At 64.3% G+C, this 114,844-nt stretch carries 110 protein-coding genes and 6 pseudogenes (2 of these 116 running past the window's edge); 63 read left to right on the forward strand and 53 right to left on the reverse strand.

Features of this window, described 5'->3' with window-relative positions; genetic code table 11:
- A protein-coding gene (locus ABH922_RS07675; protein ID WP_424806346.1) for an arylamine N-acetyltransferase family protein crosses the window boundary here: on the forward strand, window positions 1-371 show its end. Its footprint begins 526 nt before the window's first position; only the last 371 of its 897 coding nucleotides appear in the window; its start codon lies beyond the left edge, outside the window; it ends in the stop codon at window positions 369-371.
- Here the strand turns inward: ABH922_RS07675 and ABH922_RS07680 are convergent.
- On the reverse strand, window positions 362-1,567 hold the full coding sequence (locus ABH922_RS07680; RefSeq protein ID WP_424806347.1) for a 4-hydroxybenzoate 3-monooxygenase: 1,206 nt from the start codon (window positions 1,565-1,567) through the stop codon (window positions 362-364). The genes ABH922_RS07675 and ABH922_RS07680 overlap by 10 nt on opposite strands.
- A 329-nt stretch (window positions 1,568-1,896) precedes the next feature.
- On the opposite strand from ABH922_RS07680, the gene ABH922_RS07685 reads away from it, so the two are divergent.
- Both ABH922_RS07685 and ABH922_RS07690 read left to right on the forward strand, forming a co-directional pair.
- Window positions 1,897-2,646: a glycosyltransferase family 2 protein gene (locus tag ABH922_RS07685; protein WP_424809602.1), complete on the forward strand. Its 750-nt coding sequence runs from the start codon at window positions 1,897-1,899 to the stop codon at window positions 2,644-2,646.
- Window positions 2,643-3,959, forward strand: a complete 1,317-nt coding sequence (locus tag ABH922_RS07690) for a lipopolysaccharide biosynthesis protein (RefSeq protein WP_424806348.1) — start codon at window positions 2,643-2,645, stop codon at window positions 3,957-3,959. The genes ABH922_RS07685 and ABH922_RS07690 overlap by 4 nt, the downstream gene beginning before the upstream one ends.
- On the opposite strand, the gene ABH922_RS07695 is transcribed toward ABH922_RS07690, so the two are convergent.
- The 6 genes from ABH922_RS07695 to ABH922_RS07720 form a co-directional block, all read right to left on the reverse strand.
- Window positions 3,941-4,870: a glycoside hydrolase family 16 protein gene (locus ABH922_RS07695; protein WP_424806349.1), complete on the reverse strand. Its 930-nt coding sequence runs from the start codon at window positions 4,868-4,870 to the stop codon at window positions 3,941-3,943. The two genes, ABH922_RS07690 and ABH922_RS07695, sit on opposite strands and share 19 nt — an antisense overlap.
- A complete protein-coding gene (locus ABH922_RS07700; RefSeq protein WP_424806350.1) occupies window positions 4,867-5,064 on the reverse strand; it encodes a hypothetical protein in 198 nt (65 codons plus the stop codon). Before ABH922_RS07700 ends, ABH922_RS07695 begins: the two co-directional genes overlap by 4 nt.
- Entirely contained in the window at window positions 5,061-7,238 is a 2,178-nt protein-coding gene (locus tag ABH922_RS07705; protein WP_424806351.1) for a hypothetical protein, read from the reverse strand. The genes ABH922_RS07700 and ABH922_RS07705 overlap by 4 nt, the downstream gene beginning before the upstream one ends.
- 101 nt (window positions 7,239-7,339) lie before the next feature.
- Window positions 7,340-9,355: a glycosyltransferase family 2 protein gene (locus ABH922_RS07710; RefSeq protein WP_424806352.1), complete on the reverse strand. Its 2,016-nt coding sequence runs from the start codon at window positions 9,353-9,355 to the stop codon at window positions 7,340-7,342.
- A gap of 115 nt (window positions 9,356-9,470) precedes the next feature.
- The gene (locus tag ABH922_RS07715) at window positions 9,471-10,709 is read right to left on the reverse strand and encodes a hypothetical protein (protein ID WP_424806353.1); all 1,239 of its coding nucleotides are present in this window, start codon (window positions 10,707-10,709) and stop codon (window positions 9,471-9,473) included.
- Window positions 10,706-11,659: an NAD-dependent epimerase/dehydratase family protein gene (locus ABH922_RS07720; protein ID WP_424806354.1), complete on the reverse strand. Its 954-nt coding sequence runs from the start codon at window positions 11,657-11,659 to the stop codon at window positions 10,706-10,708. The genes ABH922_RS07715 and ABH922_RS07720 overlap by 4 nt, the downstream gene beginning before the upstream one ends.
- A 277-nt stretch (window positions 11,660-11,936) precedes the next feature.
- Here ABH922_RS07720 and ABH922_RS07725 point away from each other — a divergent pair, with 277 nt between their 5' ends.
- On the forward strand, window positions 11,937-13,304 hold the full coding sequence (locus tag ABH922_RS07725; protein ID WP_424806355.1) for a ricin-type beta-trefoil lectin domain protein: 1,368 nt from the start codon (window positions 11,937-11,939) through the stop codon (window positions 13,302-13,304).
- A 127-nt stretch (window positions 13,305-13,431) separates the two neighbouring features.
- On the opposite strand, the gene ABH922_RS07730 is transcribed toward ABH922_RS07725, so the two are convergent.
- Entirely contained in the window at window positions 13,432-13,557 is a 126-nt protein-coding gene (locus ABH922_RS07730; protein ID WP_424806356.1) for a hypothetical protein, read from the reverse strand.
- Window positions 13,558-14,178: 621 nt separating this feature from the next.
- On the opposite strand from ABH922_RS07730, the gene ABH922_RS07735 reads away from it, so the two are divergent.
- Entirely contained in the window at window positions 14,179-14,724 is a 546-nt protein-coding gene (locus ABH922_RS07735; RefSeq protein ID WP_424806357.1) for an alpha/beta fold hydrolase, read from the forward strand.
- Between the two features lie 56 nt (window positions 14,725-14,780).
- On the opposite strand, the gene mtr is transcribed toward ABH922_RS07735, so the two are convergent.
- Window positions 14,781-16,157, reverse strand: a complete 1,377-nt coding sequence (gene mtr, locus ABH922_RS07740; protein ID WP_424806358.1) for a mycothione reductase — start codon at window positions 16,155-16,157, stop codon at window positions 14,781-14,783.
- A 2-nt stretch (window positions 16,158-16,159) separates the two neighbouring features.
- Window positions 16,160-17,203 carry an alpha/beta hydrolase gene (locus ABH922_RS07745; protein ID WP_424806359.1) on the reverse strand — a complete coding sequence of 348 codons (1,044 nt, stop codon included), beginning with the start codon at window positions 17,201-17,203 and terminating at the stop codon, window positions 16,160-16,162.
- Window positions 17,204-17,350: 147 nt separating this feature from the next.
- On the opposite strand from ABH922_RS07745, the gene mqo reads away from it, so the two are divergent.
- From mqo to ABH922_RS07785, 8 genes are all read left to right on the forward strand, one after another.
- Window positions 17,351-18,889 (forward strand): malate dehydrogenase (quinone), encoded by a 1,539-nt coding sequence (gene mqo / locus ABH922_RS07750; RefSeq protein WP_424806360.1) that lies wholly within the window; start codon window positions 17,351-17,353, stop codon window positions 18,887-18,889.
- Between the two features lie 11 nt (window positions 18,890-18,900).
- Window positions 18,901-19,380, forward strand: coding sequence for a GNAT family N-acetyltransferase (locus tag ABH922_RS07755; RefSeq protein ID WP_424806361.1), 480 nt, complete (start codon window positions 18,901-18,903; stop codon window positions 19,378-19,380).
- A 253-nt stretch (window positions 19,381-19,633) separates the two neighbouring features.
- A complete protein-coding gene (locus ABH922_RS07760) occupies window positions 19,634-21,580 on the forward strand; it encodes a magnesium chelatase subunit D family protein (RefSeq protein WP_424806362.1) in 1,947 nt (648 codons plus the stop codon).
- A 22-nt stretch (window positions 21,581-21,602) separates the two neighbouring features.
- Window positions 21,603-22,217: a cob(I)yrinic acid a,c-diamide adenosyltransferase gene (gene cobO, locus ABH922_RS07765; protein ID WP_424806363.1), complete on the forward strand. Its 615-nt coding sequence runs from the start codon at window positions 21,603-21,605 to the stop codon at window positions 22,215-22,217.
- Window positions 22,211-23,587: a cobyrinate a,c-diamide synthase gene (locus tag ABH922_RS07770; RefSeq protein WP_424806364.1), complete on the forward strand. Its 1,377-nt coding sequence runs from the start codon at window positions 22,211-22,213 to the stop codon at window positions 23,585-23,587. The genes cobO and ABH922_RS07770 overlap by 7 nt, the downstream gene beginning before the upstream one ends.
- A complete protein-coding gene (locus tag ABH922_RS07775) occupies window positions 23,571-23,999 on the forward strand; it encodes a cobalamin biosynthesis protein (protein WP_424806365.1) in 429 nt (142 codons plus the stop codon). Before ABH922_RS07770 ends, ABH922_RS07775 begins: the two co-directional genes overlap by 17 nt.
- Window positions 23,996-25,222 (forward strand): uroporphyrinogen-III C-methyltransferase, encoded by a 1,227-nt coding sequence (gene cobA / locus ABH922_RS07780; protein WP_424806366.1) that lies wholly within the window; start codon window positions 23,996-23,998, stop codon window positions 25,220-25,222. The genes ABH922_RS07775 and cobA overlap by 4 nt, the downstream gene beginning before the upstream one ends.
- 11 nt (window positions 25,223-25,233) lie before the next feature.
- Window positions 25,234-26,730, forward strand: coding sequence for an MFS transporter (locus ABH922_RS07785; RefSeq protein WP_424806367.1), 1,497 nt, complete (start codon window positions 25,234-25,236; stop codon window positions 26,728-26,730).
- Between the two features lie 3 nt (window positions 26,731-26,733).
- Here ABH922_RS07785 and yaaA read toward each other — a convergent pair whose 3' ends face one another.
- A complete protein-coding gene (gene yaaA, locus ABH922_RS07790) occupies window positions 26,734-27,474 on the reverse strand; it encodes a peroxide stress protein YaaA (protein ID WP_424806368.1) in 741 nt (246 codons plus the stop codon).
- Between the two features lie 55 nt (window positions 27,475-27,529).
- Between yaaA and ABH922_RS07795 the strand changes: the two genes are divergently transcribed.
- The 4 genes from ABH922_RS07795 (at window position 27,530) to ABH922_RS07810 (ending at window position 32,501) form a co-directional block, all read left to right on the forward strand.
- Window positions 27,530-29,275, forward strand: coding sequence for a proline--tRNA ligase (locus ABH922_RS07795; protein WP_424806369.1), 1,746 nt, complete (start codon window positions 27,530-27,532; stop codon window positions 29,273-29,275).
- Between the two features lie 79 nt (window positions 29,276-29,354).
- Window positions 29,355-30,026, forward strand: coding sequence for an O-methyltransferase (locus tag ABH922_RS07800; RefSeq protein WP_424806370.1), 672 nt, complete (start codon window positions 29,355-29,357; stop codon window positions 30,024-30,026).
- A gap of 25 nt (window positions 30,027-30,051) precedes the next feature.
- Window positions 30,052-30,711 (forward strand): rhomboid-like protein, encoded by a 660-nt coding sequence (locus ABH922_RS07805; RefSeq protein ID WP_424809603.1) that lies wholly within the window; start codon window positions 30,052-30,054, stop codon window positions 30,709-30,711.
- A 59-nt stretch (window positions 30,712-30,770) separates the two neighbouring features.
- The gene (locus ABH922_RS07810) at window positions 30,771-32,501 is read left to right on the forward strand and encodes an acyl-CoA dehydrogenase family protein (RefSeq protein WP_424806371.1); all 1,731 of its coding nucleotides are present in this window, start codon (window positions 30,771-30,773) and stop codon (window positions 32,499-32,501) included.
- Window positions 32,502-32,843: 342 nt separating this feature from the next.
- Here ABH922_RS07810 and ABH922_RS07815 read toward each other — a convergent pair whose 3' ends face one another.
- Window positions 32,844-33,269 (reverse strand): pyridoxamine 5'-phosphate oxidase family protein, encoded by a 426-nt coding sequence (locus tag ABH922_RS07815; RefSeq protein WP_424806372.1) that lies wholly within the window; start codon window positions 33,267-33,269, stop codon window positions 32,844-32,846.
- 401 nt (window positions 33,270-33,670) lie between these two features.
- On the opposite strand from ABH922_RS07815, the gene ABH922_RS07820 reads away from it, so the two are divergent.
- Complete coding sequence (locus ABH922_RS07820; RefSeq protein ID WP_424806373.1) at window positions 33,671-34,543, forward strand: ABC transporter substrate-binding protein; 873 nt, start codon at window positions 33,671-33,673, stop codon at window positions 34,541-34,543.
- Here the strand turns inward: ABH922_RS07820 and ABH922_RS07825 are convergent.
- Window positions 34,540-35,937, reverse strand: coding sequence for a PLP-dependent aminotransferase family protein (locus tag ABH922_RS07825; protein WP_424806374.1), 1,398 nt, complete (start codon window positions 35,935-35,937; stop codon window positions 34,540-34,542). The two genes, ABH922_RS07820 and ABH922_RS07825, sit on opposite strands and share 4 nt — an antisense overlap.
- On the opposite strand from ABH922_RS07825, the gene ABH922_RS07830 reads away from it, so the two are divergent.
- Window positions 35,936-36,868 carry a DMT family transporter gene (locus ABH922_RS07830; RefSeq protein ID WP_424806375.1) on the forward strand — a complete coding sequence of 311 codons (933 nt, stop codon included), beginning with the start codon at window positions 35,936-35,938 and terminating at the stop codon, window positions 36,866-36,868. The two genes, ABH922_RS07825 and ABH922_RS07830, sit on opposite strands and share 2 nt — an antisense overlap.
- A gap of 101 nt (window positions 36,869-36,969) precedes the next feature.
- Here ABH922_RS07830 and ABH922_RS07835 read toward each other — a convergent pair whose 3' ends face one another.
- Both ABH922_RS07835 and ABH922_RS07840 read right to left on the reverse strand, forming a co-directional pair.
- Window positions 36,970-37,104, reverse strand: a complete 135-nt coding sequence (locus ABH922_RS07835; protein ID WP_424806376.1) for a hypothetical protein — start codon at window positions 37,102-37,104, stop codon at window positions 36,970-36,972.
- A gap of 121 nt (window positions 37,105-37,225) precedes the next feature.
- Window positions 37,226-37,861, reverse strand: coding sequence for a TetR/AcrR family transcriptional regulator (locus tag ABH922_RS07840; protein ID WP_424806377.1), 636 nt, complete (start codon window positions 37,859-37,861; stop codon window positions 37,226-37,228).
- Window positions 37,862-37,960: 99 nt separating this feature from the next.
- Between ABH922_RS07840 and ABH922_RS07845 the strand changes: the two are divergent.
- Window positions 37,961-39,377: pseudogene (locus ABH922_RS07845) on the forward strand (MFS transporter).
- 52 nt (window positions 39,378-39,429) lie between these two features.
- Here the strand turns inward: ABH922_RS07845 and ABH922_RS07850 are convergent.
- Window positions 39,430-39,885, reverse strand: a complete 456-nt coding sequence (locus tag ABH922_RS07850; RefSeq protein WP_424806378.1) for a ferritin-like domain-containing protein — start codon at window positions 39,883-39,885, stop codon at window positions 39,430-39,432.
- Window positions 39,882-40,361, reverse strand: coding sequence for a hypothetical protein (locus tag ABH922_RS07855; protein ID WP_424809604.1), 480 nt, complete (start codon window positions 40,359-40,361; stop codon window positions 39,882-39,884). Before ABH922_RS07855 ends, ABH922_RS07850 begins: the two co-directional genes overlap by 4 nt.
- A gap of 260 nt (window positions 40,362-40,621) precedes the next feature.
- On the opposite strand from ABH922_RS07855, the gene rimP reads away from it, so the two are divergent.
- The 11 genes from rimP to truB all read left to right on the forward strand — a co-directional run bounded on the left by rimP (window position 40,622) and on the right by truB (window position 51,835).
- Window positions 40,622-41,245, forward strand: coding sequence for a ribosome maturation factor RimP (gene rimP / locus ABH922_RS07860; protein ID WP_424806379.1), 624 nt, complete (start codon window positions 40,622-40,624; stop codon window positions 41,243-41,245).
- Window positions 41,242-42,273, forward strand: a complete 1,032-nt coding sequence (gene nusA / locus ABH922_RS07865; protein WP_424806380.1) for a transcription termination factor NusA — start codon at window positions 41,242-41,244, stop codon at window positions 42,271-42,273. The genes rimP and nusA overlap by 4 nt, the downstream gene beginning before the upstream one ends.
- A 44-nt stretch (window positions 42,274-42,317) precedes the next feature.
- The gene (locus tag ABH922_RS07870) at window positions 42,318-42,668 is read left to right on the forward strand and encodes a YlxR family protein (RefSeq protein ID WP_424806381.1); all 351 of its coding nucleotides are present in this window, start codon (window positions 42,318-42,320) and stop codon (window positions 42,666-42,668) included.
- 108 nt (window positions 42,669-42,776) lie between these two features.
- Window positions 42,777-45,785 (forward strand): translation initiation factor IF-2, encoded by a 3,009-nt coding sequence (infB, locus tag ABH922_RS07875; RefSeq protein ID WP_424806382.1) that lies wholly within the window; start codon window positions 42,777-42,779, stop codon window positions 45,783-45,785.
- Between the two features lie 105 nt (window positions 45,786-45,890).
- Window positions 45,891-46,181 (forward strand): DUF503 domain-containing protein, encoded by a 291-nt coding sequence (locus ABH922_RS07880; RefSeq protein WP_424806383.1) that lies wholly within the window; start codon window positions 45,891-45,893, stop codon window positions 46,179-46,181.
- A gap of 260 nt (window positions 46,182-46,441) precedes the next feature.
- On the forward strand, window positions 46,442-46,921 hold the full coding sequence (rbfA, locus tag ABH922_RS07885; RefSeq protein WP_424806384.1) for a 30S ribosome-binding factor RbfA: 480 nt from the start codon (window positions 46,442-46,444) through the stop codon (window positions 46,919-46,921).
- Window positions 46,922-46,933: 12 nt separating this feature from the next.
- A complete protein-coding gene (locus ABH922_RS07890; protein WP_424806385.1) occupies window positions 46,934-47,926 on the forward strand; it encodes a DHH family phosphoesterase in 993 nt (330 codons plus the stop codon).
- A gap of 9 nt (window positions 47,927-47,935) precedes the next feature.
- Entirely contained in the window at window positions 47,936-49,312 is a 1,377-nt protein-coding gene (locus ABH922_RS07895; protein WP_424806386.1) for an MATE family efflux transporter, read from the forward strand.
- Window positions 49,297-50,220 carry a metallophosphoesterase family protein gene (locus ABH922_RS07900; RefSeq protein WP_424806387.1) on the forward strand — a complete coding sequence of 308 codons (924 nt, stop codon included), beginning with the start codon at window positions 49,297-49,299 and terminating at the stop codon, window positions 50,218-50,220. Before ABH922_RS07895 ends, ABH922_RS07900 begins: the two co-directional genes overlap by 16 nt.
- A gap of 13 nt (window positions 50,221-50,233) precedes the next feature.
- Complete coding sequence (locus ABH922_RS07905; protein ID WP_424806388.1) at window positions 50,234-50,890, forward strand: 4'-phosphopantetheinyl transferase family protein; 657 nt, start codon at window positions 50,234-50,236, stop codon at window positions 50,888-50,890.
- Window positions 50,891-50,914: 24 nt separating this feature from the next.
- Window positions 50,915-51,835, forward strand: coding sequence for a tRNA pseudouridine(55) synthase TruB (truB, locus tag ABH922_RS07910; RefSeq protein WP_424806389.1), 921 nt, complete (start codon window positions 50,915-50,917; stop codon window positions 51,833-51,835).
- 146 nt (window positions 51,836-51,981) lie between these two features.
- On the opposite strand, the gene ABH922_RS07915 is transcribed toward truB, so the two are convergent.
- Window positions 51,982-52,728: a metal-dependent transcriptional regulator gene (locus ABH922_RS07915; protein ID WP_424806390.1), complete on the reverse strand. Its 747-nt coding sequence runs from the start codon at window positions 52,726-52,728 to the stop codon at window positions 51,982-51,984.
- A 105-nt stretch (window positions 52,729-52,833) separates the two neighbouring features.
- On the opposite strand from ABH922_RS07915, the gene ABH922_RS07920 reads away from it, so the two are divergent.
- The 7 genes from ABH922_RS07920 to ABH922_RS07950 all read left to right on the forward strand — a co-directional run bounded on the left by ABH922_RS07920 (window position 52,834) and on the right by ABH922_RS07950 (window position 61,682).
- Window positions 52,834-53,823, forward strand: coding sequence for a bifunctional riboflavin kinase/FAD synthetase (locus tag ABH922_RS07920; RefSeq protein ID WP_424806391.1), 990 nt, complete (start codon window positions 52,834-52,836; stop codon window positions 53,821-53,823).
- 132 nt (window positions 53,824-53,955) lie between these two features.
- Complete coding sequence (gene rpsO, locus ABH922_RS07925; RefSeq protein WP_424806392.1) at window positions 53,956-54,225, forward strand: 30S ribosomal protein S15; 270 nt, start codon at window positions 53,956-53,958, stop codon at window positions 54,223-54,225.
- A 391-nt stretch (window positions 54,226-54,616) separates the two neighbouring features.
- Window positions 54,617-56,881, forward strand: a complete 2,265-nt coding sequence (locus ABH922_RS07930; protein ID WP_424806393.1) for a polyribonucleotide nucleotidyltransferase — start codon at window positions 54,617-54,619, stop codon at window positions 56,879-56,881.
- A 144-nt stretch (window positions 56,882-57,025) separates the two neighbouring features.
- Entirely contained in the window at window positions 57,026-58,387 is a 1,362-nt protein-coding gene (locus tag ABH922_RS07935) for a M16 family metallopeptidase (protein ID WP_424806394.1), read from the forward strand.
- A 171-nt stretch (window positions 58,388-58,558) separates the two neighbouring features.
- On the forward strand, window positions 58,559-60,235 hold the full coding sequence (locus ABH922_RS07940) for a cutinase family protein (RefSeq protein ID WP_424806395.1): 1,677 nt from the start codon (window positions 58,559-58,561) through the stop codon (window positions 60,233-60,235).
- 95 nt (window positions 60,236-60,330) lie between these two features.
- Complete coding sequence (locus tag ABH922_RS07945; RefSeq protein ID WP_424806396.1) at window positions 60,331-60,477, forward strand: hypothetical protein; 147 nt, start codon at window positions 60,331-60,333, stop codon at window positions 60,475-60,477.
- 155 nt (window positions 60,478-60,632) lie between these two features.
- Window positions 60,633-61,682: a lipoate--protein ligase family protein gene (locus ABH922_RS07950; RefSeq protein ID WP_424806397.1), complete on the forward strand. Its 1,050-nt coding sequence runs from the start codon at window positions 60,633-60,635 to the stop codon at window positions 61,680-61,682.
- 2 nt (window positions 61,683-61,684) lie between these two features.
- Here the strand turns inward: ABH922_RS07950 and ABH922_RS07955 are convergent, their stop codons facing one another.
- Together ABH922_RS07955 and ABH922_RS07960 are read right to left on the reverse strand one after the other, a co-directional pair.
- A complete protein-coding gene (locus ABH922_RS07955; protein WP_424806398.1) occupies window positions 61,685-62,419 on the reverse strand; it encodes a CbiQ family ECF transporter T component in 735 nt (244 codons plus the stop codon).
- The gene (locus tag ABH922_RS07960; RefSeq protein ID WP_424809605.1) at window positions 62,416-64,386 is read right to left on the reverse strand and encodes an ATP-binding cassette domain-containing protein; all 1,971 of its coding nucleotides are present in this window, start codon (window positions 64,384-64,386) and stop codon (window positions 62,416-62,418) included. The genes ABH922_RS07955 and ABH922_RS07960 overlap by 4 nt, the downstream gene beginning before the upstream one ends.
- A 171-nt stretch (window positions 64,387-64,557) precedes the next feature.
- Here ABH922_RS07960 and dapB point away from each other — a divergent pair, with 171 nt between their 5' ends.
- Together dapB and ABH922_RS07970 are read left to right on the forward strand one after the other, a co-directional pair.
- Window positions 64,558-65,322, forward strand: a complete 765-nt coding sequence (gene dapB, locus ABH922_RS07965; RefSeq protein ID WP_424806399.1) for a 4-hydroxy-tetrahydrodipicolinate reductase — start codon at window positions 64,558-64,560, stop codon at window positions 65,320-65,322.
- Window positions 65,319-65,783, forward strand: a complete 465-nt coding sequence (locus ABH922_RS07970) for a hypothetical protein (RefSeq protein WP_424806400.1) — start codon at window positions 65,319-65,321, stop codon at window positions 65,781-65,783. Before dapB ends, ABH922_RS07970 begins: the two co-directional genes overlap by 4 nt.
- Window positions 65,784-65,849: 66 nt before the next feature.
- On the opposite strand, the gene ABH922_RS07975 is transcribed toward ABH922_RS07970, so the two are convergent.
- Window positions 65,850-66,797, reverse strand: coding sequence for a hypothetical protein (locus ABH922_RS07975; protein ID WP_424806401.1), 948 nt, complete (start codon window positions 66,795-66,797; stop codon window positions 65,850-65,852).
- Between the two features lie 297 nt (window positions 66,798-67,094).
- Between ABH922_RS07975 and ABH922_RS07980 the strand changes: the two genes are divergently transcribed.
- From ABH922_RS07980 to ABH922_RS07995, 4 genes are all read left to right on the forward strand, one after another.
- Complete coding sequence (locus tag ABH922_RS07980; RefSeq protein WP_424806402.1) at window positions 67,095-67,910, forward strand: MerR family transcriptional regulator; 816 nt, start codon at window positions 67,095-67,097, stop codon at window positions 67,908-67,910.
- A gap of 601 nt (window positions 67,911-68,511) precedes the next feature.
- A complete protein-coding gene (locus ABH922_RS07985; RefSeq protein ID WP_424809606.1) occupies window positions 68,512-68,586 on the forward strand; it encodes a hypothetical protein in 75 nt (24 codons plus the stop codon).
- Window positions 68,587-68,762: 176 nt separating this feature from the next.
- The gene (locus ABH922_RS07990; RefSeq protein WP_424806403.1) at window positions 68,763-69,749 is read left to right on the forward strand and encodes an arsenic resistance protein; all 987 of its coding nucleotides are present in this window, start codon (window positions 68,763-68,765) and stop codon (window positions 69,747-69,749) included.
- 46 nt (window positions 69,750-69,795) lie between these two features.
- Window positions 69,796-70,350: a hypothetical protein gene (locus ABH922_RS07995; RefSeq protein WP_424806404.1), complete on the forward strand. Its 555-nt coding sequence runs from the start codon at window positions 69,796-69,798 to the stop codon at window positions 70,348-70,350.
- A gap of 6 nt (window positions 70,351-70,356) precedes the next feature.
- Here ABH922_RS07995 and ABH922_RS08000 read toward each other — a convergent pair whose 3' ends face one another.
- Window positions 70,357-71,505: an isochorismate synthase gene (locus ABH922_RS08000; RefSeq protein WP_424809607.1), complete on the reverse strand. Its 1,149-nt coding sequence runs from the start codon at window positions 71,503-71,505 to the stop codon at window positions 70,357-70,359.
- Between the two features lie 99 nt (window positions 71,506-71,604).
- On the opposite strand from ABH922_RS08000, the gene ABH922_RS08005 reads away from it, so the two are divergent.
- From ABH922_RS08005 to ABH922_RS08025, 5 genes are read left to right on the forward strand one after another with little or no spacing between them, the layout of a single operon-like run.
- Window positions 71,605-71,832 (forward strand): phosphopantetheine-binding protein, encoded by a 228-nt coding sequence (locus ABH922_RS08005; protein WP_424806405.1) that lies wholly within the window; start codon window positions 71,605-71,607, stop codon window positions 71,830-71,832.
- On the forward strand, window positions 71,808-72,620 hold the full coding sequence (locus ABH922_RS08010; protein ID WP_424806406.1) for a 2,3-dihydro-2,3-dihydroxybenzoate dehydrogenase: 813 nt from the start codon (window positions 71,808-71,810) through the stop codon (window positions 72,618-72,620). The genes ABH922_RS08005 and ABH922_RS08010 overlap by 25 nt, the downstream gene beginning before the upstream one ends.
- A 38-nt stretch (window positions 72,621-72,658) precedes the next feature.
- Window positions 72,659-74,317, forward strand: coding sequence for a (2,3-dihydroxybenzoyl)adenylate synthase (locus ABH922_RS08015; protein WP_424806407.1), 1,659 nt, complete (start codon window positions 72,659-72,661; stop codon window positions 74,315-74,317).
- Between the two features lie 39 nt (window positions 74,318-74,356).
- Window positions 74,357-75,004: an isochorismatase family protein gene (locus ABH922_RS08020; protein ID WP_424806408.1), complete on the forward strand. Its 648-nt coding sequence runs from the start codon at window positions 74,357-74,359 to the stop codon at window positions 75,002-75,004.
- A gap of 24 nt (window positions 75,005-75,028) precedes the next feature.
- A complete protein-coding gene (locus tag ABH922_RS08025; RefSeq protein WP_424806409.1) occupies window positions 75,029-75,496 on the forward strand; it encodes a flavodoxin family protein in 468 nt (155 codons plus the stop codon).
- On the opposite strand, the gene ABH922_RS08030 is transcribed toward ABH922_RS08025, so the two are convergent.
- From ABH922_RS08030 to ABH922_RS08055, 6 genes are all read right to left on the reverse strand, one after another.
- On the reverse strand, window positions 75,493-75,942 hold the full coding sequence (locus ABH922_RS08030) for a hypothetical protein (RefSeq protein WP_424806410.1): 450 nt from the start codon (window positions 75,940-75,942) through the stop codon (window positions 75,493-75,495). The two genes, ABH922_RS08025 and ABH922_RS08030, sit on opposite strands and share 4 nt — an antisense overlap.
- Before the next feature lie 50 nt (window positions 75,943-75,992).
- A complete protein-coding gene (locus ABH922_RS08035) occupies window positions 75,993-76,148 on the reverse strand; it encodes a hypothetical protein (RefSeq protein ID WP_424806411.1) in 156 nt (51 codons plus the stop codon).
- A gap of 53 nt (window positions 76,149-76,201) precedes the next feature.
- Complete coding sequence (locus ABH922_RS08040) at window positions 76,202-76,705, reverse strand: hypothetical protein (RefSeq protein WP_424806412.1); 504 nt, start codon at window positions 76,703-76,705, stop codon at window positions 76,202-76,204.
- Window positions 76,702-77,430, reverse strand: a complete 729-nt coding sequence (locus tag ABH922_RS08045) for a hypothetical protein (RefSeq protein ID WP_424806413.1) — start codon at window positions 77,428-77,430, stop codon at window positions 76,702-76,704. Before ABH922_RS08045 ends, ABH922_RS08040 begins: the two co-directional genes overlap by 4 nt.
- A gap of 44 nt (window positions 77,431-77,474) precedes the next feature.
- Window positions 77,475-78,602: a hypothetical protein gene (locus tag ABH922_RS08050; protein WP_424806414.1), complete on the reverse strand. Its 1,128-nt coding sequence runs from the start codon at window positions 78,600-78,602 to the stop codon at window positions 77,475-77,477.
- A 308-nt stretch (window positions 78,603-78,910) separates the two neighbouring features.
- Entirely contained in the window at window positions 78,911-79,081 is a 171-nt protein-coding gene (locus ABH922_RS08055; protein ID WP_424806415.1) for a hypothetical protein, read from the reverse strand.
- On the opposite strand from ABH922_RS08055, the gene ABH922_RS08060 reads away from it, so the two are divergent.
- Complete coding sequence (locus tag ABH922_RS08060) at window positions 79,068-79,223, forward strand: hypothetical protein (RefSeq protein ID WP_424806416.1); 156 nt, start codon at window positions 79,068-79,070, stop codon at window positions 79,221-79,223. The two genes, ABH922_RS08055 and ABH922_RS08060, sit on opposite strands and share 14 nt — an antisense overlap.
- A gap of 348 nt (window positions 79,224-79,571) precedes the next feature.
- Here the strand turns inward: ABH922_RS08060 and ABH922_RS08065 are convergent, their stop codons facing one another.
- Entirely contained in the window at window positions 79,572-80,213 is a 642-nt protein-coding gene (locus ABH922_RS08065) for a class I SAM-dependent methyltransferase (RefSeq protein WP_424806417.1), read from the reverse strand.
- A gap of 168 nt (window positions 80,214-80,381) precedes the next feature.
- Here ABH922_RS08065 and ABH922_RS08070 point away from each other — a divergent pair.
- From ABH922_RS08070 to entS, 3 genes and pseudogenes are all read left to right on the forward strand, one after another.
- Window positions 80,382-80,784, forward strand: a pseudogene (locus ABH922_RS08070) (protein kinase domain-containing protein); the annotation flags it as partial.
- A gap of 373 nt (window positions 80,785-81,157) precedes the next feature.
- Entirely contained in the window at window positions 81,158-81,286 is a 129-nt protein-coding gene (locus ABH922_RS08075; protein ID WP_424806418.1) for a hypothetical protein, read from the forward strand.
- Window positions 81,283-82,539 (forward strand): annotated as a pseudogene (entS, locus tag ABH922_RS08080) (enterobactin transporter EntS); the annotation flags it as partial. The gene ABH922_RS08075 and the pseudogene entS, both read left to right, overlap by 4 nt.
- Window positions 82,540-82,547: 8 nt before the next feature.
- Here entS and ABH922_RS08085 read toward each other — a convergent pair.
- The 20 genes and pseudogenes from ABH922_RS08085 to ABH922_RS08180 all read right to left on the reverse strand — a co-directional run bounded on the left by ABH922_RS08085 (window position 82,548) and on the right by ABH922_RS08180 (window position 102,953).
- A pseudogene (locus tag ABH922_RS08085) lies at window positions 82,548-83,076 on the reverse strand (class I SAM-dependent methyltransferase).
- Window positions 83,077-83,402: 326 nt separating this feature from the next.
- The gene (locus tag ABH922_RS08090) at window positions 83,403-84,185 is read right to left on the reverse strand and encodes an alpha/beta hydrolase (RefSeq protein WP_424806419.1); all 783 of its coding nucleotides are present in this window, start codon (window positions 84,183-84,185) and stop codon (window positions 83,403-83,405) included.
- Between the two features lie 131 nt (window positions 84,186-84,316).
- The gene (locus ABH922_RS08095; protein WP_424806420.1) at window positions 84,317-84,526 is read right to left on the reverse strand and encodes a hypothetical protein; all 210 of its coding nucleotides are present in this window, start codon (window positions 84,524-84,526) and stop codon (window positions 84,317-84,319) included.
- 458 nt (window positions 84,527-84,984) lie between these two features.
- Window positions 84,985-85,764 (reverse strand): SDR family NAD(P)-dependent oxidoreductase, encoded by a 780-nt coding sequence (locus ABH922_RS08100; RefSeq protein WP_424806421.1) that lies wholly within the window; start codon window positions 85,762-85,764, stop codon window positions 84,985-84,987.
- Between the two features lie 443 nt (window positions 85,765-86,207).
- Window positions 86,208-87,806, reverse strand: a complete 1,599-nt coding sequence (gene nuoN / locus ABH922_RS08105; protein WP_424806422.1) for an NADH-quinone oxidoreductase subunit NuoN — start codon at window positions 87,804-87,806, stop codon at window positions 86,208-86,210.
- Window positions 87,803-89,368, reverse strand: coding sequence for an NADH-quinone oxidoreductase subunit M (locus tag ABH922_RS08110; RefSeq protein WP_424809608.1), 1,566 nt, complete (start codon window positions 89,366-89,368; stop codon window positions 87,803-87,805). The genes nuoN and ABH922_RS08110 overlap by 4 nt, the downstream gene beginning before the upstream one ends.
- An 11-nt stretch (window positions 89,369-89,379) precedes the next feature.
- Window positions 89,380-91,272 carry an NADH-quinone oxidoreductase subunit L gene (gene nuoL / locus ABH922_RS08115; protein ID WP_424806423.1) on the reverse strand — a complete coding sequence of 631 codons (1,893 nt, stop codon included), beginning with the start codon at window positions 91,270-91,272 and terminating at the stop codon, window positions 89,380-89,382.
- Window position 91,273: 1 nt separating this feature from the next.
- On the reverse strand, window positions 91,274-91,573 hold the full coding sequence (gene nuoK / locus ABH922_RS08120; protein WP_424806424.1) for an NADH-quinone oxidoreductase subunit NuoK: 300 nt from the start codon (window positions 91,571-91,573) through the stop codon (window positions 91,274-91,276).
- On the reverse strand, window positions 91,570-92,361 hold the full coding sequence (locus ABH922_RS08125) for an NADH-quinone oxidoreductase subunit J (RefSeq protein ID WP_424806425.1): 792 nt from the start codon (window positions 92,359-92,361) through the stop codon (window positions 91,570-91,572). The genes nuoK and ABH922_RS08125 overlap by 4 nt, the downstream gene beginning before the upstream one ends.
- Window positions 92,303-92,894: pseudogene (gene nuoI / locus ABH922_RS08130) on the reverse strand (NADH-quinone oxidoreductase subunit NuoI). Before nuoI ends, ABH922_RS08125 begins: the two are co-directional and overlap by 59 nt.
- Window positions 92,887-94,269, reverse strand: coding sequence for an NADH-quinone oxidoreductase subunit NuoH (gene nuoH / locus ABH922_RS08135; protein WP_424806426.1), 1,383 nt, complete (start codon window positions 94,267-94,269; stop codon window positions 92,887-92,889). The pseudogene nuoI and the gene nuoH overlap by 8 nt, the downstream one beginning before the upstream one ends.
- Window positions 94,266-96,671: an NADH-quinone oxidoreductase subunit G gene (locus ABH922_RS08140; protein ID WP_424806427.1), complete on the reverse strand. Its 2,406-nt coding sequence runs from the start codon at window positions 96,669-96,671 to the stop codon at window positions 94,266-94,268. The genes nuoH and ABH922_RS08140 overlap by 4 nt, the downstream gene beginning before the upstream one ends.
- On the reverse strand, window positions 96,668-97,969 hold the full coding sequence (nuoF, locus tag ABH922_RS08145) for an NADH-quinone oxidoreductase subunit NuoF (protein ID WP_424806428.1): 1,302 nt from the start codon (window positions 97,967-97,969) through the stop codon (window positions 96,668-96,670). The genes ABH922_RS08140 and nuoF overlap by 4 nt, the downstream gene beginning before the upstream one ends.
- A gap of 1 nt (window position 97,970) precedes the next feature.
- The gene (nuoE, locus tag ABH922_RS08150) at window positions 97,971-98,759 is read right to left on the reverse strand and encodes an NADH-quinone oxidoreductase subunit NuoE (RefSeq protein WP_424806429.1); all 789 of its coding nucleotides are present in this window, start codon (window positions 98,757-98,759) and stop codon (window positions 97,971-97,973) included.
- The gene (gene nuoD / locus ABH922_RS08155; RefSeq protein ID WP_424806430.1) at window positions 98,756-100,063 is read right to left on the reverse strand and encodes an NADH dehydrogenase (quinone) subunit D; all 1,308 of its coding nucleotides are present in this window, start codon (window positions 100,061-100,063) and stop codon (window positions 98,756-98,758) included. The genes nuoE and nuoD overlap by 4 nt, the downstream gene beginning before the upstream one ends.
- Window positions 100,063-100,707: pseudogene (locus tag ABH922_RS08160) on the reverse strand (NADH-quinone oxidoreductase subunit C); the annotation flags it as partial. The gene nuoD and the pseudogene ABH922_RS08160, both read right to left, overlap by 1 nt.
- 14 nt (window positions 100,708-100,721) lie before the next feature.
- On the reverse strand, window positions 100,722-101,276 hold the full coding sequence (locus tag ABH922_RS08165; protein WP_424806431.1) for a NuoB/complex I 20 kDa subunit family protein: 555 nt from the start codon (window positions 101,274-101,276) through the stop codon (window positions 100,722-100,724).
- Window positions 101,277-101,338: 62 nt separating this feature from the next.
- Window positions 101,339-101,698, reverse strand: a complete 360-nt coding sequence (locus ABH922_RS08170; protein WP_424806432.1) for an NADH-quinone oxidoreductase subunit A — start codon at window positions 101,696-101,698, stop codon at window positions 101,339-101,341.
- Window positions 101,699-101,864: 166 nt separating this feature from the next.
- Entirely contained in the window at window positions 101,865-102,287 is a 423-nt protein-coding gene (locus ABH922_RS08175) for a hypothetical protein (protein ID WP_424806433.1), read from the reverse strand.
- 207 nt (window positions 102,288-102,494) lie between these two features.
- Window positions 102,495-102,953 carry a toxin-antitoxin system HicB family antitoxin gene (locus ABH922_RS08180; protein ID WP_424806434.1) on the reverse strand — a complete coding sequence of 153 codons (459 nt, stop codon included), beginning with the start codon at window positions 102,951-102,953 and terminating at the stop codon, window positions 102,495-102,497.
- A 137-nt stretch (window positions 102,954-103,090) separates the two neighbouring features.
- Here ABH922_RS08180 and thyX point away from each other — a divergent pair, with 137 nt between their 5' ends.
- From thyX to ABH922_RS08200, 4 genes are read left to right on the forward strand one after another with little or no spacing between them, the layout of a single operon-like run.
- Window positions 103,091-103,843: an FAD-dependent thymidylate synthase gene (gene thyX / locus ABH922_RS08185; RefSeq protein WP_424806435.1), complete on the forward strand. Its 753-nt coding sequence runs from the start codon at window positions 103,091-103,093 to the stop codon at window positions 103,841-103,843.
- A gap of 43 nt (window positions 103,844-103,886) precedes the next feature.
- A complete protein-coding gene (dapA, locus tag ABH922_RS08190) occupies window positions 103,887-104,792 on the forward strand; it encodes a 4-hydroxy-tetrahydrodipicolinate synthase (protein ID WP_424806436.1) in 906 nt (301 codons plus the stop codon).
- Complete coding sequence (locus ABH922_RS08195; RefSeq protein ID WP_424806437.1) at window positions 104,793-106,739, forward strand: ribonuclease J; 1,947 nt, start codon at window positions 104,793-104,795, stop codon at window positions 106,737-106,739. It abuts the gene before it with no gap.
- A gap of 60 nt (window positions 106,740-106,799) precedes the next feature.
- On the forward strand, window positions 106,800-107,423 hold the full coding sequence (locus ABH922_RS08200; RefSeq protein WP_424806438.1) for a TIGR03085 family metal-binding protein: 624 nt from the start codon (window positions 106,800-106,802) through the stop codon (window positions 107,421-107,423).
- Here ABH922_RS08200 and ABH922_RS08205 read toward each other — a convergent pair.
- Window positions 107,398-107,892 carry a hypothetical protein gene (locus ABH922_RS08205; protein ID WP_424806439.1) on the reverse strand — a complete coding sequence of 165 codons (495 nt, stop codon included), beginning with the start codon at window positions 107,890-107,892 and terminating at the stop codon, window positions 107,398-107,400. The two genes, ABH922_RS08200 and ABH922_RS08205, sit on opposite strands and share 26 nt — an antisense overlap.
- Between ABH922_RS08205 and ABH922_RS08210 the strand changes: the two genes are divergently transcribed.
- A complete protein-coding gene (locus ABH922_RS08210) occupies window positions 107,867-110,335 on the forward strand; it encodes a DNA translocase FtsK (RefSeq protein WP_424806440.1) in 2,469 nt (822 codons plus the stop codon). The genes ABH922_RS08205 and ABH922_RS08210 overlap by 26 nt on opposite strands.
- 58 nt (window positions 110,336-110,393) lie before the next feature.
- Here the strand turns inward: ABH922_RS08210 and ABH922_RS08215 are convergent, their stop codons facing one another.
- A complete protein-coding gene (locus ABH922_RS08215; RefSeq protein WP_424806441.1) occupies window positions 110,394-110,678 on the reverse strand; it encodes a YciI family protein in 285 nt (94 codons plus the stop codon).
- A 52-nt stretch (window positions 110,679-110,730) separates the two neighbouring features.
- Window positions 110,731-111,255, reverse strand: a complete 525-nt coding sequence (locus ABH922_RS08220) for an amino-acid N-acetyltransferase (RefSeq protein ID WP_424806442.1) — start codon at window positions 111,253-111,255, stop codon at window positions 110,731-110,733.
- Window positions 111,256-111,375: 120 nt separating this feature from the next.
- On the opposite strand from ABH922_RS08220, the gene pgsA reads away from it, so the two are divergent.
- The 5 genes from pgsA to pspM all read left to right on the forward strand — a co-directional run bounded on the left by pgsA (window position 111,376) and on the right by pspM (window position 114,801).
- The gene (gene pgsA, locus ABH922_RS08225; protein WP_424806443.1) at window positions 111,376-112,008 is read left to right on the forward strand and encodes a CDP-diacylglycerol--glycerol-3-phosphate 3-phosphatidyltransferase; all 633 of its coding nucleotides are present in this window, start codon (window positions 111,376-111,378) and stop codon (window positions 112,006-112,008) included.
- The gene (locus ABH922_RS08230) at window positions 112,005-112,505 is read left to right on the forward strand and encodes a CinA family protein (RefSeq protein WP_424806444.1); all 501 of its coding nucleotides are present in this window, start codon (window positions 112,005-112,007) and stop codon (window positions 112,503-112,505) included. The genes pgsA and ABH922_RS08230 overlap by 4 nt, the downstream gene beginning before the upstream one ends.
- 103 nt (window positions 112,506-112,608) lie before the next feature.
- The gene (locus ABH922_RS08235; protein ID WP_424806445.1) at window positions 112,609-112,947 is read left to right on the forward strand and encodes a helix-turn-helix domain-containing protein; all 339 of its coding nucleotides are present in this window, start codon (window positions 112,609-112,611) and stop codon (window positions 112,945-112,947) included.
- A 177-nt stretch (window positions 112,948-113,124) separates the two neighbouring features.
- Entirely contained in the window at window positions 113,125-113,937 is an 813-nt protein-coding gene (locus tag ABH922_RS08240) for a PspA/IM30 family protein (protein WP_424806446.1), read from the forward strand.
- A gap of 30 nt (window positions 113,938-113,967) precedes the next feature.
- Entirely contained in the window at window positions 113,968-114,801 is an 834-nt protein-coding gene (gene pspM, locus ABH922_RS08245) for a phage shock envelope stress response protein PspM (RefSeq protein ID WP_424806447.1), read from the forward strand.
- 21 nt (window positions 114,802-114,822) lie between these two features.
- Here pspM and ABH922_RS08250 read toward each other — a convergent pair whose 3' ends face one another.
- A protein-coding gene (locus ABH922_RS08250; RefSeq protein WP_424806448.1) for an energy-coupling factor transporter transmembrane component T family protein crosses the window boundary here: on the reverse strand, window positions 114,823-114,844 show its end. The gene runs 584 nt beyond the window's last position; only the last 22 of its 606 coding nucleotides appear in the window; its start codon lies beyond the right edge, outside the window — the gene reads right to left on this strand; the stop codon is at window positions 114,823-114,825.

Below are 114,844 nucleotides of genomic sequence, written 5' to 3' on the forward strand. Positions count from 1 at the left end.
CCGACCTGGGGCCGGTGGACGTGCTCTTCCCGGGCGGGACCGCGTATCGGACGGAGGGAAGTGTGCGTCCGCTGGCGGATTTCGCGGCCATGGCGTGGTGGCACAGTACGTCACCGCTGGCTCGCTTCACGCGAACCATCGTGTGTTCGGTGACCGCTCGTGGTGTTCGGCACACACTCTCGTGCTCGCCGGGGCACGGGTATCGACTCGGTCAGACGAACGGCGCAGTGCGGCGCACCCGTGAACTCGAGGATTCGGAAGTGCGTTCGGTACTGGTACGGGACTTCGGTATCGAGTTGCCCGAAGTCCCGTACCAGTCGTCGGTTTCGTATCCACCGTCGGCGGGTGCCGATGCTTCGCGTCAGCTGTAGTGCCACGGTTTGGGGAACGGCAATCCCAGGTAGACCTCGCCGAGTGCACGCTGTTCAGCTTCCGAGCCGCTCCAACGACGAAGCCGTGCCTGGCGTAGACGCCATTCCATCGGATCGTCGGACAGCGCATGCAATGTTGTCGTCAGCGTCGACGAAAAATGCTGGGCCGCCCAGATTCGGGGGAGGCAGGTCTCGGAGTAATTGTCCAGATGCTCGCGGACACCTGCGGTGTAGTAACCGCCGAGCGCGTGGGAGAGAGTGCAGGCGTCGGACACGGCGAGATTGAGTCCCTTGGCGCCCGTGGGAGGGACGATGTGCGCGCTGTCGCCGAGCAGGAACAGGCGTCCGTGCTGCATCGTCTCGCAGACCACGCTTCGGAGCGTGGCCAGGGATTTGTCGAAGATCTCGCCCCGCTCGAGCTCCGGGTAGTCGTCGGAGGCGCTTCTCGTGGCGAGTTCGTCCCAGATCCTGGAGTCCGACCAGTCTTCGAGCGAGGTGCCGGCCGGAACCTGGAGATACTGTCGGGTGATTCGAGTGCCGCGCATGCTGTGTACCGAAAGCCCGTTCGGGTGAGCGCAGTACATACCTTCGGGCACCGTGGGAGTCGTGCGCGCGAGAATGCCGAGCCAGGCGACCGGGTACGTACGACTGAGCTCGTTGCGTCGGTCTTCGGGGATGTGGGTCCGGCTGATTCCGTGGAATCCGTCGCAGCCGGCAACGAAATCCGCATGCAGCTCGACCGACGAGCCTGCATGCTCGAAGGTCACCATCGCCTCGTCGGACCCGGTGTGGACGGCCGTGACCGGGGAGTTGAAGTACAGCGGCTCGCCGGAGTCGACCCGCTGTTCGATCAGATCCTTGACGAGCTCCTGCTGTCCGTACACCGTGGCCTGACCGCCGAGTAGCCGGTTGAAATCGAGATGATGGGTGGTGCGGTCGAATCGAACGTAGAACCCGTTGTGTCGGAGGCCCTCTCGCCGAAGTCGATCGCCCACCCCGATCTCGGCCATCAGATCGACCGTGGGCTGCTCCAGAATTCCGGCGCGGGTGCGCGATTCGACATGTTCGCGGCTGCGGCTCTCGATCACCACCGACGAGATGCCTTGCAGGTGGAGCAACCGGGCGAGCGTCAAACCCGCCGGTCCGGCGCCGATGATCGCGATCTGGGTGCGCACGTGGTGATTTCCCGTTCTCATTCGTGGTATTGCAATACCGGAGTGGACAGTGAAAGGCCGCCCGAAACTATGTGACAGTGGACACACCTGGGGGCTACTGCTTTGCTAAGGCTTGCCTACCTTCTATTGTAAGGCAAGCAGTTCTTCGAATTGCACGAGCCGAACCGCCATCTTGCGCAACGTGAGTGGAAAGTCGTCAACCGGTTCACTTCCCGTTCTATTTCTGTCGAGTGGAGTCGAGTGTCTTGAGTACCGCTATCCCGATCGGCGATTCGGGCACGGAATTCGCCCAGCCGCAGAGCCCCGAGCCGGCCGCCAAGAAGTCCGACACCGGTCGCGGCACGCCGACGGTGTCCGTGATCATCCCGGCGATGAACGAAGCCAAGAACCTTCCGTTCGTGGCATCTCGCATGCCGGGTGGAATCGATCAGATCGTCTTCGTCGACGGGAACTCCTCCGACGACACCGTGGCAGTGGCTCAGAAGCTCTGGCCGGATGCGACATTCGTGGTTCAGACACGCAGCGGTAAGGGCAATGCGCTCGCCTGCGGTATCGCGGCATGTACCGGTGACATCATCGTCACCATCGATGCAGACGGCTCGACGGACCCGGGTGAGATTCCGCTCTTCGTCGAAGCGCTGGTCGGTGGTGCCGATCTGGCCAAGGGCAGTCGATTCGTCGGTCAAGGCGGCAGCTCGGACATCACTACCCTGCGCAAGCTGGGGAACAAGGGCTTGAACGGGTTGGTCAACCTGGTCTTCCGAACGGATTTCTCCGATTTGTGCTACGGGTACAACGCTTTCTGGGCCGAGCATGCTCCGCTCATCGAACTGGCACCGGTGGAGTACTCCCGTTCGCAGTGGGGAGACGGCTTCGAGATCGAGACGGTCATCAACGTCCGGCTCGCAACCAGCGGTCTCAATATCGTCGAGGTAGGCAGCTTCGAAGGCCCTCGAATTCACGGGCGTAGCAATCTCAACGCCTACAGCGACGGAATGCGGGTGCTGCGGACGATTGGTCAGGAATGGCGGCACTGGCGCGAAACTCGGCACATTCACAAGGAGTCCGCGAAAGCGGATATTCGCGAACTGGCGGAGTGAACGCACCGGCAGGTCCTGTCGGAGCCTCGTCACCTGTCGGCGAGATTGCCGATCCGACTGCGCTGCCGGGACGCAGCCTCGAACGAAACACCCTGGCGTTGGCAGTTTCAGCGCTGATCACCGGAATGATCGGCATGCTCTACTGGGCTGTCATCGCACGATGGTATCCAGCGCGCGAGGTAGGCGCGGCGGCAGCGGTGATCACCACCGCGACCATGCTTTCCGCCTTCGGTAACCTGAGCCTCGGCGCGGTCTTCGAACGTTTCCTGCCGATGGCAGGCCGCCGTTCGAGAACCATGGTGTGGCTGGGTTTCTCGGTGGGCGGTGTGTTCGGATCGGTTCTGGCCGGTCTCTTTCTCGTGCTCGGTCCGACGGACGAGATGTTCGAGAACCGGTGGCAGATGTTGACGTTTCCGGTGATCGTGGTGGTGTTCTCGGCATTCGCGCTTCTCGATCAGACTGCGGTGGCGTTGCGCGAAGCCGGGTGGGCGGCGGGTAAGAACGTCCTGCACGCGCTCGCAAAACTTGTACTGGCACTTGCACTGGCATATACCGCCTCGCGGTTGGCAGTCATCTGGACGTGGACGATCGCAGCCGGGGTGGGCGTCGCCGTGCTCGGGGTCGCGGTGGCGCGACGACTGCGCACCGCAGGCTATATCGATCGCCCGTCCCTGTTACCACCACGACGTGAGATCGGCCAGTACCTGTTCGCGTCGTACGGCATCTATGTGGTCAGTGCACTTGCGCCGCTGATGCTTCCCTTGATCGTGGTCGCTCGACTCGGTGCCGACGCGAACGCCTACTTCGCCATCTCGTGGTCGCTGGTGACGGCCGTCCTGGTCCTGCTGACGATGCTCACCGGACCCTATGTTGCTGCTGCCGCCGCAGAACCCGACAGGGTCGCGGAGCTGACCCGGAAATTCCTGGTCCTTCTCGCGACCGTCTGCGCCGGCGGTATCGTCCTGTTCTCGGTGGCCGGCCCGTTCCTGCTCGCGATGGTAGGGGAACGCTACCGTGACGAAGGCGAGCCACTGTTACGCCTGGCCGCGGTGGCACTCGTCCCGGCATCGGTAGCTTTTGCCTACACCGCCATCGCCCGGGTGCGTCGCAAGCTGGTGCTGGCCACCACTGTTCAACTGGTCAATGCCGCACTGATTCTCGGAATCAGTATCGCGTTCGTCCCCGCTCGGGGATTGTCGGCGATGGGCTGGGCATACATCGTGGCCGAGAGCGTATCCGCCGTCATCCTGTTGGTGCCGTTGGTCAGATCGATTCGATGGGTGTCCGATCCAGCTCAGTCGTCCGTGAACTGAATCGCCGAAGGCAGCGGTGCGAATCGGCCCGCCGACTGCGCCGCCTCGAGTTCGCTCCAGATCGGTTCGTAGACACTGACCCAGTCGATCTCGACGAGAACCTCGTCCGGTCGCAGCGAGGAATCGTCGCTACACGGTGCAAAGCCCCACTCCTCACGCCGCTCACATGATCCGGCTTCGGTTTGCAGGCCGAGCCACATGGGAAGGTCTGGAACCATCAGGTCCGAGTGGGCTTCGGACCATACCTGGCCGTCGAGGAGATAACGCACGATGCCAGGGCCCCACTCCACCCCGACGGTGTGCCACTGTGCGAAGTCGCCTGTGGTCGAGACCCCCTTCTTGTCATTTCGCCCGTGATCGACCCAGTGAAGAAATGCGGACATCTCGTCGCGCGTGCCACTGACACTTTCCGCGAAGTCGATTTCGGGTGGCCACTGGTCCTGCTGCGGCCACAGAAGCATGTGATATGAGATGTCGTCGCTTGGGTCTGCTCGCATGCGAATCTCCCAGCGGCCGTACAGCTGCGTGACAGGATAGTTGGAGACACCACCGCTGATCCAGCCGGAAGATGTTCGTTCCGAGCGCAGTTGAAGCTTTCCGTCGTGCACTCCGACCATCGATTCGTCCCACCATCCTTGCGGATTCCCGCCGGGTTGCCCGGAGTAGGCGCTCCAGGACGATCCGAGCTCGCAGCGGTTGAAATCGTCGGTGAAGATCTGCTTCCAGCCGGGTAGGTTGCCGGTGGGTAGAGGCACTCCGCTCGGAGAAGCCGAGGGTTCGACGCAGTGGTCGACGGCGGTCGGCGCGGCGACCAGATTCGTCGACGTGGGTACGGTGCAGGCCGCGCACAGTGCGATCACGGCGGCCGAAGCCCCGCGAACGAGACGGCGCAGAATTGTCCGGGAACTCATATCGACAGCGCGATCAGTCGAACGAACGTCAACGTGGCGGCGACGATCACCGAGGCGGTCAGTGCGACCGAGAGTACCTGCGCGGTATGGCTGCGTCCGATGACGCCTTCGCGGGGAACGTCGCGTTCGCGCAGAACGACCCCGGCGAACCACAGCAGTCCCGAGAGGACGAAGAATACGACAGCGCCGGTCACGGTGCCTCCAATTGCAGTGCAGGCGAATCGATTCGTCGCAGAATCGTGATACTCGGCAGATCCGTCATCGGCACGTATCGACCACTCGCCTCGATCGCGTCGATCTGGTCCTGTAGGTACTCGGGTGCCATGCCGTACTGGAACCGGAGCATCCCCAACCCCTGACTGGTGATGTAGATGTAATCGGGGCTGCGGTCGAGGGCGCAGGCACTGAGGTTGTTCAGACAGGGATAACTGTCGATGAACTGCATTCTCGGGCCGGTCGGGTCGAGAATGCGACGTGCGCTGATCGTGTGTGGAGCATGGCTCCAGGCCTGCACAGTCGTATTGGGTGGCATGTCGGCGACAAATCGATCCGAGACGGCAACCTGGTCGTCGGTCGATGCCTCGAACGCGGTGTTGAGGCCACGATTGGTGGTCAGTACCAACGAGATCAAGACGAGAGTGATGGTTGCGCCGGCCGCGAACGCCCAACTCGGGCCGCGGGTGAGAATGCGGCGAGGTAGTCCAGCAGTTGTTCTATGCACTCGAAAGACCAAGTGGGTCAAGGCCACGGCTGCGAACGGCGCCAGGACTGGCGATGCGAGCACGAAACAACGGATGATCATCTCGCCGCCGTAGCTCTGCAAGGCAACCAGCGAAAAGGGGGCTGCGGACACTGCTCCGGCCACCAGCCACGTCTTGCGCCCGCGAGCCAGGATCCACCCGACGAAGGCCGTCAGTACGAACACTCCCGACGCGCCGATGCGAAGATATTGCATCCTCTGGTATGTCGGGTCGCCGGACAGTCTGTCGCCGACGCCGCGCCCGACCGACGCACCGACCTGACCTACTTCACTGAAGATCGATTTCAGATGGCCTATCCAGAAATCCGTCGCACCGTAGCTGAACCACGCTGCGAAGATCAGTCCGGCGGCCAACCAGAGTGTTCGGTATCGGGTCACTCCGAAGAGGGAGAAGAACGCCAGAGCGATGATTGCGAGAATCGGTGTGATCTGATGCGTCACCGTGTTCGCGACTATCAACACGAGCAGGATCGCACCGAGCACCTGGGTTCTGATCTTGCCGAAACCGTCGACCAGACCGGGAGTGCGACGCGGCGCCGTGAGCACGAACGCGAGGATTCCCGGCGCGATGGTCGGAACGGGGGTTCGGCGAAGTTGCCACAACAAAGTGGCGATGATCGTGCTGTAGAACATCAATGCGACGGCTTGCGGAGCGAAGTAGTCCTGTTGGTACCAGTTGAACAGCTGATACAGAACTATCGCGAACCATGCCATTCGAACATTGCCGGTAATCGAGATCGCAATCGAATACAGCGGAAAGAGCAGTACGGCGCCGAAGAAGAGGGGCGCCCACGCCAGTAGCGGTCCGGCATCGAGGATATCGGCTGATTCCACGAGATGTGCTCCGGCGGAGAAGAATCCGGCCCAACTGAATCGTGCGTCCACTCCGCTGGGCAGTGCGCCGGCCTGAGTGAGAGTGGCGATGAAGCCGCGGTGGACGAATGCCGTCGGTACCGAGGTCTGTCCGGACGCCACGGTGACGAGCAGTGTCGTGTAAGTGATCATGACCAGCGTCGCTGCGGTCATGACCGCGTGATCGAGATGCTTTCGAGTCAACGCCGCGACGACGACGCCCGCGACGAGCGTGATGCCGAGGTAGTACGGTGCCCCGATTTCACCGATGATTCCGAAGTGTCCAGCCGCCGAGTAGTCGAGTGTGCTCGTGGCGACGGCGAAGAGGGCCAAGGAAGCCACCAGCACAGCCGACGCCAGTGCCCGGAATCGGCGTGTGTTCCCGGCGATCGGGGCGCGGCCGCGTGGTGTGCGGCGCGTCCACGGCGCCCTGAGGTAGACCGCGATACTCAGGGCAAGGGAAACCCCGGCGAGAATGGCCTGATTGCGTAGCGGGTACCACGATTCGACCATCATGGAGACCTGGCCGAGCAGGATGGTGATCGCGAACGACAGCGCGATCGTCAAACCGGCGGAAAGTGATCTGCTGGATATACGTAGTGCCGTCACGACGGGAAGTCCCGGCAGTACGGTCATGCCGGCGACGACGAGGACGATGCGAATCGGGGCCGGGATCACTTCGGCATTCGACGATGCCACGAGTGCGTCGAGAATCAGCAAGAACAGTGCCAGTGTGCCACCGATGACCGCTGCCACACGCGGATTCCAGCTGTGCCTGCTTCGGTCCGCCGATACAGTTGTGGAAAGCCGGCTGACCGGGTCGCGGCGATGAGCTGCGCCCACGGTGGTCGGTACGTTCACGATCGACCGTCTGATCTCTTCGCGATCAGATGACTACGGAGGTACAGGGCCGGACCGACGGCGTATCCCCAGATCTCGAGCAGTCGAAGATGGAACGGCCATTCAGACGGTATGTCGCTGTTCTTCGAGGAAGTGGGTGCGAGCAGCATGTGGAGACCACGTGGCACCAACGAGAGGACCGCCCGCGCGCCGTGACCCCCCGAGAACACCAGCTTCGTCAACGAGGCTGCCATACCCGTTCCGTACCCGTAACTCTGGATCCGCAGGTCGGCAATGTTGTCGCGGTGATAGTGCCTGACCACTGCTTCGGGGTTGTACACGATCGCCCAGCCCGCGAGAATCGCCGAGCGGTATATGTCGAGATCCTCGCCGCCCTTCGTCGGTGTTCCGGTCCCCAGACGCTCGTCGAAGCCACCGACGGCTCGCAGTGTGGCGGCCCGGAACGCCATGTTGTTTCCGGTGCCGCACTCGCCGGCGGTGTACGGGAAGAAGACGCTGTGTTCACCGGCACGGCCGAGCTCGATCAATCGGGGATCGGGTTCTAGTGCCCAGACATTGGGTGTTTCGCCTTTGTCGAAGATGCCTGCGGCTTCGAACCATTCCTGTTCGCGCGTCGTCGATTCCGTGCCCAGGACTCGGCCCGTGACACCACCGACGCGACCGGTCGTGTCGGATCGGAAGGTGGTGAGGACGGCCGAGATCCAGTTCGGCTCCGGTAAGGCGTCGTCGTCGGTGTAGGCGATCAGGGAACCGCGCGCTTGCGCGGTGCCGCGATTGCGCGCTGCGGAGACCCCCGGTTTCGGTTGCTGGAGAATTCTCACCCGGGGATCATCGAACTGAGCCATCACGGTGACGACGTCCGGGCGGTGGGGTCGGTTGTCCACCACCAGAACTTCGATGTTCGTGTGGTCCTGCTCGAGGATCGTGCGAACGGTGTCGGCGAGAGACGGTCGACCGACCGTCGGAATCACCACGCTGACGAGCTCGTCTGTGGCCACAGGAGTCGAATCAGCCGAGACGGCCACAGGTGTCGAATCGGCAGCAGCGGTGCGGGGCGATCGGCTCGACATCCTCAGTGACGATCGCAGGGTGGCGGTGGCGGTCACGATCAGCCCGAGGAGCATCGTGAGGATTCGGACGACAGGCAATGGTGTGCGCAATCCGAACGCGGCCCTGACGTAGCGAACGGCACCGCTCGAGAGGGTACGCAGCACGAATGCGCGCTCGGCCGCGAGTCCGTCGGAGGAGCCGACGATCGAGGACAGGACGGCCTTCGAGCGCCCTTCGTGGCGGCATCGCTGTACGAAGTAGCGCAGAGTCGAGCGGGCCTCCGGAACGTGATGGTCAACTGCGAGGTTCTCGGCCCGGATGATGCGTGACGACGGAAAATGTTGCCGCAGCTGTATTCCCATCAGTGTTTCCTCGCAACCTGCCGGGACGGTGCCCACCCGGCCCAGGCGGTCGGAGAATCCGCCGACGGCGAGGAGTTCCTTGCGACGCACCGCCATCGCGGCGCCGATGGGATTGCGAACCTGTCTGCCGTCACCGGGCAACCCGCGGTAGTCGCAGCCGACCACCCAGCGAAATTCGTCCGGGAACCACCAGGGCTGTGCGCCGGCTTCCCATCGAGCGTGGACGGCGCCGGCCACGGCCAGGATGTCCCGGTCCGAGAATGCGGTCCGGACGGCGTCGAGCGAGCCGTGTCGCAGAACTGCGTCATCGTCGACGAACACCACGACGTCGGCTTCCGTGGCGCCCACTCCGGTGTTTCGTGCACCTGACAATCCGGGTGTGCCGGTGTTGCTCACTATTCGGATGCTTGGATGCAGCACGGAGCGGAGTTCGACGCCGAGTGCCTCGTTGTTGTCGACGACCACGATGATCTCGTCGAAGTTGACGTCAGCCTGCTCTCGTGCGGCGTGAACGCTGTCGATCAGCGAGGCGATCCGCTGCTGCGTGTAGCAGCACACGATCACGGCGAGCGCCAGGGGCGCAGGGATATTCGATGTCACTACAACTCCGGCATCTGTCTTCGAGGGCACGAGCCAGGTCCATACATAGGGAAGGCTTGCCTATTTTACCTGACAGGTCGGTGCTCGGTCGCACCGGGCTGGGCAGTGCGTCCGGTCATCGGGCGGAAAGGAACTGCAGCGGATCCTGCGCGGCGTTGTCGAGTGCACGTGCGACGCTGCGTGCGTCGAAGACGTTTGCGTGGAACGACCCCGTGGTGATCAGGGAGCCGTCGACGACCGCTGATGTCAGAGTCAGCCCGTCGGGCCCGGCCGGATCGCTGTGCGCGACGTAGAAAGCCGGCGCGCCTGCCCGTTTCCAGGCGATGCTGCCAGAGCGCGGTACGGTCCCGAGGTGGGAGAAGATGATATGCGCCGACGGGTTGGCGGCGACAGTGGTCGGTACGAAGGATCCGCCACGGGCCAGGCGTGATTTCGCACAGGTGAGAGCAAGATTGGCCACCGGCCTGCCGGTGCGGGCAGCAGTCGATATCTGATCGTGAACCGTTCGCGGCGATGGCCGATCACCGAGTCGAAATTGCAATCCGGCGACAAAATTTCCGAGTGGCGAACGGTTTTCGGCCAGATAGCGGCGTCCGTCGAACGGAATGGTCGACACGGGATCGATCGTGATTCCCTCGGCCGCCAGCGCTCGATGCCAGACGGCGAGGTTCACGGCGAACATCGACACCCCGGTGGCATGTCTGTCCCGCCAACTTTTCACAGTGTCCAAAGTTGCGGCCGTTGCCGTCGAGACGGCGCCGCTGCGGTGGGGAGTCCAGGGCAGAGTGGGTCCGTCGAAGACGGGCGGTGCCGGTCGTGGTGAGCGAAGATCGCGCATCAGTGCGACGGCTCGCCGAGGATCGGAGCCGAATGTCCGAACGAGCGCCGTTCCCACACCCGACATGGATCGGCGAGAGCGAGCCCAGATCGTCGGGTCGGTCGGGTCGACGGAACCGAGTATCACCGCATGCACGATGAGCCCGAAATCGATTTCGCCGAGACCGTGATCATGGTCGGTGCGTAGATAGTCCCCGGATGTCGTCACACTCAGCGGACTCGAATCGTGGCCGCGGAGCGCGGGGGGATCCAGCAGATCCGACGGTTGGTCGTGGCGTTCGAGCGTCGAAACACCAGGCGTGAAGGTGGGATCGTACATCCACCGGTTCGACGAGGGAGACGGCTGAAGGCCGAGTCGCGTATGTGCGCCCGCGACGACCATCCGCGACAGTCGCTTTCGGATCACATCCGCTGACGGAACCTCGACCGGCCCGATGACCGAGGTGATCCGGGGTCCGGCATGCACGACGTCCATACGGGGTACGTGCACGCGGCGCGTCGCTGCGGCAGCGCTCACCGACGTTCGATCAGACTGCCGTCACGAAAGAACTCGACGGTCTTGGCGATGCCGTCGCGTAGATCGAACGTCGGAGACCAGCCGAGGACGGTTCCCGCGCGCCGGGCGTCCAGCGCCGAACGTCGTACGTCACCGGGGCGGGCCGGTAGCCACCGTGCATCCGGTGTGGTGCCGACGGCGTCGGAGATTGCCTGATGCAGCTGTAGATCCGAGGTTTCGATCCCGGTCCCGATGTTGAAGCGCCGGCCGCTACCGGCTGATCCCGATGCGGCGACGAAGGCGGACACGACGTCGTCCACGTACACGTAATCGCGGGTATTGGAACCGTCGCCGAAGAGCGTGGTCGTCGATCCGCCCAGCATCGCCTTGGTGAAGATGGCGACAACCCCCGCCTCACCGTGTGGATCCTGCCGTGGGCCGTAGACGTTCGACGGCGCGATATGACTGCAGTCGAGGCCCCGAAGGGTCCGAAAGCACTCGAGATAATTCTCCGCACTGACCTTGCTGCACGCGTACGGTGACCTGGGGGAGACGGGCTGTTCCTCGGATACCGGCAACGACGTCGTCTCGCCGTAGATCGAACCGCCGGAGGATGTGAAGACGATCTTGCGGGTGCCGGAGTCGGCGGCAGCCGTGGCCACCTTGATCGTGCCGATGATGTTGACCGAGGCGTCGAAGACCGGGTCGTCGACGCTGTGGCGGACATCGATCTGGGCCGCGAGGTGAAAGACCACTTCGGGGCGGAACGACGCGAACACCGGACCCAGGTCGTCGGAACCGACGTCGAGGGGTTCGAGATCGACGGTGCCGGACGAGAGTGCGTCGCTCAGGTTGGTTTCGCGCCCGGTGGCGAGATTGTCCACGACGAGAACCTGATGTCCCTCGTTTCGCAGCCTGTCCACCAAGTTCGATCCGATGAAACCAGCGCCTCCGGTTACCAACGCGCGCACAGTGGAGCCTCCAGAAGTCGTGAATATACGTCGAGGTCAGTGTAGGGAACTAGAGCGTCGAATTGGGCCCTACGTCGTAGTCGTCCAGGATCCGGAGCGGAGTTGCGAAAACCGAGTGAGTCCGGCTTCTTTCCAGCAATTCTTCCGATCCCTCCATGATTGACGTTTTGTCAGAAAGGTTCCTTTGCTGTCGGTAGGGTGACGACACCATTTGCCACGCCGGTGGCAGGTATTCACCACGGGGCACCGCCCCTGGCACGCTGGAAGAGGGAAGCGCATGGACAAAGATCTGCGTACTTCGGTTCCGGAAAGAATATCGTCCTGGGCGCGATGGAAACGAGCGGGTTCGATTCTCGCGGTGTCCGTGCTCGCTCTTGCGGGCTCGGCCGTACTGTCGGCCAACGCGTCGGACGCAGCGGTGATCGGCACGGTGAAGACCCCTGGCGGTCGGTGCCTGGAAAACAAATGGGGTGTCACCACCGTCTCCAATCCCATCCAGATTTACGATTGCAACGGTTCGGCCGCTCAATCGTGGAGTGTCGAAGACGATGGAACGGTGCGTGTGCAGACCAAATGCATAGGGCCGCTGAACGGTGCGGCCACGGCCGGAGTGGCAGTGGTGATCGCGAACTGCACCGGCGCGTCGATCCAGCGGTGGAGCGCGGGCGACGGAGGGACGGTGCGTCATCAGAGCAGTGGTCTGTGTCTCGAAAATCGAGACGGCGTCAATGCGAACGAAAACCCGGCAGTGCTGCGGGCGTGCAACGGCGGTGCGGCGCAGCGATGGTCGTACGTCGGTGCCGTCGTGACTCCACCGACGACTGCCGTCCCGACTAGTGGTGCGCCGACGACAGCCCCGACGACGACAGCTCAACCTGTGTCCAACCCGTCGGGAGTCGCGGTACCGCGAGGAAACCTCAACGGGTGGCGTCAGATCTTCTACGACGATTTCACCAAGGATGCTGCGGTGGGAACATTCGCGAATGCGTGTGATCCGAACAAGATCGTGTACACCGGCGCACAGGGACAGAAGTGGCGCACGTATCCGAACTGCTATCTCGACACGTATCAGAAACGACCGTATCGACCAGATCGGGTACTCAGCGTGAAGAACGGGGTGATGAACTTCAACCTTCACAGCGTCGACGGCAAGCCGGCGGGTGCGAATCCTTCACCGCTGATCAACGGACAGAATCAGAATCAGACGTACGGACGATACTCGGCCAGATTCAAGGTCGACAGCGCGAATCTCGACGAATACTACGTGGCGTGGCTGCTGTGGCCGCAGTCGGAAGTGTGGCCACGCGACGGCGAGTTCGACTTTCCCGAGGGCGGTCTGGCCGGAAATGTCGGCGGATTCCACCACTACTCCGGTGCCGGATCATGTGTAGGTGGATGCCAGGACGTTGCCAGAAACATCGGTGCGAAGTTCACCGACTGGCATACGTACACCATCGAATGGTCACCTGGGCGAGTTCGGTATCTACTCGACGATCAGGTGGTGCTCGACAGCACGGCCTTCGTGCCGTCGACGCCCATGCGGTGGCAGTTGCAGACCGAAACCAACGGGTTCGGGACCAGTAACGGAAACCTGATGCTCGACTGGGTGTCCGTGTACGCCTACGATCCGGCAGCTCGGCCGTGATCTGGCGGGGACGGTGAGTTCGGCAGGGACAGTGACCTGAACTGCATGGTGACCTGCTGATACGACACCGCAGGTGGTCGGCATACGTGAATGCCGACCACCTGCGGTGTTTCCGAATGGAATCGGATCAGCTTGCGGAGGTGAACGCGAGCACCAAGCTGTTGACGGTGTTGGTGACCGAGTCGATCAGGCCGGAGAGGATGATGTCGACGCTACCGAAGGGGAGCAGAACGAGGGGGGTGATGGAACCCATTGAAGCCTCCAAGAGGTGAAACGGCCACAGCAGCGACCTACGAGATGGTCACTCCCGAAGGAGTGCGGAAAGTGTGACTGAGTAAAACGCCGGGACATCGGTCCCCGGTGATTCTCAGCTGCGGAAGATGCTTCCGGCGGTGTCGAAGAGGACGCCGAGGAGGTGCTTCAGTGAGGAAAGTGCCTGGCTCTGGGTGAGAAGATCCGCGATCGATCCCATGTGCTTCTCCTTACGAAGGTGATTGCCGCGCTTCGATTTTCGAGCGGCAATTGTTGACAGGCCGCAGATGTCGACCTACGACCGGGGGCAACATTAACATCTGATTACCGTCTGTGGGGGCGCCACGTTTGCTCGCCCGCGGTTCTGCGCCCGACAGCAGGTACACGCGGGCCGCCAAAGACGCTGCGCCGGCGGGTTGTCAGTGGCGAGCGGGCTGGAAGTCGCAGTCGAGAAAGAGGATTGGCCTGTCAGGACTCGTTAGACGACGACAATCTCGAGTGGGTCCGCCCCGACGAGGCGTGCGCGTACGGCGCGCCAGGCGGTGAATGTGACGGCCGGTATCGGGTGGTTCGGGAATGCTCGTCGGAAAGTCTGCCGACGCATCGCGTACGGTTTCTTCCCATGGAACTGACGCGAGTGGCGGTGGGCAGTGGGTCGTGCACCGTTCGTATCGACGGGCCGGTGAGCAAGCATGCGGTACTACTGCTTCCAGGCGACAACGATCCGGTCGACCTGTACGACGACGTATGTGAGCGGTTGCACAATTCGGATTTGCGCACCGTTGCGGTGGAGTCGATCGAAAATCTCGACGAGAGGACCGCCGTGGTCCTGCTGAACGAGTTGAACATCGCCTGGGTGAATCTGGTCGGTCGCGGCGCAGGTGCCGACCTGGCGTGGTTGCTCGCCGCTCGCCAATTCGGGCGTTTCGCGAGTCTGATCTCCGTCGACCGTGGACACCCGTCCGTCGACGGAGTGGACGGGGTGCCCGCCGTCGAAGTTCCGACGACGATCGTGGTCGGCAGTGCCGGACGGGCTCTCGCCGATGCGAGCGGTCGGTTCGTGTACTCCGATTTCCGCGTCACGGAAATACCGGGTGCGAACGACGTCGTCGTGGACGCCCCGGCCGAACTCGCCACTGAAATCGTCCTGCGCACCAGCCCCTGGTGACACCGGAGTCGAACGACGCACGCGGTGAACTCGTCGCCCGCGTGCGTCGCCGCGACTCAGATGTCGAGACCGAGTAGCGCGTTTTCGACCACCTCGGCGAGTGCGGGGTGGATCCAGTACTGCCCACGGGCCATGTCCTGGGCGGACAGTCCGAAGCTCATCGCCTGGATCAGCGGCTGGATGACCGTCGATGCCTGCGCGCCCATCACATGCGCACCGAGGATGCGTCCGGTGCCGCGTTCGGCGATCACCTTGCACAGCCCTTCACTGTCCTCCATCGCCCATCCGTATGCGACGTCGCCGTATGCCTGGACCTTGACCGTCACGTCCAGGCCGCTCTCGCGCGCCTGCTTCTCGGTCAGTCCGACTTCGGCGATCTGCGGCTCGGTGAACACCGCGGCCGGTACGAACCGGTGATCGGTCGCACGGAGGCCGGCTTCGTCCCTCCAGGCGTCCTGGAGCAGGTTGTGTTGCACCACTCGCGCTTCGTGATTGGCGACGTGTTTGAGCTGATACGGCGACGAGACGTCGCCGAGTGCGTACACGCCTTCTGCGGTGGTGCGCTGGAACTCGTCGACGACGATCGAACCGTTCGCGTCGAGCTCGATGCCTGCCTTCTCGAGATCGAGAAGATCGCCGTTGGGTCGGCGACCAGCTGCCACCAGCAGCACGTCACCGGAAACGACTGTGCCGTTTGCCAGTTCGACTGCGATGTCGTCGCCGTCCTGGCGCACAGATTTCAGCGGTGAGCCGAGATGGACGTCCCACTTCTGCGCGGCGAGTTCGGTGAATCGGCTCGAGATCTCGTCGTCGAGGTGACGCAGGAGCGTGTCACTGCGTCCGATGACAGAGACGGTGGTGCCCAGTGCGGAGAACACGTGCGCGAACTCGGTGGCGATGAAACCGGAACCGACGATCACCAGATGCCGGGGGAGATCGGGCAGGCGCATGACGTCCTGATTGGTGTAGAACTTCACACCGCTCGCCGTGACCTCCTCGGGGATGATCGGCCGTGAACCAGCCGCGATCACCACCTGATCCGCCGTGATCGTCTCACCGGTACCGGTGTCGATGGTCTTCGGTGCTGTGAACGTCGCATGACCTCGGTAGACGGTGGTGTTCGGGCTGCCCTCGCTGCGGTACTTCTCGCCGCCCGCCGAGATGGGATCGATGCGCCCGAAGACTCGGTCGACGACGTCCGACCAGCGCACGCCGTCGAGAGTGGCGTCGATGCCATACTTCTTCGCGGTGGTCACCGAGCGTGCGACCTCGGCCGCGTAGACGAACATCTTGGTGGGAATGCATCCCACGTTCAGGCATGTCCCGCCGAACGTCCCCTCTTCGAGGATCGCGATCTTCTTGCCGTCGAAGCGCTCGTCCGGCAGCGAGTTTCCGGAACCGGAACCGATGATCGCGAGATCGAAATGTGTCACTTTCACTTCTCCTGAGGTGTTTGTGCGGTGGTGGCGCCTCGCGTATGACCGCGACGACTGCCGTCGAGCCAGTCGAGCCAGGCGTCGAGTTCGGAAAATGCTTCGGCCAGTGGTGATTCCGTGGACAAGAAGACGTCGTGCCTGGCGCCCTCGATGGGGACGATGGTGGTGCGGTCGCCGAGGCAGCCGGCCCAGCGCGCAATCTGTCGCACGTCGAGCACTGCGTCGGCCACATCGACCCGCGGTACATATGATTTCGCGGTCGTCGACCGAGCCGATCGCAGAATCAGTGCGGGCACACCGATGTTCAGCCCTCGGTGAAGCCGAGCGTGGCCGGTGCGAACAGCGCGCATCCAGCCGAACGTGATGGGGCAGCCTCGCAATGGCTTCCATTCCAGGTTGTACGTCCACGATCCGTGCTGCGACTCGTGGAGACTGTCACCGTAGGTGGACAGGCCGGTGCCCGGAATGATCGTCTTGGGGGCTACTCGGCCGAGTGTGTCGATCGCCGTCGTGCCCACGTTGCGAATGACCGACGGGCCCTGCAGATCGAACCACGGACTGTTGAGGACGACACCGCACACGCCCAGTGAGGAGATCCCGCCCGGTCGGCGGTGCAGCCGATCGAGCCACAACGGCACCACCAGTCCACCGGTGGAGTGCGCGTTGAGCAGGACCTCGCCCCCGCCGATGTCGTCGCGGACGAGACGAAGGGCCTCGTTGAGTTCGGCGTCGTAGAGCGCCAGGTCGGAGACGTAGTGCGCGGTCTGGCCCGGAGTCAGGGACCGCCCGCACTTGCGCAGATCGAGCGCGTAGAACGCGTAGCCCCGCTCCGTGAAATGCTCGGCCAGGTGCGTCTGGAAGAAGTAGTCCGTGAATCCGTGGACGTAGAGCACCGCGCGAGTGGGCGTTGCCGATTCGGCGGACCCGGGTCGGTGTCTGACCAGGGTGGCACGCACCTCGCCTTCGCCGTCCGGATCCGTCCCGAGTGGAATCGTCAGTTGCTGGTATCCGTCACCGAGGACGTCTGGAACCCAAGTAGTCACAGATCACAATCTAATCGCCGCTTCGGGTGCGGGGTTGTGGAGCACAATTGGGGGTGGTGAACGCGGTATGTACACACGGGTAATCTGTTCGGCGTAACACAGCAGGCGGATGCGCGCACGGCTAATGACAAGGAAGTCGATTCTCCAGTGTCGAATCAGAACGCGGTAGAGACGAAGACGGATGTAGTGCTCGTGGGCGCAGGCATCATGAGTGCCACGCTGGGCGCATTGCTGCGCCAGTTGCAGCCCGATTGGTCGATCTCGACCTTCGAGCGCCTCGATGCGGTTGCGGCCGAGAGCAGCGATCCGTGGAACAACGCAGGCACGGGACACTCGGCGCTGTGCGAGTTGAACTACACGCCCGAGAACGCGGACGGCACGGTCGACGTCAAGAAGGCCGTCAACGTCAACGAGCAATTCCAGGTATCTCGCCAGTTCTGGGCACATGCGGTCGAGCAGGGGATCTTGACCACGCCCAAGGAGTTCATCAATCCCGTCGCGCACGTGAGCTTCGTGCACGGCGAAGCCAACGCGAAGTACCTGCGTGCTCGATACGACGCTCTCGCCAAGCATCCGCTCTTCCGCGGCATGGAGTACATCGACGATCCGGACGAATTCTCCAAGCGCCTGCCGCTCATGGCCAAGGGCCGGGACTTCTCCGATCCCATCGCCTTGAACTGGACCCAGGACGGCACCGACGTCGATTTCGGAGCGCTGACCAAGCAGCTCGTCGGCTATGTCGGAAAGACCGGGGGCAAGGCCTACTTCGGTCACGAGGTCACCAACCTCACTCAGAATTCGGACAAGTCGTGGACCGTCAAGGTCACCAATCGTCGCACCGGCGAGAAGCGCACCGTGCGATCGCGGTTCGTGTTCGTCGGTGCCGGTGGTGGCGCGCTGCACCTGCTGCAGAAGTCGGGCATCAAGGAAGCCAAGGGCTTCGGCGGATTCCCGGTCAGCGGCGCGTTCCTGCGTTGCACCAATCCGGACCTCATCGCCCAGCACAGCGCGAAGGTCTACGGCAAGGCCGCGGTCGGTGCGCCGCCCATGTCGGTTCCGCACCTCGACACGCGCGTCATCGGTAACAAGCCCGGCCTGCTGTTCGGGCCGTACGCGGGGTGGTCCCCCAAGTTCCTCAAGGAAGGTCGGGTCACCGATCTGCCCGGCTCGGTCAAACCGAACAACATCCTGTCCATGCTCGGTGTCGGCGTCAGCGAGTTGGGTCTGGTCAAGTACCTGGTCAGCGAACTCGCCAAGAACGAGGCAGGCCGCATCGTGGATCTGCGTGAATTCGCGCCCAAGGCACAAGCCAAGGACTGGGAGCTCATCACGGCCGGTCAGCGGGTTCAGGTGATCCGCCGGGCCAAGGGCAAAGGTGGTGTTCTCGAATTCGGGACCGCGGTGGTAGCCGCCGAGGACGGAACCATCGCCGGTCTGCTCGGTGCTTCGCCCGGTGCCTCCACCGCCGTGCCTGCGATGCTCGACGTTCTCGAGCGCTGCTTCCCGACGCAATTCCAAGGCTGGAAGGGCAAGCTTCGCGAAATGGTTCCGTCCATCGGCGTGAAACTCACCGACAACGAGGGCCTGTTCAACCAGGTGTGGGACTGGTCCTCGAAGGTACTCGAGCTCGATTCGGTCGGAGCGTCGCACTCTGCTCCGGTCGCGGACACCGCCGTGACTGTGTGATAGTCCACTCCATGACGGCAACAGCGGCACTCAAGCGTTCCTGGGCACTCGACCTCGACAACAAGACGTTGTACGAACTGCTGAAGCTTCGGGTCGAGGTGTTCGTCGTCGAGCAGGCCTGCCCGTATCCGGAGTTGGACGGGCGGGATCTGCTGGCGGAAACTCGGCATCTGTGGCTCGAACAGGACGGTCAGGTGGTGTGCACCCTGCGTCTGCTCGAGGAACACGACAATGGGACGAAGAGCTTCCGAATCGGTCGGTTGTGCACCTCGCGTCCCGCTCGTGGACTGGGCCACACCACCCGGTTGTTGCAGGCAGCGCTCGCGGAAGTGGGGGAAGCCCCCTGCCGGATCAACGCCCAGACGTACCTGGTGGAGATGTACGCCAAGCACGGCTTCAAGGCCGACGGCGAGGAGTTCGTCGAGGACGGCATTCCCCACACGCCGATGCGTCGAGGCGGCGGTGAGCCGTTCGTGTCCGCGGCCTCCTGAACCGATCGCCGGACGGCACTGATTTCAATACCCTGGTCGGCTCGCGGAAGTCCGAGCCGACTAGGGTTTTTCCATACCGAATGTTCGCGGGGAAGTCCTGTTCGAAGCAGGCGCGGTCCCGCCACTGTGAAAGATGTCTCATCTGCCCAGTGCCCCGGCGCTGTGACGGCACGACATCTCAGCCAGATTGCCGCGACATTCTCACTGCAGCCAACGTCTCGGCGAGGAAACCGAGAGGTGGAGGGATATCGACGTGCGAGTTGAAGACGACCGAAGTCAGGTGGCGGGATTCCCGTTCAGCGCAGTGGTCGGTCAGGATCAGCTCAGGCTGGCTTTGATCTTGTGTGCGGTGCACCCCGGAATCGGTGGTGTGCTCGTGCGAGGGGAGAAGGGAACCGCGAAGTCGACGGTGGTTCGGGCGTTGACGGCACTCCTGCCTGCCGTCGACGACGACGGGGTGGCCCGTCCGGCTCGCTTGGTCGAACTGCCCGTCGGCGCCACCGAGGACCGCGTGATCGGCTCCATCGACCTCGAGAAAGTCCTTCGTGACGGCGAACGCGCGTTCCAGCCCGGACTGCTGGCCGCTGCCCATCAGGGCGTGCTGTATGTCGACGAAGTGAATCTCCTGCACGATCACCTGGTCGACGTACTTCTCGACGCTGCGGCAATGGGCCGCGTGCACGTCGAGCGCGACGGCATCTCCCATTCGCACCCCGCCAAGTTCGTGTTGGTGGGCACGATGAACCCGGAAGAGGGAGAACTGCGCCCGCAGCTGCTCGACCGCTTCGGGCTGGCCGTCGATGTCGCGGCATCGCGCGAGGTGGACGTGCGTATGGAAGTGGTGCGACGCCGGCTCGACTACGAACGTGATCCGCAGGCATTCGCCGCTCGCTACCAACCGGCAGATCAAGAGCTGGCAGCCGAAATCCTTTCCGCTCGTCGGAAATTGGCTTCGGTCGAGCTCAGTAACCGCGAGCTGCGCCGGATCGCCTCGCTCTGTGCGTCGTTCGACGTCGACGGGATGCGTGCCGACCTCGTGTTGGCCCGTACCGCCACTGCCCACGCGGCGTGGCGGGGCGATACCGAAGTCACCGAGGAAGACGTTCGCGTTGCCGCCGAATTGACTCTGCCGCACCGCCGCCGCCGTGACCCGTTCGACGAGCCCGGCCTGGATCAGGACCAGCTCGACGAAGCGATGTCGAAAGCGGACGAGGACGCGAAGGCTGGAGAGCCCGAACCACAGGAGAGCCCCGAGCAGAACGGCTCCGACGACCGTGGCCCGGACAGCGACGGCCCTGAAAACGGCCCGGACGACGGACCCGGAAATGGCCCGGACGACGACGGCCCTGAAGACCCCGACGGACCAGGTGGGGGAGTGCGCGCCACTGATCGACCCTCGGCACCGCCCGCCGGCGAGTTCAAGGCCAAGCTACTCGAGGTTCCCGGCGTCGGTGAAGGTGCACCAGGTCGTCGCTCGCGCTCGATGTCCACTCGGGGCCGGGTCGTGCGCTCCACTCGCGAGCGCGGTCACGGCCTGCACCTGACGAGTACGGTGTTCGCCGCCGCCGAATCCCAGATCTCTCGTGGCCGAATCGGTGGCAGGCTGCAGCTGGCGCCGGCGGATCTTCGCGGCGCGATTCGCGAAGGGCGCGAAGGGAATCTGATCGTCTTCGTCGTCGACGCCTCGGGTTCGATGGCGGCCCGTGATCGACTCTCGGCCGTCACCGGTGCGGTGGTGTCCCTGCTGCGCGACGCCTACCAGCGTCGCGACAAAGTTGCCGTCATCACCGTGCGTGGCCGCGATGCAGAGCTGGTGCTGCCCCCGACGTCGTCGGTGGACATCGCCGTGCGCCGCCTGCAGTCCATGCGGACCGGCGGCAAATCGCCACTGGCCGAAGGATTCCTGCGTGCCCGCGAAGTAGTCCTGCGGGAGCGCCTTCGTGATCCGCAACGCCGCGCTCTCGTCGTCGCGCTCACCGACGGTCGGGCCACCGGCGGCAAGGACGCTCTGCATCGCGCCCGCGTCGCCGCGCATCTGCTGGCCGACGCCCGCGTCGCATCCATCGTGGTGGACTGCGAAACCGGCCTGGTTCGGCTGGGGTTGGCCGCCGAACTTGCCCGCGAACTCTCGGGCGGATACGTCCGTCTCGCCGAACTGTCAGCGCAGCAGGTCGCGGGTGTCGTCCGCGCCGCTGCTTGACCATCAGCTTCAGGAGATTTCCATGCCCAAGGGTATTCCCGCCACAGTTCCCGACGACGGGCTGACCACGCGTCAGCGTCGTAACGCACCGGTACTCGCCGTCCATACCGGCCCCGGAAAAGGTAAGTCCACCGCCGCATTCGGCATGGCATTGCGAGCCTGGAATCAGGGCTTCGACATCGGTGTCTTCCAGTTCGTCAAGAGCGCGAAGTGGAAGGTAGGTGAAGAGGCCGCATTCCGCACTCTCGGACAACTGCACGACGAGACCGGCGCCGGCGGACCGGTGCAGTGGCACAAGATGGGTGAGGGGTGGTCCTGGACCCGTAAGGCCGGTAGCGAAGAAGACCACGCTGCCGCCGCGGCGGAGGGGTGGAAGGAGATCGCCCGACGTCTGGCCGACGAGGAACACCGCTTCTACGTCCTCGACGAGTTCACCTACCCCCTCAAATGGGGGTGGGTGGACGTCGACGAGGTGGTGCAGACCCTGCGTGATCGACCGGGCAATCAGCACGTCGTCATCACCGGGCGGGACGCCCCGCAGGCGCTGATCGACGCCGCCGACCTGGTCACCGAGATGACGAAGGTCAAGCACCCCATGGATGCCGGCCGGAAGGGTCAACGGGGCATCGAATGGTGAGCTCGTCCGTCCCAGCCGTCGTGATCGCCGCGCCCGCATCCGGCAGCGGAAAAACCACGGTGGCAACGGGGTTGATCGGTGCTTTGCGGCAGACCGGCAGTACCGTCGCACCGTTCAAAGTGGGGCCGGATTACATCGACCCCGGCTATCACGGGCTGGCGGCAGGTAGGCCAGGACGCAACCTCGACACGATTCTGGTGGGGCCGGAGCGTATCGCGCCGCTGTACGGGCACGGCACGATCGGTTGTGACATCGCCGTCGTGGAGGGCGTCATGGGGCTCTTCGACGGCAAGATCGACGAAGCCAACTCGCAACCCTCGGCGGAAGGCTCGACCGCGCAGGTCGCGTCGATGTTGGGGGCGCCGGTGGTGCTGGTGATCGACGCCCGCGGTCACAGTCAGAGCCTGGCCGCCGTGCTGCACGGTTTTTCCACCTACGACAGCGGAGTCCGGATCGGCGGTGTCATCCTCAACCGGGTCGGCAGTGCCCGGCACGAGCAGGTGCTGCGGCATGCGTGCGACAAGGTCGGTGTCCCGGTCCTCGGGGTCGTGCCGCGACTGGCGGAACTGGAGGTGCCGTCGCGCCACCTCGGATTGATTCCGGCCGCCGAGCACGGGAGGGCAGCAGTGGCGGCGGTGGATGCGATGTCCGAGCTGATTGCCACGCACGTCGATCTGGGAGCTGTTCGGTCACTGGCGGCGGTACACGTCACCGACGGGGCCTGGAATCCGGCTGCCGAGGTGGGCGCGCATGCCGAGTCGCGGCCGGTGATCGCGATGGCAGGCGGACCGGCCTTCACCTTCGGGTACGCCGAACACCGAGAACTGCTCGAAGCGGCGGGCGGAGATGTGCGGGTGTTCGACCCACTACGCGACGAACTTCCCACCGGCACTGCGGCACTGGTGCTGCCCGGCGGATTTCCGGAAGAACACGCAGTCGATCTGGCCGCCAATACTGTTCTGCTGCAGCAGGTTCGTGACCTGGCCGACGGCGGCGCCCCGATTCACGCCGAATGCGCCGGCCTCCTCTACCTCGCCCGCAGTCTCGACGGACACGCCATGGCCGGTGTGATCGACGTCGACGCCGTCTTCGGAAAGCGGCTCACGCTCGGTTACCGCACCGCCGTTGCTCTCGGTGAATCCAGCCTCTTCGACGCCGGCGCCCGCGTCACCGGACACGAATTCCACCGCACGTCCCTGCTCTCGTCCGAGGCCGACGGCGCCACCACCGCATGGGGCTGGCGACCGTGGGACGGCGGTAGTGTCCGCGAGGGGTTCGTGCGCGGCGGTGTTCACGCGTCGTATCTGCATACGCATCCGGTCGGACAACCCGCCTCGATCGTCAAGTTCGTCGATGCCGCGCGCGGCTGAGCTCTGCGTCGGCATCGGGTTCAGCTCCGGAGCGCGCGCACCTGACATCGTCGACGCGGTACGAGCAGCCACCGTTCGGCTGGGAAGGGTTCTCACCTTGGCTACCGTCTCGGTGAAAGCCGATTCTCCGATGCTGCGGGCGGCGGCACTGGCCTTGGATGCCCCGGTAGTGTCTTTCTCTCCGGATGTTCTTGCCGCAGTGCAGGTTCCGTCGCCCTCGGCTCGTGTAGCAGGCGAGGTCGGTACCGCCAGCGTCGCCGAGGCGGCCGCGATACTGGCTTCCGGTGGGGGAGCGCTGCTCGTCGGCAAGACATCACGGAACTCGGTGACCGTGGCAGTGGCCCGAAAAGCCGAGACCCGTAAAGTTTCACCAGCGCTAGAAATCTTTGACGACGAAACGGAGTGCGAGTGAGCGAGTCCACCGCAGACGAAACCAACTACCTGGTCGGACTGAACCTGACCGATCGGCGCGTCGTCGTCTTCGGCGGTGGGACGGTTGCTCAACGCCGACTCGGATTGCTGGTCGCCTCCGGTGCCCGCGTACACGTGATCAGTCGAGCATTCACCCCGGCCGTCGAGGGCATGGCCACCGCCGGTCAGATCACCGTGGAAGAACGCCCCTACGCTGCCGGTGACCTCGACGGTGCCTGGTACGCCATCGCGTCGACGGACGAGCCGGAGACGAACGCGGCGATCGTCGCCGAGGCCGAGAGCCGTCACATCTTCTGTGTGCGCGCCGACAACGCCAAGCGCGGCACCGCAGTCACCCCGGCCAGCGCCGAATACGACGGCATGAGTATCGGAGTGTTGGCAGGTGGGGATCACCGCCGATCAGCCGCCGTGCGTACCGCCGTCGTCGAAGGCCTCCAGTCCGGAGTGCTCGCGGACACGGCCGAGCCCGCCGCACCCGGTGTCGCCCTGGTCGGCGGCGGACCGGGAGACCCCGATCTGATCACCGTGCGCGGACGACGGTTGCTCGCCCGCGCCGACGTCGTCGTCGCCGACCGCCTGGCCCCGCCCGAACTGCTCGCCGAACTCGGACCCGACGTCGAGGTGATCGACGCCGCGAAGATCCCGTACGGCCGCGCCATGGCGCAGGAGGCCATCAACGCCGCACTCGTCGACAACGCGAAGGCAGGCAAGTTCGTCGTCCGACTCAAGGGCGGTGACCCGTACGTGTTCGGGCGCGGCTACGAGGAACTCGAGGCCTGCGCGGCGGCCGGCGTTCCGGTGACCGTCGTACCCGGAATCACGAGCGCGATCTCGGTCCCGTCCGCAGCCGGCATTCCGGTGACCCATCGCGGGGTGACACACGAATTCGTCGTCGTCAGCGGTCACCTCGCGCCCGACCATCCGGACTCGTTGGTCGACTGGTCGGCACTGGCCAAACTTCGGGGCACCATCGTGCTGCTGATGGCCGTCGAACGCATCGACAAGTTCGCCGCAGCTCTCGTCGAGGGCGGCCGGCCGTCGAGCACACCGGTCACCGTGATCCAGGAGGGAACGCTACGGACGCAACGCGAAGTGCGTGCCGATCTGGGGACCGTCGCCGTGCGGGTGAAAGAAGAGCAGGTCAAGCCGCCGGCCATCATCGTGATCGGTGCGGTCGCGGGCTTTTCCGTGGACGCTGGGTAACGTGAACTCCTGTGTCTGATTCCTCGAGCGCCGAAGCCGCTGCCGTCCGATATCCAGTGACTACTCGGGCCTTCGGCCTGGCCATCGTCGTCCTCAGCGGCATGCAACTGATGATGGTGCTCGACGGCACCGTCGCCTCGCTGGCCCTGGCGCGAATCCAGGAGGACCTCGAGCTCGGTGATTCGGGCCGCAACTGGGTGATCACCTCGTACGCGCTCACCTTCGGTGGCCTGATGCTGCTCGGCGGCCGACTGGGAGATACCTTCGGTCGGAAGAAGATGTTCCTCGGCGGCGTCGTCCTGTTCACCTTCGCGTCGTTGGCGTGCGGTCTCGCAACCAACGAGGCGATGTTGATCGCAGCGCGATCGGTACAGGGAATCGGGGCCGCCGTCGCCTCGCCGACCGCTCTGGCGTTGGTGGCGACGACGTTCGCACCCGGCCCGGTCCGGAACCAGGCGATCGCGATCTTCGCGGCCATGACCGGCATCGGATCGGTAGCCGGACTGATCATCGGCGGCGCACTGACCCAGGTCTCGTGGCGCTGGATCTTCCTCATCAACGTACCCATCGGTCTGCTGATCATCGCGCTCGCGATCTTCGCGCTCCGAGAAACCGGTAGCGAGCGACTCGCCCTGGACGTACCGGGCGCGATACTGGCGACACTCGGCTGCACGGGAATCGTCTTCGGTTTCACCGAAGGACCCGAGATGGGCTGGACCAGCCCGGCAGTGCTCGGCGCCCTGATCGGCGGCGTCGCACTCTTCCTCCTGTTCCTCTCGGTCGAACGACGGGCCGAGAATCCGCTTCTCCCGTTCGGTCTGTTCACGAACTCGAACCGCGTGTTCACGTTCATCTCGCTCGCGTTGATCGGGGCGGTGATGTTCTCGCTGGCACCGTACGTGGCGCTGTTCGTTCAGGACATCCTCGGCTACAGCCCGCTGCATGCAGGCCTTGCCTTCGTGCCGTTTGCCTTCGGACTCGGGGCGGCTGCGTTCGTGGCGTCCAAACTTGCCGTCCGTATCCAAGCCAGATGGCTGGTGATCGTCGGGTCACTGTTGACGTTCGCCGGTCTGCTCTACGCCTCCACACTCGGAGTGGACGCGACCTACTTCGGGAATCTGTTCGTCCTGGTGATCGGTGTCGGATTCGGTGTCGGACTGGCCGTCGTACCGCTGCCGCTGTGCGCGATCGCCGGCGTCGGACCCAAGGACATCGGTCCGCTGACCGCCATCGCACAGGTTGCACAGGTGCTCTTCGGGCCCGTCGGTCTGGCCGTGGTGGGGGCCATGGCCGCGTCGCGAACGCTCTCCCTCGGCGGGGTGAGCGGTGCGGCCGCCAACATGTCGCCGGAGCAATTGCACGCCCTCAGCGAGGGATACGTCTTTGCGCTGTTCGGGTGTGCGATTCTCGCGCTGTTGGCCGCGTTCTCGGCGTTCTTCGTCAAGTTCACCCCGGCTCAGGTGGCCCAGGCGCAAGTTGCGGAGAAGGTGGCGCAGGGCATCTCGTAGGGGTCAGGTGAGGATGATCAGTTCCCTCGGTGAGGCGATCTCCACCCGAAGTCCGGCCTTCGATGCCACACGCGCGACCCCCGTGATGTCGGTGGGTTCGGCCCGCGAGATCACCAGAGCTCGCGCGAGCAACCCCTTGTGATGCTTGTTGAAGTGACTGACCACCGTGCGGCTGCCGTCCGGCTTCTCGGTGAGCACCGTGGCGATCAGAGCATCCGGAATCGGTCCCAGATCTTGGTAGGTGCCCGATCTCAGATCGACGATCAGACCGTCGGCCTCGGCGACCAACGCCTTCGACAACTCCGGCTTCCACAGCGATCGCAGCGTCCCCATTCCCGGCAGTTTCGATCCACCCGAGAGCCGGTACGCGGGAATCAGGTCCCCGGCCCGGACCGCACCGAACAGAGCTGATCCGACCGCGAGACGCTGCAGTGCCTTCGCCTTCTGCACCTTTGTGAACGACTTCGTCTCCAGTGCGTCGAACAGCACGCCGGTATACCGCTCGATCGCCGGCCGAGTGGCCGAGACCCACAGCTTCGCGTTGCGCTCGACCTCGCTCGCCTGCGTCGGACCCAGACCGAGAGCGGTACACGAGGCGTCGACGTCGGACGCCAGATCGACCAACGCCTGAACCAGGATCTCGCGGGTCGGCGCCAACTGGGGCATCGACAACTCGGCCAAATCCAGAGCGGCGTCCTTGCCGCCGTCGGACTTGGTTTCGGAGGGAGGCAGCAATACAAGCACCCCGATACCGTACCGACGCCCACTCGGGAGTTGTCGCCGACTATCCTTACCCCTCGTGATTACCCGCCTGTCCCACCTGTTCCTGCGTACCCTGCGTGACGATCCGTCGGACGCCGAAGTCGCCAGCCACAAACTGCTGGTTCGAGCCGGATACGTGCGCCGCATCGCGCCAGGTGTGTACTCGTGGCTACCACTGGGACTGCGAGTACTGCGCGAGGTGGAGCGCGTCGTCCGCGAAGAGATGAATGCCATTGGCGGACAAGAAATCCTGCTGCCCGCGCTGTTGCCGCGTGAACCCTACGAGGCGTCCAACCGGTGGACCGAATACGGTGCCGGGTTGTTCCGACTCAAGGACCGCAAGGGCAACGACTACATGCTCGGCCCCACCCACGAGGAACTGTTCGCCCTCACGGTCAAGGGTGAGTACAACTCGTACAAGGACTTCCCGGTCACCCTGTACCAGGTGCAGACCAAGTACCGCGACGAAGAGCGTCCGCGCGCAGGCATCCTGCGTGGCCGCGAGTTCGTCATGAAGGATTCGTACTCCTTCGATCTCACCGACGAGGGCCTGTCCGCGTCGTACCAGGCGCACCGCGACGCGTACGAGAAGATCTTCACGCGACTGGGCGTCAAGTACGTCATCGTCTCGGCCACCTCCGGTGCGATGGGTGGCAGCGCGTCCGAGGAATTCCTCGCCGAGAGCGACATCGGTGAGGACACCTACGTCCGTTGCCTCGAATCGGGATATGCCGCCAACGTCGAGGCCGTCACGACCGTCGTCCCCGACGCGCTCCCGATCGAGGGTCTGCCGGAGGCGACGGTGTACGACACCGAGAACACCCCTACGATCGACGCCCTCGTCGACTGGGCCAACGGTGCCGACCTCGGCCGCACCGTCACCGCCGCGGACACCCTCAAGAACATCCTGGTCAAGACGCGCGTGCCCGGTGGCGAATGGGAGCTGCTGGCCATCGGCATCCCCGGTGACCGTGAGGTCGACGAGAAGCGGCTCGAAGTCGCACTCGAGCCTGCGGAGTTCGTCATGATCACCGAGACCGACTTCAAGAACAACCCGTTCCTGGTCAAGGGTTATATCGGGCCGAAGGCTGTGCAGGCCAACGGAATCCGTTACCTCGTCGACCCCCGCGTCGTCGGCGGCACCAGCTGGATCACCGGTGCCGACGAAGACGGCAAGCACGTTGTCGGCCTGGTGGCCGGACGCGACTTCACGCCCGACGGAACGATCGAAGCCGCCGAGGTTCGTGACGGCGACCCCTCACCGGACGGAGGCGGCGTTCTCGTCTCCGCTCGCGGCATCGAGATCGGTCACGTCTTCCAACTCGGCCGCAAGTACACCGATGTCTTCAACGTCGACGTCCTCGCGGAGAACGGCAAGCCGGTGCGCCCCACCATGGGTTCGTACGGCGTCGGTGTCTCACGCCTCGTCGCCGTCATCGCCCAGCAGCACCACGACGAGAAGGGTCTGCGCTGGCCGGCCGAGGTTTCACCGGCCGACGTCTACCTCGTCATCGCGAACAAGGACGAGACCGCTCGTGAAGGTGCCGAAGGTTTGGCGGCGCAGCTCGATCGCGCCGGCCTCGAGGTCATCCTCGACGATCGCAAAGCGTCACCGGGAGTGAAGTTCAAGGACTCCGAGCTGATCGGGGTTCCGCTGATCGTCGTCGTCGGTCGAGGGTGGGCCGACGGCAAGGTCGAGATCCGCGATCGCTTCACCGGCGAAAGCCGTGAGATCGACGCGGATGCCGCCGTGGCGGATGTCATCGCCGCCGTTCGAGGCTGATCACCGACCTCACCCGGCAGCCGCAGATACCCGCCGAGGTACCTGCGGCTGTCCTGCTTTTCTGCCAGAATCGACAGGTATGGGAAACGAACCGGATTGGGCCGAAGTCGACAGCTATCTCGTCTCCACGTTGGTGGGGGCGGATCCGGATCTCGACGCGGCACTCGCAGCCAACGCCGAGGCGTCACTACCACCGATCGACGTGGCCCCGAACCAGGGGAAACTGCTGAACCTTCTCGCCAGGATGGTGCTGGCGCGCAACGTGCTCGAAATCGGCACGCTGGGCGGTTACAGCACGATCTGGTTGGCCCGGGCCGTCGGCGCGTCCGGACGCGTCGTGACGTTGGAGTTCGAGCCTGCCCATGCCGAGGTCGCGGCGGCGAACGTCAAGCGTGCGGGGCTGGAAGATCGCGTCGACATCCGCGTCGGCGCCGCACTCGACAATCTTCCGCTGATCGCCAAGGAAGACTCCACGCCCTTCGATCTCGTTTTCATCGACGCGGACAAGGAGAACAACACCGAGTACCTCAAGTGGGCTCTGGCGCTCTCGCACACGGGAACCGTCGTGATCGTCGACAACGTCGTTCGTGGTGGACACGTCTCCAACCCCACTCTCGACGACGAGCGAGTCAAAGCCAGCCGTGAGGTACTCGAGGCCATCGCGGCCGAACCGCGGCTCGACGGCACCGCGATTCAGACCGTGGGTTCGAAGGGGTGGGACGGGTTTGCGATTGCCGTGGTGACGGAGTGAGCGCACACTCGACACAGTGAGTGTGTTGCGGCGAGGCGCCAAGGCGGTGTTGCTGTGGGTGCGGAGCGCGCCGCTGACCTATCTCTGGCTACTCGTCCTCCTGGCGAACACTGTCTTTCTCAACCATCTGCCGGAGCAGGTCCAGGAACGTTTCCTGGGTAAGCGGTCGACGAATCTCCATCATCTGTCGGAAGACCCGTTCCGGGTGTTGATCTCGAGCGCCTTCTGGCTCGAAGGTGGCGGGTGGCCTTTGTATTTCGTGCTCTTCACCATCTTTCACGCGACCGCCGAGCGCTGGCTCGGAACGATTCGATGGTTGGGTGTGGTGGTGCTCGCGCACGTCGGGGCCACGTACGTCAGTGAAGGTGTTCTGTACGAGGGGATTCGGCACGGGTACGTGAACCAGGCCGCGGTGAACACCCTCGACGTCGGGGTCAGCTACGCGCTGGCGGGAGTCATGGGCGTTCTGGCCTACCGGATCGTGACACCGTGGCGATACGTCTACCTCGCCGCACTGGCACTGGTGTACGGAGTTCCGTTGATCGTAAGCACCGACTTCACCGCAGTCGGCCACGTGTCCGCGGTACTCATCGGGCTGTGCTGCCACCGACTCACCAGGTCACGAGCTGCACCCTGGGACCCCGTCGAATCCACGGTATGGCAGCGATTCGCACCGGCTGGGTGATTCTCGCCGCGGATGAAGTTACCCGCTGGTAAGTTGGCCTCATCGACGAAAGGTAAGACGTGACCGGCACTGACGGATTGCTGCTCAACCCCCGTACCTACGATCCCGACCGGTTCGATCCGGAAACGAGGCGTCTGCTGCGGGCCACCATCGACTGGTTCGAGAATCGGGGAAAGAAGCAACTGCTTCACGACGACCTCGAAGCGGTGTGGGTCTCCGACTTCCTGGACTTCGTTGCGAAGGAACAGCTTTTCGCGACGTTCCAGACCCCGGCGGCCTTCGCGAACGGCGACGACAACCGACGGTGGGACGGAGCCCGCAATGCCGCACTCAGTGAGATCCTCGGCTTCTACGGCCTCGCGTACTGGTACACCTGGCAGGTGACGATTCTCGGGCTCGGCCCGGTGTGGATGAGTGCCAACGACACCGCGAAGACGCGGGTGGCCCGCGAACTCGCCGACGGCGGCGTGATGGCGTTCGCTCTCTCCGAACGCGAGCACGGTGCCGACGTGTACTCCACCGACCTGCTCCTCACACCTGCCGACGGTGACGTGGCGTTCCGTGCCGGCGGTGAGAAGTACTACATCGGCAACGGCAACGTTGCCTCGACCGTTTCGGTGTTCGGTCGGCGAACCGACGTCGACGGCCCGGAAGGGTACGTGTTCTTCGTCGCGGACAGCGCGCACCCGAACTATCACCTCGTGGACAACGTCCTACGCGGTCAGATGTACGTGAGCAACTTCCGACTCGACGACTACCCGGTACGCGAGGAAGACATCCTGCACACCGGAGTCGCGGCCTTCGAAGCCGCACTCAACACGGTCAACGTCGGAAAGTTCAACCTGTGCACGGGGTCCATCGGCATCACCGAGCACGCGTTCTTCGAGGCGATCACCCACGCGCAGAACAGGATTCTGTACGGAAACCCGGTCACCGACTTCGCGCACGTTCGTGCCGCCTTCGTCGACGCCTATTCGCGGCTGATAGCGATGAAGCAGTTCAGCGCCCGCGCCGTCGACTACTTCCGCAGTGCAAGCCTCGACGATCGGCGCTACCTGCTGTTCAATCCCATGACCAAGGCGAAGGTCACGTCGGAGGGCGAGAAGGTGGTGGGCCTGCTGCACGAGGTGATCGCGGCCAAGGGGTACGAGAAGTCCACGTACTTCCGTGAGGCGGCGCAGATGATCGGAACGCTGCCCAAACTCGAGGGCACCGTGCACGTCAACGTCGGGCTGATCCTCAAGTTCCTGCCCAACTACCTGTTCGACCCGGCACAGTTCCCCGAGGTGCTCACCCGTGACGACGCCGCCGACGACGAGTTCTTCTGGAACCAGGGTCCGACCAGGGGCGCTGCGAAAATCAGGTTCCACGAATGGAAACCGGTGTACGAGAAGCATTCGTCGATACCGAACGTCGCCCGCTTCTACGAGCAGGCCCTCGCGCTGACCGAATTGCTCACTGCCGCAGCACCGGACGAGCAGCAGCAGAAGGATCTCGACTTCATGCTCACCGTGGGGCATCTGTTCTCGCTGGTGGTCTACGGTCACCTGATCCTCGAACAGGCCGAGATCACCGGCCTCGACGTCGACGTGATCGACCAGATCTTCGACTTCCAGATTCGCGACTTCTCCGGCTATGCGATCGCGCTGCACGGAAAGCCGTCGTCGACGGAGCAGCAGCAGGATTGGGCGCTCGGGGCGGTACGCAAACCCGTTGTCGACGCCGATCGATTCGGTCGCGTCTGGCAGCAGGTCAAGGCCTACGACGGAGCATACGAGATGCGCGCGTGAGCGCCGTCGTGACGCGGGCACAGGCCATAGGCGTCGTCGAGAGCTGCCCGCGAGCAGTGGGCGCACGTGGTCGTGCGAGCTGGGAGTCGCTGTCCGGGGCGAGTGGCCAGATCAGCGACCCGGTCGGTTCACGCCCGCACGACGGGACGATCGCGCTGAACGTTTCCACGACACGTTCATCGGTCCCAACACGATCACCTACTTGGTGAAGGACGCCATCGTGTCCGGGTGACCCGCAATTGCGCTGTGCGCTTTCGAAGCCAAGGAACACAAGGTCGATCGGGTGAGAATCCACACCGAAACCTGACTCCGGCCACGGCCGGCGCTGCCAGGCTCGTCGAGTTACAGACTCCCCATGTCGGCAGAAAGCCAGTGCAGAGGATTCAAGTAGATCGCCACGCTCTCGCCGTGTTCGGCGCGGGCGCCGCGCAGGTAGTCGTCGACCTTGTCCGGGGCCAGGTATCGCTTGGTGACTTCCACCAGCATCTCGTCCGTGCCAGGGACGATCCGGTCCACGGAACCTTCGACGGTGACGTAGCGGACCGTCGGCTCCAGGCGCTCGACCATCAGCGAGAAATAGCCGGCCGACTCGATGAGCCTGGCCTTGCGGGAGCCCTTGCCCGTGATGAACCACGGTTGACCGCCAGGAGTGTAGAGGTACCAGATCGGCACGACGAGCGGGCCACGGCCGGGTTTGTCCGGCACCGCCAGCGCAGCGATATGGGGTTCGGACAGGAACTGTTCACGCTCGTTCTCGGAGAGTGCCATGCCGTCGAGATTACAAGGAAGCAGCTCCGCGCGCTCGACTCCGTTCGGGATTGCCGCGACGTCACAGCCGCAGGCGGAAGGGTCACCCGAACCGTCGGTTGCGATCGGATACGTGCGAGGGGACTCAGTGCCCGTGGCGTCGACGCGACAGGAATTGGCCTCGATCGAGGCCTGAAATCTGCTTTCGGCGACCAACATTGGTATTCATCAGTACGAGTAGAAGGATACCCATGAACGGCCGAACGGCAATTGAATCGCGCGTATTGTCCAGACGAAGTCTCTTCGGCCTCGGTGCCGGAGCGGCCTCGGCCGCACTTTTGACAGCGTGCGGGTCCGGTAACTCCGGAAGTGGCTCCTCGCCCGACTCCTCGCCCGATTCCTCGTCGGTAGGCACAAGCACAGTGTTGTTCGATCACAACGGATTCACGGTCGACATCCCCGAGGACCCCCGACGGGTCATGTGCCTGGACACTCGCGGAAGTATCGAGTTCTCCCTCATCGCGGGGTATCCGATGGTGGCGGTGCGGGCGCTGTCCGAACTCGACGAGGGCGGTGTGCCGAATCCGGTGTTCGCGCGTCTCGATCCCGGTGTTCTGCAACTGGAGGGTGGCGAACGCGAACTGAGCGCCGAGCAGGCGATGCAGCACGATCCCGACCTCCTCCTGATCTCTGCGGGGCGCTACCCGGCACTGCCCAATGCGACACAGTTCGAAAACATCGCGCCGGTGGTCGGCATCGACCCGGGCAGCCCCGGCTGGAGTAATTCCTCGAATATCGGCTGGAAGGAAGCGCTCGCGCTCCAGCTGAACATGATCGGACGCGGCGAACAGCTCGGCTCGGCAATGTCGGACTACGACGACGCCGTCTCGTCGTCGGCAGCAACGTTGATGCCGGTGATGGCGGGGAAGAAGGTGATCATCGCCACCGGTGACACCGATCAGTTCGTGATGATGCTCGACGGCGCGTACCCCGTCGACGTCGCTCGCGAACTCGGACTCGACGTCGTGACCAGCGGGCCAGGCTTCGACGCCGTCGACGGACGTGGGCAGATTTCGTTGGAGAATCTTGCACTGTTCGACCAGGCCGACCTGATCGTCATGCAGAACCTGGACACCGCGGAAGCAGTGGCGAGCCCGACGTTCCAGCGAGTTCGTGCCGTGCAGGAGAAGAAGCTCCTGTTCCTGCCGTACGCCTTCAATTCCGGTTTCACGATTACCGGTGCGGCGTACGCGCGCTACCTCGCGGACAAGCTGCCGGCGATCATGGCCGGTTAGGCCCGCAGCGCCCCGGCGAGGATGCGAGCGGCCTCCGGGAAGTGGTCCGGGTGCGAACCACCGAAGTTCAATCGGACGTAGGCGCCCGGTGGTTCTGCCGGAAACCACTCGGCCCCGGGGGAGATGGACAGACCACGGCTCAGACACCGCGCCGCGAATGCCTCCGGGTCGGAGCCGTCCGGCATACGCAGCCACAAGTTCAGCCCACCGAGTGGGCGGTGTGTCAGCGCCAATTCCGGCACGGCGGCATCCAGCGCGTCGATGAGGGCGTCACGTCGCCCCCGCAACAGATCGCGAACCATCCTGCGGTGCGAGTTCCACGACGGGTGGGTCAACACCTCCACAGCGGCGCTCTGCAGTACGCCGGACACGTACAGATCGTCGATGGTGCGATCGGTTTCGATTCGTCGCCGGGCCGGACCGCGCGCCACCACGGCTGCCACCCGCAGTGCCGGTGAGACACTCTTGGTGATCGAACGCACGTAGATCACGTGGCCGTCCGGATCGCGTGCAGCCAGCGGCGTTACCTCGGCGTCTATACCGAAATCGTGGGCCCAGTCGTCCTCGACGACGAACACGCCGTGTCTGCGGGCGACATCGATGATCGCGTCCTGCTCGTCGCGTGACCAGTGCGCTCCCGTGGGGTTGGCGAAATGCGGCTGGGCGTAGAAGATCCGCGCGCCCGATGACGTCAATGCGGCGGCGAGGTCGCCCGGGTCGGGTGCCTGCGCTGCACGTGCGACCGGGACGACCACCAGTCCGGCCTGCTTCGCGGCCGCGACGGCGCCCCAGTAGGTAGGCGATTCCATGACTATCGCGTCACCGGGTCCGGCGAGCGCTCGGAACGTGGAGGACAACGCACTCTGACCACCCGGAGTGATCAGCACGTCAGAGCCGTGAATTCTGGTTGTGCCGCTCATCGACAACTCCTGGGCGAACCAGTCGCGGAGTTCGCCGAGCCCGGACGGGTGCGGGCGGCGCGCGGCCACCGGGCTGCGGGCCGCGCGGGAGAGGGCGCCACGAATCTGGCGAAGGGGGAGTAGTTCGTCGGCCGGATATCCGCTGTGGAGTGCGATCACGTCCGGTGACACCGTCATCATCGAGGACCCGACAGGTGCGGAGTCCACGCGGCTCGCGCCGAGACTGGTGGTCTGCCAGGAGAAATCAGAGTTCTGCACCGGCAGGCGGCGGGCGACGAAATTCCCGGTTCCCGGACGTGTCTCGACAAGCCCTTCGGTAGTCAGTTGCCGGATCGCGCGTTGAACGGTGACCGGGCCGACGCCGTGCTGCTCGGCGAGCTTGCGCGTGGACGGCAGCTGTGACCCGGCGGCCGACTGCTCGACGAGAATACGCACGCGATCGACAAGCCGAGCAGTACTGCTATCGTTGAACATGAGTATCAAGGATAGCGCTATCGTAGATAGTGGCGCACTGCTATCGGAGAAACCGGTTCGCACCGGGCTGTGGTGGGGGCTTGCGGGGGTGCTGGCGTTCTCGTTCACCGTGCCATTGACCAGGATTGCGGTATCCGACCTGAACCCGTTGTTCATCGGTGCCGGACGCGCCGTCGTTGCCGGGGCATTGTCGATGGCGCTGCTGGCCATGACGCGGGCGATGCTGCCCACCGCCCGACAGTGGTCGCGCATCGCACTGGTGACGGTCGGGGTGGTTCTCGGGTTTCCGCTGCTGACGACCTTCGCGCTCGAGACGTCGTCCGCCGGGCACGCCGCGGTGGTCATCGGCCTACTGCCTGCCGCTACCGCGGTATTTGCGGTGCTTCGAGGTCACGAGCGTCCGAGTGGCGGATTCTGGTGGGCGAGTGCAGCCGGCGCAGTATCGGTGATCGTCTTCACTGCGATCGCCAACGGTGGTCTCGGCTCGCTTCATCTGTCCGATCTGTTGCTGTTCGGAGCGGTGATCTGCGCGGCGCTCGGATATTCGGAGGGCGCACTACTGGCCCGTGAGATCGGATCGTGGCAGACGATCGCCTGGGCGTTGGTGCTCGGATTGCCGGCCACGGTCACTCTGACCGTGATCTCGGTAGCCGGCAACCCGATTGCAGGCGACGCGAGTTCGTGGCTCGCCTTCGCCTACCTCGGTTGCGTCAGCATGTTCCTCGGATTCTTCCCGTGGTATCGAGGGCTCTCGATCGGGCCGGTCTCCACCGTCAGCCAGACACAGTTGGTGCAACCGGTGCTTTCCATCGTCTGGTCGGCATTGATTCTCGGTGAGACGCTGTCGCCCTCGACGATCGCGGGTGGGTTGGTGGTGATCGCCTGCGCGTGGCTCGCGTTGCGAGCGCGGGTGAAGCCGCGGTCTCGCTAGAGTGGACCACCCCCCGAAGGCATCGCAATGGGACGGCGGCTGTTTCCCTTTGGAATCAGTGCTGCCGTACTCCACTGGCGCCTCCGTGATGATCACCGTGATCACGCTGCGCCGCTTCCCTCGGCCGCCACGCCGGCTGATCTGCGCCGCCACCCGGTCTGCGTGACGGCCCGCCCCGCCACCGTGCACGCCGTCACGTAGGCCGGCCACCCGGCACCGCCGAGTGCGCTCGCCATGGCCTTGCGACGCTGCGACTCGCCCCGGTCACGAGAGTGACCCGGTTGTCGGTCAGGCTGCGTACCGAGCGAGTATTCGTGACGATCGCGTGGTCGAAGTGCGCTCCGGCTTTCCCACCGGTCAGTGGTCGGGTGCCGCGACGATGTCCGGACTTCCCACTGCGAGCCCGATCGAGACCTGCTCGCCGAACGTACTCGCCCACAATTCTCCGAGTGCAGGATTGTCGTCGAGGTGGTCGGGTGCCATCATCGCGAGCAGGGTGTTGATGAGCATTCCGTTGGCGATGAACAGACGCGCCTGCTCGGTCGTGCAACCGGTGCGATCACGGATCAGCGTGTAGATACGGGACATCGCCGAACGTGAAACTGCTGCCACGTCATCGGTGCTGGTGGCGAAACCGTGCAGCATGACGAGCAGGAGATCTCGATCGAGGACGAGTTCTCCGTAGGCCGCACCCAGGTCGGACCAGAAATCGGGCTTTGCCGGGTTGACGTCGACGACATCCAGCTTGTCGGTGAACGTGTCCACTATCTTGTCCAACGCGTGAGCGAACACCGCGTGGAACAAATCGGCTTTGGTACCGAACATCCGAACCACGTACGGTTGCGAAACACCGGCTTCCTTCGCAACCGCGTCGGTGCTGGTTCCTGCGTAGCCGCGTCGGGCGAATGCCCTTGTGCCCGCTGCGATCACGAGAGCGCGTCGCTCGGGGGCGCTCATTCTCCGGGCGCGCGTCTCACCACTGTCGATCGGCATGTTGACACGCTATCACCGGTAACCTACCGTCATTTAAGTAATCATTCAATGCCTTATTGATTCTGGGCGACCGTACAGCCGGACGGCGAGGACATCGTGATGACCGTAACGACGAAATCCGGGACAGACGACGTGCAGGGTGACGGTGGGATCCAGGTCCCGGTTGCCGTGGCGCTACTTGCGGCGTCCCTGCCCATGTTCATGGCAACGCTCGACAACCTGGTGATGACAAGTGCATTGCCGGTGATCGAGAAAGACCTGCACGCCTCGGTCGGTCAGCTCCAATGGTTCATGAACGCGTACACGCTCGCCTTCGCGACGTTGATGCTCTCGGCGACGACACTCGGAGACCGTTGGGGGAGGCGACGGTTGTTCGTGTTCGGTATCGGGTTGTTCACGGCAGCATCGATCGCGTCGGCGCTGTCCACCACGCCGGGCATGCTGATCGCAGCTCGCAGCTCGAGCATTCCAAGGTGTAGGAGCGGCTGCGATCATGCCGCTTTCGCTCACTCTCCTCGTCGCCACGGTTCCGGAATCCAAGCGTGCCATGGCAATCGGGGTGTGGGGTGGAGTATCGGGTCTCGGTATCGCGCTGGGGCCCGTCGTCGGCGGCGCTGTCGTCGACGGCTTCTCGTGGCAAGGCATCTTCTGGATCAACGTGCCGGTCGCGATTGTGGCGGTTCCGTTGGCTCTCTACGCGTTACGTGAATCGACCGGACGCAGACAGCCGCTCGACCTATTCGGCGTCGGGCTCGCCGGCCTCGGTGTGTTCTTGGCGGTGTGGGGGATAGTGCACGGCAACGACGACGGATGGACCTCCGTGGGTGTTCTCGCTTCGATCGTCGGGTCCGTGGTGGCGCTGGCGCTCTTCGTGGTGAGGGAACTGAAGACCGCCCACCCCGTCATGCCGCTGCGGCTGTTTCGATCACTGAGCTTCTCGATGGCCAACATCATCGGCCTGACCTTCTCCATCGGCATCTTCGGAGCCGTCTTCCTGCTCTCGCAATATCTTCAAATAGTCATGGGATACAGCCCTTTCCAGGCGGGACTTCGCACCTTGCCCTGGACTGCGGCGCCGATGATCTTCGCGCCGCTCGCCGGGCTTCTCGCGCCACGGGTCGGTCTACGGCCGCTACTGCTGACCGGACTGTTACTCCAGGCCGGTGCACTGTTCTGGCTGGCGGCGTTGATCGGGCCCGCGATCTCCTACGGTTCACTCGTGCCCGCACTGTTGATGGCAGGTATCGGCATGGGCCTGACCTTTGCGCCCAGCGCTACCGCCGTCCTCGCCGACATGGCCGAGGTCGATCACGGCACCGCCAGTTCCACCAACTCGACGCTGAGGGAAATCGGGGTGGCGATGGGCATCGCGGTTCTGACAGCGGTCTTCCTCGCGGCCGGTGGGGCGCTCACGCCGCTCGGCTACGGTGACGCCCTCACTCCGGCGCTGCGCGTCGGCGGCTGTTTCGTGCTCGTCGCCGTTGTGGCAGCCTGCTTCGTACCCGCGAAGAAATGACCACCGGTTCGGGTCGGAGCACACCTCGGGCGCGGTCGAGGGCCTACCGTCGCTACATGTTCGGGTCGCCGGGAAACGCTGTCGTGGCCGGTGAGTTTCCCAGAGCGGCGCGCCACTTGGCTCCACGGGTGGCCGCGTCGGTGAGGCCCTCCACGCCGAACGCCCGAAGGTCGTCGTCGTCCACCTGCTCGACGAACGCACGGTAGGTGACAGCGGTGTCGGATTCGATTTGAGCAGCCAGCTGCGCCGCGGTGACGGCGTCGACCACCGCGAACGGAATCGAATACGCGGCCGCAGCGGGCGGGACGGAAACCCCGGTGCGTGCCGCCGTCTCCACCAGCGCGTCACGTCTGGCGCGATGCGCGGCGGTGTACGTGGCGACCTCGTCCACCCGGGCGGGATTGGAGAACGCGGCAACAACGCCGTACGCGAAGATCGCCGCGTTCTCGGTCTCGACCGCAGCGACGAGCGCGGAGTCGGCGGAGGTGGACGAACGTAAACGGTTCACGGCAACAACACCGCCGTCTGAGCCGAGCACGCCGCGCTGACCGATGCGAGCAGCCCCGCCCGGTAGCCCGACATCGTGCGGGCCAGATCGGCAGCGCTGCGGGCCGATTCGCCCAGGGCGGTGCGCAGCGCGGCCACGTCGGCAGGCGTGGCCGCGGTCGTCGGATCGGATGGTCCAGTGGTCGCGGTGGTCGGATCGGACGGTTCAGTGGTCGTGCCCCGCCCGTTCCGGCCGGCGGCACGGGCGATCTCGGCGTCGAGTTCGGTTGCGTGAGCTGTGCGCTCGGTACTGATCGTGGTCAGAGCCGCCGATCGTTCCGGGGCGAGGGCGATGGCAGCGTTCGCCGCGGTGGCATCCGCTCGGGCCCGATCCGCCTGCGCGAGCAACTTGTCCACCTCGGCGGATTGTGCTCGGCTGTCGTCGGAACAGGCGGACACGGCGAGAGTGGCAGCGCCCACGCTCGCGGCACCCGCCATCCGCAAAGCAGTCCGTCTGGACAGGGTGGCAGTGGAAAGGGACGTCAGCACGCATCCATCGTGCCAGCTTTACGGTCGAACGCCCGAATCCGCAGAACGTGTTCTGTGTGACGTGCAGTGGAGCCAGGTGGTCACGGGGACGTCCGACGGGCGGTAGTCTTGGATGCTTGACCGAGCGCGTCGGCCACAGGTGTACCGCCGCGCTCTACCGCCATTGACCGTCGACACCACGACGACAACTGAAATGAGGAGCTCGCGAGATGCCGGTGCCATCCAGGGAGAGGGTCATCGAGCTGGTCTCCGAACTCGTCAGCGCCCAGGGCTACGACGTCGACGACGTCGTCGTCACCAATGCGGGTAGGCACAGTGCGGTTCGCATCATGGTCGACAGTGACGCCGGTATCGAGCTCGATGCGGCCGCCGAGATCAGCAGACTCGTATCCGACCTGTTCGACGGCCTCGACGAGATCGGTGAAACTCCGTACACCCTCGAGGTGACATCTCCGGGAATCGATCGGCCGTTGACTCTCGATCGGCATTGGCGTCGGTCACGCGGACGCAAGGTCCGCATCGAGGTGGCCGGCGAGTCGATCATCGGTCGAATCGGCCGGCTCGAGGGCGACTGCGTGGCAGTGGTTCTCAACGACCGCGGTCGGCTGAGGGTGCGCGAGATTGCGCTGACCGACGTGCAGAAGGCAGTGGTGCAGGTCGAGTTCTCGAAGCCGAGTGACGCCGAACTCGAGCTGGCCGGGGGAGTTCTCGAAGGGCGGGCGCTGCCCACCGAACCGGTCGAGGTCGGCAGCGGCGACAGCGACGAAGGCGGCGAGATCAGCGCCGGAGAAGACACCGAAGACGTGGAAAACGAAGAAGGGTTCGACAAGTGAATATCGACATTGCAGCGTTGCGAGCGATCGAGGCCGAAAAGGGTGTGTCGATCGACACCGTCATCGCCACGATCCAGACGGCACTGCTGACGGCATACCGCCACACCGAAGGGCACAAGAAGAACGCGCGGATCGACGTCAACATCAAGACCGGATCGGTTCGGGTGATGGCCCACGACACCGATCCCGACGGAAACATGATCGGCGCGGAGTGGGACGACACTCCGGAGGGTTTCGGACGTATCGCGGCGACCACCGCACGCCAGGTGATTCTGCAGCGGCTGCGTGATGCCGAGCACGAGCGCAGCTTCGGCGAGTACGCGACCCACGAAGGCGAGATCGTCGGCGGCGTCATCCAACGCGACACCCGCGCGAACTCGCGCGGCATGGTGGTCGTTCGGATCGGCAGCGAGGCCAACGGAACCGAAGCATTGCTCCCGCAGGCCGAACAGGTTCCAGGCGAAAGCTACGAGCACGGCGAACGGATCAAGTGCTACGTGGTCGGAGTTGCACGAGGAGCTCGCGGCCCGCAGATCACCCTCTCGCGCACCCACCCGAACCTCGTTCGCAAGTTGTTTGCACTCGAGGTACCGGAAATCGCCGACGGATCGGTGGAGATCATCAACGTCGCTCGCGAAGCCGGGCACCGCTCGAAGATCGCCGTGGCATCTCGCATCCAGGGGCTGAACGCGAAGGGCGCGTGCATCGGTCCGATGGGCCAGCGCGTCCGCAACGTCATGAGTGAACTGGCAGGCGAGAAGATCGACATCATCGACTTCGACGACGACCCCGCGACCTTTGTCGGTAACGCACTGTCGCCGTCGAAAGTGGTCTCCGTCACTGTCGTCGATCCCGATGCGCGGGCGGCCCGGGTCGTGGTGCCCGATTTCCAGCTGTCCCTGGCGATCGGCAAAGAGGGGCAAAATGCCCGCCTGGCTGCGCGGTTGACCGGTTGGCGTATCGACATCCGTAGTGATGCCGCAGCACCGGCCGAGACGTCCGACCGACCCGCCGCGACCAACGGATAACGGTGGAATGCAGTGATCGAGACGGTTCGGCGGTAGAGTGGACGATGGTTCGACGTGAGTCCTCGGATTCTGCGCGCGCAAAGACCGGTTTACCGATCAGAACGTGCGTCGGATGCAGGGAACAAGGGTCGGCTGTCGATCTGTTGAGGGTCGTGGTTGGTGAGCAGGGGCCGGAGGGTTCCCTGCTGATCCCCGACATGTTGCGAAGGCTTCCCGGTCGAGGTGCATGGCTGCACCTGGATCCGAGTTGTCTGAGCCTGGCAGAGCGGCGCCGAGCATTCAGCAGAGCACTGCGAGTGTCCGGAAATCCGGATACGTCCGCTGTCGGCCGGTTGGTCGACGCAGTCCACACCGAAGCAGTACCTCTCGAGAAGAACAGGCACAAGCACTCATGAGCACACCGTGAAGCACCAGCGATGAACGTCCATCGGCCATAACCCGAGGTCGTGCGGGACCCACCTCTGTGGGATGCCTCCTGCTCGACCTCATCAGTGAGGAGAGCAGTGGCAGGCAAGGCCCGCGTGCACGAGTTGGCAAAAGAACTCGGTGTTACCAGTAAGGAACTACTCGCAACGCTCAAGGAGCAAGGCGAGTTCGTGAAATCTGCGTCGTCCACAGTGGAGGCGCCAGTCGCTCGTCGTCTACGGGAATCATTCCCTTCGGCAGGCGGCTCCGAAACCAAGTCCGATTCCGCTCCGGCACGGCCTGCGGCCAAGCCCGGCGCGCCCTCGCCGTCGGCGGCCAAGCCCGGCGCCCCGCGCCCCGGCCCCAAGCCGGCCGCACCCGCAGCTCCCGTGGCTGCTGCTCCGGCAGCAGCTCCGGCTGCACCTGCGGCTCCGGCAACCCCGGCAACCCCGTCGGTGCCTACACCGACGTTCAACGGTCCGAAGCCGGGACGTCCCGCTCCGGCCGCACCCGCAGCTCCGGCGGCACCGGCTGCGGCTGCACCCGCAGCTCCGGCAGCACCGGCTGCGGCTGCACCCGCAGCTCCGGCAGCACCCACTGCTGCGGCTCCGGCGGCACCGTCCACCGGCGCAAAGCCGGGCGGACCGCGTCCGGGACCGAAGGCTCCCCGCGTAGGAAACAACCCGTACTCCTCGGCTCCGGTCGAGCGTCCGGCACCCCGTCCGGCTCCCGGTGCTCCCCGCCCGGGTGCTCCGCGTCCGGGCCAGGGGCAAGGTCAGGGCAGTTCTCGTCCGGCTCCGGGTCAGGGCGGTCCGCGTCCGGCTCCGGGTCAGGGCGGCCCCCGTCCGGCTCCGGGTCAGGGCGGTCCTCGTCCGGCTCCGGGTCAGGGCGGACCTCGCCCGCCCGCAGGCCAGGGTGGCCCCCGTCCGAGCCCCGGCTCGATGCCTCCTCGCCCGAACCCGGGTGCGATGCCCGCTCGTTCCGCTCGTCCCGCGCCTGGTGGCGGCGGACGTCCGGGTCGTCCCGGCGGCGCTCCCGGCGGTCGTCCCGGTGGCGGCGGCGGTGGTGGATACCGCGGTGGCGGCGCCCCCGGTGCCGGCGCCGGTGCAGGCGCTCCCGGTGGAGCAGCTCCCGCAGGTGGTTTCCGCGGTCGTCCCGGTGGCGGTGGCCGTCCCGGTCAGCGCGGCGCGGCAGCAGGTGCATTCGGTCGTCCCGGTGGAGCAGTGCGCCGTGGACGTAAGTCGAAGCGTGCGAAGCGCGCCGAGTACGAGAGCATGCAGGCTCCCGCAGTCGGTGGCGTCAGGCTCCCACGCGGCAACGGCGAGACCATCCGTCTCGCTCGCGGTGCTTCACTGTCCGACTTCGCGGACAAGATCGACGCGAACCCCGCAGCACTGGTGCAGGCGTTGTTCAACCTCGGTGAGATGGTCACGGCAACTCAGTCGGTCAACGACGAGACGCTGGAGCTACTCGGCGGCGAGATGAACTACGTCGTTCAGGTCGTCAGTCCCGAGGACGAGGACCGTGAGCTGCTCGAGCACTTCGATCTGACCTACGGCGAAGACGCCGGCGGCGAAGAGGACCTCGAGTCCCGTCCGCCTGTGGTCACCGTCATGGGCCACGTCGATCACGGTAAGACCCGTCTGCTCGACGTGATCCGCAAGGCCAACGTCCGTGAGGGCGAAGCCGGTGGCATCACGCAGCACATCGGCGCCTACCAGGTGCTCACCGAGCTCGAGGGCAACGAGCGGCTCGTGACGTTCATCGACACCCCCGGTCACGAGGCCTTCACGGCCATGCGTGCCCGTGGTGCCAAGGCCACCGACCTTGCGATCCTCGTGGTCGCCGCCGACGACGGTGTCATGCCGCAGACGGTGGAAGCGATCAACCACGCCCAGGCGGCAGATGTGCCGATCGTGGTCGCGGTCAACAAGATCGACAAGGAAGGCGCGAACCCGGACAAGATCCGTCAGCAGCTGACCGAGTACGGTCTGGTCGCCGAGGAATACGGCGGAGACACCATGTTCGTCGACATCTCGGCGAAGCAGGGCTTGAACATCGATCAGCTTCTCGAAGCTGTTCTGTTGACGGCCGATGCTTCCCTGGATCTGCGCGCCAACCCCGACATGGATGCGCAGGGTGTTGCCATCGAGGCACATCTCGACCGTGGTCGTGGACCCGTGGCCACCGTGCTCATCCAGCGCGGAACCCTGCGGGTCGGTGACTCCATCGTTGCCGGCGATGCCTACGGCCGCGTCCGCCGCATGGTGGACGAGCACGGCGAGGACGTCCACGAGGCGCTGCCCTCGCGGCCGGTTCAGGTCATCGGCTTCACGTCGGTCCCCGGTGCAGGCGACAACCTGCTCGTGGTCGACGAGGACCGTATCGCCCGTCAGATCGCGGACCGTCGCAATGCGCGTAAGCGCAACGCGTTGGCAGCGAAGAGCCGCAAGCGGATCAGCCTCGACGATCTCGATGCAGCGTTGAAGGAAACTTCACAGCTGAACCTGATCCTCAAGGGCGACAACTCCGGTACGGTCGAGGCGCTCGAAGAGGCCCTGCTCGGTATCCAGATCGACGACGAGGTGCAGTTGCGCGTCATCGACCGCGGTGTCGGTGGTGTCACGGAGACCAACGTCAACCTGGCCGCGGCGTCGAATGCGATCATCATCGGCTTCAACGTGCGGGCCGAAGGCAAGGCAACGGAGCTGGCGAACCGCGAGGGCGTCGACATCCGGTACTACTCGGTGATCTACCAGGCCATCGACGAGGTGGAGAAGGCTCTCAAGGGTCTGCTCAAGCCGGTGTACGAAGAGGTCGAGTTGGGCAAGGCCGAGATCCGCGCCATGTTCCGCTCGTCCAAGATCGGAAACATCGCCGGTTGCCTCGTCACCTCGGGTACCATCCGTCGAAACGCCAAGGCTCGTCTGCTTCGCGACAACACCGTTGTCGCAGAGACGGTCACCATCTCCTCGCTCAAGCGTGAGAAGGACGATGCGACGGAGGTCCGCGAGGGCTACGAGTGCGGCTTGACCGTCACGTACTCCGACATCAAAGTCGGCGACGTGCTCGAGTGCTACGAGCTTCGCGAGAAGCCGCGCGACTGACACGTCGACACGGGTGTCGGGGCGAGCACTCGTGAGTGCCGGCTGAGATGGGCTCCTTCGGACCTGAGGTCCGGAGGAGTCCATTCGGTTCTGTCGAGGGGGAAGATGTTCGTAGGTGCACTCGAGTTCGACATTCTCTTCGGGGATGTCCACTCGCTGAAAGAGAAGCGGTCGATGCTGTCGCCGATTCTGACGGAACTGCGGCGGTTCGGTGTCAGTGCCGCGGAAGCCGGCGAGCAGGGTCGGCTGCGGCGGGCTCTGCTGGGTGTCGCAGTGGTGAGTTCGTCGGTCGATCACCTCCACGATGTGCTGGATCGATGTGAACGTGCCGTCGCGGAGCGCCCGGAGATTCAACTGCTGGCGGTCCGCCGGCGTGTCTTCGGCCCCGAGGACTGAGCGGCATCGTTGCGGCCGGGACGGCGTGACGCGAGACTGTTCGGCAGGGGATCACTCGTCGGTGCGAAGGTGTCGGTTCGTGAGGGTTCCGTCACCTTCGACGACGCCGTGCGTCGCGTTATCGGCGGGGATCGAAGAGGGGATTTGGTCGCGGGGCAGCCGATAGAAGAGACTGGAGTCGACAATGATTCTTGTCAATCAGAACTTCGATCGATCGGGTCCGCTCGCATCGAGTAGCCAGGGAGAGGAGACTGACACTCATGGTTGATCCAGCCCGGGCGCGCAGGCTCGCAAAGCGAATCGGAACGATCGTCGCGACGGCGATCGACCACGAAATCAAGGACCCGCGTCTGGCGTACGTGACCATCACCGACACCAAGGTCACCAACGACCTGCACGATGCCACCGTCTATTACACGGTTCGGGGCGAAAGTGTCGATTCGGCCCCCGACGTCGAGTCGGCGGCGGCCGGCCTGGACAAGGCGAAGGGTGTCCTGCGATCGAAGGTCGGTGCCGGGACCGGTGTTCGCTTCACGCCCACGTTGACCTTCGTTGCCGATACCGTGCCGGACACGGCCAGGCATATGGAAGAGCTCCTGGCGCGGGCCCGAGCCGCGGACGACGAGGTAGCCAAAGCACGGGAGAACGCCCAACCGGCGGGCGAGGCGGATCCGTACAAGGAACCGCGATCCGCAACCGATGTGGATTCGGACACGGCAGACATACACGAAGACGTCTGACTCGCGGCCGAGATGACTTTCACCGCACCGACGGACATCGACCCGCACAGTGCCGGGTTCGTACGGGTGGCGCAGGCGCTCGACGCTGCGCGGACCGTGACGATTCTCTGTCACGTCGAGCCTGATGCCGACACGATAGGCAGTGGACTGGCGCTCGGCATCGCACTGGAGCGTCGCGGGGTGTCGGTACAGGTCTCCTTCAGTCGACCCGTCGACCTGCCCAGGTCGATGGCCGGCTTTCCGGGCCTGCACCTGCTGGTGCCTCCTGCCGAGGTTCGGGCGATCGCCGACGTGGTGGTCGCGGTGGACGCGGGCAGTGAAGGCAGAGTCGGAGAACTCGCGGACCGGTTGAGTGGGGCGCCGGTCACCGTCGTGCTCGATCATCATCGGTCCAACTCGGAGTTCGGATCGATCAATGTCGTCGACGAATCAGCTGCATCCACCACCGCTCTCGTCGCCAGGTTCTTCGACTTCTGGGGCACCGTCATCGACCGGGATCTGGCCTACTGCCTCTACGCCGGCCTCGTCACCGACACCGGTTCCTTCCGCTGGGGCGGTTCGTCGACGCACGAGCTGGCCGCTCGACTGCTGGCCACCGGAATCGACGGTGATGCCATGGCCAGGCAGTTGCTCGACACGCATCCGTTCGGCTGGTTGCCCATGTTGTCGACGGTCCTCGGCTCGGCCACGCTGATCGACGACGCGGCCGACGGGCGCGGGCTGGTGTACGCGGTCATTCGTCGGCGTGATGTCGGAGAACTCCGGTCCGAGGAGATCGAGAGCGTCGTCGACATCGTGCGCACCACCGCCGAAGCCGAGGTGGCCGCAGTGCTCAAGGAGTCCGTCACCGGCGGCTGGTCCGTCTCGTTGCGGTCCAAGTGCGATGTGGACGTCTCGGCCGTTGCCGAGCGCCTCGGCGGCGGTGGGCATCGGCGCTCTGCCGGGTACATCTCCACCGAATCCAGCGAGGAGACCGTTGCCGCCCTCGTCACCGCGCTCGGTTAGGTTCGCGGGGTGACGAACCCGGGCGAGGTTTCACCGGTGACCGGGCGAAAGATATTTTCCCTGGCCTTTCCGGCGCTGGGAGTGCTCGCCGCCGAACCGCTCTACCTCTTGTTCGACATCGCAGTTGTCGGGAGACTGGGGGCACTGCCACTGGCGGGGTTGGCCGTCGGCGGTCTCATCCTGGCGTTGGTGAGTACCCAACTGACATTTCTGTCCTACGGCACGACGGCTCGCGCGGCCCGTCTACACGGCGCCGGACGTGATCGTGAGGCAGTCGAGGAGGGCGTTCAGGCCACGTGGTTGGCGGTGGCGATCGGGTTGGTTCTCGTGATGATCGTCGAGGTGATCGCGCGTCCCTTGACGTCGCTGGTGGCGGGAAGTGCAGACATCGCGGCCGCCGCGGAAAGTTGGCTGCGGATAGCCGTTTTCGGTGTGCCGTTGATCTTGGTGGCGCTGGCGGGCAACGGGTGGATGCGCGGCGTACAGAACACGGTGCGACCACTTCGCTTCGTTGTCCTCGGTCTGGGGATTTCGGCGCTCTTGTGCCCGGTCCTGGTGCACGGTCTGCTCGGTGTGCCGCCGATGGGGCTCGAAGGTTCGGCGGTGGCGAACCTGATGGGTCAGAGTGTGTCCGGTTCGTTGTTCGCGTGGGCGCTTGCGCGGGAGCCCGTCTCGGCCCGCCCGCGCCCGGCAATCATGCGAGCCCAGATGGTGATGGGCCGGGACCTGATCCTGCGTAGTCTTGCGTTTCAGGCCTGTTTCGTCTCGGCGGCGGCGGTGGCGTCGCGGTTCGGTGCGGCGGTGGTCGGCGCCCATCAAGTGGTTCTGCAATTGTGGAATCTGGTCTCGCTGGTGCTCGATTCGTTGGCTGTCGCTGCCCAGACGCTGATCGGGGCGGCGCTCGGTGGCGGCTACGCGGCAGCGGCGAAGAAGATGGCGTGGCGAATCACGATATGGTCGACGGTGTTCGCGATGCTGCTGGCCGTGATCTTCGGCGTCGGGCACTCGGTGATTCCGGGATTGTTCACCGGCGACGCGGAAGTTCTCGCCCAGATGTCGATCGCCTGGTGGTTCTTCGTCGCCATCATGCCGGTGGCCGGAGTGGTGTTCGCACTCGACGGGGTACTTCTCGGAGCCGGTGATGTTGCATTCCTGCGGAATGCGACGATGCTGTGCGCGGTGGCCGGATTTCTGCCGGCGATCTGGTTGTCGCTCGCCTGCGACTGGGGTCTGGCCGGAATTTGGGCGGGGCTGAGCGTGTTCGTAGTACTTCGGATGGTCGCGGTGTCCTGGCGTGCGGTCTCCGGCAAGTGGGCAGTGACGGGCACCGGGACCGTTCGGGGCAGTTCCAGCGAGGAAGCAGAGGGATCGTGGCAGCAAAGTTGATGGCAGTGAGCGACATTCATGTCGGTCACAACGGAAACAAGCCGATGACGGAGGAGCTGTTTCCGGATTCCCCCGACGACTGGTTGATTCTCGCCGGTGACGTTTCGGAGAAAACCGATGACATCCGGTGGGCGCTGAAGCTCCTTCGTGAGCGGTTCGCGAAGGTGATCTGGGTTCCGGGTAATCACGAACTGTGGACGACCGCCAAGGACCCGGTGCAGATTCACGGCGTACCCAGGTACGAGTATCTCGTGAACATGTGCCGTGAGCTCGACGTGGTCACCCCAGAGGATCCGTTCCCGGTGTGGGACGGTGACGACGGTCCGGTGACGGTGGTACCGATGTTCCTGCTCTACGACTATTCGTTCCTGCCGGCCGGAGCGCGGGACAAGGAGCACGGTCTGGAGATCGCCAAGGACAACAACGTGGTGGCCACCGACGAGTTCCTGCTCTCTCCGCAGCCGTACGCGACACGCGACGCGTGGTGCCGGGCGCGGATCGAGTACACGCGCGCTCGTCTCGATGCGCTGGCAGAGGGAACGAAGACCATTCTGGTCAATCATTTCCCGATGGTTCGACAGCCGACGGACGTGCTCATGTACCCCGAATTCGCGCTGTGGTGCGGCACCACCGCGACCGCGGACTGGCACGTGCGGTACAACGCGGTGTGCTCGGTGTACGGACACCTCCACATTCCTCGTACCACCTACTACGACGGCATCCGGTTCGAGGAGGTCTCACTCGGGTATCCGCGTGAATGGCGTCGACGCGGACTGCCCGAGAAGCTGTTGCGGCAGATTCTGCCGGTGCCGGAGTATCCGCCGGGAACGTTGAACAAATGGGGCGGGCACTTCAAGGTGACACCCGAGCAGGAAGCCGAAGTCGAGCGCATGCGCGCCGGACGCTGAAAGGTATCGCGACGTGATCGAGCAGATTCTTCCCGGTGGTGTTGCCGCCGCCGAGGCTTTCGCCGACCCTCCCGGTCTGATCCCGCACCCGAGCGAGGAAGCATTGATCGGCAGGGCCGTCGAGAAGCGGCGCCGTGAGTTCGTGACCACGCGGCATCTCGCCAGGCAGGCGATGAGCAAGCTCGGGGTGCCGTCGGCGGCGGTCATGCGCGGTGAGCGGGGAGCCCCGCTGTGGCCGCAGGGCGTCGTCGGGAGCATGGCGCACTGCGACGGCTACCGCGGTGCGGTGTTGGCGTATTCGATGCAGACCCGGTCGCTCGGAATCGACGCCGAACCGCACGGACCGCTGCCTGACGGTGTCCTGAACGCCGTCAGCATCGAGGAAGAGCGAACATGGCTCGGCGCCCAGGATCACAGCTCGGTGCACTGGGATCGAGTGTTGTTCTGCGCCAAGGAAGCGACGTACAAGGCCTGGTTTCCGCTGACGGCCCGCTGGTTGGGATTCGAGGACGCACACATCACGTTCGAATCCGAGTCGGCGACGTCCGGAACTTTTCGATCACGACTGTTGGTACCCGGGGATACGATGTCCGGTCCGGCGTTGACGTCTTTCGACGGCCGATGGTTGGTAGCGGAGGGCCTGATTCTGACGGCGATTTCGGTGCAGTGACTTCGGCCGGCAGAATCGGAAATCGTGCCAGCTCGTGAAAAACCTTCCTCCGGTCTTGTCGGCGCCGGAATTCTCATCGTCGACAAAGAGGCGGGAATCACCAGCCACGACGTAGTGGCGCGGTGCCGGAAACTGTTGAACACCCGCAAGGTCGGCCACGCCGGGACTCTCGACCCCATGGCGACCGGTGTGCTCGTGCTCGGGGTCGAGCGGGCGACCAAACTCCTCGGGTTGCTTGCACTGACCACCAAGGCCTACTCGGCCACCATCCGTTTGGGCGCATCGACGGACACCGACGACGCCGAGGGCCGGACGCTGTCGTCGGCCGATGCCTCCGGGGTGACCGACGCCGAGATCGCGGCGGTGGTAGCGACGTTGACTGGCGACATCGAGCAGATTCCGGCCAGCGTGAGTGCCATCAAGGTCGACGGACAGCGAGCGCACGCCCTGGTGCGGGCCGGTGAGAGCGTCGAGCTCGCGGCGCGACCGGTGACGGTGTCGTCGTTCGAGATCCTGGGCCGACGCAGTGCAGAGGGCGGCTTCGTCGACCTCGACGTGAACGTCGAGTGTTCCTCCGGCACCTACATCCGGTCACTCGCCCGCGATCTGGGACGCGCCCTGGGCGTCGGCGGGCATCTGACGGCGCTTCGTCGCACGCGAGTCGGGCCGTTCACTCTCGATCACGCGCGAACGCTCGACGAGTTGTCCGAATCCCCGGGTGTCAGTCTCGACATCGACCAGGCGGCGCAGACGGCGTTCCCGCACCGTCAGATCACCGACGACGAGGCCGAGGCCATCAGTCAGGGTCGGTGGCTCGAGCCGATCGGGATGAAGGGTACGTACGCGGCCGTCGATCCGAGCGGGCACACCATTGCCTTGCTGCAGGAGAAGGGACGCCGGGCCAGTTCCGTGATGGTGGTGCGACCGGCAACGCTGCGTCAATAGCACCGACCTTCGGCCCTGGCCGGCCGCAGCCGGCGAACACTCGACGTCGAATGCCCGTGGCACCCGAGACGCGCCGGATCACCTCGAGCCCGTCGAGGCGAAGGTACCGACGGCCGGGGGTACCGACGGCCGGGGCGCGCGCCTGGTTACACGAGCCAGATAGCTTGCGCCACCGGGCTTCCCAGGTCGATTGTCTCCGGGTGGTCGTTCAGTCGAACGCAGATGATGCCGGCGAAGTCGCGTCGTTCCTCGACGGTGATCTCGATGTCGAGGCTGATGCCCACCGAGTCGAAATACCGAAGCATCTCGGGGTCGGAGTCCGAGATCCTCGCGACACGGCCACGCTCGCCGTTGGCGAAGTCGCTGAGTTGACGAGCCGGCGGGGTGGGAACCGATCCGTCGGAACCGGGAATGGGATCGCCGTGGGGATCACGTTCGGGGAAGCCGAGTTTCGCGTCCATCCGCGCCACCATGAGATCGGACACGGCATGTTCGAGAATTTCCGCTTCGTCGTGTACCTCGTCCCAGCCGTAGCCGAGTTCTTGTACCAGATAAGTCTCGATGAGCCGGTGGCGTCGGACCATGGACACCGCGGCAGCGCGCCCGGTGTCGGTCAGGGCAATCGACCCGTAGCGGGCATGATCGACCAGTCCCTGGTCGGACAGCTTGCGGATTGCTTCGGAGACAGTGGACGCCGACACACACATCTTCTCCGCCAAGAGCTTGGTGGAAACCCGCTCCTGGGACCACTCCTGAACGGTCCAGATGACCTTCAGATAGTCCTGGGCGACCGACGACAGGGCCGGTGAATCGATAGCCGCGTCCGGTGTCGGAGCATCGACATCGGCGGTCGCGGAGTTTGTCTCGGTGATTCCGGTCTGGTGAGCAGCCACAACAGTCAGCTTAGGCTACGCGTAGCAGGACTTCCCTTCTCGAGTGTGCGTCCGACCCCGGGTCCGAAGATGACCGGCGGCGGTGCGCCCCGTAGGCTTCGGGGCGTGCTGAGGTGGCGTGGTCTCGACGAAGTTCCGGCCGATTGGGGTCGCTGTGTTCTTACTGTCGGAGTGTTCGACGGTGTGCACCGCGGGCATGCCCAGTTGATTGCGCGGGCGGTGGCAGCCGCCCGCGAACGTGGGGTTCCCAGCGTACTGATGACATTCGATCCACATCCGATGGAAGTGGTTCGCCCGGGCAGTCATCCGGCCCAGTTGACGACGTTGCAGCGTCGCGCCGAACTCGCGGAAGAACTCGGTATCGACGTGTTCTGCGTCATGGCGTTCACCGCTGATTTCATGAAGCTCACCCCCGAGCGGTACGTGCACGAGATCCTGGTGGAGCGCCTGCACGTCGCCGAGGTGGTGGTGGGGGAGAACTTCACCTTCGGGAAGAAGGCCCTGGGCAACGTCGATCTGCTCCGCGAGATGGGGGATCGATTCGGTTTCGCCGTCGACGGCGTCCAGTTGGTCGTCGAGCACGCGGTGACCTTCTCGTCGACATACATCCGCTCCTGCGTCGACGCGGGCGACATGGTGGCCGCAACCGAGGCGCTCGGTCGGCCGCACCGGGTCGAGGGTGTCGTCGTACACGGTGACAAACGTGGCCGCGAGCTGGGATTTCCGACAGCCAACATCGCGCCGCCGTTGTTCTCCGCCATTCCGGCCGACGGGGTCTACGCGGGCTGGTTCTCGGTGATCGGCAGCGACGCCGTCGAGCCGCTCGGCACGGTCGTGCCTGGTCGTCGCTACCAGGCGGCGGTTTCCGTCGGCACCAATCCGACGTTCTCCGGTCGTACGCGCACGGTCGAAGCCTTCGTGCTCGACGCCGACGCCGACCTCTACGGCCAGCATGTCGCCGTCGACCTGGTCGAACGGGTGCGCGGTATGGAGAAGTTCGATTCGATCGAATCGTTGATCACTGCCATGGATCGTGATGTCGCGCGGGCTCGGGCAATTCTCGACACCGACGCCGCCGCCGGACGTGTCAGTTGACACATTCCCATGCGGCGTCGGGAACGACGCCGGCCTGCTGGTAGGCTGTTCTCTTGGCGTGCGCTGCGGTTTGCGGTGGCCACGTCCGATTTCGTTCCTTTTCACGCAAACGTCATCACAGGAGTTAATCAAGTGGCATTGACCACGGAACAGAAGAAGCAGGTTCTCGGCGAGTACGGTCTGCACGAGACCGACACCGGATCGCCCGAAGCTCAGGTGGCAATGCTCACCAAGCGCATCGTCGATCTCACCGAGCACCTCAAGGCCCACAAGCACGACCACCACTCACGTCGTGGACTGCTCCTGCTGGTCGGCCGTCGTCGTCGCCTGCTCAAGTACGTGGCGAAGACCGACGTTGCTCGTTACCGTTCGCTCATCGAGCGCCTCGGCCTGCGTCGCTGATACATTTCGACGCGCTGATCAAGCAACACGCCGAACCTCGGTTCGGCGAAGACTCCGTCAACCGGCGAAGCCATGCTTACACTGGGCTTCGCCGGTTTTCGGCGTCGAGCTGCCGTGAGGCAGTGATCGACTCCGTCGGCTGAGACGCCGACGGCACACCGTATGCATCAGAGAACGTGGTGACGGTTGTCGGTAGTGGTCTTCCGGACCGGGCGAGTGCCCGAGGGTTCCGGCGGGCTTCGATCGACGGCCGCCTCGCATGTAGTGACGTCCCGGAGCAGCAGTTGGCTGCATTCAAGAGGGGGACGTCCCTCGGTGCGCAGTTTCCACCAGGAGGGTGGGGACGCCCGCGCGGGTACGGCGAAGACGAGAGGGAAGTGAAGAGAAGAAGATGACAGCGAATTCCGTAGTAGAGGTCGACTCCGTAGTAGAGGTCGACGAAGGCGTGTTCGAATCCACCGCCGTGATCGACAACGGGTCCTTCGGCACCCGCACCATTCGTTTCGAGACCGGTCGCCTCGCGCAGCAGGCTGCCGGCGCCGTCGTCGCCTACCTGGACGACGAGACCATGCTGCTGTCCGCCACGAGCGCCAGCAAGCACCCCAAGGAGCACTTCGACTTCTTCCCCCTGACGGTGGACGTCGAGGAGCGCATGTACGCCGCGGGCCGTATCCCCGGCTCGTTCTTCCGTCGCGAGGGCCGTCCCTCCACCGACGCGATCTTGACCTGCCGCCTGATCGACCGGCCGCTGCGCCCGTCGTTCGTCGACGGACTCCGTAACGAGATCCAGGTCGTCGTCACGGTCATGAGCCTCAACCCGCAGGACCTGTACGACGTGGTGGCCATCAACGCCGCATCCGCGTCGACGCAGATCGCCGGCCTGCCGTTCTCCGGCCCTGTCGGTGGTGTGCGCGTTGCGCTCATCACCAGTGACGAGAACAAGCGTGGCCAGTGGGTTGCGTTCCCGACCGTGACGCAGCTCGAGAACGCGGTCTTCGACATGGTCGTCGCCGGCCGTGTCACCGAGACCGGTGACGTTGCCATCATGATGGTCGAGGCCGAGGCAACCGAGAGCGTGATCGCCAAGATCGCCGACGGCGCTCAGGCACCGACCGAGGCCATCGTCGCCGAGGGTCTCGAAGCCGCCAAGCCGTTCATCGCGAGTCTGTGCGCCGCGCAGGCTGCGTTGGCGTCCAAGGCAGCCAAGCCCACGGGCGACTACCCGGTCTTCCCGGCATACCAGGACGACGTCTTCGCTGCCGTCGAGGCCGCAGCATCCGAAAAGCTCGATGCCGCACTGTCCATCGCCGGCAAGCAGGAGCGCGACGACAAGACCGACGAAATCAAGGTCGAGGTCCTCGAGCAGGTCGCCCCGAACTTCGAGGGTCGTGAGAAGGAACTCGGAGCAGCGTTCCGTTCGCTCACCAAGAAGTTGGTCCGCCGACGCATCCTGCGCGATCAGTTCCGCATCGACGGCCGCGGCGTGACGGACATCCGTTCGCTGTCCGCCGAGGTCGCGATCATCCCGCGTGCGCACGGCTCCGCTCTGTTCGAGCGCGGCGAGACCCAGATCCTGGGTGTGACCACCCTCGACATGGTGAAGATGGCTCAGCAGGTGGACTCGCTCGGCCCCGAGACCAGCAAGCGCTACATGCATCATTACAACTTCCCGCCGTACTCCACCGGTGAAACGGGTCGTGTCGGTTCGCCGAAGCGTCGCGAAATCGGCCACGGCGCGCTCGCCGAGCGGGCACTCGTGCCGGTGCTGCCGTCCGTCGAGGAATTCCCGTACGCGATCCGCCAGGTCTCGGAGGCGCTCAGCTCCAACGGCTCCACCTCGATGGGTTCGGTGTGTGCTTCGACGCTCGCACTGCTCAATGCCGGTGTGCCGCTGCGCGCTCCGGTTGCCGGCATCGCGATGGGTCTGGTCTCCGACCAGGTCGACGGTGAAACCCGTTACGTCGCACTGACCGACATCCTCGGCGCTGAAGATGCCTTCGGCGACATGGACTTCAAGGTTGCCGGTACCAAGGACTTCGTCACGGCGCTGCAGCTGGACACGAAGCTCGACGGCATCCCGTCGCAGGTTCTCGCCGGCGCACTGTCGCAGGCCAAGGACGCCCGAACCACGATCCTCGAGGTCATGGCCGAGGCCATCGACAGCCCGGACGACATGAGCCCCTTCGCTCCCCGCGTGACGGCCATCAAGGTCCCGGTCGACAAGATCGGTGAGGTCATCGGCCCCAAGGGCAAGATGATCAACTCCATCACCGAGCAGACCGGTGCCAACATCTCCATCGAGGACGACGGCACCGTGTTCGTCGGCGCCACCGACGGACCGTCTGCACAGGCCGCGATCGACCTGATCAACGCCATTGCCAATCCGCAGCTCCCCAAGGTCGGCGAGCGGTTCCTGGGCACGGTCGTCAAGACCACGGCCTTCGGCGCCTTCGTCTCGCTCCTGCCGGGCCGTGACGGTTTGGTGCACATCTCGAAGCTGGGCAGCGGCAAGCGCATCGCCAAGGTCGAAGACGTGGTCAACGTCGGATCCAAGATCCGCGTCGAGATCGCCGATATCGACGCGCGCGGCAAGATCTCGCTGATCCCGGTGGAAGAGGGCAACGACGAGGCTGCTGCTCCGGCCGCCGCCGAGTAGTATCGCCACTTCGCCGGTGATGCGGCCCCGCGCGGATTTCCGTGCGGGGCCGCATCTGTACTGTCTGTAGGCACCACATTTTCAGTGGGCAACCGAATTCCGTACCCGAACTTCACCTGTTACCGAGGACTGCTGACCCGTTTCATGGCAAAGACCACTGTCGAGAATCCCCGCAGCCGTAATGCTGCCCTGAAGTCCCCGGTCGACGGGCTCACGCCCGAATCCGGAGTGTTGCGAACCGTCCTGCCTGGCGGACTTCGTGTCGTCACCGAATTCATTCCCGGTGTGCGCTCGGCCTCCGTCGGCGTCTGGGTGGGCGTCGGCTCGCGGGACGAACAACCGAGTGTGGCCGGTGCGGCCCATTTCCTCGAACACCTGCTGTTCAAGTCGACGCCGTCGCGTACCGCACTGGACATCGCGCAGGTGATGGACGGCGTGGGCGGTGAGCTGAATGCGTTCACCTCCAAGGAGCACACGTGCTTCTACGCCCATGTCATCGACGAGGACCTGGCAATGGCCGTCGATCTGGTCGCGGACGTAGTCCTGCGCGGCAGGTGCCGCAGCGCGGACGTGGACGTGGAGCGGCAGGTGGTGCTCGAAGAGATCGCCATGCGTGACGACGATCCCGAGGATCTACTGGGCGACGCGTTCTTGACCGCGCTCTTCGGTGACCACCCGGTGGGTCGGCCGATCATCGGGAGCGTCGAGTCGATCGAGGAGATGACGCGAACGCAGTTGCATTCGTTCCACGTCCGACGGTACACACCGCAACGGATGGTCCTCGCGGTCGCCGGAAACGTCGATCACAAGCAGGTGGTGGCATTGGCCAGGCGAGCTTTTTCCGGTCACCTCGAGCGTGGGGTCAAACCGGCACCCCGGCGTGAGGGGACGCTGCGTCTGCGGACCATGCCGGAGTTGAGCCTGACGAACCGAGACAGCGAGCAGGTGCATCTGGCGCTCGGCGTTCGAGCCTTCGGACGCCACCAAGGTCACCGCTGGGCGCTGTCGGTGCTCAACGCCGCCGTCGGCGGCGGCCTGAGTTCTCGTCTGTTCCAGGAGATCCGGGAAAAGCGTGGGCTCGCGTACTCGGTGTACTCGGGTGTCGACACGTTCGCGGACACCGGAGCGTTCTCGGTCTACGCCGGCTGCCAGCCGGAAAACCTGGGCGAGGTCGCCACGGTGATTCGTGAGGTTCTCGCAAAGGTGGCCAGTGACGGCATCACCGACGCCGAGGTCGCTCGCGCCAAGGGTTCCTTGCGTGGGGGATTGGTGCTGGCGTTGGAGGATTCCGGCTCGCGAATGAACCGGATCGGCCGAAGTGAACTGAACTACGGCAACCATCGCAGTGTGGCGCAAACACTGTCGACCATCGACGCGGTCACGTCCGAGGAGGTGCTCGAGGTGGCGCAGATGCTGCTGACGCGTCCCTTCGCGGCGGCTGTCGTGGGGCCGTACAAGCGGGTACGTGATCTGCCTGCTTCCGTGCGGGGAATCGTCGGAAAGTAGCTCCACAAGCCTCGATCGTACGACCGCTGCCGCCGGCGGTCTGCCGGGGAAGTACCCGAAATCCTCATGTGCTGTAACGCTGCCGGAGTCGTGGGCGACTATCCGGATGACGTTGCGTGACGCCCCGGGGGTCGGTCGTACGTTTTCCGAAGCTGGGATTGAGGAGAAGACATGACGGTTCGCGGGTTCCTTTCTCGACATCGATTACTTGCGGGCGCGGCTGCGCCTGCCGTGCTCGGTGTGGCCGCACTGGTGGCCGTGGCCATCGCGGTCGATGCCCCGAAGTCGAGCACCGTGGAGGCCGAGTTGACGGCGTCGGTTACCGAATGCCACGACATGGTCAGCATCGCGGTGGCCGGTCGGCACGACACTCCTGATCCGGCGACGGTGAAGATGCTGGTCGGCGCGGACGGTAAGCCGTTGCCTGCCGCACTGTCCGGGGACTACAAGAGCGATCGTGTCGATCAGGTCATCAACCCGGCCGGGGCCGTCAACGACGGCAAGCCCGGATCGTATGCAGCGGTGTACATTGCGTATCCCGCCAATATGGCGACGTACGAAGATGCGGTCAACACCGGCGCGGCAAACACTCAGGCCGTGATGACTGCCATCGCGAAAGCCTGCCCGAAGACCCGGTTTTCGATAGTCGGCTACAGCGAAGGCGCGGATGTCGTTCGCCGTGTAGCGCTGGGCATCGGCGGCCAGACGGGCACCGAGTTCGGTGTGGACCCGGACAAGGTCGTCGGTGTGGTTCTCCTGGCGGACGCCGGACGCCAAGCCGGCGACGGCACGTTCCTCGGTGCCGACAATCCGCTGACGAACCCGGACAACTTCGACCGCAAATATCAAACCGGCACTGCCGTCACCCCGGGCCAGGGCGTACTTCCCGACACCGCAGGTGGTTTCGGGAAGTTGAACGGCAAGGTGGCCTCCTTCTGCTCGGACGGCGACCTCACCTGCTCCGCGCCGAGCAACATTTCGCTTCTGATCCTGGCTGCGAACGTCGGTCGCCAGATCAACGTCGATCAGATCGAATCCCAGGGCCTGACGCCGGCCACCGGCCAGGACGTCGCCGTCGTGCTCAGCCGGATCGCGATCGCCGCATTCCAGGACATCTCGGCGAATCCCACCTGGATGCAGAGTGACGAGACCTTCCTCTCGGTCTTGTTGAAGGTGTCCGACCCGTCGTACAAGCCGGGCGATGCCAAGCCTGCCCCGGTGGCGGTCGGCGATACCATTGCAGCCGAAAAGGTCTCTCCGCTGGCGTACTTGCCGCAGAAGCTCTTCAAGGAAATCGTCGGTTTGATCGCCACCAACCAGAACACGATTCCCGTCATCATGAGCGATCCGTACGACAAGACACTCGCACCCGGTACCGGACACCACTTCGACTACTGGATCGACTCCGACGCTGCCAACGGAAAACCGTTGACGTCGGCTCAGTACGCGGCCGCCTGGCTGACCTATCTCGCCCAGCAGGCGAAGGAAGGCAAGCCCGTCGATACCACGGCGAAGCCGACGCCTGCGCAGCTGACAACCGCTGTCGCTGCTTACATGGCCGAGGACACGATCACCACGGACGCCGCCTCGTCGAGTGCCGCCGCAGTCACCGAGCAGGGTCCTGCCGCACCGAACAACAATTCGCCCGAATCCGCGGTGGCACCGGGTGATTCCGCTCAGGTTCCCGAGTCGGGAGCGGATACTGCTACCGAAGATGCTCCGCTCCCGTCGACGGGAGCGGCTGAAGTGACCCCCACTGCCACGCAGTCACCGGCGCCGAGCGTGGACGCGACGCCGACGACGACCGCAGCCACCACCACCACGATCACCACCACTGCCGCTCGATAGGACCACAGTGCACCCCCGGACAGGGGGCAGAATCGGCTGCTACCCACGCATCGTGCGGGTAGCAGCCGATTTTCTTCAGCGGCTACGTTCGACGGATGAACGAGCTTCGCGCCGAACGATGTACGCGCGCCAGCGGACATTTCCGCGGTGTCGGCTTCGTGGATTTCCGAGACGTCAGTCAGGAGGTCTTGGCGCGGATCTGTCCGGCGTGGAACACTGTCGCCGTTCTGCGCCATTGGTGAAACGCCAAGTGGAGGCGAGCGTCATCGTCGGTACCGGTGGTGGATATCGCCCCGACACGTAGTGTGCGGCGCACCTTGTCAACGATCTGCGATCTCTGTCTCCATTACCGAGCTGACGCGAGCTGCCGGTGCTCTCACGGGGATAGGCTGGTCGGATGCGTGGAGAATACAAGGTTCCTGGTGGCAAACTCGTTGCAGTGGACGTGGAGGTCGAGGACGGTCGGTTGGCCCGTGTGACGGTCTCGGGAGATTTCTTCCTCGAACCCGACAGTGCTCTGGGCGATATCAATGCGGCGGTGACGGGCATGTCCGCCGACGCGGACGCAGATCAGTTGGCACACGCCATTATCGGCGCGCTCGACGATTCGGTGTCGCTGATCGGATTCACGGCGCAGTCGGTGGGCATCGCCGTTCGGCGCGCGCTCGGGCATGCGACGAGTTGGGCGGATCATACCTTCGATCTGATCTCGCCGGTTGTGCTCGACCCGGCGATGCACGTCGCGTTGGACGAGGTCATCGCGCGTGAGGTGGCTGCGGGGGAGCGTCCGCCCACCCTGCGGTTCTGGGACTGGGACTCACCGCTGGTGGTGATCGGCTCGTTCCAGTCGGTGCGAAACGAGGTGGACTCCGCCGCCGCCGAGCGGCACGGTATCGGGGTCGTACGCCGAATCTCCGGCGGCGGAGCGATGTTCATGGAACCGGGCAACTGCATCACCTACTCGCTGGTGGTGCCGGGGTCGTTGGTGGAGGGTTTGAGTTTCGAGCAGTCGTACGCTTTTCTCGACCAGTGGGTGATGGGGGCACTCTCCGAGGTGGGGATCAATGCACGGTACGTCCCGCTCAACGACATCGCGTCGGACAAGGGCAAGATCGCCGGTGCAGCGCAGAAGCGGTTCGTTTCCGGCACGGTGCTTCATCACGTGACCATGGCCTACGACATCGATGCGGAGAAGATGACGCAGGTCTTGCGCATCGGCCGAGAAAAGATGTCGGACAAGGGAACCAAGAGCGCGGCCAAGCGAGTGGACCCACTGCGATCCCAGACGGGCATGACGAGGGAAGCCATCCTGGAGTCGTTTGCGAATCACTTCCGGGCCCAGTACGACACCCGTGACAGCGACTACACCGAAGCCGAACTCGACGAGGCCCGCACCTTGGTGGAGACGAAGTTCAGTACCGAATCATGGACACACCGGGTGCCGTGAGGTCAGCGCAGCAGTATCGTCGAGGCGATGGCGCCTGCGCCTGCCAGTACGACCACCGTCAGGGCGAGCACGTCGGCGCTCCCCGGCCTTTTCGGTTTCGCTGCGATCATTCCGATTCCACCGCGCGCCGAGATGGCTTCGCCCATCTCGGCGGAGCGGCGGATGGCCACCGACATCGTGGTCGTCACCAGGTCGATGATCGAGTTGTCCGCCGCACTGTGAACGACCGCTTTGGGGCGTAGCCTGCGCGCTGCCACCAAGGTGAGCATTTCGTCGATCAGCAACGGCAGCGACCGAACGCAGAGCGCGGCGGAGACGGCCCACTCGTCCACCGGCAACTTGATCAGCCGAAGGGGTCGGCACAGGCTCGCGAGCGCCGGTGCCACGTCACTCATGGAGGTGGTCCACGCGAGCATCAGCGACGCGCACAGCAAGATCAGTGCGAAGGCGACGGTGCGCAGGTAGATGTACACCGCGTCCAACCCGATCGGTACGTTGATCAGCGCACCGCCGAGCAGTAGCAGCCACAACCACCACGGTGGGCGGGGCAGGGCGGTGGGTGGGATGCGTCCGATCGCCGCGGTCACGACCAGCAGTGTCACCACGACGCCGATCGCCGGCCATGACGGCGCGATCACCATCACGAGGCTGACGACGACGACGGCGATGATCTTGGTTCCGGCCCACAACCGGTGAATCGGCGACGTGGTCGGGACTTCTCGCAGAAGAGTGGTCATGACATGGTCCTTGCCGGAGCGGCCTGCGCTCCGCGGTCGACGATCGAGCCTGCGGACAGTTCGACGGTGGTACTGCACACGGCGTCCATCCCGTCGACGTCGTGGGAGATGACGACGACGGCGGTGCCGCTACGTCTGATCCAGGACACGACGTTCATGATCTCCTGCCGGCCCGGTGGGTCGAGTCCGGCCAAGGGTTCGTCGAGGATCAGTAGTCGGGGTTTGCGTACCAGGAGGCCGGCGAGAACCACTCGGCGCATCTGGCCACCACTGAGCTGATCGATGCTCCGGCCGGCCAGGTGTCGGTCCAGTCCGACGGCGTCGAGCGCCCACGACACTTGCAGCGACCCGATTTCCGGACCGCCCGCGGCCTCGATGTCCTCGGCTACGGTCCGTCGTTGCAGCTGTAGTCGGGAGTGTTGGAACGTCAGCCCGACTTCGCCGATCTGCTTGGCGATCGGAGTGCCCTCGTACAGGGCGGTGCCGTGGCTGGGAGTTGTCAGACCTGCCATCACCCAGGCGAGTGTGGACTTGCCCGAGCCGTTGCCGCCGAGGACGAGTATGCCGTCGCCTTCGTTGACGGTCAGATTCACGCCGGACAGGGCCTGCCGCGCCCAGGGCGTTCGATGGTTGTAGGTGTGCGACACATCGGCCAGTTCGAGGACGGGTCGCGTAGAGACGGGCCAGGGCCGGCGGGCGGGCGCGGCGTACGCCGACGTCATCCACGACGGTTGGTGCTCGATCCGAGTCCCCTGGTGGAGTTGGACGACGCGGTCCGCGCCGCGGGTGTCGCAATGATGGTGTGTGACGAGCACGACCGCCATCGGATGCCGTCGGGGCAAGTCCGCGAGGAGGGTGACCAGTTCCTCGCGGCCGGCCCGGTCGACCATGGCGGTTGCTTCGTCGGCGATCAGTAGTGCCGGGCGCCGGGCGAGTGCGCCGGCCACGGCGAGTCGCTGCATCTCACCTCCGGACAGTGACGACGTCTCACGCATTCCCATTCCGCCCAGACCGACCTCGGTGAGAAGGGCGTCGACGTCGGGAACCGAGTCCGGGGGCAGACCCCAGACGACGTCGTCCGCTACTCGGGTTCCGAGGATCTGACTTTCGGGTCGCTGGAGTACGACGGCAGTTCCGCCGTGACGACCCAGCCCGGCCGAACCGGGACGAACCACGCTGCCGGTGGTGGGCCGGCGACCAGCGAGCAGTCGGGTCAATGTCGACTTACCGGAACCGTTGTGGCCGACGACGGCGACGAATTCGCCTCGATCCACGGTGAGGTCGATGTTCGTCAGTGCGGGAGTGGGCGCGCCGGGGTAGGTGAAACCCGCGTTCTCGAGGGTCAGCGGCAGCGGGTCGACCGGGCGAGAATCGGCGTCGGACTCGAGTGGATCGGACGAGGGGAGCGCCGCCAACCGATCCAGAACCGCGCCGAGGACGAAATACGATACGACGGTGCTGATCACGATTCCCAGGGCGACGGAACCTGCCACCCACGCCCACCAGTAGTGGACGGCTGTTCCGACACTGGTTTCGATCCATTCGGCGGCTCCGACCAGAGCCGGGGAACGTTTGAGGAGCGCGGACACGCCGCGAGCAGTGTTCTCGAGGGTGTTCAACATCAGCGTCCGCAGCGGCTCGAGTATCCAGAGGATCGCTACGGAGAGCAGAGCCAGTGCGGGCCCCACGATCAGGGAGGCAGTCAGTGCGGAGACGAACCCGAGTCCGTGTCGTTTGACCGCACCGATCATGCCGCCGAGCAACGCGCAGAGGGCGACCGTGCTCGCCGACCCGGTGCCTGCGGCGACGAAAGCGACGGCGGTGGCTGCCACTCCCGATGCGATTACCGCGCGAATCCGAAATCGTTGGGCGACGATCCCCATGGGGACGGCGGCAACGAGGTTCAGTGCACTCGCCAGCGGGACGACGGTGGCGATGACGGACAGGGCGACGGTGAAACCGGCCATGACAGCACCGGTCGCCAGCTCGACAGGGCGAAGGCCGGACGATGTTTCGGGGTCGGGGCGGATGCTCACCGGCTCCAGTGTGCCAGTGGTGACGAATCTCCGACCCGACTGATGGTGAGCCGATCTGCCTGATTGCGTAGGCTCGACCTCAAACAATCCATCGGACGGAGCGTGGAAGACGTGAGTGCAGCACCCATCAGGGTCGGGGTTCTGGGAGCCAAGGGCAAGGTCGGTCAGGCGATCTGCGAGGCAGTCGAGGCTGCCGCAGATCTCGAACTGGTCGCTCGGGTGGACACCGGTGACCGCATCGAGACGTTCGTCGACACCCGCACCCAGGTGGTCGTGGACTTCACTCATCCGGACGTCGTCATGGGCAACCTGGAGTTCTTGGTGGCCAACGGTATTCACGCGGTGATCGGCACCACCGGCTTCGACGACGACCGACTTGCGACGGTGCGGTCGTGGTTGGACGACCAGCCGGCAACCGGTGTGCTCATCGCACCGAACTTCGCCATCGGCGCGGTGCTGATGATGCGGTTCTCCGCTGCTGCCGCTCGCTACTTCGATTCGGTCGAGGTCATAGAACTGCACCACCCGAACAAGGCGGACGCACCGTCGGGAACCGCCTATCGGACGGCGTCGCTGATCGCCGAGGCCCGTGCTGCGGCGGGCGTCGGGCTCAGCCCTGACGCCACCACCACCGAACTCGAGGGTGCCCGAGGAGCGGACGTCGACGGGGTCCGTGTGCACTCGGTACGCATGTCCGGCCTGGTCGCGCATCAGGAAGTGATTCTCGGCACCCAGGGTGAGACTCTCACGATTCGTCACGACTCCATCGACCGGAACTCCTTCGCGCCCGGCGTCTTGCTCGGAGTTCGTCAGATCGGGTCGCGGCCGGGCTTGACCGTCGGCATCGATTCACTCCTCGACCTGTGAACAAGACCACGCGGACTCTCGCGTTGATCGTTGCGATCTGCATCGCGCTTGCGGTGTACTTCGTACTTCTCGGGCAACGCGGAATTCAGCTGATCCAGGACGGTGGCGGGGCTGCGATCGGTCTCGGCATCGGCGTACTGATCCTGCCCTTCCTCGGATTGTGGCTCGTGATCGCCACCCTCCGAGCAGGTTTCACCCACCAGCGGCTGGCTCAGCAGATATTCGACGAAGGTCTGGCGGTCGACGCGTCAGCGCTGCCGAAAATGCCGTCGGGGCGGATAGAACGAGCGGCTGCGGACGAGTTGTTCGCCGAGATCAAAGTGGATTGGGAGTCGGACCCGGACAACTGGAAACAGAACTTTCGCCTCGCCCGCGCGTACGACTACGCCGGAGATCGGGGCCGGGCGCGTGAAACCATGCGTCGGGCAGTGGAACTGGAGCGACGTACGCGCGGAAAGTAGTCGGGACCGAAGAAGCGACCGGTACCATGGTGCCGGTCGCTTCGTCGGCTCGCAATGCCGGTCAGTTCACGGTCCGAGTGCCCCGAAGGCCGTGATCGGTGTTCGTATCTGGACGGTGCCGGTGGCGTCGCGCAGCACACGGACGGGAGGAAGCGGTCCACGGAGTTGCTCGGATCCGCTCAACAGATCTCCCTCGTCGGTGAAGGCGATTGCTTCACCCTGCGGCTCGTCCGGTGCCGGTACCCGAACCGGCGTCGTCTTCAGCGCTTTCACGACGTCGCCGTCCGGGGCGAAGTAGATGTAGACGTCGGTGTAGGTGCGCAGGGCCACGACCTTGCCGTCCTTGCTGACAGCGCCGCCGGTGATCGCCATGGTTCCGGCGTAGGGGATCGGTCCGCCCGTCGTGCGGGTCGGAGTCATGGTCAGTGTGCCGACCTTGGCCAGTGGGGTCGGGGCGCCGGTACCCAGTTCGTACACGGTTTCCCGATTTCGGGGCGTGTAGATTCCGCTGTTACCCATGTAGTCCTTGGTGACGACGATCGGCAGGCCGTCCTTCTGCAGGAGAAGCGCCTCGGCGTCGTGGGCACGGTCCGGGTAGGTCAGCGAATGCGTCGAGGTGGCCCCGGTCTGCGGGTCCAGCCCGATCAGAGCGATGTTCGTGCGAACAGCGGTGTTGTCGCCGATGTCCGCCAGCCAGAGACGACCGTCCTCGGTGGATGCCATGTCCTCGACATCGATGCGGGGAGTTCCGACGGGAATCCATCGGCGCACCTGGCAGTTCGAATCCAATTCCGCGACACGATCGTCGGAACCGCTGTCTCCGATCCCGTAGATCGACGTCCCGATCACCGCCATGCCGGACAGTTCTTCCAGTCCCGGATCGGTCGGGGTGCACAGGTTCTCGAAGGCACGTGAGGTCTCGGCGCTCGCGGTGGCTCCGGCGACTCCGCAGAACACGACGCACGCGCCGACAACCGAGGTAATGGGGCGAAAGTAGCTACGCTTCCGAAGCACGTCTAGTTCCTTGGCGGGTATTTAGTCCTCCGCTGCCGGGGGGACTAGTAGTGACCTTGTACCCAAAGACTACTGGACGTCCGGCTTTTCTTGCGAGGACCAATCGACAAATATGCAGGGTGAGACGTGGTGCACAGTCGTGTGAGGATGCGTGGGCGAACGCGAAGGTCATTTCCGCCGCTTCCGCTGAGGGACCAATGGCTCGCGTGAGCCGGGCGCGATGCGACTTGACACTCCCGTTACCGGAGGCTCGAGAATGAAAGGCACCTGTCCACGATTACGAGGAGTCGCGCCCAGATGATGCGTATCGGAGAATTCGCTCTTGCTTCCGGTTTGACGGTGAAGGCTCTCCGTCACTACGACGACATCGACCTGCTGGAACCGGCATCGGCCACCAGTGCCGGTTACCGCATGTATTCGCCGACCCAACTGCGCCGCGCCGTGAGCATTCGGGCGCTCCGCGATATCGGTCTTCCGCTCGACACCCTGGCCGAGGTGTTGGACAACCCCGACGGTGCGGATTCGGCAGTCGATCGGCATCGACATCTGGTTGCGCAGGAGCGAGCACGTCAGGACCACGCTGCGACCCAGGGCGTTTCGCTGATGGCCTCACTCGGACGGGACTTCGTCGTGCGGCGTCGCTCCGGTCCCGCTCAATCATGGACAGGGGTCGTCCATCGGATCTACAGTCTCGAACTCGGCGAGGTCGACGCCCCGTTGGCCAGACTCCAGATGTCGTTGACCGAGGCCGGCCACGCCGTCACCGGACCGTGGTGGACCACATTGCGTCACACTGCCGAGTCGGACGTCGTCGAGGTGGTGTTCTGTCTACCCGTCGACGACATCCCCGTCCACCCGATCGAGATTCCCGGCTGGGTTGTCGAGTCAGGGGTCCTGCCGGTGCGCGACGAACTCTTCGTGACCCTCGAAGTACCGGACGGCGACACCGATTCGCAAGATGTCGGTGGCGAAGCCGCTCATATCGCGATCGTGGAACGGGCACACCTCGAGGGGCTGAGGCTGGAACACGGTGCCGTTCGCCAGGTCGCAGTGCCAGAGGACGGCAGTGGCCGTCAACGCATCGAACTCGTGATCGCCCTTCGGCCTGGGTGAAGTCCTGTCGGCCGTACCGGCTTGTTGTGTGGCGTGTCGGATATGTTGGCTCCATGTCGAAGTCCTGGGCGCAGGTTCGAGGTCTGAACTACAGCACGATCGGTCGCACCTTGCGAGGGGTGATGTGTCGTCCGGACGGGTCACGCCAGACGGTGTGGTACTCGCCGACCACTCGATGGCGCATCGAGGACGAGTCCGGTCAAGTGCTGTACATCGAGAATGCGACGGACAAGTATCGTCGTGCGATCGACGGCATCATGTTGCACTCGGTCAAGTCGCCGTTCACGATCGAACTCGTCGTCGGTTCTCCGGCGGTCCTGTTCGAGGCGCACCAGTTCTGGCCGCCCCAGTTGGCAGAAGGCCACCCGCCGCCTCGTCTGGTGGACGCGTCGGAGCCTCGATCGGTCGAGATCCGTGGGCGGCGGGGCTGGGAGGTGACTTTCCGCGATCCGTATGCGGCGGATCGAACAACCTACGTCATCGATGCGGAGATCGGAATCGCATCGGCGTGGCGACTCGGCGACGACTGGATGGAACTGGAAGATCCGCACCTCGACGAGCAATGGTGTTCGGGATCGAAGCGAACTTGTCGATCGCGAACATGGATTTCGACGACTTCGCCGACAACGTCGGCAGCGACGGAGTGTTCCGAGGATTCTCGAGGCCGATCGCGTGAGTCGGTCCGCGCGTCCGAGCATCGCAGACGGCGGGTGAGGTACTCGACCCACCGGCGAGACGTCCGACAGCGGCGACACATACGTGCCACCTCCGGCGGTACCCGTCGATGCAGACAGTTAGCGTTGTCGAAGTAGCACGCACAATGTGAACCGAAAGAGACGTCACCGCCGAATTATGACTGCATCAAGCATCGCCCGCCTCTTCGGCGCGCTCGAACGCCACCAGATCGTGCTGTACCTACTCGCTCTGCTGGTCGGCGGGTTGGTGGGGATCCTCGCACCCGCAACGGCACCGGGTTTCGAACACGCCGTCAATCCCGTCCTCATCGCGTTGCTCTACGCGACGTTCCTGGCGGTTCCGTTCTCGTCGATGCGACAGTCGGCGAAGGACGGAAGATTCCTGGTCGCGCTGCTCGGCCTCAACTTCGTTCTGGTTCCGATCGTGGTGTTCGCCCTCTCGCGGTTCGTCACGGAAGACCGCGCGGTTCTGCTCGGTGTTCTGCTGGTGCTGCTCGCGCCGTGCATCGACTACGTGATCGTCTTCAGCGGCCTGGCCGGGGCCGCATCCGAACGTCTGCTGGCCGCCGCGCCCGTACTCATGTTGCTGCAGATGGTGCTCCTGCCGGTGTATCTGTGGTTGTTCGTCGGATCCGACCTCGCCGATGTCATCGACATAGCCCCGTTCGTCGAGGCCTTTCTTCTGCTGATCGTGGTTCCGCTCGTCCTTGCCGCCGTCACGCAGGCTGCGTCGCGCAGGTACGCGGTAGGACGCATCGTGTTGGACGTGATGGCGTCGGCAATGGTTCCGCTGATGATGGCGACGCTCGCGGTGGTGGTCGCCTCGCAGATAGAATCCGTTCGCACACAGCTGCATTCACTGGTCGGAGTCATTCCCGTTTTCGCCGGTTTCCTGGCGATCATGGCCTTTGTCGGATTGGGTGTCGGCAGAGTCGCACAGTTGGAAGTGCCGGCGACGAGGGCACTGATCTTCTCCGGTGCCACCCGCAATTCTCTCGTCGTTCTTCCGTTGGCTCTGGCACTTCCACCCGCATATGCGCTTGCCGCAGTGGTCGTCGTGACGCAGACTCTCGTCGAACTCGTCGGCATGGTGATCTACGTACGACTGGTGCCGCGACTCGCACCGATGCGGAGTTTCGCGTGATGTGCTGTTCTTCCGACATCGTCGGCTACTCGGATCGGAGTTCAGGATGACCGGCCGCGCGCTCGATCCGTGGAGCGAGTTCGAATTGACGGGTAGACCGAACACTCACCATGTGGACCACGACGTGTTGGAGAATTACCGATTCACGGACGGCGGCGGCTTTCCGCCGTCGTACAAGGATTTCGTCACCGCTTTCGGATGGGCGCGAGTCCTGGGCGGGTGGCTTGTGTATCCGCCGGTACGAGCAGGTTTCGCAGACGGGTGGCAAGGTCGTGCGCGAAACCTCACGGAACGGTTCGAGTCCGTCTACGCCGACAATCTTGTCGAGGATTTCGATTTCACACTCGAACCCGACGGCGACTGGTCGCTCATCGGCCAACTCGAAGTCTTCGCCTACAGCGAGAACGGTGATGCTTTGCTGTGGGACGTGGCGGCGCGAGACGAATTCGGTGAGTTCCCGATCTGGCTTTCCGTCAACCTCAACTCCCTCGAACGTCTCCCCGGCACTCTGCCGGAGGCGTTCGTGCACCTACGCACCAATCGAGGTATCGGGCCCGCGATTGACGCCACAATCGAGCCGTTGCCGCCGTCGCGATTGTGAAAGCTGCTACCCGGTGAGACCGAATGCTGCAAGAACGGTTTTGAACTTCGTGGTGGTCTCGTTCACCTCGGCGTCCGGATCGGAGGTGGCGACGATACCGCCACCGGCGAAGGCCCGCGCCGACAAGCCGTCCGGCGCGACCTCGGCACAGCGGATGGCGACCATCCACTCGCCGTCTCCGCTGCGATCGCACCAGCCGACGGCTCCAGCGTAGAAGCCGCGGTCGTCTTCCGTCTGGGCGATGTGCTTGCGGGCGGTAGCGGTCGGGGTGCCGCACACAGCAGGCGTCGGATGCAGCGCCACTGCCAGCTCGAGAGCGGTCAGATCAGGATCGGCGAGTACGCCCTCGATTTTGGTGCCCAGATGCCAGAGTTGCGGTGTCCGAAGCAGTTCCGGACCATGCGGAGCGGAGATCGATCGGCACAGTGGACCCAGGATCGACATGATGGAGTCTACGACGAAGGCGTGTTCGGCACGATCTTTCGCGGAAGCCTCGAGGTCGCGCGCATTGGCGGCGTCGATCGTCGGGTTCGGGTGGCGGGCGAGGGATCCCGCGAGAGGATGACAGGTCACGACGTCACCCTTGCGCTCGATCAACACCTCGGGTGTCGATCCCACCAGTGCCCGGCCCCGGAATCGACCGCCTGCTGCCGACAGGTCGACGTGGAAACCGTTGTGGGAGTGGTCGAGCTGAATCAGCCGCCGTGCCAGGTCGGTGGGGGAGAGTGGAGATTGCAGGCCGACGGTCAGCGACCGTGCCAGTACCACCTTGTCGAGTGTGCCTGCCTGCAGCGCGGTGATCGCGCGGCGAACCCGCTCGGCGTGTTCGGCCGGGTTCGGAGTGGTGTCGACGATTCGGGCGGCGGGAAGTGGCGCGGCCCCGTCGTGACGTAAGTCACCGCGAATGCGAGTGAATTCGACGGGAACCGTCAACGCGCACGGCGCATTCTCGGCGAACGGCAGCGCTCCGACGATGGCACCCGCGCGACCGCTCCGAAGCGCGTCGATCGCGTCCTGGGCGGCGCTGAATTCTGCAGCGACGCCCGAGGTGCGCACCGATGTTTCCGGACGTGAGAGCAGGAAAGGGGCGTCCTTGTCGACAGTCGACCGAGGGGAGTGGAGAGTACCGTCGGCCGTCGTGGCGATCGTGGACATGGTCACCTTTCGAGAGTGCTGGAACGACTGCTAGGTTAAGGCTAGCCTTAGCAAAGGCTTATTTGTGGTGTCCGCCATGACCACGACACGAGGAGATCGATGACTAGCACCGTGACCAGCGACCGGATTGTGGCGGATGTCGCCGAAGTCCTGTCGTTGAAGGCTGAGGAGATCGGCTCGGACGTCGATCTGAGTGATCTGGGTCTGGACTCGGTGCGGCTGATGACTCTCGTCGAACGATGGCGTGGGGCCGGCGCGGACGCGGACTTCTCCGAATTGGCGCAGGATCCGACACTCGAAGCATGGGTGAGCGTGCTGTGTCCGTAGCACGAAGCGATGCACCCGTAGCCGTGATCACCGGGGCGGCCGCAGGAATCGGTGCAGCAGTGGCACGCACGCTGGCATCGCACGCGTATTCCGTGGCGCTTCTCGACCGTGACGGTGCCGAACTCGAGCGGGCGGCCGCAGAAGTGCGTGCCGTATCGGGTGTCGACGTGGTTACGCACGTCGTGGACGTGACCGACCGGGAGGCGGTGGACGCCGCTACGGCGGCGGTCGTGAAGAAATTCGGTCGCATCGACGCACTCGCCCATGTTGCAGGAATCCTCGACACCGGTTCGGTAGTCGACAGCGATCCCCAGGCGTGGCGGAACATCTACGACGTCAACGTCTTCGGACTTCTCAACGTGCTACAAAGCGTCGGGCAACACATGCGCTCGCGGCGCGCCGGGTCGATTGTCGTCGTCTCGTCCAATGCGGCGGGAGTACCCCGCGTCGGAATGGGGGCGTACGGATCGTCGAAGGCTGCGGCCACGATGCTGGTACGTACCGCCGGACTCGAGCTGGCTGCCGACGGTATCCGGGTCAACGTCGTCGCACCCGGATCCACGGACACCTCGATGCAGCGTTCGTTGTGGTCGGACCCGAATGACGATTCGGGAGCCGAAGGTGTCATCGCGGGGAACCTCGAGGCCTACCGGGTGGGTATTCCGCTCGGAAAGCTCGCCACCGCAGCCGATATCGCCGATTCGGTTCACTTTCTGCTCTCGGACCGGGCAGCCCACATCACCATGCAGGCCCTGTACGTCGACGGCGGCGCCACCCTCAAGGCCTGACCGACCCCCGCGTCGAGATCGAAGGAAAGCAAGCGCACATGAGCACCAGTACCGTTCGTGAACCACTAGCGGCAGTAGCGCAGTACCCGCCCGTGCTGGCCCAGCGCTATCGAGATCTGGGTTACTGGACGCAGGACACGCTGGCAGACTTCATCGCGGACTCCGCTTCCCGGTATGCGGATGCGGAGGCGGTTGTCGGCCGTGACGCGGCGGGTGAATCGGTTCGTCTGAGTTACACCGAACTCGACCGGTCGAGCGCTGCCGTGGCAGGCGGCTTGGCCGCGTTGGGAATCCGGGCGGGCGATCGCGTGTTACTCCAGCTTCCCAACATCGTCGAGTACGTGGAAGCTCTGTTCGCCGTGCTGAAACTGGGTGCGCTTCCGGTGTTCGGACTGCCCGCTCATCGACGGACCGAGGTGAGCTACTTCTGCGAGTTCGTCGACGTCGCCGCGTACATCGTCGCCGACAACTACGGCGGCTTCGACTATCGCGGTCTGGCGCGTGAAGTCGCAACGCTGCTCGCGGCGCCGCCGATCGTGATCGTGGCAGGCGAGGCCGAAGAATTCGTCGGCTTCGATTCGCTTCGAGAATCGGAACCACTGGACGCCGCCGCAGTGGATGCCGAATCTGTTGCGTTTCTGCAACTCTCAGGCGGGACGACCGGAGTCTCGAAACTCATTCCGCGTACACATGCCGACTACCTCTACTCGGTGCGGGCGTCCAACCCGATCTGCGAGGTGGACCCGTCGACCAGGATGTTGGTGGTTCTACCCGCCGCGCACAACTTTCCGATGAGTTCACCGGGAATTCTCGGTGTACTGCACGCCGGCGGTACCGTCGTCCTGGCGCCCGATGTGATGCCGTCGACGGCATTCGGTTTGATCGAGAGCGAGCGCATCACCCACGCGTCGTTGGTGCCACCGATCGCGCTGGCGTGGATGGCGGCGCCGAGTAAGTCCGAACACGACCTGTCGAGTCTGCGCGTTCTCGGTGTCGGCGGCGCCAAGTTCAGTGCGGAGGCAGCGGCACGGGTACGAACCGAACTGGACTGCACACTTCAGCAGGTCTTCGGCATGGCCGAAGGTCTGGTGAACTACACCCGCCTCGACGACGCGGAGGAGTTGATCGTCGGAACCCAGGGGCGGCCGATCTCGCCGGACGACGAGGTGCGCGTGGTCGACGATGCCGGTAACCCCGTTGCACCGGGATCCACCGGTCACCTTCTGACCCGCGGTCCGTACACGATTCGGGGCTACTACCGTGCGGACGAACACAACGCCACCGCATTCGACGCCGACGGCTTCTATCGCACCGGTGACCTGGTCAGTGTGAACGAGGCCGGATACCTGGTGGTGCAGGGCCGGGCCAAGGACCAGATCAATCGAGGGGGCGAGAAAGTGGCCGCCGAGGAGATCGAGAACCATCTCCTGGCCCACCCCGCGATACACGATGCCGCCGTCGTCGCCGTCCCCGACGAATATCTCGGCGAGCGGACCTGCGCCGTGCTTGTGGTGGCGGGTGATCCGCCGACTGTCGGCGACATCAAGAAATACATTCGCGGGCGGGGAGTGGCCGCCTACAAAGTGCCGGACCGAGTGGAGTTCGTGACCGAATTCCCGGTGACCGGCGTGGGAAAGACCAGTAAGGCCGCGCTGCGCCGGATTCTCGCAGAATCCTTTGCCGCTCGTAAGCCTTGACGACATCGTTGTACACGTAATCACCCGAGGAGATTTTCGATGGCTCTGCCCACTGGTATCCGGTATTCGATGCCGACCGAGCTTCCCACCAACCGCGTCGAATGGACTCTCGATCCGTCGCGGGCGATGTTTCTCCTGCATGACATGCAGCAGTACTTCGTCAACGCCTACGATCGCACCGAAGATCCACTCGCGACCGTGGTGCCCAACATAGACCGACTTCGTCTCGCTGCGCGAGAAGCCGGTATTCCGGTCGTGTACACCGCTCAGCCCGGCGATCAGAATCCGCAGGAGCGTGCGCTGCTCGCAGATTTCTGGGGGCCGGGATTGAAGGCGGATCCAGCAGACACGGACGTTATCTCCGAGCTCGCGCCGTTCGAGGACGACGTGCTGCTCACCAAGTGGCGGTACAGCGCATTCATCAAGACCGACCTGCGTGAACGTATGCGTGCCAGCGGTCGCGACCAGCTGATCATCACCGGCGTGTACGCCCACATAGGTTGCCTGACCACGGCGTTGGACGGCTTCATGCAGGACGTTCAGATCTTCTTCGTCGGCGACGCCGTCGCGGACTTCTCGCTGGCAGAGCACGTCGGCGCCCTCGAATACGTGGCCGGCCGGTGCGCGACCGTCGTGGGAACCGACGCCTTGCTCTCGACTCTGAGCGAGAACAGCGTCTCGGTCTGACACTGCGCCAGTACTGTCGATCCGGTGAAGACTCTGTTGGTTGTTCATCATTCGCCCTCACCCGCCACCCACGAATTGCTCGACGCCGTTCTGGCAGGTGCCCGCGATCCTGAGATCGAGGGCGTCGACGTCCGCGTGGTTCCAGCATTGGCCGCGACGGTGCCCGACGTATTGGGTGCTGACGGCTACCTCTTCGGCACTCCGGCGAATTTCGGCTACATGTCCGGAGCGCTCAAGTACTTCTTCGACACGACGTACTACCAGGTGTTGGGTGCTGTTGTCTCTCGCCCGTACGGATTGTGGGTGCACGGGAACAACGACACCACCGGAGCAGTGAAGTCCATTCAAGGTATCGTCACCGGGCTCGGGTTGTCGGCAGTATCGAAACCGGTGGAAGTATCAGGGAGAGTAGATAAGTTGGTGCGCGAGAGTTGCTACGAACTCGGCGCGACAGTGGCTTTCAACACCGGTGCAACGACACTGTCGTACTAGGTGGTGAAGAGCTGCAGATGGACGTAGCGGGTTGTCGCGTCACGCTCGTCAATCGTGACGGTTCTGCTGACATATTGACCGTTCGGCCGTTGGATGCGGTCAGCAGTTTTCACGAGTGAGGGTGAAGTGTCCAAGGGTGGTCCCGCAATGGGACTTCCGTATATTCTGTACATTTTGGTGAGCGGTGCCGTGAAGTTCGACGCGGCCAGAAATTGGGTGAGCCCTTCCGGATCGGTACGTAGCGTGAGTCGGTACCTCATGTCGATTCCACTGTCGAAGTCGGCAGCGAGCACGGTGACACCATCGGGGATCACGATTCCGCCGAACTCGACGGCTTCTGCGGTGATGTCGGCCACTGTTCCGGTCGAGTGTCGAGGTGAACGCGAGTCAGCGTCGCCGGGTTCGCCGCCACACCCGGAGGCACAGACCGCAATGGCTATCAGCACGGCGATAATCACAGTAAGTGTTGACGTGCTGGCCGGCCTTATCTGGTGTGTCATCGGGTGGGGTCGCTCCTGTTTCCGTCTCGGTTGTCCTGTGCGCCAGGCAGGTCGATGCCCTGCGTTGCGGGCACGGTGCCTTCGTATCGTCGAACGTCGCTGACTCCGTCCAAGTCGTATTCGCGCGCCAAGCCCGCGGTGTGCAGCGGCACCCACACTCGTGTCTGTCACAGCGATCGCAGTAACGAATTTCAGGTACAGGACATCAGGTTGTGTAGAGCATCAGGTGGATGTAGCGGGTAGTCGCGTCGCGCTCGTCGACGGTGACGGATCTGTTAACCAACTGACCGTTCGGCCGTTGGATACGGTCCCACGTTTCCACGACCGAGGGAGAGGTGTCCAACCGTGGTCCCGCAATGGGGCTTAGGAAAGTTACGCCACCCTTTGTGAGTGGTGTCGTGAAGTTCGATGCGGACAGGAATTTGGTGAGTCCCTCCGGATCGGTAAGAAGCGTGAGCTGGTACAAAGTGTCCAGGGCGCTTTCGGTGTGGGCGGCCAGGACGGTGACACCTTCAGGGATGGCTATTCCGCTGAAGTCGACTGCCTCCGTGGTGATGTCGGCTACCGTCCCGGTCGAGTGTCGGGTTGAACGCGAGTCAGCGTCGCCGGGTTCGCCGCCACATCCCGTGGCACTGACCGTGATGGCTATCAACACGGCGATCAGCACCGAAAGTGTTGACGTGCTGGTCGGCCTCATATGGTGTGTCATCGGGTGGGGTCGCTCCTGTTTCCGTCTCGGTTGTCCTGTGCGCCGGGCAGTTTGATGTTCTGCGTTGCGGGCACGGTGCCTTCGTATCGTCGAACGTCGCTGACTCCGTCCAGGTCGTATTCGCGCGCCAAGCCCGCGGTGTGCAGCGCGCCCATACACTTGTCCGTCACGGTGATGCCGGCGATCTCAGTGCTCTTGCTGCCATCCCAGTTGTATCGGTCGTGCACCCACACCTTGTACTCGACAGTAACCCGAGGCTCCGAACCATCAGCTCGCTCGTGAACGGTGACTACACCGGTGGTGCAAATCTGAATTCCACCCATCGCGAAATACCAGTCCGGGTTCATCGGCTCAACGATGTAAACATCCCGAACCCATTCCGACTGGAACGGCATCGGATTCTCGTAATTCTTGTTAGTCGAGACTTCGGAGGCTATCTGTCGAATCTCGGCTTCCGCCGATTTATTGGCAATCCTGTCGATCTCAGGCACGTCGCGTAGCAGTTCGTCGACTTTGGGGTCCAGTCCCGCTCCCGTGTTTTCGAGGTAGTGATCGAGGTGCCGGGCGGCATGCGTCCAGCCTTTGGCGTCGGCCGCGATCGCCGCTGCTGCCGCTACTTTGGCGAAGGCGACGTCGTCACCGCGACTGTAGAGAGGTTGGGACCCCCAGCTGCCTTGTCCTTGGTCGTCGGGTGGGTAGGGGAGGGGATCAGGTATCGATGCCATGAGGTCTCTAGTCGCTCGTCGTCTTCTCTGGTGTGGTCACTGGTTCACACTCGCGCGTCAGGGTCGGCGGTGTCTTGCCACCAGACGTTGTTGCTGTATCCGTAGCGTGTGGCTCCCAGGTCGGTAATGATCTTGGTGGGGAGTTCGAATTCGCTGGGGTTGTAGCTGGGCGGAGCGTGTCCGGGTTGATAGTCGAGGGCGCCGCACATTCGGTCGATGGCGGTAGTGATTGCGTCGTTACGGCTGGTGGCATCACGTTTGAGATTGTCGACGGCCTCGAAGACTCGAGATCGCATCGAGCCCTGTATGGCGCTGTCGCCCAACAAAGCCCATACCCCCAGCGGCAGGGTGAAGCTGAGGAAGCTCATGGGCTCGGTGACGGCCGCCACCAAGCTCGAGGCTTGGTTGTAGACGAGGCGCTCCAGGAGCAGCCCGCCGTTCTCGACGATCTTGCCGATGGCGTCGAGGTTGTCGCTACGTTCGCTGATCGTGGTCGTGAGGTTGGTCGCGGTGGTTCCGAATGAGGTTGCCGCTTCGCCGGTCCAGCTGGTCTGTATCCAGTTCTTACCGCCGGAGAGGTCTTGTGCGGTGACAACATCGTTGAGCCCCAGGACGGTGATCCGTTTGCCGATTTCTTGGAGATGTTCCCAGTCGGCTACGAGTGGCGTGAGGTAGTCGGCGACAGGTTTGATGCCGACGGACTGGCTGAGGGGTTCGTCGTAGGGGTCCAGGATGTCGATGCTCGCGGCGACGGTCTGACGAATCGTGCACTGCACATCTTGCACGTCGAGCAATGAGGGCAGCTGGAGTCCGCCGGATCGGATGGCCCCGGTGGCCGGGATTCTGGAGGCGGCGCCCTGGCCGTCGAGGCCAGTTGCTGCTTGGGTGAGCGCGGCGGCATGCCGGTCGTCGCTGTTGTGAAACTGGGTAGCGGCAGTGCCCAGGTTGGTAGCCAGAGTGTCGAGAACGCCCAGGTCGCGTTGGTGTGCACTGGACAGCGTGCGGTGGAGCTTCTCTACTGCTGATGTCAGCTCAGCCATTCGACCGCTCGCCCCGGACAGTGCCACTCCCGGTAGGAGTCGGTTGGCGTTGGACATGAAGTTCTCGCCGATGTCGTTCAGATCCGCCTCGAAACCCGCGAGCTTGAACACGTCAGCCGTAAAGTCTCCCACTGTGCCCCCTTCGACTGTTCGGTTCGAAACGCTCGCCACCGGCGCCGCACCGTCTGACCCCCCCCGGGTTCGGTGTCGATCGCTGTCCGTCGCGGCCGACTATTCCAGAAAATGTGCGGGACGGCGCGGTGACCGTCGCGACGATCCTGCGCTCCAACAACTCCCGTAGATACTCACCAACTCATTGGGCTCAGGTAGGCGCATAAGTCGAGACCGAGGTCCTGAAAGGGTGCTCAGCGCTACGGGATCGGTCCGGCATGGACGGGATGGCCTTGATTCAGGCTCCTCAACTACGGTCCAGATTTCGATCAACGTCGAGTCGGGACAAGTCCGGGATGCAGTGCGCTGCTGCCGCATCCGTCGATGTGGGTGATCGACGTTGCGGCGTCGATCGACGGGCCGGCAGGCGGGGTGAGCAGTTCGGCCGTGACCGCGCTGATTCCGATGTTGTTGCCGCGGAACACGATGAGGACGGACATCGAGGCCATGGTGTCTCCGGCTGTCGCAGGTTTGATCATCGCGGGCGCAGGCGGCGACGTTGTTCAGGCGGTCGGGTTGGTATCGCTGCGGGCGGCCCGTACGGTGACGTCGGAATTCTCGGCACCCGATTCTCGAGTGTGATCTGCACCCTTCAGGGCCGAGTGTATTGCAATCGTCACGTAAAGCTGGGGTCAAGCTGGGGATTTGTCGTGTGGATGTGCGCTCGGCCGCCGTATCGGCGATCTGTTTGTTAGCTTTCTGTCTGTGACGCACGGTCACGGAAAATTCGCGAAGGATGGAGGTTGAATATGGGTTCCTTGTCGGCGATCATCGCCCTGTATCAGATCTACACATTTCTCGAGCCGGTCCTGAGTTCGCTGAGCTGATTCGACGTCGATCGCCGCCGGCGGACCGGGGGGATTCGGTCTGCCGGCGGCGATCACGCGTCGGAGTTGACTCGACAGTATGGCTGCAGGAGAGAAGGATTCGTCAGAAAATCCCGCGCTGTGAACGTGCCAGCACCGCCACCAGGAACTCGGACGACTCGGTGAACGGGCGCAGATCCCACGTCGACAGCAACACGTCCGGGGCCAGTCCGCTTGCCTCGGCGTCGCTGAGGAACTCGGCGAACTCGTAGTCGCGCCCGGCTCCGAAACCGACCACTACCCGCCCGTTCGGCGCGAGATGACGCGCGAACCCGGCCAACACGGATCTCCTGGTCGACGGAGCGACGAATGCGAGAACGTTGCCGGCGGAGACGACGACATCGAAATCGGCCGCAATTCCACGAGCAGGCAGATCCAACTCGGCGAGATCCCCGACAAGCCACGTCGGACCTGGATAGTCCTCTTCCGCAGCGGCGATCAACACCGGATCGACGTCGACGCCCACTACCTCGTGACCGGCGACGTGCAGATATCCGCCCAGCCGGCCGGGCCCGCACCCCGCATCGAGAACCCGTCCGCCGCGTCCGAGCATGGCGTCGATCATCCGCGCTTCTCCGACGATGTCCTTGCCCTCGGACGTCATGGTGCGAAATCGTTGCACGTACCGGGCGGAATGAGTGGGATCGGCTGCGGTGATCTCTTCCCACTGGCTGGGTACACGTTTACTGGGAGCCGGTTCGGTCATCTCCCGATTGTCCCCGATGGACCGTCGCGCCGGGGTGAGGGGTTCGCGCAGCATTGTCTCGTAGCGGTGTCCGACTGGACGACGTACGGCAGTACGTGTTGTATCCGACGTGGTTAAGCTCTACGAAACATGCGCTGACCTGTTGCGACGGCCGACTTTTTTGACGGGATGACGGTGGCCGAGCTGACTCCCGGCACGGTTTTTGCCCTGATTCACGATCGAGCGGTTGTTGGGCGTCGGTGGCATGGGTTCGATGTACCTGGCTGCTCATCCGCGTATACCCCGGAAGATCGCGTTGAAATTGCTGCACAGGTCGTTGACCGACGATCAGTACGCGAGTGCTCTGTCCGAACGTGAGGCCGACCATGCTGCGCGACTCGATCACCCGAACATCGTGTCGGTTCTCGATCGTGGGCGTGAGAACGGTCAGCTCTGGATCGCGATGCAGTACGTGTCCGGGACAGACGCTGCAGTGGCTGTCGAATCGGCGAGGCTCGAACCTGCTCGCGCCGTCCACATCATCGGTGAGATCGCCAAGGCTCTCGAATACGCGCACGAGAACGGCGTCCTGCAATCCTCGTGCAACCGGGGCGACCGTGAGGCGGGCCGTCGGTCGGCGCTTCGGACGTCAGGCTGCCGTCGTACACACTGCCGGCGCAATCATGTCGGTTCAGAAGATTGTCACCGGATTGGACTTGAAGGCGGTATCTCGTCCGGTACCGGTACAGGGGAGCGCAGTCGACAGGTCGGTACTCGCGCATTGCCGTGAACTCTGCGCGACGGTTGCACTTCACGCTTCAGGTATCTGATCGCATCCTTGAAGTGTGCCTTCGTTCGGACCGGTTTGCGAAAGTCTGTACCGAGATGCTTAGTTTAGGCTAACCACAAGATCGCGAGGTCTGGCCACGCCGACAAGTGCCGAGTAGCTGAGCAACGGGAGAAAAATGAGTGCATCTCTACTGTCACCGACGTACGGCCGTATGCGGCTCTCCGCCGGATTCGGGAATCGAGCGGTAGTCGGAGCGACAGCGAGGTTCGACGAACAATTCGCGATCGGGCTGATGGTCGGATGAGTGGACTCGGCGGGCTGGTCATCGATGTATCGCCACTTCGGACCAGCCGTCCATTTCGGTACGCATTCTTCGCACGACTTATTTCGCTACTCGGCATCGGGCTGTTGATCGTTGCCGTGCCGGTACAGACCTATCAGCTGACACGGTCGACTCTGCAGGTCGCCGGAGTGTCGACGGCAATGGCGATCGCCATGTTCTTCGGCAGTCTGTTCGGGGGCGTGCTGGCCGATCGCTTCGACAGGCGGCGAACGATTCAGTTGGCCCGCAGCGCAGCGGGTCTCGCCTTCGTGATTCTGGGATGTAATGCGCTGCTGCCGCATCCGTCGATGTGGGTGATCTACATCGCCGCATCGATCGACGGGCTTGCTGGTGGAGTGAGCAGTTCTGCTCTGACGGCCCTGATTCCGATGTTGTTGCCGCGAAACAAGATGGCAGCTGCCGGGGCATTGGTGGCGTTGACCACCGACATCGGCACGATGGTCTCACCGGCCATCGCCGGGTTGATCATCGCGGCCGGCGGAGTACCGGTGACGTACTTCGTCGCGGCCGCGGCAACCGCGGCAACCGTGACGTTGTTCCAGGCGGTCGGAGCGGCGCCCCCGCCGGGCAGCGAGCACGAACCGCCGATGAAAGCCCTGGCGACCGGTGTGAAGTTCGCGGCCGGCCACGGGGTAATTCGAGGTGTCCTGATCAGCGGGCTGCTCGTGATGTTCCTCAGCGGGCCGATAGTGCTGCTCCCGGCATTCGTCGACGACGTTCTCGGTGGCGGGCCGACCATGTTGGGGCTGCTCTACGGAGCGCCCGCAGTCGGTGCCGTGATCGGTTCGTTGACCAGCGGTTGGACCGGGCACGTTCAGCGAAGTGGCACAGCGATGCTCGTGTCGGTCACGATCATGCCCATCGGACTGATCGTTCTCGGTGCCACCGGAACATCGACGATGGCGTTGCCATGGGTGGCGTTTGTTTCTCTGGCCGGTTTCGGGGTCGGACGGGCGATCAACGACATCCTGCGTTTCACCGTTCTCCAACAGAACACCCCGGACGAACTGCGCGGCCGCGTGTCGAGCTTGTGGATGGTGCAGGCCGTCGCCGGAACTGCGGTGGGGTCGATGGCAGCGGGAGCGCTCGGTCAATGGCTCGAACCCGGGCGTGCATTGTTCGTGCTGGGTGTGACGGGTCTGGTCGTCGGCCTGCTGCTGTTGGTTTTCCTGCGATCGGTTCGCGCGGTGACGGCGGAAGCGGACGAAATCGACGGTAGTAGTCAGGTGGACGGCGACAACACGGCAACGAGAAATTCCGACGTGGACGTGAAAGGTCGGAGATCCCAGGTGGAGAGCAAGATGTCAGGAGAGAGTCCGGCGGCTTCCGCGTCGGTGAGGAATTCGGTGAAGGAGTAGTCACGTCCGGCTCCGAAAACCGATCACCACTCGTCCTCGTGGTGCTAGATGGCGAACGAACCCGGCCGGCACGGTTCGTCTCGTGGACGGGGCGACGAAGGCCATGACGTTGCCCGCCGAGACGACGACGTCGAAATCGGCGGCTACCCCGCGGGCCGGTAGGTCCAGTTCGGCGAGGTCGCCGACGAGCCACGTCGGACCGGAGTGGTCTTCTTCGGCAGCGGCGATCAGGACGGGATCGACATCGACGCCGACGACATGATGACCGGCGTCGTGAAGATAGCCGCCGATTCTCCCTGGCCCGCATCCGGCGTCGAGAACTCGCCCACCGCGCCCGAGCATGGCGTCGATCATGCGCGCCTCACCGACGATGTCCTTGCCCTCGGATGCCATCGTGCGGAATCGCTGCACGTAGCGGGTGGAGTGAGAGGAGTCGGCAGTGGTGATCTCTTCCCACTGGCTGGGTACGCGCGTGGGCGGAAACGGTTCGCTCAACCCTCGATTGTCCCTGACCGTCTCACACACGGAGACCAGGGTGCGTTGTGGCAAGTTCGCACTTGCCAGCCGGCCCTGACCGTCATTGCCCTGGCCGTCGGCCGAGTAGGCTTGCGCCACCTTCGGGCGGGGTCTGATGTGTGCAGCACGCCTACGGGACGAACGCGCCGTAGCCGAGGTAGCGGCGTCTGACATGCACCGCACGCCGCTACCGCTCGTTCACCTCACTTCGGAGTTGCGCCGGATGTCGGTCGGAGGTGGCGGACGAAGAATCGTGCTGCACTGTCGAGTTCGTAGTCGGGGACCGGGTAGCGCCTGCCCGTGTAGGCGTGCAACGTCTTCTCCTCGGAGCCGAAGGCGTCGAACAGATCGATTGCGGATTGGCGGTCCAATTCCTCGTCGTTCCAAGGGATTCGGTACTCGACCGGGGCAGTGACCTTTCGTGCCGCGTCGATCAGGACGTCGTCCACGAACACACCGCCGAAGCTCAGGGCTGCGATCCGAGGTTCGACTGCCGCCAACGCCACGCCGGTCACGACACCCAAGGACACACCTGCGTAGCCGACCGGCCTGTCCGGGCCGATCACGGGCAGCGCCTGCAGAGCGTCCAGAGTCGTCTGCCACTCCGGCACAGCACGTTTCGCCAGCGATGTGGTGTAGTCGACGACGATCGGCGCAATCGGCTCACCCGCCGACCTGGCCTGACGGACCGCGTCGGCCCGTTGTCGATCTCGACGGTTGCGTGGCCGGTCACCGTGTCCGGGTGCGTCGATGGCGGCGACGGTGAACCCGAACATGGACACACTGTGAAGTGCACTGGCCACCAGTCCAGGTGCCTTCTTGTGCATGCCGCCGGAATGGCCCGAGAGCACCAGAGGTGACCCGATGTTTCCGGTTGTGGGCGAGAAGAGCACGCCGGTGATCTCGTCCAGAACGAAACGGCGTTCTACGACACCGTTCGACGAGGTCTCGGAGGTGAAGTCGATGATTGTGGAATTGGGATGCATGGTATTGCCTTTCGGGATTGCCGTGATCAGGCGCCCCCGGCGACACTTACCTCGATCGCCGAACCGTGAACAGGAGTGGGAGCGCCCACAGGTATGTTGCGTTCATGGGTTTCGCACCTCCTCGCGTGATGTCACGTTTCGGGCAAAGCTATCAACTCGAACGGCATCCCGTCCATCTGTTTTCTGGCGGCTCGCAGCGTGGCCGCCGGCGTGGCGACCCTGATCGTCGATATCGAGACCAGGAGCGACAATGCGATGAAGACCACCGCGGCGATCACCGCGTGCGAGAGGCTGTGCACGAGAGCGTCGTGAGTCGAGGACAACTGCTGATCACGATCCACGCGGGCCACTTGGTGTCAACGAGGTCAGAACGGCGACGCCCAGCGAGAATCCGATCTGTTGGGTTGTCCGCAGCAGCCTTTGCCGGCACTCGCGGATGCCGAGATACAGGCAGGCCGCTCACAAGAGGTGGGCGGCAGATGCAATCCTGAAATAACGACAACACTGGTTGCCGACCGGATCGACGGCGAACGCCGCACGGTTGCGCAGTAGTTCACGTCGAGAAGGCGGTAACGACAGTTGTCGATGAGGTCCTGGAGCTCAGATGACACGCGCATCGTCCCGTGGTCCGCGCCGCTGCGATGATCCGCGTGTGTCCCGAACGGCAGGCTGGACGAACGGCGGGCTGGGCGAACGGCAGCGCGCCCGGTTGGAGCGATATTCGCGCTGCCGTTCTCGACCGAACTGTCGACGTGTCATTGCAGTCGACGACATTGCAGTCGACGGCATTGGAGCCGACTCAGCGCAGTCGGATACCGCCGTCGATGCGAACGGATTCACCGTTCATGTATGTGTTCTCCGCGAGGTGGATGGCGAGTTGGGCGAATTCGGCCGGGCGGCCGATTCGTTGAGGATTCGGGATCTCCTTCGAGACGGCGTCGAGATACTCCGACGAACCTCGGGGGCCGAGCATCGGAGTCAGGAAACCCCCGGCGATGATCGTGTTGATTCGGATGCCGAGTCCGGCGACGTCACGTGCCGCAGGGAGTGTGTATCCGACTATTCCGGCCTTGGTGCCCGCATATCCGGTCATCCACGCGGCACCCTCCATACCGGCTGACGACGAGGTGTTGATGATCACACCTCGTTCGCCGTTCTCATCGGCTTCGTTGGCAAGCATGGTCGATGCAGCTACGGACATCATGTTGAACGTGCCGACAAGGTTGATGTTCACCATCGAATGGAATGCCGCGCGTAGTTCCGGGATTCGGACGCTCGCCGTGCCGTCGTGATCGACGATCGGCACGTCGGTATTCACCCCGGCAGTGTTGACGTTCACGTGAATCGAGCCGTACCGCTCGATGGCCTTGGCGGTGGCGGACTCGACGGATTCGAGGCTGGAGATGTCCAGTTCGACACCGAGTGCATCGGGCAGTGTCGCCGCGATCGTTTCCGCGAGGTCGCCGCGCCGTCCGCCGATGACGATCGAAGCGCCACGCGCTGCGAATTCGTGGGCGCTGGCAAGGCCCAATCCGGATGTCCCGCCGGCAATGAAGACGGTCTTTCCTGTGAGATGCATGAATATCAGTCCTGTCGTGGTGATGGAGTGCTCTGCCCAGAGGCGGTAGCCGGGTACTGGTCGACGGACGGGTAGTCGTCCACGTTGCTCGATCGAAAATCGGAGGTGTCACGGCGTCCAGGACGGGTCGCCTGAGGCTATGACGTCGAAATTCATTCGGAGGCTGTCGATGTCAGCCTCCTGATCACGCCCGTTCGTTCGAGTCGGGGTCGGTCACAACGGCAGCAAAGTGGCCGGGTCTTTGCTGTCGAGAGTGCTCGTTGTCACCCGAAGCGGCGCTCACCGCCTGTGATGGATCATGTGCTGCCTGTCGTCATGCCGGAAGCGTCCGTCGTATCTTACGGTTAGACAATATATGTAAATGCGTAACATTGCGAGGGCGAACGGTGACGGAAATGGACGTACGAGCACCGTCGGCGAGCCGCCGACCGCGAGCGGCACGCTCACTGGACGAAGTCGGCTGCCCGCTCGGTTAGGTCGAGTACGGGTTGAGGGAGAATGCCCAGGATCAGGGTCACTCCCGCGCCGAGGCCGATGACACTACTGGTCAATGCGCTCGGAACCACGACGGTCGGCGTGTCCTGGGTCGGTTCGGAGAAGAACATCAGCACGATCACCCGCACATAGAACACGGCGGCGATGGCACTGCTCAGCACACCGACGATCACGAGCGGTGCCCCACCACCTTCGGCGGCGGCCCGAAAGACCGCGAACTTCCCGATGAATCCACTGGTCAAAGGGATTCCCGCGAAGGCAAGCAGGAACAGCGCAAACACAACCCCGACCAGTGGTGAGCGCCTGCCCAGTCCGGTCCAGCGCGTCAGCGTCGCGACCTCACCGTCGGCGTCCCGAACCAGGCTGACCACGGCGAACGCTCCCACTGTGCTGAATCCGTAAGCCAGGAGATAGAACATCGTCGCGGCCAGGCCGGCGTCCGAATCTGCGACCACCCCGGTCAGGATGAAACCGGTGTGCGCGACAGCGGAATAGGCGAGCATGCGTTTCACGTCGGTCTGGGTCAGGGCGATCACGGAACCGACGACCATCGTCAGGATCGCAACTGCACACATCAGCGGACGCCAGTTCACGTACTCGTTCGGTAGCGCCACGTACAAGACGCGCAGGATGGCGCCGAATGCGGCGATCTTGGTCGCCGTCGCCATGAAACTGGTGATCGGCGTCGGCGCCCCTTGATAGACGTCCGGAATCCACGAATGGAAGGGGACCGCACCGACTTTGAAAAGCAGGCCCGCGGCGACCAGGGCGGTGCCGAGCCACAGGAAAGAATCGTTGTCGGTTCCGAGCTGAGCTGCATCGGCGATGCCGGACAGGGCGACCGTTCCGGAATAGCCGTACAGCAAGGCGATTCCGAAGACGAAGAACGCCGACGAGAATGCGCCGAGGAGGAAGTACTTGAGTGCAGCTTCCTGGGAGAGCAATCGCCGCCGCCGCGCGAGGCCGCACAGAAGGTAGAGGGGAAGTGAGAAGACCTCCAGTGCAACGAACATGGTCAGCAGATCGTTCGCCGCCGGGAACAAGAGCATCCCGCCTATCGCGAAGACGGTGAGGGGGAAGACTTCCGTCTGCGCGATCCCGATCGTGGACGCTTCTCGTTCCGCGGCACTGCCCGGCACGCTCGACGCCTGATGTGTGAAGCTTGCGAGTGAATCATGCTGCGGCACTGCAGCCGTGGTGTCACCTGATCCGCGCTCCGCGATGAGCAGCAATGCGGGGATCGATACCAGCAACACGGCGCCCTGGAGGAACAACGCGGGGCCGTCGACGGCGACCGAACCCATCATCGCCGTCGACTCGGTTCCGGCGAGAAGTGCCACCGCCACGAGTGCTGCCGCGACCCCGCCGACACTGACAACGAGCTGAACCGGGTAGCGAAGCCGCCCCGGAGCGAACGCCTCGATCAGCACGCCTACTACCGCAACGCCGAACACGATCAACATCGGGGACAGGAGGCTGTACTCGATACTCGGTGACGCCGTCGTGGTCGAACCCAGAATCGCCGTGTCGTGGAAGGAACTCGTCACGGGGTGCCTCCTTCGTGCTCGGCGATCAGCGTGCTCGGCGGTTGGTCGACGATCGTGTGGCTCACAGCCGGGGTGATGACGTCCAAAGCCGGTTTGGGGTAGATGCCGAGGATCAGGAGCAGTGCGATCAGCGGTGTTACGACGACGAGTTCACGCCGCACCAGGTCGGGGATCTTTGCGGTCCCGTCCGTGACGGCGCCGCCCATCACACGCTGATAGAGCCACAGGATGTAGATCGCCGACAGAACCAGCGCGGCCGTCGCGGCGATCGCGGCAACGTGGTAGCGCGAATACGTGCCGATAAGCACCAGGAATTCGCTGATGAACGGTGCCAGTCCCGGCATCGAGAGTGTGGCCAAACCGGCCACCAGAAAGGTGCCGGCCAAGATCGGCGCAACTTTCTGAACTCCGCCGTATGCCGCGATGGACCTGGTTCCGCGTCGTGAGACGAGGAACCCTGCGATGAGAAAGAGCGCTGCCGTGGAGATTCCGTGATTGACCATGTAGAGCGTCGCACCGGCCTGGCTTTGGCTGGTCATCGCGAAAATTCCGAGAATGATGAACCCGAAGTGCGAAATCGACGTGTACGCGATCAGACGTAATACGTCGGTCTGGGCGATTGCCAGAACCGCGCCGTAGATGATACCGATCACGGCGAGTGTGATGATCCACGGCGCGAATCTCGACGACGATTCGGGAAACAGTTGCAGGCAGTAGCGGATCATTGCGAAGGTGCCCACCTTGTCCACGACGGCCATCATCAGCACGGCCGTGGACGGGGTCGACTCCACGGCGGAGTCCGGCAACCAACTGTGCAGCGGCCAGAGCGGCGCTTTGACCGCGAACGCGAACATGAACCCGAGGAACAGCGCGTTGAGCACTCCGGGCGCGACCCCCAGTTCACCGTTCGAGGCTGCGGCGGCGATGGCGCGGAAATCGAAAGTTCCACCGCTGAAGGGGCTCTCGGATCGGCTGGTCACCACGTACAGGCCGACGACGGCGGCGAGCATCACCAGGCCGCCGAGCAGGTTGTAGAGCAGAAACTTCACTGCGGCACGGGAGCGGTCGGCGCCGCCGAATCCGCCGATGAGGAAATACATCGGAATGAGCATCGCCTCGAAGAAGATGTAGAACAGCAGGATGTCCAGCGCACTGAACGAGATCATGACCATGGACTCGACCACGAGGATCAATGCGAAGTAGGTGTGCGGCCGGCGCGGCGACGCGTGATCCGGTGTGACGTCGTTCCATCCCGCGACCAGAAGCAGGGGTACGAGAACTGCTGTGAGCAGAACGAGTACGAGCGCGATCCCGTCGAGTCCGAGCATGTATCCGGCACCGAAAGCCGGTATCCACTTGTGGTTCTCGACGAACTGAAACTGGTCGCCGCCGCGATCGAATGCGATGGCGAGCGTCGCCGCGACGCCCAGTACCGCCACGGAAACGGCCACCGCAATCGACTTGGCCAGCTGGTGTAGACGTGCCGGTACCGCGAGCACGACGGCGGCGCCGATCAGTGGAAGGAGCCACAGCGCCGTCAAGACGGGGAATCCGCTGTTCACGGCAGCGTCGTTCACCACAGTGTCACCGCCAACATCATCGCCACCACCAGCGTCACGCCGAAGAACATCAGGAGCGCGTACGACCGAACGAATCCGGTCTGCAGCCTGCGGATCCGTGTCGACAACGCGGCGATCGCCACCGCGACGCCCCCGACAGCGCCGTCGATTCCCTTGGTGTCGAACACGTCCAGGGCTCGGGTCACCTGCAGGCCGGGCCGCATGAGCAGGGCTTCGTTGACGGTGTCACCGTAGAGATCGCGTCGCGCGGCGACTGTGAGCGGTGAGACCGACGCCGGTGCCACCCCCGGGATTTCTCGGGTGGCATACCGGCGGTACGCGACGAGGACTCCGACGGCAACGGCGAGCAGTGCCAGCGCCGTGATCGCCGCAGCCGGAATCGGGGGCTCGACGTGATGCGAGCCGACCACAGGTTCGAGCCAGTTCTGCAAGCCGGATCCAATGGTCAGCAGAGCGCCGCCCGCCACCGATCCGACTGCGAGCACAATCATCGGCGACGTCATGACGGCGGGAGATTCATGCGGCCGGTGGCCCTCCCACCGAGGCTTCCCGAAGAACGTCATCAGCATCACGCGAGTCATGTAGAACGCGGTGAGCGCGGCACCGAGCAGGGTGACGGCGCCGAGAATCAGCCCCTTGACGCCACCTTCACCGATCGCGACCTCGATGATCTTGTCCTTGGAGAAGAACCCGGCGAATGGCGGAACACCGATGATGGCAAGGTATCCCAGGCCGAACGTCACGAAGGTCACCGGCATGAATGCCCGAAGCCCGCCGTAGCGTCGCATGTCGGTCTCGTCGTTCGTTCCGTGCATCACCGAACCTGCACCGAGAAACAGTCCGGCTTTGAAGAAGCCGTGGGTGAGCAGGTGCATGATCGCGAAGGCGTATCCGGCCGGGCCGAGACCGGCGGCGAGGACCATGTAACCGATCTGGCTCATCGTCGATGCCGCGAGCGCTTTCTTGATGTCGTCCTTCGCGCAGCCGATGATCGCCCCGAACAGCAGCGTCACGGCTCCGACGACGACGACGACGAGTTGCGCGTGTGGCGCGAGGTCGAAGATCGGGTTGGCGCGCACGATCAGGTACACGCCGGCAGTGACCATCGTCGCCGCATGGATCAGCGCCGATACCGGTGTCGGGCCCTCCATGGCGTCGCCGAGCCATGACTGTAGCGGGACCTGCGCCGATTTCGCGCATGCGGCCAGGAGCAGCATCAGGCCGATCGCGGTGAGGACGCCTTCGCCCACCAGCGATGCGCCGCCGAAGACGTCCTCGTAGGACAACGACCCGAACGTGGTGAACATCAACATCATCGCGATCATCAGACCGACGTCGCCCACCCGGTTGACGATAAACGCCTTCTTCGCCGCGGTGGCTGCCGACGGCTTGTGTTGCCAGAATCCGATGAGAAGGTACGACGCCAACCCGACGCCTTCCCAGCCGACGTACAGGCCGAGGAAGTTGTCGGCGAGCACCAGGAGGAGCATCGCGGCCAGGAACAGATTGAGGTAGGCGAAGAACTTGCGGCGCTCGTGGTCATGGGCCATGTAGCCGACGGAGTAGATGTGGATCAGCGACCCTACGCCGGTGACGAGAAGCACGAAACACATCGACAGCTGGTCCAGGGCCAAGCCGAACTCGACGTGCACACTGTCGACGGGAACCCAACTGAACAGGTGCTCGGAGATGCTGCGATCGGCGGTGTCGCGGCCGAGCATGGCGAAGAAGAGTGTCAGAGCCACCGCGAAGGATGCGAACGCCATGACGCAGGACAGCAGGTGGCCCCACCGGTTCGAGCGTCGACCGGTCAGGAGAAGGACGATGGCACCGCACAGCGGTAGAGCGGGCAGCAACCAGATGGCGGACGTGATTCCCCCTGACATGTCAGTACTTCAGCAGATCGGCGTCGTCGACGGATACCGAACGTCGGGATCGGAAGATGAGCATGATGATTGCCAGGCCGATGACCACTTCGGCGGCGGCGACGACCATCGTGAAGAAGGCGAAGATCTGGCCGTCGAGGTTGCCGTGCATACGGGCGAACGTCACGAAGGCGAGGTTGGCGGCGTTGAGCATCAACTCGACACACATGAACACGACGATGGCGTTGCGCCGCAGGAGAACTCCGGCAGCGCCGATTGTGAAGAGCAGAACCGACAGATAGAGGTAGTTCTCGGGGTTCACGTCTGTGCCTCCTCGCCGGTATTCGAATCCGTGGATCGAGGGGTGAGTACGCTGCTCACCGACAGTCGCGAGAACGATCCGTCCGGGAGCATCGCTGGCATGTCCACGGCATTGTGGCGGGCGTACACGCCCGGACTGGGCAGTGGTGTCGCCGAGCCGGGTTCTGGATTGTTCTCGTCACTGGCCAGATAGGTGAACCGTCGTTGTGACAGCTCGCGTTGGCTCGAGGACAGTCCGATCTTCTCGCGGTGCGCGAGCAGCATCGCGCCGAGCGTCGCGGTGATCAGCAGTGCACCGGTCAACTCGAATGCCCACACGTAGCGCACGAAGATCAGGTTGGCGAGAGCGTCGATGTTGCCCTGCTCGAGCCCGGTGAATCCGGTGAAACCCGAAATCGAGGCGTTGCCGAGGCCGCCGATCAGGAGCAGTCCGAACCCGACCCCGACCACGATCGCGCTGATGCGTTGTCCCCGAAGCGTTTCGCTCAGTGAGTCCGACGAATCCACACCGACCAACATCAGGACGAACAGGAACAGCATCATCACCGCGCCGGTGTAGACGACGATCTGTACGACGCCGAGGAAGAGTGCGCCCTGCACGATGTAGAAGACAGCCAGGATGATCATCGTCATGGCCAGGAACAGCGCCGAGTACACGGCTTTGGGTGCGGCGACGACTCCCAGCGCGCTGATCACCACCAGAGTCCCCAGAATCCAGAACTGCACCGCCTCACCGGTGGACGTGGACATCAGGGCGCCGTCCGCGAGGATCACCGCCGGCGCGGTCATCGCTCTACATCCTCGTTCGGCCCTGCTTCGGCGGTGATGTCGCCGCGATAGTAGTCGTCCTGCGTCGTCCCCGGACGGAGTGCGTGCGGGGGAGCGTCCATCCCTGGCATCAGCGGGGCGAGCAACCGGTCCTTCTCGTAGATGAGCCCGGCCCGGTTGTCGTCGACCATCTCGTACTCGTTGGTCATCGTCAGCGCGCGGGTCGGGCAAGCCTCCACACAGAGACCGCAGCCGATGCACCGCAGATAGTTGATCTGATAAACCCGCCCATACCGTTCACCGGGCGAGAAGCGATCGGCGTCGGTGTTGTCCGCGCCCTCCACGAAAATGGCGTCGGCCGGGCACGCCCACGCGCACAGCTCGCATCCGATGCATTTTTCGAGTCCGTCCGCGTACCGGTTGAGTTGGTGGCGTCCGTGATATCCCGGCGCGGTCGGGCGCTTCTCCTCCGGATACGACTCGGTTTCCGGCTTCTTGAACATCGTCGACAGCGTCACTCCGAAGCCGGCGATCGTTCCGAGGAATTCAGGCATGGGAGTCCTCCGATGTGTCGGAAACGCTGCGTGCAACCATGTCGACTGCCGCAACTTCTGGGCGCTGCAACTTCTGGGTGCGTTGGCCGGGTAACGGCGGCACCGGGAATCCGCCGGCCATCGCATCGAACGGCTGGGCATCGAACGGCTGGGCGTCGAACGGCTGGGCATCGAACGGCTGGGCATCGAGCGAGGCAGACGGATCGGCGGCGGACCGCTTTCGGTCTCGAAAGGTTCCGGCCAGTACCGCTGCGAGAGCGCCACCGAGAACGATTGCGACGCACAGCAGTACGAGCCAGGTGTTGTATCCCTCGTTCCGGAAGGCACGGACGGTGGCGATCACCATCACCCAGACCAACGCGGCCGGGATCAGGATCTTCCAGCCGAGGTTCATGAACTGGTCGTAGCGCAGGCGGGGCAGGGTGCTGCGCAACCAGATGAAGACGAACAGGAATACCCAGACCTTGGCGACGAACCAGAGGACCGGCCACCACCCGGAGTTCGCCCCGTCCCAGAGATTGAGCGGGAACGGCGCATGCCAGCCACCCAGGAACAGCGTGGTGGCCAATGCCGAGACCGTCACCATGTTCACGTATTCGGCGAGCATGAACATCGCGAATTTCAGCGAGGAGTACTCGGTGTGGAAACCGCCCACCAGTTCGCCCTCGGCCTCCGGTAGATCGAAAGGCGCCCGGTTGGTTTCGCCTACCATGGCGGTGACGTAGATCACGAACGACGGCAACAGCAGGAAGACGTACCACGACCCTTCCTGAGCGCTGACGATCCCGGACGTGGACATGGTGCCCGCGTACAGGAACACCGCGGCAAAGGACAGACCCATCGCCACCTCGTAGGAAATGACCTGCGCCGTGGATCGGAGCGCGCCGAGCAACGGATACGTCGATCCCGACGACCAACCGGCCAGGACTATGCCGTACACGCCGATCGAGGTGACAGCCAGGATGTAGAGAACACCGACCGGCAGATCGGTCAACTGCAGCGGCGAGAGTGTGCCGAAGATCGACACCTGCGGGCCGAACGGGATGACGGCGAAAGCCATGAATGCCGGAACGACCGCGATGACCGGTGCCAGAAGGTAGATCGGTTTGTCGACGCCGGACGGTGTGATGCCTTCCTTGAGTGCGAGTTTCACCCCGTCGGCGAGGCTCTGCAGGATTCCTCGCGGTCCGACGCGATTGGGTCCGATGCGCATCTGCATGCGCGCCATGACTTTTCGTTCCGCATAGATGGCGACGAGCGGGGTGAGAACGAGAAACACGAAGATCGCGAGCGCTTTGCCGATCACCAGCCACCACGGATCGTGCCCGAACGCCGACAGGTCGGCCGGTGCCGCGACGTATCCGACGCCGGTCATTGCCGCTGCGCCTTCGCGATCGTCACCACGGACCCCGCCGTGACGGCGAGTCTCTCGTGAACCGCACTACCCGCCGACGCCAACGGAAGCCAGACCACACAGGGCGGCAGATCGGCGACCACCAGCGGCAACGTGATCGAACCGGAAGGGGTCGAGACCGTCACGTGATCGCCGTCCGCAGCACCGATGTCGGCGGCCGTCTCGACCGACAACCGGACCAGCGGGGTTCGCGCCGTGCCCGCCAGATCGGGTTCCCCGTCCTGCATACGTCCGCTGTCGAGCAGCATCCGCCAACTCGCGAGCAGTGCCTCTCCCCGCCCCGGTGTCGGTGCCCGGCCGGCAGGTGCGTCCGGGGCGGGAGCCCGCACACCGGTCCACGCTCCGAGCTCGAGGATTTCGGTCCGAGCAGCCGACGCGTCGGGCAGTCCGAGATCGAGGTTCATCTCGGCGGCGATCGCATGAAGGACACGCTGATCCGGCATCACACCCGTCGTTCGCAACGCCGTGTCGAAGGGTCGATCCCGACCTTCCCAGTCGAGAAAGGTGCCCGGTTTCTCGGCTACGGGAGCCACCGGGAAGACGACGTCGGCAAGGTCGGTGACCCCACTGCGGCGTATCTCGAGGCTCACCACGAAGCGCGCCGATTCCAGGGCCGCGCGCGCTGCCGCCGGATCCGGGAGGTCCGCGAGTTCGACGCCGCCGACGAGGAAGGTCGACGGCCCACCGCCGCCCAGCATGGCTGCCGTATCCAGCCCGTCGGAGATCGGGATGGAGCCACCCCACACCGATTCGACCTCCTGGCGGGCGTCGGGGTCCGCGACGGGACGCCCGCCGGGAAGCAGAGCGGGAAGTGCGCCGGCATCGAGGGCTCCGCGCTCACCGGCGCGGCGCGGAACCCACGCCAGGGCAGCCCCCGTCGACGCGGCCAGTCGCAGCGCCGCCGAGAATCCACCGGGAATCCGGCTCAGTCTCTCGCCCACCAGAATCACCGCGCCGGGAAGTCGGAGTGCATCGCCGTCGGCACTGCCGTGCTCGCTCAACGAATCCATCAGGGCCGCTTCATTCCCCGGCTCGATCTGCAGGAGTCGTCCGCCGGTTTTCTGCAATCCGCGAGTGGTGAACGGTGCGGCGGCCAGCACGGTGGTGCCGGCGCGTGCGGCTTTGCGTAGCCGCAGGAAAATGACGGGCGACTCCTCCTCGGGTTCGAGCGCGACCAGCAGTACGGTGGGGGCCGACTCGAGATCCGCATACGTCGTCGACTGTTCGATCGTGCGACCGGCGACATGCGCAGCGAGGAAAGCGCTCTCCTCGGGAGAGGTTGCCCTGGAACGGAAGTCGATGTTGTTGGTATCGAGGGCGATCCGAGCGAATTTGCCGTACGCGTACGCGTCCTCCACCGTGGAACGTCCGCCGACGAGTACCCCGACGTCGCCGCGCGCCTGCTCGAACGCACGGGCCACCCGATCGAGAGCCATCGGCCACGACGCCGATACCAGCTCGCCGTCCGCGCCGCGAATCAGGGGAGTGGTGATGCGGTCGCCCTGCGTCGCATAGGTGAACGCGAACCGTCCCTTGTCGCAGTTCCATTCCTCGTTGACGGCGGGGTCGTCACCGGCGAGACGGCGAAGGACCCTGCCGCGTCGATGATCGGTGCGCTGCGAGCATCCGCCCGCGCAGTGCTCGCACACGCTGGGACTGGACACCAGATCGAACGGCCTCGCCCGGAACCGGTAGGCGGTGCTGGTCAGTGCGCCGACGGGGCAGATCTGAATGGTGTTGCCCGAGAAATAGGACTCGAACGGCTCGTTCGGGTAGATCCCCACCTGTTGTAGCGCGCCGCGTTCGAGGAGATCGATGAACGGGTCCCCCGCGATCTGACTGGAGAACCGGGTGCACCTGGCGCACAGCACGCACCGTTCACGATCGAGGAGAACCTCCGACGAGAGGGGGATCGGCTTGGGATACGTCCGTTTCTGTTCGCCGAACCTCGACTCGGTACGGCCGGTCGACATCGCCTGGTTCTGCAGGGGACATTCGCCGCCCTTGTCGCAGACGGGGCAGTCCAACGGATGGTTGACGAGCAGCAACTCCATGACCCCTCGCTGCGCTTTTTCGGCAACCGGCGACGTGCGTTGGGTGGTGACCACCATGCCCTCGGCCACCGGCGTCGTACACGACGCCACCGGCTTGCGTTGCCCTTCTACCTCCACGATGCACTGACGGCAGGCACCGACCGGGTCGAGCAGCGGATGATCACAGAACCGGGGGATCTGGGTGCCGATCATCTCGGCAGCACGAATGATCAACGTGCCCTGAGGGACCTGGACGTCGGCCCTGTCGATCGTGAGCGCGACCAGGTTTGTGGTCTCGGCCCGGTCCGTGCCGTCGGAGTCAGCGGTCATGAGACGAACGCTCCTCTCGCGAGAACGGACCGGTGCGGATCGAACGGGCAGCCGCGCTGCTCGAGATGCATCACGTATTCGTCGCGAAAGTACTTCAGCGACGACACGATCGGACTGGTGGCACCGTCACCCAGAGCGCAGAAGGACTTACCCGCAATCGTGTCCGAGATGTCGAGTAGCTTCTCGAGATCTTCCTCGGTACCCGAGCCGCCCTCGAGACGCCGCAGAATCTGCACCAGCCAGTACGTGCCCTCGCGGCACGGCGTGCACTTGCCGCAGGATTCGTGAGCGTAGAACTGCGTCCACCGCAGAACAGCCCGCACGACGCAGGTGGTGTCGTCGAAAATCTGTAACGCCTTCGTGCCGAGCATGGAACCGGCGGCACCCACACCCTCGTAGTCGAGGGGCACGTCCAGATGTTCGTCGGTGAAGATCGGCGTGGAGGAACCGCCCGGCGTCCAGAACTTGAGAGTGTGCCCGGCGCGGACGCCACCGGCGTATCCGAGAATCTCACGCAGTGTGATGCCGAGTTCGGCCTCGTACTGGCCGGGAGTGGTGACATGACCCGACAGCGAGTACAGCGTGAATCCCGGTGACTTCTCGGTTCCCATGGACCGGAACCATTCGGTACCGCCGAGAATTATCGACGGAACACTCGCGATCGACTCGACATTGTTGACCACCGTCGGGCACGCGTACAAACCCGCAACCGCCGGGAACGGCGGACGCAACCGAGGCTGACCACGACGGCCCTCCAACGAGTCCAGGAGTGCCGTCTCCTCACCGCAGATGTATGCACCTGCCCCCGCGTGAACCACCAGGTCCAGATCGAATCCCGAACCCAGCACGTCCCGGCCCAGATAACCGGCCGCGTAGGCTTCCGCGACGGCGGCCTGCAGGCGTCGGAGGACGGGGACCACCTCGCCGCGAACGTAGACGAACGCCTTGGCGGCGCGTATCGCGTACGCGGCGATGATCACCCCCTCCACCAACGCGTGCGGAGTCGCCATCATCAACGGCATGTCCTTGCACGTACCTGGCTCGGACTCGTCCGCATTGACCACCAGGTAGTGCGGCTTTCCGTCACCTTGTGGGATGAAACTCCACTTCAGGCCGGTCGGGAAGCCCGCCCCGCCCCGTCCGCGCAGTCCGGCGTCCTTGACCGTCTCGATCACCGCGTCGGGCGACCCGGACAGTGCCGCGCGCAGCGCCTGGTACCCGTCGTGGCGCTGGTACGTCTCGAGCGTCCACGAATTCGGTTCGTCCCAGTAGCGACTCAGGACGGGAGCGAGTGGCATGTCAACTCCCGTCACTCGAGGGTCGGCCCGCATCCAGCCCAGCCAGGGTTGCCGCGCCGGTCGTCTGCGCTTCGGCGGCGTCGGCACGGGTATCCGCGAAACCGGCGAGCGTGCGGGCGGTCTCACGGAAGGTGCCCAACGTCGCGCCGCGACTGGGTGTCACGCGCCGACCGGCACGCAGCGCGTCCACCAACTCGCGGGCCGACTCGGGTGTCTGGTTGTCGAAGAACTCCCAGTTGATCATCACGACCGGCGCGTAGTCGCAGGCCGCATTGCATTCGACGTGCTCGAGGGTGATCTTGCCGTCCGTCGTCGACATCGTGTGTTCGCCGTCGCCGCGCTCGCTCTCGGCGTCGAGATGGCGTTCGAGAGCTGCGAGGATGTCGTCACCGCCCATCACCGCGCACAGGGTGTTGGTGCAGACCCCGACCAGATACTCACCTGTCGGCCCCCGTCGGTACATCGAGTAGAACGTGGACACCGCTGCCACCTCGGCGCCGCTCAAACCGAGTTTCGCGCTGCAGAATTCGATTCCGGCCGGGGTGATGTACCCGTCCTCGGACTGGACGAGATGAAGGAGCGGCAACAGCGCCGAGCGGCTCGTGAGAGCACCCCGGCCGTCCGCGGTGTCGCGATAGCGGGCGATGACGATGTCGGCGTCGGCATGCAGTCGAGCCAGCACGTCCGGCTCGTAACCGGCCTTCGCCCCCGGACGCACCAACGCGGTGGGCTCCTCCGGTCTCGGCCCGAGTTCGATGAACACCCGCGACGCGGGGTTCGGCCCGGTCATCGGTCCACCCCGCCCATGACAGGGTCGATACTGGCCACCGACGCGATCACGTCGGAGACCATTGCGCCCTCGCACATCGCCGCCACCGCCTGCAGATTGGTGAACGAAGGATCGCGGAAATGGACGCGGTACGGTCGGGTGCCGCCGTCGCTGACCATGTGCACCCCCAGTTCGCCGCGTGGCGACTCGACCGAGACGTACACCTGACCTGGTGGTACTCGTATACCTTCGGTGACCAGCTTGAAATGGTGGATCAGACCTTCCATGGACGACTCCATGATCTTGGCGATGTGCTTCTGCGAATTACCGAGCCCGTCCTGCCCGACGGACAGATCGGCAGGCCAGGCGATCTTCTTGTCTTCCACCATGACCGGACCCGGACGGAGCTTGCCCAGGCACTGCTCGACGATCTTGAGTGACTCCTTCATTTCCTCGACCCGAATGACATACCTTCCGTAACAATCGGATCCGTCGTGAACCGCGACGTCGAACTCGTAGTTCTCGTACCCGCAGTAGGGCTGCGCCCGGCGCAGATCGTGGGGGAGTCCGGTAGCGCGCAGTACCGGACCCGTGACTCCGAGCGCCATACAGCCGGTGAGATCGAGATATCCGATGCCCTGGGTTCGCGCCTTCCAGATGGCGTTGTCGCTGAGCATCAACTCCATCTCACGCAACCGCTTCGGCAAGACCTTCAACAGTTCTCGTACCTTCGCCACCGAGCCGTCCGGAAGATCCTGAGCGAGTCCGCCCGGCCGGATGTACGCGTGATTCATCCGAAGTCCGGTCACCGCCTCGAACACGTCGAGAATCAGTTCACGTTCCCGGAATCCGAACAGCATCGCGGTGACCGCGCCGAGCTCCATCCCGCCGGTGGCCAAGGCAACCAGATGCGAGGAGATCCGATTGAGCTCCATCATCATCACCCGGATGACGGTGGCGCGTTCGGGTATGTCGTCGGTGATCCCGAGCAGTTTCTCGACTCCGAGGCAATACGCGGTCTCGTTGAAGATAGGGGAGAGGTAATCCATGCGAGTGACGAACGTGACGCCCTGCGTCCAGTTCCGGTACTCGAGGTTTTTCTCGATCCCGGTGTGCAGGTAGCCGATTCCGCAGCGTGCCTCCATCACCGTCTCACCCTCGATCTCGAGAATGAGTCTGAGCACCCCGTGCGTGGACGGATGCTGCGGGCCCATGTTGACCACGATCCGTTCGGCACCGGAACCCGAAGCGGCGGCCGCCACGACATCGTCCCAGTCCTGGCCCGCAGCGGTGACCACGGTGTCGGTCTGCCTCGAAGTGTCCATCAGTTGTACGACCTACGCTCGTCGGGGGGAGGCGTCTGAGCACCCTTGTACTCGACGGGTATTCCACCGAGCGGGTAGTCCTTACGCTGGGGGTGCCCTTTCCAGTCGTCCGGCATCTGGATGCGCGTCAGTGCGGGATGGCCGTCGAAGACGATTCCGAAGAAGTCGAACGTCTCGCGTTCGTGCCAGTCGTTCGTGGGATAGATCCCCACCACGGACGGGATGTGGGGATCGGAATCCGGCACGGACACTTCGAGTCTGATCCGCCGATTGTGGGTGATCGACGAGAGCGGGTACACGCCGTGCAGTTCACGGCCGACGGTCTGCGGATAGTGCACCCCAGACACCCCGAGGCAGAGTTCGAAGCGCAGGTCGGCCTCGTCGCGCAATCGCCTGGCCACCCGCAGGAGGTAGGACCGCTCGACGTGCAGCGTCAACTCCCCGCGAAAGATCACCACCTTCTCGATCGCGTCGTCGAAGGAGACTCCGATACCGTTCAGCGCTGCGGTCAAGGAATCCGCAACCTCGTCGAAGTAGCTGCCGAACGGTCGAGATGCGTTGTCGAGCAGAGCGATCGGCTGTTGCAGTCGACTGTAGCCGGACGTGTCGCCGCTGCCGCGAACCCCGAACATGCCTCTGGCGTCGGTGTTGCCCGTCGTCATCGCAGCAACCCCTTCATGTCGATGGTCGGGGTGGCGGCCAGTGCGGCGCGTTCGGCGGCGGCCCGCGCTTGTTCGCGATTGACGCCGAGCGGCATTTCCTGAATTTTGCGATGCAGTTCGATGATGGCGTTGAGCAGCATCTCCGGCCGCGGCGGACACCCGGGAAGGTAGATGTCCACCGGCACGATGTGATCCACTCCTTGCACCACCGCATAGTTGTTGAACATTCCGCCCGAGGATGCGCAGACCCCCATGGCCAGAACCCATTTCGGCTCGGCCATCTGGTCGTACACCTGACGCAGTACCGGACCCATCTTCTGGCTCACCCGACCGGCGACGATCAGGAGATCAGCCTGCCGCGGTGACGCCCGGAAGGCCTCCATGCCGAAACGGGCCAGGTCGAATCGGCCGGAGGTGGTTGCCATCATTTCGATCGCGCAACATGCAAGCCCGAAAGTGGCGGGCCACAGCGACCCTTTGCGGACGTAGCCGGCCAGACCTTCGACGGTGGTCAGCAGAAATCCGCTCGGAAGTTTTTCTTCGAGACCCATATCCGACTCTTCTCAGTCTGAGCAGTGCCCGTACATCCGGTCTTGTCCGACTCGCGTGTCGTCTAGTCCCAACCGAGACCGCCCCGTCTCCACTCGTATGCATAAGCGACCGAGACGTTGACGACGAACAGTCCCATCGCGGCGAGGCCGAACAGTCCGAGGGAGTCGAAATGCACTGCCCACGGGTAGAGAAAGACGATTTCTATGTCGAAGATGATGAACAACATCGCCGTGAGGTAGAACTTGACCGGGAAGCGTCCACCACCGGAAACCTGGGCGCTCGGTTCGATTCCGCACTCGTACGCCTCGAGTTTTGCCCGGTTGTATCGTCTGGGGCCGATCACCGACGCCAGAATCACCGAGACCACGGCGAACGCTGCCGCGACCGCGCCGAGAACGAGAACAGGCAAGTAGGCATTCACGGGAACCGAACTCCCTCCGCTGTGCGGACGACTAGATCGATGTGTGATCTACAACACTAATCCTAGGGGCTGCCTCGCGGTGATGGAGTGATTTCGGAGTTGCGGTGTTGCCCGGACCGAAGGTCCCTCCTCGGCGGTGCCGCAGGGAATCACCTGGGCGGTGCCGCTAGTGGTCGAGTCGGGCTCGAAGGAGTCCGATCACGGCATCGGCGAGCTCGATCGGATCGACGGGTTGTGCCACAGCAGCTTCCGCGCGTGACCACTTGGCGAGCCATGCGTCGTCTGCTCGGCCGGTCAGCACGAGGACGGGAGGGCAGTCGGTGATCTCGTCCTTGAGCTGCTTTGCCATGCCCATCCCGCCGACCGGGCTGGCCTCTCCGTCGAGGATTGCGAGGTCGATTTCCCCGGCGTCGAGAGTGCGGACCACGATCGGAGCTGTCGCCACCTCGACGTATCGGATGATGGGCATTCGCGGGTGCGGGCGTTCGCCCAGGGCGAGCCTGACGCGCTCGCGGGTGTGGACGTTGTCGCTGTAGACGAGGATGCGCACCGGTGGCCGGGCGCTGAGATCCGAGACCGAGGCCGACACGTGGGCGACGTTACTCTGCGGCCAGGTCTGTGAACGTCGAAGTTCGAAATCGGCAAGAAGTTCCGCCGAAGACCTCGATTCGAGCCAGGCGGACGGTGCGGGTACCGAGCGGGGGCGGACTACAGGCGTCGAAGAGAATCGGTTCTGAACGGTGTTTTCCGTCAGGACTTTTCGGCGAGCGTCGTCGCGCAGGCGGCGCGGGTCGGGTTATCCCATCCCGTTCTTGCGCATCTGATCACGCAGGGCTCCCTGGACGGCTTGTGAGACCCAGGAATTGAGGGATACGCCGTTCTGATTTGCCGCCTCTTCCGCTTTTGTCTTGATCTGCTCCATCATGCGAAGCGTCACCCGGCTGATGTCGCCGCTGACATCTTCGAACGAGTAGGTGTTGGCCTGGGTTTCGTCCCGCGAGCCGGCGGAGGCGGCCGACGACTGGACGTCCACCTCGACGACGTCGCCGTCGAGGGCGATCTTGACGTCACGATCTTGCGTGGCGACGCCGATTTCCTTGGCCAGCTCGGTGGCGGCCGTGAGCAGGACGAGGCGAATCGACGGTTCGATCGCGACGGAGAGTGCCGCGGCGACGCGACGGGTCTCTTCGTCACCGAGTTCGGCAGCGGATACGAGATCGTGCTGCAGTTTGGCGATGTACGGCGAAATATCCATGACATCATAGTGACGCCATCTGTGACGTCAGTCAACCAGTTAAGTGATGTCAGCACGGACTTCGGTTCGAATCGGTGGATACAGTGACCACACCACGCAGCGACGCGCGCTGCGGTCGCTGCGTCGAGGAGTGGGTAGTGCCCAACACGGTGTCACTGAGAGTGCAGCTGATCGCCAAATCCGAGTTCGTCATGCCCTCGGGAGTCGATTGGGACACCGACGCGGACGGCGGCCAGGCCCTGGTCGAATTCTCCGGACGTGCCTGCTATCAGAGCTGGTCCAAACCGAATCCGCGGACCGCCACCAATGCCGGTTACATCAGGCACCTGCTCGAGGTCGGGCACGATTCCGTGCTCGAACACGCGACGGTCAGTTTCTACATCACCGGCATTTCTCGCTCGTGTACCCACGAACTCATCCGGCACCGACACTTCTCCTACTCGCAGCTCTCCCAGCGATTCGTCCGGGAGAACGACGCCAACGTCGTGGTCCCACCCGCGGTGGAAGGCGATCCGGAACTCGAAAAACTGTTCCTTGATGCCACCGACGAGAGTCGGCGTGCCTACGCCGAACTTCTGACCGCACTCGAAGGGAAACTGCAATCAGTTCCCGGAGCACCGGTCCGCGGCAAACAGGCTCGTCAGGCGGCCAGGTCGGTGCTGCCCAACGCCACCGAAACCAGGGTGGTGGTCACCGGAAACTACCGGGCCTGGCGGCACTTCGTCGACATGCGCGCAACCCCGCATGCGGATGTCGAGATCCGGCGAGTCGCTATCGAATGCCTGCGTCAACTTCGTGAACTCGCGCCAAACGTGTTCGGGGACTATGAAATTCTGCGTATCGGTGACGGCACGGAGATCGCGGCCAGTACATTCGCCGACGAGTCGTGACTCGTGTGCAGAACGCACGGCCATACCGGGTAACCTTCTGACCATGACCTACGGTGATCCCGCTTCTCTCGTCGAGCGTCCGTTCGGCACCTTGTCCGTCGCGATGGTGACCCCGTTCACCCCCGACGGAAAGTTGGATGTCGACGCTGGCGTGCGTCTTGCAGCCCATCTGGTGGACAACGGCTGCGACGGACTCGTGCTCGCCGGTACCACCGGTGAATCTCCGACCACGACCGAGGCGGAGAAGCTGGACCTGCTCGAGGCCGTGATCGCCGCAGTCGGTGACCGCGCCAAGATCATCGCCGGGGCAGGCAGCAATGACACCGCGCACAGTGTGGAACTCGCGCGGGACGCGGCCGGAGCAGGCGCGCACGGACTTCTCGTGGTCACCCCGTACTACTCCCGCCCCCCGCAGGCCGGCCTTTTCGCCCATTTCACCGCAGTTGCCGACGCCACCGACCTACCCGTCATGCTCTACGACATTCCGCCCCGCTCCGTGGTGCCCATCGAGACGGAGACGATTCGTCGTCTCGCCGAGCACCCGCGTATCCGCGCCGTCAAGGACGCGAAGGGTGACCTCAATGCAGGCGCCGAACTGATCGGCACCACCGATCTGCAGTTCTTCTCCGGCGACGACCCACTCAACCTTCCGTGGTTGTCCGTCGGAGCCACCGGATTCGTCAGCGTCATCGGTCACCTCGTGCCCGGTCGACTGCGCGATCTGCACACAGCGTTTGTGTCCGGCGACACCGCCAGGGCACGCGAGATAAATCTCAGTTTGATCCCTGTGATTCGTTCCGTCGCCCGTCTGGGCGGCGTCAGCGCATCGAAGGCGGGACTTCGACTCATCGGAATCGATGTCGGAGAGCCGCGCCTTCCGCAGGTTGCCCCCACTCACGAGCAGATCGACGGGCTAGCCGCCGATCTGCATGCGGCAGGAGTTCTGTAAATGACCCGTCCCCCCCGACGTCGTAGTGCCAGCCGCCAGGCCGGACCGCCCTCACCCCCGGCGCCCGAAAAGGCCACACCAGTAGTCGATGCCCCGGCAACACCGGCAGTCCCCGAGGTAGTCGCAGTGGCCGAACCGGCCGCGGCGCCGAAGAAGGCCGCGGCGAAGTCGCCCCGCAAGTCTTCCGGGGGTAGCCGTCCGGCTGCAGCGAAGTCCGGGAGCGGACGGGGGTCCAAGCGTCCGGAGACCAAACCCGCCGTGGATCCCACCGGTCGTCTCGGTACCCCGCCCAAGGCCCCTGCGGCCGGACTGCGCGTCGTCGCTCTCGGTGGCATCGGGGAAATCGGCCGCAACATGACGGTCTTCGAACACAAGGGCAAGCTGCTCATCGTGGACTGCGGTGTCCTTTTTCCGGAGGACCAGCAGCCCGGCGTCGACCTGATTCTGCCCGACTTCCGTTACATCGAAGACCGCATGGACGACGTCGAAGCCGTCATCCTCACGCACGGCCACGAGGACCACATCGGTGCGCTGCCGTTCCTGTTGCGCCTGCGTGCGGACATCCCTGTGGTCGGTGCGAAGTTCACCCTCGCCCTGGTCGCAGCCAAATGCCGCGAACATCGGTTGCGTCCGAACCTGGTCGAGGTCGTCGAAGGCGACACCACCAGCCACGGCCCGTTCGACTGCGAGTACTTCGCTGTCAACCACTCGATTCCGGACGCGCTGGCCATCGCCATCCGCACCGACGCCGGGGTCGTCCTGCACACCGGTGACATCAAGCTCGACCAGCTGCCGCTCGACGGCCGACTCACCGACCTCGCGGGCTTCTCGCGCCTCGGCGACGAAGGCGTCGACCTGTTCCTCGTCGACTCCACCAACGCCGAAGTCCCCGGCTTCGTCACCCCGGAACGTGAGATCGGCGGCGTGCTCGACAACGTCATCGGCAAGGCCAAGCAACGCGTGATCGTGGCGTCGTTCGCCAGCCACGTCCACCGCATCCAGCAGGTGGTGGACGTCGCGGCCCGCTACAACCGTCGGATCGTGTTCGTCGGCCGCTCGATGGTCCGCAACATGCAGATCGCCCAGGATCTCGGCTACCTCACCGTGCCGGACGGGCTGGTCGTCGACATCGACACCGCGGCGAATCTTCCCGACGACCGTCTGGTCCTCATCTCCACCGGTTCGCAGGGCGAGCCCCTGGCTGCGCTCTCACGGATGGCACGCGGTGAACATCGCCAGATCAACATCCGCGCCAACGACCTCGTCGTCCTTGCGTCCTCACTGATTCCGGGCAACGAGAACTCGGTGTTCGCAGTTGTCAACGGTCTCGCCAAGCGGGGAGCCACCGTCGTCACCCAGCAGAGCGCTAAAGTTCACGTGTCTGGTCACGCCTCCGCCGGTGAACTGCTCTACCTCTACAACGCGGTCCGTCCGACCAACGCGATGCCCGTCCACGGCGAATGGCGGCATTTGCGTGCCAATGCCGCCCTGGCCAAGGCAACAGGTGTTCCCGAAGAGCGCATCGTGCTCGCCGAGGACGGCGTCGTCGTCGACATGGTCGACGGACTCGCCGAAATCGTCGGCCGGGTGCCGGTCGGACATGTCTATGTCGACGGTCTCTCCGTCGGTGACGTCGGCGAACCCACTCTGTCGGACCGTCTGGTGCTGGGGGAGGGCGGCTTCATCGCCATCACCGTCGTCATCAACGAGACCACCGGACGGACCGTCAGCACCCCCGAGGTGTCCGGCCGCGGCTTCTCCGACGACCCCACCGCACTCAAGGACGCAGCAGAGCTGGTCGAATCCGACCTGCTACGCCTCAACAGCGAGGGCGTCATCGACGCGCACCGCATCGCGCAGTCGGTTCGACGTGTGGTCGGCCGATGGGTCGCCGAGAAGTACCGTCGTCGCCCGATGATCGTTCCCACCGTCATCGCGGTACCGTGATCGACTACCGGTGAAGCCGAGGTACTCGCGTCCGTCACTGACGCGAGTACCTTGGGGCTTGTGACTTTCGCCCATGACGAACGGCTGGCCCTCGTGGACAGCATGTCCGAATTCGGCCCCGACGCGCCAACGCTGTGCGGGGACTGGACCACCCGTGATCTGGCAGCGCATCTGATTGTTCGTGAACGGCGCCCGGACGCGGCGCCCGGCATCATGATCAGCGCTCTGGCGGGCCACACCGAGAAGGTCCGCGCGGCAGTCGCCGCCCGCCCTTGGCCGGAGTTGCTCGACGACGTTCGGCAAGGGCCGCCCCGCTGGTCGCCGATGTACTGGTTCGACGCGCAGGCCAACACCACGGAAATGTTCGTGCACCACGAAGACGTCCGTCGTGCCCATGTCAACTGGAAACCGAGAGTCCTCGACGGCGACCGTCAGGAACAGTTGTGGAAGTACGCCAAACAGGTAGCGAAGTTGGGATATCGCAAGGCCGGCGTCGAAGTGGTCTTCGAGCGACCGTCGGGCGAGAGCGCGCTGGTTCGCAAATCCGGTTCCCGCAGCGTGATCTTGCAAGGTGAGCCCGCAGAACTCCTCCTGCACGCCTTCGGTCGAAACGAAGTTGTAGTCGACGCGAAAGGGGAGTTGACCGACGTGCAATCGGTCATGACCCTCGACCGCAGCTTCTGACGCGGATCGACACGGATTCAGGGTGTTCGAACACTCGATCGACAAACGAACATGCTGTTGCTGGTGTTGCGGATGGTCCAGTCGCGATTGCACCGACTAGCCTGGACGCCATGGCAGGTAAGTCGAGCGCCCGGGAATCCAGTACGAGCGCGTCCACATCCAGAAGCTCGACCAGCAGGAACTCGACCACCAGGTCGTCGGCGTCCGCGCCGCGAACCGGTGCAAAGCCACGATCTTCCCGCACCACCCGAACCGTCTCGACGCCGCGCAGCGCCGCGGCGTCGGCGCGTACCGGTAAGAGCAGCGGGAGTCGAGGCAAGTCGTCCACACCGGCGGCGAAGAAGAAGACCGCAGGCGCATCGTCCAGACGACCGGCGGCCAAGCCCGTCCGCAAGTCCAGCCCCCTCGCCTCGGTAGGAAAAGCAGTAGGAGCCGGATGGTCCTTGGCCGCTCGCGGCGTCGGCGCCACCACCCGGACCGTCAGCAAGGTCGGCGATATCGAAGCCGGTCACCGTCGCGACGGAATCGCTTTGGGTCTCATCGCCTTCAGTGTCGTCGTCGCAGGTAGCGTCTGGTTCGCCGCCGGGGGGCCGGTGGGCGGCGGGATCGAGACCGCAGTACGTTCCGTGCTCGGGTCGGCGTCCGCTCTTCTCCCGATCATCGGCGTCGGAATCGCCGTGATCCTCATGCGCACCGAACCGCGCCCCGAAATTCGAGCCCGCTTGGTGATGGGCTCGCTCCTCGTCGGACTACCCGCGCTCGGAATCTGGCATGTCGCAACGGGATCGGCGACCACCGCTGCCGATCGGGCCAACGGCGGCGGCATGCTCGGATACCTGATCGGCGGTCCGTTGACCAACGGATTGACCGCTTGGCTGTCCATTCCGCTGCTTGTCATCGCAGCCGGTTTCGGTGTGCTTCTCCTGACCGGGACCACCCTGCGCGAGGTTCCGGGCAAGTTCCATTCCTTCTTCGGTACCTCTGTCGGCGGAGACGACTTCCACGACTACGGATCGGACTTCGGTCCCGACGACTACGACGACCATCGGTACGACGACGTCTCCTTCGACGGTGCCGAGTTCGACGCGGACGGCTACCCGGTGGACACGTACGCGGAGCCGCCGCTGCGCCCGTCCAAACGATCTACCCGCCGGGCGCCGATCGACAACTACCCGACCGACGAATTCGACTCGGGCGACAAGAAGACAGAGGTTCTGGGCTTGTGGAACCCCGACGAGCCGGCCACGGCCGAACCGGAGCCGCCGGCCCCGGTCGCGGTGCCCGTGAGCCCACCCGCCGCGGCCCCCGTTGCCCGAGCCAAGAATCCGGCCCGTTCGGTGCCCATCGCGAAGCCCGTCCCCAAGCCGGACCCCGAACCGGAGGAGGCAGAGCAGTTCGTCACGGATCGGGTGACCGACGGCGACTACACCCTGCCGTCGACGTCGTTGCTGATCGAGGGCGATCCGCCGAAGCTACGCAGTCCTGCGAACGACGCGATGATCGAAGCGATCAGCGAAGTGCTCGAGCAGTTCAAGATCGATGCTGCCGTCACCGGCTTCACGCGCGGCCCGACGGTGACCCGGTACGAGGTGGAACTCGGACCGGGTGTGAAGGTCGAGAAAATCACCGCGTTGGCGCGAAACATCGCATACGCCGTCGCGACGGACAACGTTCGGCTTCTCGCCCCGATCCCCGGCAAGTCGGCCGTCGGGATCGAGGTGCCCAACTCCGACCGCGAACTGGTGCGACTGGCAGACGTCCTCAACGCGCCCAGCACACGTCGCGATCACCATCCGCTCCTGATCGGGCTCGGAAAGGACATCGAAGGCGACTTCGTCAGTGCCAACCTGGCGAAGATGCCTCACCTGCTCGTGGCGGGTTCGACCGGTTCCGGTAAGTCGAGCTTCGTGAACTCGATGCTCGTCTCACTGCTCACACGCGCCACGCCTGAAGAAGTCCGTATGATTCTCATCGACCCGAAGATGGTCGAGTTGACACCGTACGAGGGTATTCCGCACCTGATCACACCCATCATCACGCAACCGAAGAAGGCAGCGTCCGCGCTGGCCTGGCTGGTCGAGGAGATGGAACAGCGATACCAGGACATGCAAGCCAACCGGGTACGTCACATCGACGACTTCAACTCCAAGGTCAAGTCCGGTGAGATCACCGCGCCGTTGGGCAGTGAACGCGTCTACCGGCCGTATCCGTACATCCTCGCCATCGTCGACGAGCTCGCCGACCTGATGATGACCGCACCCCGCGACGTCGAAGAGGCCATCGTGCGGATCACGCAGAAAGCGCGCGCGGCGGGCATCCACCTCGTCCTGGCCACCCAGCGGCCGTCGGTGGATGTCGTCACCGGCCTGATCAAGACGAACGTGCCCTCGCGGCTGGCTTTCGCGACGTCCTCGCTGACCGACTCGCGGGTCATCCTCGATCAGCCGGGTGCCGAGAAGTTGATCGGTATGGGTGACGGACTGTTCCTGCCGATGGGCGCCGGTAAGCCGACCCGTATGCAGGGCGCGTTCATCACCGACGAGGAAATCACGGCGGTGGTGGACTTCGCCAAGAACCAGGCCGAACCCGAATACACCGAAGGTGTCACGGCGCAGAAGGTCGGGGAGAAGAAAGACGTCGATCCCGACATCGGCGATGACATGGACGTCCTGCTCCAAGCGGTGGAGTTGGTGATCACGAGTCAGTTCGGCTCGACGTCGATGCTGCAGCGCAAGCTCCGGGTGGGCTTCGCGAAAGCCGGTCGCCTGATGGACCTGATGGAGAACCGCGGAGTGGTCGGGCCGAGCGAAGGCTCCAAGGCCCGTGAGGTTCTCATGAAGCCGGAAGAACTCGACGGATTGCTGTGGTCCATCCGTGGTGGCGATCCGGACGAGGCACCGGCAGAGAATTGACGGCCGGCGTCGACGGGTGGGGTGGGTGCTCGTACACGCTCCACCCGTCGATGCCGAGTCAGGAACTGAACTGACCGAGTACCGGAACCCATTCGGTGAACAGCGCGGTCTCGATCAGATCGGCGATCGCGAACGGGTCGTGGGTGAACAGCAGGCGGACGGTGTCCAGGTCGGCCGCCTCGACGATGATCAACGCACCGCTGCCGTCGGCGTACGGACCCGAGGACACGACGATGTCGCGCTCCACCAGATCTCCCAGCCACGCTCGATGATCGGCGCGAACCTCACCGCGCTGGGTACTGGTTTCGGCCGTGTAGGTGTACTGGACGAGGAACAACGACATCTGAACCGCTTTCGATTGTGGGATTTCGATCGGGAGGTGAATGGTCAGGTGGTCAAAGTGTCAGGAGCATACGAGTGTTCCCGAGTGTGTTGGGTTTCACATAACTGAGGTCGAGGAACTCGGCGACGCCGGCGTCGTACGACCTGCACATTTCGGCGTACACCTCCGCGGTCACCGGGGTTCCGTCGATTTCGGTGAAGCCGTGCCTTCCGAAGAAATCGGTCTCGAACGTCAGAACGAAAATCCGTTCGAGTTCGAGTTCTCTGGCCACCTCGATCAGCTTGTCGACCACCTGGTAGCCGGCTCCTTGCCCCTTCGCGGTGGGATCGACTGCGACGGTCCGGATCTCGCCGAGATCCGACCACAGCACGTGGAGGGCTCCGCACGCGATGACCTGCTGATTCCGTTCGGCGACCCAGAACTCCTGAACGGCTTCGAAGAGCGTCACCAGATTTTTCTCCAGCAAGATGCGACCGGCGTAGATGTCGATGAGGCGCTTGATCTCGGGCACGTCCGACGTTCGCGCCCGCCGCACGATCAGCGGGCTTTCGGCGGGTGTCGGCGAGGTCGAAGTCATGTGGTGCACATTAGTCAATCGCCGTACCGATATTCTAAGTCGCGTGCCTGTCCGCCCCTTGAAGTTCCCAAGCCGCCCGGATCTGTCCCGGGTTCGGAACACCGCTGTCGCGGTGAGCCGATGAGTGTTCCTCGCGACGACCGGCGCGCTGTGGTTTCGGACCCACTCGGCTCGCATTCCGCGGACACCGAAGTGCCGCTCTTCAACATCGCGAACATCTTGACGATGATCCGGATCGTTCTGGTCCCGGTGTTTTTGCTCGCCCTGTTCGCGGACGACGGGCATTCGACGGGGTGGCGACTCGGCGCCATGGGAATCTTCGTCGTCGCGGCGATCACGGACCGGATCGACGGTCAGCTGGCCCGCAAGTACGGCCTTGTGACGGACTTCGGCAAGTTGATGGATCCGATCGCGGACAAAGCGTTGATCGGTGCCGCCCTGATCGGGTTGTCGATGCTCGGCGATCTGTCCTGGTGGGTGACGGGTGTGATCATCGCTCGTGAGCTCGGAATCACTCTGCTGCGTTTCGCGGTCCTGCGTCATGCCGTGATCCCCGCAGGTAAGGGTGGCAAGCTCAAAACTCTGGTGCAGGCTGTGGCCATCGGGTTCTACCTGTGTCCCCTGCCTGACGGTTGGAGCACGGTCAGTTCTGCGCTGATGGCCGCCGCCGTGGTTCTGACCGTCGCAACCGGTGCCGAGTACGTCGTTCAGGCGATTCGGCTTCGCGTCGGTGTACGGGCGGTCGAGTCGTGAGCTCGGATCCCCTTCTCGTGCCGGAGGTGGTCGAGTTGGTCGCCGAGTTGGTGGCGGTGGGTGAGAGTGTCGCGTCGGCAGAGTCGCTCACGGCAGGGTTGTTCGCGGCGACGGTGGCTTCGGTCCCCGGATCCAGCGCAGTCCTGCGCGGCGGTCTCGTCGTCTACGCGACCGATCTCAAAGCAACCTTGGCGGGGGTGAACCCGGACCGTCTCACCGAGGACGGCCCGGTCTCCGAGCGCACTGCGCGGGCGTTGGCGACCGGTGCGGCCGATCGTTGCGGCGCCGACTGGGGTGTCGGGCTGACGGGTGTGGCCGGTCCGGCAGAGCAGGACGGGCACCCGGTGGGAACGGTGTATCTCGGTGTCGCGGGGCCGACCGGAGTCACTTGTGACACGCTGGAATTGGCAGGCGACAGGTGGGAGATTCGTCGGCAGACAGTGTTGTCGGCCGTGTCGCGTCTGCGCGAACGTGTCGCCGAGCGTGCGGCACGATAGGCTCGGGAACCAATCGGTCGTGTTCGGACGTTGACGGACGAGAAGCGTCGATCGTCGACAAGACGGACCGGCGCGATGAGGTGAACGATGAAGGAGGAGCGAGATGGCGCTGCTATTGCGTGAGGCAATCGGTGACAGTCTCCGGCGTACGCGCGTTTCGCAGAGCCGCACGCTACGTGAGGTGTCGAACAGTGCGCGGGTGAGCCTGGGCTATCTGTCCGAGGTGGAACGAGGACGCAAGGAAGCGTCGAGCGAACTGTTGGCAGCTATCTGCGACGCGCTCGCGGTACCGCTGTCGGACGTGCTGGTGGATGTGAGTGAGACGCTCGCCACCAAGAAGGCTCCTGCCGTGGACGCTGGGGTATCGACGTCGCCGAGCATCGCTCGCGACACTCGTGTGGTCATTCCGGCTCCGAACGCACGCAGTTTGGCTGCCGCGTAACCATCAGCGGCCGTAACCGATAGATTGTGTTTATCAACCGCCTGTTCCAGCGGGTGGGGGTAGAGCTCGGAGGGCGCAGCCCTAGTTTCGCAGGGCGCAGCCCCTGTTGCGGTGCGCGAGGGTCGCGCTCCGGGTCGCGTACGGCGCGGCGCATCAGATGGAGGCAGGAACAAACCCATGGCTAATCCTTTCGTCAAGGGCTGGAAGTACCTGATGGCACTCTTCAATTCCAAGATCGATGAGAAGGCCGATCCGAAGGTGCAGATTCAGCAGGCGATCGAGGACGCGCAGCGCCAGCATCAGGCGCTGTCCCAGCAAGCTGCGTCGGTGATCGGCAATCAACGTCAACTCGAGATGAAGCTCAGCCGCCAGCTCGACGAGGTGGAGAAGCTCAATGCCAATGCACGTCAGGCAGTCAACCTCGCCGATCAGGCAGCAGCTGCCGGCGACAACGACAAGGCAATCCAGTACACCAACGCCGCCGAGGCCTTCGCTGCCCAGCTGGTGACGGCGGAACAGGGTGTCGAAGACCTCAAGGCCCTGCACGATCAGTCGTTGCAGGCAGCTGCTCAGGCGAAGAAGGCCGTAGAGCAGAATGCCATGACCCTGCAAGCCAAGGTCGCGGAGCGAACCAAGCTCCTGAGCCAGCTCGAGCAGGCCAAGATGCAAGAACGGGTGAGCGAGTCGCTGCGCTCGATGGACAGCACTCTCTCCGCGCCGGGTAACACTCCCAGCCTCGACGCCGTACGCGACAAGATCGAGCGCCGCTACGCCGATGCGCTCGGCTCCGCGGAACTGGCACAGAACTCGGTTCAGGGTCGCATGATGGAGGTGCAGCAGGCATCGGTGCAGATGGCCGGGCACAGCCGCTTGGAGCAGATCCGGGCATCGATGAAGGGTGATGCGTTGGGAGCAGGCGGATCGTCGGCGGTTCCGGCGACGCCGTCCATCGAGAAGCAGCCGCCTGCCGCCGGAACCACCGGCCAGTAGCCGTTTCACGTCGATTACGGAAAAATACTGATGGCTTCACGTCGAGACGGTCGATCCGAGCACCCGCACGGATCCACCGTCTCGAGTGTTTTCGGCGCGATCACGCAGGCCGCGGACACCATTCGCGATGTCGGAGCGTCGGCATCCGACGCTGCTCGCCGGTGGCGTGACCCACGCGTCAAGTTCGAACGTCAGCGAGCGCGGGCCCGTCGACGCGCCCAGCGGTGGGGTTTTGTCTCCGGTGGATCGGCGGTGGGTACCGCTGGTCTGCTCGTCGCATCCGCACCCGAGTGGTCGGTGGTTCTCGCTGGTGGTGGGGCAGCTTTGTGCGCGGTTCCGGCCGCGGTGGCGTTCGGTCGCTACCGATCGATGAGCAGCAATTCGGTGCAGAACCTGCAGCCGGTGCATCGTCTGCCACCGTCGTCGTCGGCCGCGTTCATTCCGATCTCGCGCGTGGTCGGTGCGGAGACGTCACTGTTCGAGATTCTGGGTGTTCTTCGACGAGCGGACACGATCGATCCGGCGGAGTTGGACGAGATCACCGAGATCGCGGACTCGGCTGTCAGCGCGATGTTCGCCGTCTCCTCGGACATCGTTGCTGTGGAGCGGGCGGTCTCGGCCACCCCGACCGTCGGTGCCACGTTGGCGCCGACGCTGCAGGGGGCGGTGCGTGAGCTCGGGGCCGGACTGTCGCAGTTCGAGGATCTGGTGTCTGCGGCTGCAGCGTTGACCGCACCGCACCCGCCGTCCACGATGGTGGGTTTCAACCGTCAGCTCTCGGCTCTGCAATCGGCGGCCGAGCGACTCGCCGCTCTGGCCGATGCCATCGGCGAGGTGGACGACATCACCGGAAGACACTCGTGAACCGTAGGCCGGTTCGTGGTGTCAGTCGTCCGCGCCGCGAGCG

It is taken from the genome of Rhodococcus sp. 27YEA15, assembly GCF_049739425.1.
Classification (GTDB): domain Bacteria; phylum Actinomycetota; class Actinomycetes; order Mycobacteriales; family Mycobacteriaceae; genus Rhodococcus_F.

What these genes read in the sequence shown, in the direction of transcription:
- ABH922_RS07680 (WP_424806347.1), bottom strand. Translation starts at nt 1,567, where the DNA reads ATGAGAACGGGAAATCACCACGTGCGCACCCAGATCGCGATCATCGGC.
- ABH922_RS07695 (WP_424806349.1), bottom strand. Translation starts at nt 4,870, where the DNA reads ATGAGTTCCCGGACAATTCTGCGCCGTCTCGTTCGCGGGGCTTCGGCC.
- ABH922_RS07725 (WP_424806355.1), top strand. Translation starts at nt 11,937, where the DNA reads ATGGACAAAGATCTGCGTACTTCGGTTCCGGAAAGAATATCGTCCTGG.
- ABH922_RS07730 (WP_424806356.1), bottom strand. Translation starts at nt 13,557, where the DNA reads ATGGGTTCCATCACCCCCCTCGTTCTGCTCCCCTTCGGTAGCGTCGAC.
- ABH922_RS07735 (WP_424806357.1), top strand. Translation starts at nt 14,179, where the DNA reads ATGGAACTGACGCGAGTGGCGGTGGGCAGTGGGTCGTGCACCGTTCGT.
- ABH922_RS07755 (WP_424806361.1), top strand. Translation starts at nt 18,901, where the DNA reads ATGACGGCAACAGCGGCACTCAAGCGTTCCTGGGCACTCGACCTCGAC.
- cobO (WP_424806363.1), top strand. Translation starts at nt 21,603, where the DNA reads ATGCCCAAGGGTATTCCCGCCACAGTTCCCGACGACGGGCTGACCACG.
- ABH922_RS07770 (WP_424806364.1), top strand. Translation starts at nt 22,211, where the DNA reads ATGGTGAGCTCGTCCGTCCCAGCCGTCGTGATCGCCGCGCCCGCATCC.
- ABH922_RS07775 (WP_424806365.1), top strand. Translation starts at nt 23,571, where the DNA reads ATGCCGCGCGCGGCTGAGCTCTGCGTCGGCATCGGGTTCAGCTCCGGA.
- ABH922_RS07800 (WP_424806370.1), top strand. Translation starts at nt 29,355, where the DNA reads ATGGGAAACGAACCGGATTGGGCCGAAGTCGACAGCTATCTCGTCTCC.
- ABH922_RS07815 (WP_424806372.1), bottom strand. Translation starts at nt 33,269, where the DNA reads ATGGCACTCTCCGAGAACGAGCGTGAACAGTTCCTGTCCGAACCCCAT.
- ABH922_RS07830 (WP_424806375.1), top strand. Translation starts at nt 35,936, where the DNA reads ATGAGTATCAAGGATAGCGCTATCGTAGATAGTGGCGCACTGCTATCG.
- ABH922_RS07825 (WP_424806374.1), bottom strand. Translation starts at nt 35,937, where the DNA reads ATGTTCAACGATAGCAGTACTGCTCGGCTTGTCGATCGCGTGCGTATT.
- ABH922_RS07835 (WP_424806376.1), bottom strand. Translation starts at nt 37,104, where the DNA reads ATGGCGAGCGCACTCGGCGGTGCCGGGTGGCCGGCCTACGTGACGGCG.
- ABH922_RS07840 (WP_424806377.1), bottom strand. Translation starts at nt 37,861, where the DNA reads ATGCCGATCGACAGTGGTGAGACGCGCGCCCGGAGAATGAGCGCCCCC.
- ABH922_RS07855 (WP_424809604.1), bottom strand. Translation starts at nt 40,361, where the DNA reads ATGGCGGGTGCCGCGAGCGTGGGCGCTGCCACTCTCGCCGTGTCCGCC.
- rimP (WP_424806379.1), top strand. Translation starts at nt 40,622, where the DNA reads ATGCCGGTGCCATCCAGGGAGAGGGTCATCGAGCTGGTCTCCGAACTC.
- ABH922_RS07870 (WP_424806381.1), top strand. Translation starts at nt 42,318, where the DNA reads ATGGTTCGACGTGAGTCCTCGGATTCTGCGCGCGCAAAGACCGGTTTA.
- ABH922_RS07880 (WP_424806383.1), top strand. Translation starts at nt 45,891, where the DNA reads ATGTTCGTAGGTGCACTCGAGTTCGACATTCTCTTCGGGGATGTCCAC.
- rbfA (WP_424806384.1), top strand. Translation starts at nt 46,442, where the DNA reads ATGGTTGATCCAGCCCGGGCGCGCAGGCTCGCAAAGCGAATCGGAACG.
- ABH922_RS07890 (WP_424806385.1), top strand. Translation starts at nt 46,934, where the DNA reads ATGACTTTCACCGCACCGACGGACATCGACCCGCACAGTGCCGGGTTC.
- ABH922_RS07930 (WP_424806393.1), top strand. Translation starts at nt 54,617, where the DNA reads ATGACAGCGAATTCCGTAGTAGAGGTCGACTCCGTAGTAGAGGTCGAC.
- ABH922_RS07935 (WP_424806394.1), top strand. Translation starts at nt 57,026, where the DNA reads ATGGCAAAGACCACTGTCGAGAATCCCCGCAGCCGTAATGCTGCCCTG.
- ABH922_RS07940 (WP_424806395.1), top strand. Translation starts at nt 58,559, where the DNA reads ATGACGGTTCGCGGGTTCCTTTCTCGACATCGATTACTTGCGGGCGCG.
- ABH922_RS07945 (WP_424806396.1), top strand. Translation starts at nt 60,331, where the DNA reads ATGAACGAGCTTCGCGCCGAACGATGTACGCGCGCCAGCGGACATTTC.
- ABH922_RS07950 (WP_424806397.1), top strand. Translation starts at nt 60,633, where the DNA reads ATGCGTGGAGAATACAAGGTTCCTGGTGGCAAACTCGTTGCAGTGGAC.
- ABH922_RS07955 (WP_424806398.1), bottom strand. Translation starts at nt 62,419, where the DNA reads ATGACCACTCTTCTGCGAGAAGTCCCGACCACGTCGCCGATTCACCGG.
- ABH922_RS07960 (WP_424809605.1), bottom strand. Translation starts at nt 64,386, where the DNA reads ATGGCCGGTTTCACCGTCGCCCTGTCCGTCATCGCCACCGTCGTCCCG.
- ABH922_RS07980 (WP_424806402.1), top strand. Translation starts at nt 67,095, where the DNA reads ATGATGCGTATCGGAGAATTCGCTCTTGCTTCCGGTTTGACGGTGAAG.
- ABH922_RS07990 (WP_424806403.1), top strand. Translation starts at nt 68,763, where the DNA reads ATGACTGCATCAAGCATCGCCCGCCTCTTCGGCGCGCTCGAACGCCAC.
- ABH922_RS07995 (WP_424806404.1), top strand. Translation starts at nt 69,796, where the DNA reads ATGACCGGCCGCGCGCTCGATCCGTGGAGCGAGTTCGAATTGACGGGT.
- ABH922_RS08000 (WP_424809607.1), bottom strand. Translation starts at nt 71,505, where the DNA reads ATGTCCACGATCGCCACGACGGCCGACGGTACTCTCCACTCCCCTCGG.
- ABH922_RS08005 (WP_424806405.1), top strand. Translation starts at nt 71,605, where the DNA reads ATGACTAGCACCGTGACCAGCGACCGGATTGTGGCGGATGTCGCCGAA.
- ABH922_RS08010 (WP_424806406.1), top strand. Translation starts at nt 71,808, where the DNA reads ATGGGTGAGCGTGCTGTGTCCGTAGCACGAAGCGATGCACCCGTAGCC.
- ABH922_RS08015 (WP_424806407.1), top strand. Translation starts at nt 72,659, where the DNA reads ATGAGCACCAGTACCGTTCGTGAACCACTAGCGGCAGTAGCGCAGTAC.
- ABH922_RS08020 (WP_424806408.1), top strand. Translation starts at nt 74,357, where the DNA reads ATGGCTCTGCCCACTGGTATCCGGTATTCGATGCCGACCGAGCTTCCC.
- ABH922_RS08040 (WP_424806412.1), bottom strand. Translation starts at nt 76,705, where the DNA reads ATGACACACCATATGAGGCCGACCAGCACGTCAACACTTTCGGTGCTG.
- ABH922_RS08045 (WP_424806413.1), bottom strand. Translation starts at nt 77,430, where the DNA reads ATGGCATCGATACCTGATCCCCTCCCCTACCCACCCGACGACCAAGGA.
- ABH922_RS08060 (WP_424806416.1), top strand. Translation starts at nt 79,068, where the DNA reads ATGAGGACGGACATCGAGGCCATGGTGTCTCCGGCTGTCGCAGGTTTG.
- ABH922_RS08055 (WP_424806415.1), bottom strand. Translation starts at nt 79,081, where the DNA reads ATGTCCGTCCTCATCGTGTTCCGCGGCAACAACATCGGAATCAGCGCG.
- ABH922_RS08065 (WP_424806417.1), bottom strand. Translation starts at nt 80,213, where the DNA reads ATGACCGAACCGGCTCCCAGTAAACGTGTACCCAGCCAGTGGGAAGAG.
- ABH922_RS08075 (WP_424806418.1), top strand. Translation starts at nt 81,158, where the DNA reads ATGAGTGCATCTCTACTGTCACCGACGTACGGCCGTATGCGGCTCTCC.
- ABH922_RS08090 (WP_424806419.1), bottom strand. Translation starts at nt 84,185, where the DNA reads ATGCATCCCAATTCCACAATCATCGACTTCACCTCCGAGACCTCGTCG.
- ABH922_RS08100 (WP_424806421.1), bottom strand. Translation starts at nt 85,764, where the DNA reads ATGCATCTCACAGGAAAGACCGTCTTCATTGCCGGCGGGACATCCGGA.
- nuoL (WP_424806423.1), bottom strand. Translation starts at nt 91,272, where the DNA reads ATGTCAGGGGGAATCACGTCCGCCATCTGGTTGCTGCCCGCTCTACCG.
- ABH922_RS08125 (WP_424806425.1), bottom strand. Translation starts at nt 92,361, where the DNA reads ATGACCGCGCCGGCGGTGATCCTCGCGGACGGCGCCCTGATGTCCACG.
- nuoH (WP_424806426.1), bottom strand. Translation starts at nt 94,269, where the DNA reads ATGACCGGCGTCGGATACGTCGCGGCACCGGCCGACCTGTCGGCGTTC.
- ABH922_RS08140 (WP_424806427.1), bottom strand. Translation starts at nt 96,671, where the DNA reads ATGACCGCTGACTCCGACGGCACGGACCGGGCCGAGACCACAAACCTG.
- nuoF (WP_424806428.1), bottom strand. Translation starts at nt 97,969, where the DNA reads ATGCCACTCGCTCCCGTCCTGAGTCGCTACTGGGACGAACCGAATTCG.
- nuoE (WP_424806429.1), bottom strand. Translation starts at nt 98,759, where the DNA reads ATGACCGGGCCGAACCCCGCGTCGCGGGTGTTCATCGAACTCGGGCCG.
- nuoD (WP_424806430.1), bottom strand. Translation starts at nt 100,063, where the DNA reads ATGGACACTTCGAGGCAGACCGACACCGTGGTCACCGCTGCGGGCCAG.
- ABH922_RS08165 (WP_424806431.1), bottom strand. Translation starts at nt 101,276, where the DNA reads ATGGGTCTCGAAGAAAAACTTCCGAGCGGATTTCTGCTGACCACCGTC.
- ABH922_RS08180 (WP_424806434.1), bottom strand. Translation starts at nt 102,953, where the DNA reads ATGGATATTTCGCCGTACATCGCCAAACTGCAGCACGATCTCGTATCC.
- dapA (WP_424806436.1), top strand. Translation starts at nt 103,887, where the DNA reads ATGACCTACGGTGATCCCGCTTCTCTCGTCGAGCGTCCGTTCGGCACC.
- ABH922_RS08195 (WP_424806437.1), top strand. Translation starts at nt 104,793, where the DNA reads ATGACCCGTCCCCCCCGACGTCGTAGTGCCAGCCGCCAGGCCGGACCG.
- ABH922_RS08215 (WP_424806441.1), bottom strand. Translation starts at nt 110,678, where the DNA reads ATGTCGTTGTTCCTCGTCCAGTACACCTACACGGCCGAAACCAGTACC.
- ABH922_RS08220 (WP_424806442.1), bottom strand. Translation starts at nt 111,255, where the DNA reads ATGACTTCGACCTCGCCGACACCCGCCGAAAGCCCGCTGATCGTGCGG.
- pgsA (WP_424806443.1), top strand. Translation starts at nt 111,376, where the DNA reads ATGAGTGTTCCTCGCGACGACCGGCGCGCTGTGGTTTCGGACCCACTC.
- ABH922_RS08235 (WP_424806445.1), top strand. Translation starts at nt 112,609, where the DNA reads ATGGCGCTGCTATTGCGTGAGGCAATCGGTGACAGTCTCCGGCGTACG.
- ABH922_RS08240 (WP_424806446.1), top strand. Translation starts at nt 113,125, where the DNA reads ATGGCTAATCCTTTCGTCAAGGGCTGGAAGTACCTGATGGCACTCTTC.
- pspM (WP_424806447.1), top strand. Translation starts at nt 113,968, where the DNA reads ATGGCTTCACGTCGAGACGGTCGATCCGAGCACCCGCACGGATCCACC.